This is a genomic window from Neobacillus bataviensis, assembly GCF_019969725.1.
Map to the genome: position 1 here is coordinate 1 of NZ_JAHXYW010000005.1, position 115,343 is coordinate 115,343.

The 115,343-nt window shown below is 40.1% G+C and carries 94 protein-coding genes, 1 tRNA gene, 1 rRNA gene and 1 other annotated feature (1 of these 97 running past the window's edge); of the genes, 17 read left to right on the forward strand and 79 right to left on the reverse strand.

Going from position 1 to position 115,343, the window contains the following annotated elements; genetic code table 11:
* Positions 1-314, reverse strand: a 16S ribosomal RNA gene (locus tag LC455_RS13890); the annotation flags it as partial.
* 342 nt (positions 315-656) lie between these two features.
* A complete protein-coding gene (locus LC455_RS13895) occupies positions 657-1,562 on the reverse strand; it encodes a DMT family transporter (protein ID WP_223591670.1) in 906 nt (301 codons plus the stop codon).
* Between the two features lie 123 nt (positions 1,563-1,685).
* Between LC455_RS13895 and LC455_RS13900 the strand changes: the two genes are divergently transcribed.
* From LC455_RS13900 to LC455_RS13915, 4 genes are all read left to right on the forward strand, one after another.
* Positions 1,686-2,381, forward strand: coding sequence for an MgtC/SapB family protein (locus LC455_RS13900; protein WP_223591671.1), 696 nt, complete (start codon positions 1,686-1,688; stop codon positions 2,379-2,381).
* 85 nt (positions 2,382-2,466) lie between these two features.
* Positions 2,467-2,539, forward strand: a tRNA-Ala gene (locus LC455_RS13905).
* A 305-nt stretch (positions 2,540-2,844) separates the two neighbouring features.
* Positions 2,845-3,171, forward strand: a complete 327-nt coding sequence (locus tag LC455_RS13910) for a DUF485 domain-containing protein (protein ID WP_223591672.1) — start codon at positions 2,845-2,847, stop codon at positions 3,169-3,171.
* Positions 3,171-4,709, forward strand: coding sequence for a solute symporter family protein (locus LC455_RS13915; protein ID WP_223591673.1), 1,539 nt, complete (start codon positions 3,171-3,173; stop codon positions 4,707-4,709). Before LC455_RS13910 ends, LC455_RS13915 begins: the two co-directional genes overlap by 1 nt.
* Positions 4,710-4,751: 42 nt before the next feature.
* Here LC455_RS13915 and LC455_RS13920 read toward each other — a convergent pair whose 3' ends face one another.
* Positions 4,752-6,092 carry a DEAD/DEAH box helicase gene (locus LC455_RS13920; RefSeq protein ID WP_223591674.1) on the reverse strand — a complete coding sequence of 447 codons (1,341 nt, stop codon included), beginning with the start codon at positions 6,090-6,092 and terminating at the stop codon, positions 4,752-4,754.
* A gap of 185 nt (positions 6,093-6,277) precedes the next feature.
* Between LC455_RS13920 and LC455_RS13925 the strand changes: the two genes are divergently transcribed.
* A complete protein-coding gene (locus LC455_RS13925; protein ID WP_223591675.1) occupies positions 6,278-6,853 on the forward strand; it encodes an RBBP9/YdeN family alpha/beta hydrolase in 576 nt (191 codons plus the stop codon).
* Between the two features lie 36 nt (positions 6,854-6,889).
* Here LC455_RS13925 and LC455_RS13930 read toward each other — a convergent pair whose 3' ends face one another.
* From LC455_RS13930 to LC455_RS13940, 3 genes are read right to left on the reverse strand one after another with little or no spacing between them, the layout of a single operon-like run.
* Entirely contained in the window at positions 6,890-8,026 is a 1,137-nt protein-coding gene (locus LC455_RS13930; RefSeq protein ID WP_223591677.1) for a zinc-dependent alcohol dehydrogenase, read from the reverse strand.
* A 14-nt stretch (positions 8,027-8,040) separates the two neighbouring features.
* Complete coding sequence (locus tag LC455_RS13935) at positions 8,041-8,400, reverse strand: spore coat protein (RefSeq protein ID WP_223591679.1); 360 nt, start codon at positions 8,398-8,400, stop codon at positions 8,041-8,043.
* Between the two features lie 13 nt (positions 8,401-8,413).
* Positions 8,414-8,623: a spore coat protein gene (locus LC455_RS13940; protein WP_223591681.1), complete on the reverse strand. Its 210-nt coding sequence runs from the start codon at positions 8,621-8,623 to the stop codon at positions 8,414-8,416.
* A 131-nt stretch (positions 8,624-8,754) separates the two neighbouring features.
* On the opposite strand from LC455_RS13940, the gene LC455_RS13945 reads away from it, so the two are divergent.
* Positions 8,755-8,961: a hypothetical protein gene (locus tag LC455_RS13945; RefSeq protein ID WP_223591683.1), complete on the forward strand. Its 207-nt coding sequence runs from the start codon at positions 8,755-8,757 to the stop codon at positions 8,959-8,961.
* Positions 8,958-9,257: a spore coat protein gene (locus tag LC455_RS13950; protein ID WP_223591684.1), complete on the forward strand. Its 300-nt coding sequence runs from the start codon at positions 8,958-8,960 to the stop codon at positions 9,255-9,257. Before LC455_RS13945 ends, LC455_RS13950 begins: the two co-directional genes overlap by 4 nt.
* A gap of 30 nt (positions 9,258-9,287) precedes the next feature.
* On the opposite strand, the gene LC455_RS13955 is transcribed toward LC455_RS13950, so the two are convergent.
* The 10 genes from LC455_RS13955 to LC455_RS14000 form a co-directional block, all read right to left on the reverse strand.
* Entirely contained in the window at positions 9,288-10,778 is a 1,491-nt protein-coding gene (locus LC455_RS13955; protein ID WP_223591686.1) for an acyl-CoA synthetase, read from the reverse strand.
* A gap of 73 nt (positions 10,779-10,851) precedes the next feature.
* Complete coding sequence (phaZ, locus tag LC455_RS13960; protein ID WP_440446402.1) at positions 10,852-11,739, reverse strand: intracellular short-chain-length polyhydroxyalkanoate depolymerase; 888 nt, start codon at positions 11,737-11,739, stop codon at positions 10,852-10,854.
* A gap of 7 nt (positions 11,740-11,746) precedes the next feature.
* Positions 11,747-12,721, reverse strand: a complete 975-nt coding sequence (locus tag LC455_RS13965) for a 3-oxoacyl-ACP synthase (protein ID WP_440446403.1) — start codon at positions 12,719-12,721, stop codon at positions 11,747-11,749.
* Positions 12,722-12,782: 61 nt separating this feature from the next.
* Positions 12,783-12,962, reverse strand: coding sequence for a hypothetical protein (locus LC455_RS13970; protein WP_223591690.1), 180 nt, complete (start codon positions 12,960-12,962; stop codon positions 12,783-12,785).
* Between the two features lie 12 nt (positions 12,963-12,974).
* Positions 12,975-13,976, reverse strand: coding sequence for a branched-chain amino acid ABC transporter permease (locus LC455_RS13975; protein WP_223591691.1), 1,002 nt, complete (start codon positions 13,974-13,976; stop codon positions 12,975-12,977).
* Positions 13,977-13,981: 5 nt separating this feature from the next.
* Positions 13,982-14,842: a branched-chain amino acid ABC transporter permease gene (locus LC455_RS13980; protein WP_223591693.1), complete on the reverse strand. Its 861-nt coding sequence runs from the start codon at positions 14,840-14,842 to the stop codon at positions 13,982-13,984.
* A gap of 18 nt (positions 14,843-14,860) precedes the next feature.
* Positions 14,861-15,568 (reverse strand): ABC transporter ATP-binding protein, encoded by a 708-nt coding sequence (locus tag LC455_RS13985; RefSeq protein ID WP_223591695.1) that lies wholly within the window; start codon positions 15,566-15,568, stop codon positions 14,861-14,863.
* On the reverse strand, positions 15,546-16,319 hold the full coding sequence (locus tag LC455_RS13990; protein WP_223591697.1) for an ABC transporter ATP-binding protein: 774 nt from the start codon (positions 16,317-16,319) through the stop codon (positions 15,546-15,548). Before LC455_RS13990 ends, LC455_RS13985 begins: the two co-directional genes overlap by 23 nt.
* A 91-nt stretch (positions 16,320-16,410) precedes the next feature.
* Complete coding sequence (locus LC455_RS13995) at positions 16,411-17,604, reverse strand: substrate-binding domain-containing protein (RefSeq protein WP_223592245.1); 1,194 nt, start codon at positions 17,602-17,604, stop codon at positions 16,411-16,413.
* A gap of 141 nt (positions 17,605-17,745) precedes the next feature.
* The gene (locus tag LC455_RS14000) at positions 17,746-20,994 is read right to left on the reverse strand and encodes a BTAD domain-containing putative transcriptional regulator (protein WP_223591699.1); all 3,249 of its coding nucleotides are present in this window, start codon (positions 20,992-20,994) and stop codon (positions 17,746-17,748) included.
* A gap of 149 nt (positions 20,995-21,143) precedes the next feature.
* On the opposite strand from LC455_RS14000, the gene LC455_RS14005 reads away from it, so the two are divergent.
* Both LC455_RS14005 and LC455_RS14010 read left to right on the forward strand, forming a co-directional pair.
* Positions 21,144-21,287, forward strand: coding sequence for a hypothetical protein (locus LC455_RS14005; RefSeq protein ID WP_223591701.1), 144 nt, complete (start codon positions 21,144-21,146; stop codon positions 21,285-21,287).
* A 212-nt stretch (positions 21,288-21,499) separates the two neighbouring features.
* Positions 21,500-23,905, forward strand: coding sequence for a bifunctional diguanylate cyclase/phosphodiesterase (locus LC455_RS14010; RefSeq protein WP_223591702.1), 2,406 nt, complete (start codon positions 21,500-21,502; stop codon positions 23,903-23,905).
* A gap of 27 nt (positions 23,906-23,932) precedes the next feature.
* Here the strand turns inward: LC455_RS14010 and thrB are convergent, their stop codons facing one another.
* The 3 genes from thrB to LC455_RS14025 are packed head-to-tail and all read right to left on the reverse strand — an operon-like array spanning position 23,933 to position 27,199.
* Positions 23,933-24,850 carry a homoserine kinase gene (thrB, locus tag LC455_RS14015; protein WP_223591704.1) on the reverse strand — a complete coding sequence of 306 codons (918 nt, stop codon included), beginning with the start codon at positions 24,848-24,850 and terminating at the stop codon, positions 23,933-23,935.
* Positions 24,837-25,907 carry a threonine synthase gene (gene thrC / locus LC455_RS14020; protein WP_223592247.1) on the reverse strand — a complete coding sequence of 357 codons (1,071 nt, stop codon included), beginning with the start codon at positions 25,905-25,907 and terminating at the stop codon, positions 24,837-24,839. Before thrC ends, thrB begins: the two co-directional genes overlap by 14 nt.
* On the reverse strand, positions 25,907-27,199 hold the full coding sequence (locus LC455_RS14025) for a homoserine dehydrogenase (RefSeq protein ID WP_223591706.1): 1,293 nt from the start codon (positions 27,197-27,199) through the stop codon (positions 25,907-25,909). The genes thrC and LC455_RS14025 overlap by 1 nt, the downstream gene beginning before the upstream one ends.
* Positions 27,200-27,478: 279 nt before the next feature.
* Positions 27,479-27,691: a binding site (T-box leader), on the forward strand.
* A 68-nt stretch (positions 27,692-27,759) separates the two neighbouring features.
* Here LC455_RS14025 and serA point away from each other — a divergent pair.
* Positions 27,760-29,403, forward strand: coding sequence for a phosphoglycerate dehydrogenase (gene serA, locus LC455_RS14030; RefSeq protein WP_223591708.1), 1,644 nt, complete (start codon positions 27,760-27,762; stop codon positions 29,401-29,403).
* A gap of 113 nt (positions 29,404-29,516) precedes the next feature.
* On the opposite strand, the gene LC455_RS14035 is transcribed toward serA, so the two are convergent.
* Positions 29,517-30,644: an HAD family hydrolase gene (locus LC455_RS14035; RefSeq protein WP_223591709.1), complete on the reverse strand. Its 1,128-nt coding sequence runs from the start codon at positions 30,642-30,644 to the stop codon at positions 29,517-29,519.
* A 173-nt stretch (positions 30,645-30,817) separates the two neighbouring features.
* On the opposite strand from LC455_RS14035, the gene LC455_RS14040 reads away from it, so the two are divergent.
* Positions 30,818-31,261 carry a MarR family winged helix-turn-helix transcriptional regulator gene (locus LC455_RS14040; protein ID WP_223591711.1) on the forward strand — a complete coding sequence of 148 codons (444 nt, stop codon included), beginning with the start codon at positions 30,818-30,820 and terminating at the stop codon, positions 31,259-31,261.
* Positions 31,262-31,398: 137 nt separating this feature from the next.
* Here the strand turns inward: LC455_RS14040 and LC455_RS14045 are convergent, their stop codons facing one another.
* The 11 genes from LC455_RS14045 to LC455_RS14095 all read right to left on the reverse strand — a co-directional run bounded on the left by LC455_RS14045 (position 31,399) and on the right by LC455_RS14095 (position 45,952).
* A complete protein-coding gene (locus LC455_RS14045; RefSeq protein ID WP_223592249.1) occupies positions 31,399-32,820 on the reverse strand; it encodes an NAD-dependent succinate-semialdehyde dehydrogenase in 1,422 nt (473 codons plus the stop codon).
* A 37-nt stretch (positions 32,821-32,857) separates the two neighbouring features.
* Complete coding sequence (gabT, locus tag LC455_RS14050; protein ID WP_223591713.1) at positions 32,858-34,228, reverse strand: 4-aminobutyrate--2-oxoglutarate transaminase; 1,371 nt, start codon at positions 34,226-34,228, stop codon at positions 32,858-32,860.
* A 46-nt stretch (positions 34,229-34,274) separates the two neighbouring features.
* Positions 34,275-35,648 (reverse strand): putrescine aminotransferase, encoded by a 1,374-nt coding sequence (locus LC455_RS14055; protein ID WP_223591714.1) that lies wholly within the window; start codon positions 35,646-35,648, stop codon positions 34,275-34,277.
* A gap of 21 nt (positions 35,649-35,669) precedes the next feature.
* On the reverse strand, positions 35,670-37,142 hold the full coding sequence (locus LC455_RS14060; protein ID WP_223592250.1) for an aldehyde dehydrogenase family protein: 1,473 nt from the start codon (positions 37,140-37,142) through the stop codon (positions 35,670-35,672).
* Between the two features lie 306 nt (positions 37,143-37,448).
* Complete coding sequence (locus LC455_RS14065) at positions 37,449-39,584, reverse strand: sigma 54-interacting transcriptional regulator (protein WP_223591715.1); 2,136 nt, start codon at positions 39,582-39,584, stop codon at positions 37,449-37,451.
* A gap of 112 nt (positions 39,585-39,696) precedes the next feature.
* Positions 39,697-39,945, reverse strand: a complete 249-nt coding sequence (locus LC455_RS14070) for a biotin/lipoyl-containing protein (RefSeq protein WP_223591716.1) — start codon at positions 39,943-39,945, stop codon at positions 39,697-39,699.
* Between the two features lie 23 nt (positions 39,946-39,968).
* Positions 39,969-40,259 carry an SAV0927 family protein gene (locus LC455_RS14075; protein WP_223591717.1) on the reverse strand — a complete coding sequence of 97 codons (291 nt, stop codon included), beginning with the start codon at positions 40,257-40,259 and terminating at the stop codon, positions 39,969-39,971.
* Positions 40,260-40,274: 15 nt separating this feature from the next.
* Positions 40,275-41,564: a Glu/Leu/Phe/Val family dehydrogenase gene (locus LC455_RS14080; RefSeq protein WP_223592251.1), complete on the reverse strand. Its 1,290-nt coding sequence runs from the start codon at positions 41,562-41,564 to the stop codon at positions 40,275-40,277.
* Between the two features lie 125 nt (positions 41,565-41,689).
* Positions 41,690-42,595, reverse strand: coding sequence for a nuclease-related domain-containing protein (locus LC455_RS14085; RefSeq protein WP_223591718.1), 906 nt, complete (start codon positions 42,593-42,595; stop codon positions 41,690-41,692).
* 398 nt (positions 42,596-42,993) lie between these two features.
* The gene (locus LC455_RS14090; RefSeq protein ID WP_223591719.1) at positions 42,994-44,346 is read right to left on the reverse strand and encodes an APC family permease; all 1,353 of its coding nucleotides are present in this window, start codon (positions 44,344-44,346) and stop codon (positions 42,994-42,996) included.
* 265 nt (positions 44,347-44,611) lie between these two features.
* Positions 44,612-45,952 carry an APC family permease gene (locus LC455_RS14095; RefSeq protein ID WP_317851439.1) on the reverse strand — a complete coding sequence of 447 codons (1,341 nt, stop codon included), beginning with the start codon at positions 45,950-45,952 and terminating at the stop codon, positions 44,612-44,614.
* A gap of 202 nt (positions 45,953-46,154) precedes the next feature.
* Here LC455_RS14095 and speB point away from each other — a divergent pair, with 202 nt between their 5' ends.
* The gene (speB, locus tag LC455_RS14100) at positions 46,155-47,087 is read left to right on the forward strand and encodes an agmatinase (protein WP_223591721.1); all 933 of its coding nucleotides are present in this window, start codon (positions 46,155-46,157) and stop codon (positions 47,085-47,087) included.
* Positions 47,088-47,168: 81 nt separating this feature from the next.
* Here speB and LC455_RS14105 read toward each other — a convergent pair whose 3' ends face one another.
* Positions 47,169-47,765, reverse strand: a complete 597-nt coding sequence (locus LC455_RS14105) for a cell wall hydrolase (RefSeq protein ID WP_223591722.1) — start codon at positions 47,763-47,765, stop codon at positions 47,169-47,171.
* 340 nt (positions 47,766-48,105) lie between these two features.
* On the opposite strand from LC455_RS14105, the gene LC455_RS14110 reads away from it, so the two are divergent.
* The 3 genes from LC455_RS14110 to LC455_RS14120 all read left to right on the forward strand — a co-directional run bounded on the left by LC455_RS14110 (position 48,106) and on the right by LC455_RS14120 (position 50,111).
* A complete protein-coding gene (locus tag LC455_RS14110; RefSeq protein WP_223591724.1) occupies positions 48,106-48,552 on the forward strand; it encodes a Dps family protein in 447 nt (148 codons plus the stop codon).
* A gap of 126 nt (positions 48,553-48,678) precedes the next feature.
* Positions 48,679-49,935: an FAD-dependent oxidoreductase gene (locus tag LC455_RS14115; RefSeq protein WP_223591726.1), complete on the forward strand. Its 1,257-nt coding sequence runs from the start codon at positions 48,679-48,681 to the stop codon at positions 49,933-49,935.
* Positions 49,936-50,027: 92 nt separating this feature from the next.
* The gene (locus LC455_RS14120; RefSeq protein ID WP_223592253.1) at positions 50,028-50,111 is read left to right on the forward strand and encodes a YjcZ family sporulation protein; all 84 of its coding nucleotides are present in this window, start codon (positions 50,028-50,030) and stop codon (positions 50,109-50,111) included.
* 87 nt (positions 50,112-50,198) lie between these two features.
* Here the strand turns inward: LC455_RS14120 and LC455_RS14125 are convergent, their stop codons facing one another.
* The 23 genes from LC455_RS14125 to LC455_RS14235 form a co-directional block, all read right to left on the reverse strand.
* Positions 50,199-50,624 (reverse strand): disulfide oxidoreductase, encoded by a 426-nt coding sequence (locus LC455_RS14125; protein ID WP_223591727.1) that lies wholly within the window; start codon positions 50,622-50,624, stop codon positions 50,199-50,201.
* A gap of 1 nt (position 50,625) precedes the next feature.
* On the reverse strand, positions 50,626-51,330 hold the full coding sequence (locus LC455_RS14130; protein ID WP_223591729.1) for a DsbA family protein: 705 nt from the start codon (positions 51,328-51,330) through the stop codon (positions 50,626-50,628).
* Between the two features lie 102 nt (positions 51,331-51,432).
* Positions 51,433-52,827, reverse strand: coding sequence for an MATE family efflux transporter (locus LC455_RS14135; protein ID WP_223591730.1), 1,395 nt, complete (start codon positions 52,825-52,827; stop codon positions 51,433-51,435).
* Between the two features lie 182 nt (positions 52,828-53,009).
* The gene (manA, locus tag LC455_RS14140) at positions 53,010-53,996 is read right to left on the reverse strand and encodes a mannose-6-phosphate isomerase, class I (protein ID WP_263297789.1); all 987 of its coding nucleotides are present in this window, start codon (positions 53,994-53,996) and stop codon (positions 53,010-53,012) included.
* A complete protein-coding gene (locus LC455_RS14145) occupies positions 53,980-54,852 on the reverse strand; it encodes an ROK family protein (RefSeq protein ID WP_223591731.1) in 873 nt (290 codons plus the stop codon). The genes manA and LC455_RS14145 overlap by 17 nt, the downstream gene beginning before the upstream one ends.
* 162 nt (positions 54,853-55,014) lie before the next feature.
* The gene (locus LC455_RS14150) at positions 55,015-56,061 is read right to left on the reverse strand and encodes a family 43 glycosylhydrolase (protein ID WP_223591732.1); all 1,047 of its coding nucleotides are present in this window, start codon (positions 56,059-56,061) and stop codon (positions 55,015-55,017) included.
* Between the two features lie 53 nt (positions 56,062-56,114).
* Positions 56,115-59,609 carry a glycosyl hydrolase-related protein gene (locus LC455_RS14155; RefSeq protein WP_223591733.1) on the reverse strand — a complete coding sequence of 1,165 codons (3,495 nt, stop codon included), beginning with the start codon at positions 59,607-59,609 and terminating at the stop codon, positions 56,115-56,117.
* A gap of 66 nt (positions 59,610-59,675) precedes the next feature.
* Complete coding sequence (locus LC455_RS14160) at positions 59,676-62,822, reverse strand: alpha-mannosidase (RefSeq protein ID WP_223591734.1); 3,147 nt, start codon at positions 62,820-62,822, stop codon at positions 59,676-59,678.
* A gap of 12 nt (positions 62,823-62,834) precedes the next feature.
* Positions 62,835-64,619 carry a glycoside hydrolase family 2 protein gene (locus LC455_RS14165; protein ID WP_223591735.1) on the reverse strand — a complete coding sequence of 595 codons (1,785 nt, stop codon included), beginning with the start codon at positions 64,617-64,619 and terminating at the stop codon, positions 62,835-62,837.
* Between the two features lies 1 nt (position 64,620).
* Positions 64,621-65,385: a sugar phosphate isomerase/epimerase family protein gene (locus LC455_RS14170; RefSeq protein WP_223591736.1), complete on the reverse strand. Its 765-nt coding sequence runs from the start codon at positions 65,383-65,385 to the stop codon at positions 64,621-64,623.
* A 64-nt stretch (positions 65,386-65,449) separates the two neighbouring features.
* Positions 65,450-66,511, reverse strand: coding sequence for a Gfo/Idh/MocA family protein (locus tag LC455_RS14175; RefSeq protein WP_223591738.1), 1,062 nt, complete (start codon positions 66,509-66,511; stop codon positions 65,450-65,452).
* A gap of 11 nt (positions 66,512-66,522) precedes the next feature.
* The gene (locus tag LC455_RS14180) at positions 66,523-67,548 is read right to left on the reverse strand and encodes a Gfo/Idh/MocA family protein (RefSeq protein ID WP_223591740.1); all 1,026 of its coding nucleotides are present in this window, start codon (positions 67,546-67,548) and stop codon (positions 66,523-66,525) included.
* Between the two features lie 30 nt (positions 67,549-67,578).
* On the reverse strand, positions 67,579-68,373 hold the full coding sequence (locus LC455_RS14185; RefSeq protein ID WP_223591741.1) for a DeoR/GlpR family DNA-binding transcription regulator: 795 nt from the start codon (positions 68,371-68,373) through the stop codon (positions 67,579-67,581).
* Positions 68,374-68,570: 197 nt separating this feature from the next.
* Positions 68,571-70,997: an alpha-mannosidase gene (locus LC455_RS14190; RefSeq protein WP_223591742.1), complete on the reverse strand. Its 2,427-nt coding sequence runs from the start codon at positions 70,995-70,997 to the stop codon at positions 68,571-68,573.
* A 13-nt stretch (positions 70,998-71,010) separates the two neighbouring features.
* A complete protein-coding gene (locus tag LC455_RS14195) occupies positions 71,011-72,861 on the reverse strand; it encodes an MBL fold metallo-hydrolase (protein WP_223591743.1) in 1,851 nt (616 codons plus the stop codon).
* Positions 72,858-74,225 carry a protein O-GlcNAcase gene (locus LC455_RS14200; RefSeq protein WP_223591744.1) on the reverse strand — a complete coding sequence of 456 codons (1,368 nt, stop codon included), beginning with the start codon at positions 74,223-74,225 and terminating at the stop codon, positions 72,858-72,860. The genes LC455_RS14195 and LC455_RS14200 overlap by 4 nt, the downstream gene beginning before the upstream one ends.
* Before the next feature lie 86 nt (positions 74,226-74,311).
* Entirely contained in the window at positions 74,312-74,890 is a 579-nt protein-coding gene (locus LC455_RS14205) for an SIS domain-containing protein (RefSeq protein WP_223591745.1), read from the reverse strand.
* Between the two features lie 28 nt (positions 74,891-74,918).
* A complete protein-coding gene (locus LC455_RS14210; protein WP_223591746.1) occupies positions 74,919-75,890 on the reverse strand; it encodes an ROK family protein in 972 nt (323 codons plus the stop codon).
* A 71-nt stretch (positions 75,891-75,961) separates the two neighbouring features.
* Positions 75,962-76,837, reverse strand: coding sequence for a carbohydrate ABC transporter permease (locus LC455_RS14215; protein WP_223591747.1), 876 nt, complete (start codon positions 76,835-76,837; stop codon positions 75,962-75,964).
* Complete coding sequence (locus LC455_RS14220; protein WP_223591748.1) at positions 76,834-77,814, reverse strand: carbohydrate ABC transporter permease; 981 nt, start codon at positions 77,812-77,814, stop codon at positions 76,834-76,836. Before LC455_RS14220 ends, LC455_RS14215 begins: the two co-directional genes overlap by 4 nt.
* Positions 77,815-77,889: 75 nt before the next feature.
* Positions 77,890-79,239, reverse strand: coding sequence for an ABC transporter substrate-binding protein (locus LC455_RS14225; RefSeq protein WP_223591750.1), 1,350 nt, complete (start codon positions 79,237-79,239; stop codon positions 77,890-77,892).
* A gap of 230 nt (positions 79,240-79,469) precedes the next feature.
* Positions 79,470-80,069: a YesL family protein gene (locus LC455_RS14230; RefSeq protein ID WP_223591752.1), complete on the reverse strand. Its 600-nt coding sequence runs from the start codon at positions 80,067-80,069 to the stop codon at positions 79,470-79,472.
* A gap of 66 nt (positions 80,070-80,135) precedes the next feature.
* Positions 80,136-80,966 (reverse strand): AraC family transcriptional regulator, encoded by an 831-nt coding sequence (locus LC455_RS14235; RefSeq protein WP_223591754.1) that lies wholly within the window; start codon positions 80,964-80,966, stop codon positions 80,136-80,138.
* Positions 80,967-81,097: 131 nt separating this feature from the next.
* Between LC455_RS14235 and LC455_RS14240 the strand changes: the two genes are divergently transcribed.
* Both LC455_RS14240 and LC455_RS14245 read left to right on the forward strand, forming a co-directional pair.
* On the forward strand, positions 81,098-82,186 hold the full coding sequence (locus LC455_RS14240; RefSeq protein ID WP_223591756.1) for a Gfo/Idh/MocA family protein: 1,089 nt from the start codon (positions 81,098-81,100) through the stop codon (positions 82,184-82,186).
* The gene (locus LC455_RS14245) at positions 82,183-82,989 is read left to right on the forward strand and encodes a sugar phosphate isomerase/epimerase family protein (RefSeq protein WP_223591758.1); all 807 of its coding nucleotides are present in this window, start codon (positions 82,183-82,185) and stop codon (positions 82,987-82,989) included. The genes LC455_RS14240 and LC455_RS14245 overlap by 4 nt, the downstream gene beginning before the upstream one ends.
* A 49-nt stretch (positions 82,990-83,038) precedes the next feature.
* Here LC455_RS14245 and nagA read toward each other — a convergent pair whose 3' ends face one another.
* From nagA to LC455_RS14365, 24 genes are all read right to left on the reverse strand, one after another.
* A complete protein-coding gene (gene nagA, locus LC455_RS14250) occupies positions 83,039-84,196 on the reverse strand; it encodes an N-acetylglucosamine-6-phosphate deacetylase (RefSeq protein ID WP_223591760.1) in 1,158 nt (385 codons plus the stop codon).
* A 125-nt stretch (positions 84,197-84,321) separates the two neighbouring features.
* Positions 84,322-85,299 carry a Gfo/Idh/MocA family protein gene (locus tag LC455_RS14255; protein WP_223591762.1) on the reverse strand — a complete coding sequence of 326 codons (978 nt, stop codon included), beginning with the start codon at positions 85,297-85,299 and terminating at the stop codon, positions 84,322-84,324.
* 229 nt (positions 85,300-85,528) lie between these two features.
* A complete protein-coding gene (locus LC455_RS14260; RefSeq protein WP_223591764.1) occupies positions 85,529-86,344 on the reverse strand; it encodes a sugar phosphate isomerase/epimerase family protein in 816 nt (271 codons plus the stop codon).
* A 60-nt stretch (positions 86,345-86,404) separates the two neighbouring features.
* A complete protein-coding gene (locus tag LC455_RS14265; RefSeq protein ID WP_223591766.1) occupies positions 86,405-87,484 on the reverse strand; it encodes a GNAT family N-acetyltransferase in 1,080 nt (359 codons plus the stop codon).
* Positions 87,485-87,537: 53 nt separating this feature from the next.
* Positions 87,538-89,019 (reverse strand): FGGY-family carbohydrate kinase, encoded by a 1,482-nt coding sequence (locus LC455_RS14270; protein ID WP_223591768.1) that lies wholly within the window; start codon positions 89,017-89,019, stop codon positions 87,538-87,540.
* 117 nt (positions 89,020-89,136) lie between these two features.
* A complete protein-coding gene (locus tag LC455_RS14275) occupies positions 89,137-91,020 on the reverse strand; it encodes a beta-N-acetylhexosaminidase (RefSeq protein ID WP_223591769.1) in 1,884 nt (627 codons plus the stop codon).
* Between the two features lie 7 nt (positions 91,021-91,027).
* Entirely contained in the window at positions 91,028-92,371 is a 1,344-nt protein-coding gene (locus LC455_RS14280; protein WP_223591771.1) for a GH1 family beta-glucosidase, read from the reverse strand.
* 59 nt (positions 92,372-92,430) lie between these two features.
* The gene (locus LC455_RS14285; protein ID WP_223592255.1) at positions 92,431-95,574 is read right to left on the reverse strand and encodes an FAD-dependent oxidoreductase; all 3,144 of its coding nucleotides are present in this window, start codon (positions 95,572-95,574) and stop codon (positions 92,431-92,433) included.
* Positions 95,575-95,595: 21 nt separating this feature from the next.
* The gene (locus tag LC455_RS14290) at positions 95,596-97,749 is read right to left on the reverse strand and encodes a Sip1-related alpha-galactosidase (RefSeq protein ID WP_223591772.1); all 2,154 of its coding nucleotides are present in this window, start codon (positions 97,747-97,749) and stop codon (positions 95,596-95,598) included.
* A gap of 24 nt (positions 97,750-97,773) precedes the next feature.
* A complete protein-coding gene (locus LC455_RS14295; RefSeq protein WP_223591774.1) occupies positions 97,774-98,757 on the reverse strand; it encodes an ROK family protein in 984 nt (327 codons plus the stop codon).
* Entirely contained in the window at positions 98,754-99,383 is a 630-nt protein-coding gene (locus tag LC455_RS14300; RefSeq protein ID WP_223591775.1) for a D-sedoheptulose-7-phosphate isomerase, read from the reverse strand. Before LC455_RS14300 ends, LC455_RS14295 begins: the two co-directional genes overlap by 4 nt.
* 27 nt (positions 99,384-99,410) lie before the next feature.
* Positions 99,411-100,685, reverse strand: coding sequence for a four-carbon acid sugar kinase family protein (locus LC455_RS14305; RefSeq protein WP_223591776.1), 1,275 nt, complete (start codon positions 100,683-100,685; stop codon positions 99,411-99,413).
* Positions 100,682-101,338, reverse strand: a complete 657-nt coding sequence (locus tag LC455_RS14310; protein ID WP_223591778.1) for a class II aldolase/adducin family protein — start codon at positions 101,336-101,338, stop codon at positions 100,682-100,684. The genes LC455_RS14305 and LC455_RS14310 overlap by 4 nt, the downstream gene beginning before the upstream one ends.
* 16 nt (positions 101,339-101,354) lie before the next feature.
* On the reverse strand, positions 101,355-103,781 hold the full coding sequence (locus tag LC455_RS14315; RefSeq protein WP_223591779.1) for an alpha-mannosidase: 2,427 nt from the start codon (positions 103,779-103,781) through the stop codon (positions 101,355-101,357).
* Between the two features lie 31 nt (positions 103,782-103,812).
* Positions 103,813-104,730 (reverse strand): class II fructose-bisphosphate aldolase, encoded by a 918-nt coding sequence (locus LC455_RS14320; protein WP_223591780.1) that lies wholly within the window; start codon positions 104,728-104,730, stop codon positions 103,813-103,815.
* Positions 104,731-104,751: 21 nt separating this feature from the next.
* Complete coding sequence (locus LC455_RS14325) at positions 104,752-105,411, reverse strand: aspartate/glutamate racemase family protein (RefSeq protein WP_223591781.1); 660 nt, start codon at positions 105,409-105,411, stop codon at positions 104,752-104,754.
* 100 nt (positions 105,412-105,511) lie between these two features.
* Entirely contained in the window at positions 105,512-107,548 is a 2,037-nt protein-coding gene (locus LC455_RS14330) for a hypothetical protein (RefSeq protein WP_223591782.1), read from the reverse strand.
* Positions 107,549-107,553: 5 nt separating this feature from the next.
* On the reverse strand, positions 107,554-108,810 hold the full coding sequence (locus LC455_RS14335) for an amidohydrolase family protein (RefSeq protein WP_223591783.1): 1,257 nt from the start codon (positions 108,808-108,810) through the stop codon (positions 107,554-107,556).
* Positions 108,811-108,952: 142 nt separating this feature from the next.
* Positions 108,953-110,236, reverse strand: a complete 1,284-nt coding sequence (locus LC455_RS14340) for an ABC transporter substrate-binding protein (RefSeq protein WP_223591785.1) — start codon at positions 110,234-110,236, stop codon at positions 108,953-108,955.
* Positions 110,237-110,450: 214 nt separating this feature from the next.
* On the reverse strand, positions 110,451-111,344 hold the full coding sequence (locus tag LC455_RS14345) for a carbohydrate ABC transporter permease (RefSeq protein WP_223591786.1): 894 nt from the start codon (positions 111,342-111,344) through the stop codon (positions 110,451-110,453).
* Positions 111,345-111,405: 61 nt separating this feature from the next.
* Positions 111,406-112,287, reverse strand: a complete 882-nt coding sequence (locus LC455_RS14350) for a carbohydrate ABC transporter permease (RefSeq protein ID WP_223591787.1) — start codon at positions 112,285-112,287, stop codon at positions 111,406-111,408.
* Positions 112,288-112,418: 131 nt separating this feature from the next.
* Positions 112,419-113,438: a LacI family DNA-binding transcriptional regulator gene (locus LC455_RS14355; protein WP_223591788.1), complete on the reverse strand. Its 1,020-nt coding sequence runs from the start codon at positions 113,436-113,438 to the stop codon at positions 112,419-112,421.
* Positions 113,439-113,795: 357 nt separating this feature from the next.
* A complete protein-coding gene (locus LC455_RS14360; protein WP_223591789.1) occupies positions 113,796-114,419 on the reverse strand; it encodes a YesL family protein in 624 nt (207 codons plus the stop codon).
* 30 nt (positions 114,420-114,449) lie between these two features.
* On the reverse strand, positions 114,450-115,343 hold the 3' portion of the coding sequence (locus LC455_RS14365) for an amylo-alpha-1,6-glucosidase (RefSeq protein WP_223592256.1). It continues 423 nt past the right edge of the window; 894 of the gene's 1,317 nt are visible here — the last part of the coding sequence; its start codon lies off the right edge, out of view — the gene reads right to left on this strand; the stop codon is at positions 114,450-114,452.

Below are 115,343 nucleotides of genomic sequence, written 5' to 3' on the forward strand. Positions count from 1 at the left end.
GATCACCCTCTCAGGTCGGCTACGCATCGTCGCCTTGGTGAGCCGTTACCTCACCAACTAGCTAATGCGCCGCGGGCCCATCTGTAAGTGTCAGCCGAAACCGACTTTCAGCTTTTCCTCATGAGAGGAAAAGGATTATCCGGTATTAGCACCGGTTTCCCGGTGTTATCCCAGTCTTACAGGCAGGTTGCCCACGTGTTACTCACCCGTCCGCCGCTAACCACCAGGAGCAAGCTCCTAGTGATTCGCTCGACTTGCATGTATTAGGCACGCCGCCAGCGTTCGTCCTGAGCCAGGATCAAACTCTCCAAGAAAGTTGATTAGCTCATAAAATAAAACGTTGGCTCGTTTCAAAAAGAAACGAATATTATTGTTTGTTGACGTTTTTGTTTGTTTAGTTTTCAAAGAACAATCTTGTTACTCGCAATCCCTTTTGCCCAATTCCTCAAAAGCGACTTCCTTAATTTATCACATCTCACTTCTAGATGTCAACAACTTTTTGAAATTTCATTTGTCGTTGTTTTTGACTATCTCGAAGAGGACGAGATTTAATATAACACGATAAATAAATGATTGCAATATAATTTTAAAACTTTTTTTAAGAATTATTCACATTCCTTTATGTCTAAATAAAAGAATGTGAATAACTCGGAGCCTTAGGTTGTGCTTTTCATTTCACCTTTTAATTTCATTTTTCTCTCATCAATCACGAATAATAAAATTCCTCCAATTACTACAACCCCTCCTAAGATTTGTGTCCAGACGACATTTTCGCTTAGTAAGAAAAATGCAAGGATTGTCGCTCCAACTGGTTCAAACAAAATGGCCATTGAAATGGTCGAAGTGCTGAGCCATTTTATTGACCAATTAAACAATGTATGTCCGAGCAAATTAGGAAATAGAGCGAGTAAAATAAAATAAGTCCAGTTACTTGAAGAATAAGGAAATAATGGCTCACCAGCAGCCAAGCAATAAATGAATAGCGTAATGGTACTCATAAAGTAGACGATAAATGTATAAGTAATAAGTGATACCCTTTTTCTAACATTTTGACCAAATAATAAATAGGCAGTTACCGGTATACAGGCAAGTAAAGCAATAACATCTCCATATAGCGCCTTTCCGCTGATTTGGAAATCACCCCAACTAATAATTATACTCCCTGCAACAGCAATGATTCCGCTAAGGATTGCTTTACTAGATAATTTCTCCTTAAAGAAAAAATAGGTTCCAACAAAAGCAAATAAGGGCTGTAGTGTTACAAGAACAGTGGAACTTGCAACCGAAGTGTAATTTAGTGATTCAAACCATAGGATAAAGTGAAAGGCTAGTAATATTCCGGCAATGGCCGAAAAAAGCCAGTCTTTTTTGGTTATAAGACGTAGTTCTGAAACATGCTTCGTTAAAAAAATGGGGAGCATGAATAAGACTGAAAAAAATAAGCGATAAAATGCAATTACTCCTGATGGTGCTGTACTGAGCTTAACAAAAATAGCTGAGGCTGAAACAGATAGTACACCTATAGCTAAGACGGCATAGGGATTTATTTTTGGTTCTTCCATAACATACTCCTTTATGTGTAGAATCTAAGTAAGGATTTAAATATTTTAAATTAATCCTATATTATTTACTATCAATTTATCAAAAGTTCTGCTAATTGATTCTAAAATTGGACGTGAATGTAGATGTCAAATACGGATATAGATATATTAATAAAGCTGGGTATTTCGGCCGTTTTTGGGCTAATAATCGGACTTGAACGCGAATTAAAAAGAAAGCCAGTCGGACTTAAAACGAGTCTGGTGATTTCCGTTGTAAGTTGTCTGTTAACAATCGTTTCGATTCAATCCGCTTATATGTTTCCGAATTCAAATGATGTAAAAATTACAATGGACCCCCTTCGACTTGCTGCCCAAATCGTTTCTGGGATTGGATTCTTAGGTGCTGGTGTGATACTAAGACGGGGCAATGATAGTATCTCTGGCTTAACGACTGCCGCGATGATCTGGGGGGCTGCAGGAATCGGCATTGCCGTTGGGGCAGGCTTTTATTTAGAGGCATCTGTTGGAGTAGCCTTACTCATTATAAGTGTAGAATTAATCCCTTTCTTAATGAAGCTCTTTGGACCAAAGCAATTGCGGGAAAAAGAAGTTAGTTTGCAGCTATGTATTTGTGACCGTAATCAAATCGATCAGGCAATAGCTTTTTTAATAGAGAAAAAATATATTATTCGCAGACTTCGAATTAAGGATCTGGACAATGGCGATCATCTTGTACAAATATTAGTAGCAGTTGATTATAGAGAAAAAACGACGGATGTTTATGCTTCCGTTTCTGATTTAGATGGTGTTAAAAAAGTGGAAATTGAAAGTATTAGCTGAGGGCAGAAATTTTCTGCCCTTTTTTTTAATTTCCTCTTGCATGAAAATTAAAATCCGGATATAATTCTTCTTGTACCAAATATACGGGGGCTTAGCTCAGCTGGGAGAGCGCTTGCATGGCATGCAAGAGGTCGTCGGTTCGATCCCGATAGTCTCCATATTCAGAAAACCTTTGCGCAGCAAGGGTTTTCTTTTTTTTTGTATTTATTATCCATATTTTTTATACTAAAATTTTCCTATTTTTCAAAAAATCCCTTGCGCATTTAAAAAAATCATTACTATAATTGAAACTGTAATAACGTTTACTAATTTCCAAAAAGGGAGGGAATTGTAACAATACATTCAGGTATTCCACTATTCATTCTGTACTACACCATCCTACTTCAGCTATTGAACTTCAGCATTGTCATTATTTCGTCCTCATGTTTTGAACCAAGGTTTATTTGAGAGAGGGGGAGCTTCATTGGAGGCTAAAAAAATCAATGATATTTCTGAAAGCGATTACAGTTTAATTGTACAATCTTCTTCGTTTCAAACATTACTCTCCGAAAAGAAAAAATTTATTATTCCTATTACAATCTTCTTTTTTTGTTTTTACTTTGCTTTACCAATCTTAACTTCCTACTCAACCATCTTAAATCACAAATTTATCGGCAGTATTTCATGGGCTTGGGTCTTTGCCTTCCTGCAATTTGTGATGACCTGGGGACTATGCATGCTTTATTCAAAAAAAGCAGCCAAGTTTGATGAGATGGCTGATAAAGTTGTCAAGGAAAGGGGGAAAAGCTGATGAATACTCCTGCTTTTATTATGTTCCTTGCGATTGTTTTAGTCACGTTAGTCATAACCTATTACGCATCTAAACGAACCAAAAATGCGAGTGAATTCTACACAGCCGGCGGGGGTCTGACAGGCTGGCAAAATGGACTGGCAATTGCCGGGGACTACATGTCTGCGGCATCGTTTCTTGGAATCGCAGGGGCGGTTGCATTGACAGGCTTTGACGGATTCTTTTATAGTATCGGGTTTCTTGTTGCCTACCTGGTCGTTCTATATTTAGTAGCAGAACCGCTTAGAAATCTCGGTAAGTATACGTTTGCCGATATGATTGCCGCCCGATTTAATGCTAAGAAAATACGCGGTTTTGCAGCGATGAACACGATGGCTATTTCTATTTTTTATATGATCGCTCAACTTGTTGGGGCGGGTGCACTCATTAAATTATTATTAGGATTGGAATATACAACATCGGTTTTAATTGTGGGTGTGTTAATGACTGTCTACGTCATTTTTGGCGGAATGCATGCCACGAGCTGGGTACAAATCATAAAAGCGATTCTTCTTATGGGAGGTACCTTCATCATTTCTATTATTGTTTTGGCCAAATTTAACTGGAGCATCACCGATATGTTTGCGCAAATGAAAACAGCCACACCGCTGAAGGAATCTTTCTTGAATCCAGGTGTTAAATACAAAATCGGACTTGATACGATTTCATTAAACATGGGACTGGTGCTTGGGACAGCAGGATTGCCTCATATTCTCGTTCGTTTCTTTACGGTAAAAGACGCCAAAACGGCCCGCTCTTCTGTTGTTTATGCCACATGGATTATTGGGATCTTTTACGTCATGACCATTTTCCTTGGCTTCGGTGCTGCGGCGTTTGTCGGCAATAGTGAGATCGTAGCAGCCAATCCGGCCGGAAACATGGCGGCCCCCTTATTAGCAAAAGCCATTGGCGGCAATATGCTGTTTGCCTTTATCTCAGCTGTCGCATTTGCCACTATTCTGGCCGTAGTAGCTGGTCTTGTTTTAACAGCAGCCTCTGCCTTTGCCCATGATTTCTATAATGAAATTCTCCGTAAAGGAAAAGCAACCGAAAAGCAGCAGGTTAGCATGGCTCGCTGGGCCGCAATTGGAGTTTCAATCGTATCAATTATTCTCGCTTTAGGTGCTCAAACTCTTAATGTAGCCTTCCTTGTTTCCCTAGCCTTTGCTGTTGCGGCAAGTGCCAACCTGCCAGTCATTATTTACACCATCTATTGGAAACGATTTAATACGACTGGGGCTGTATGGGCGATGGTTGTTGGGCTTATTTCCGCGATCGGTCTTGTTCTTATAAGTCCAAATGTTTTCAGTCCGGAGGTCGGAAAAGCCATTTTTGTAGGGGAACCATTATTCCCATATACAACACCTGGGATTGTCTCGATTCCACTTGGATTTTTAGCAGGTTACCTTGGAACCATCTTCTCCAGCCAAAAGGCTGATGTGAAAAAATATGAAGAAGTACTCGTAAAATCAAACACTGGTATTGGAATCGGCAGTTAAATAGGCAAACGGGACTGAAGTAATTTCAGTCCCGTTTGTTTATTATCTATTCTTTTGTTTTTTTGTTCTTCCTGTATTGCCGCTCTTTTTTCCGAAACTGGCAGATATCGTAGAGTTATTTGATTTTCTATTTGAGCCCTGACGCTTGGAATTCGAATTCATTTTCGCCTTGCGTGAATCTGGAGTTTTATTCTTTTTTTCATTCCCCTTGGTATCCTTCCCTTTCTGACCAGAAGAACGATTTGGCTTCGTATCCTTTTCCTTAGTCGAATTCCCAAGGTTTTGTTTTTGAATGGTGATATTCAGTTCTTTTTCAATCAAATCCAAAGTAGGGCGGTCGGCTGATGAGTATAACGTAATCGCTAATCCCTTCATTCCTGCTCGACCTGTCCTTCCTATTCGGTGAATATAGCTTTCACTGTCCTGGGGAATATCATAATTAAACACATGGGTTACACCTTCGACATCAAGTCCTCTTGCAGCTACATCTGTTGCAATTAACAGCTGGACCTCAGCATCCCGAAACCGCTTCATTACCTGCTCTCGTTTTGCTTGAGACAAATCACCGTGCAATTCATCACAGGAAAAACCATGGCTCTTTAACACTTCATAAAGTTTACTTACTCTTCGTTTTGTCCGGCAAAAAATAACCGCTAAAAACGGCCGGTGCGTTTCAATTAATTGAATAAGTGTTGCCTGCTTGGCACGATCAATGGTATGGATAGCAATTTGCTTAACATTATCAGCGGGTCCTTGTGTTTTTTCCACCTGGATATATTCAGGTGCCCGCATATGCTTATGTGCAAGTTTTCTTACTTCAGAGGGAATTGTCGCTGAGAATAGCATCGTCTGTCGGCTCTTAGGAGTCTCCTTAATGATGTCCTCTACTTCATTCAAAAATCCAATATGCAGCATTTGGTCGGCTTCATCTAATACCAGAAAAGAAGTTTGGGATAAATCGACGGTTCCTCTTCGGATATGATCCAACAGTCTTCCTGGTGTTCCAACCACAATCTGCATACCCTTCTTCAATTTTTTCAATTGCTTGTCGACGTCCTGCCCTCCATATATGGCTAACACATCAATACCTTCAATCCCAGCGATTAGCTTTTCTATTTCGTCTGTTATTTGCAAGGCCAATTCCCGGGTAGGAGTGACGATCAAGGCTTGAACATATACTGTACCACTTTTTATCTTTTCTAATATTGGCAGTATAAAGGCAAAAGTCTTTCCTGTACCTGTTTGTGCTTGAGCGATAATATCCTTCCCACCCATGATAATGGGAATGGCTTGTTTTTGAACCGGCGTCGGAACGGCCACTCCGTAGGAATGTAATTTACTAGCTAATGTTGGCGATACACCAATTGATAAAAAATCGGACAATTCATACCCCTGCTTTCTATAAGAACATATCTTTTAATATTGATTATTTATAAGTGCAATTGCAAATATCTTTTAATCTTTTATCGAGAAACTGATTGTCATTCCATCATAAAGAAGGTATAATTCATTAAAACCTATTTAATCCATCGGAATAATAAACTTTCAATCTTAAAAGGGGTGTTTGTATGAATCAACATAGCTTTTTAATCCTTCACGGTTTAGGAGGGAGCGGACCTGATCATTGGCAGAGCTTGCTGGCGCATGAATTAACGCAAAGAAACTTTCACGTTTGCTATCCAACCTTTTCAAACTTTGATTCACCCAATTTACAGGTGTGGCTGGATGAATTAGATAACGCATTAAAAACGATTCCAAAAGATCAAAGGCTTACCGTTATTACCCACAGCCTGGGATGTATCCTATGGCTCCATTACGCAGCAAATCAAAACAAGCGGATTGCCGACCAAGTTATCCTTGTGGCACCACCTTCACCAGCCATCGTACTTCCAGAAGCATCATCCTTTTATCCAGTTCCTCTATATAAAACACATTTACGGGCAGCGTCGGAAGAAACTTTATTTGTCCATTCCTCCAATGATCCATATTGCAGTATGGAGGATGCAAAAAATTATTTAAACCTAGCTCTTCCTTCGATCACGATACCTAATGCAGGTCACATTAATACACATTCGGGGCATGGGAAATGGCCATGGATGTTAGAGCAATGTCTTGCGACTGAAAAAATCGTGTTAAATGTTTAAAAGCAGGAGTGATGAACATTGCCATCACTCCTCTTATTATGGTTTAAGTATCACTTTAATGCAGTCCTCTGTTTTCGTATCAAAAACTTCATATCCATGCTTAGCTTGTTCTAACGGCAAAACATGGGTAATGATATCTCCTAGATTCACCTGTCCTTCATTGATCATGTTATATAGAAAAGGCATGTAAGGAATGACAGGTGCCTGGCCTGTTTTGATATCTATATTTCGATTGAAGATATCTCCGAGGGGAAAGGCATTATATCTGCCGCCATATACACCGGTTATTTGAATAGTCCCGCCTTTGCGGACAGCCTGACTGGCAATGACAATCGCCCCCATTGCTCCGCCATGCAGCTTCATTCCTGAAGCAAGAAACTCGAGGGGAGTCATCTTTCCATCCATTCCTACAGCATCTATAACGATATCAGCTCCGCCTTGGGTGATTTCAAGCAGATAATCACCTACGTTTTCATGATCTTCGAAATTCACAATTTCTACTTTATTCGTGCGCTTCGAATGCTGCAGGCGATAGTTGACATAATCAACGGCAATGACTCGTTTAGCCCCTTTCATCCAAGCAAATTTTTGTGCCAATAATCCAATGGGTCCGCAGCCCAGAATAATGACCGTGTCGCCCTCTTTGACACCAGCGTGATCGACACTCCAATAAGCTGTAGGGGCAGCATCCGCTAGTAAAGCCAACTTTTCGTCCTCAACTTCACAATTATCAGGAATCTTAAAAGGAGTGAAATTCCCAAAAGGGACTCTCATGTACTCAGCCTGTCCGCCGGCATATCCGCCAGTGGTTTCCGAGTAGCCGAAGAAGCCCGCTCCCTGTCCATGGGGATTTCCATTATCGCATTGACTCGTTAAATCGTGTGTACAATACCAGCAGTGGCCACAGGCCACGTTAAAAGGAATAATCACCCGGTCCCCTTTTTTTAATTTCGTGACCTCTGGTCCTATCTCCTCGACAATTCCCATTGGTTCATGGCCTATGACATAATCTGTTGGCAGGTTAGGGATCATCGCATGAATAAGATGTAAATCCGAGCCGCAAATTGCAGAAGAAGTAATTTTGACAATTATATCATCCGCATTTTTTATTTTTGGGTCTTTAACTTCTTTTACCTGAACATCCTTTATGCCTTGGTAGGTAACGGCTTTCATTATGTATCTCTCCTTTATTTGTTTGGCGTTGCGAACATGCCAAGGCGGTCAGTATCGTTAGGGTAAAGGTTTAATTGGGCAATTTGAATGGCTGTTTCTGCTGATTTTAGGTCGATTAGAAATTGTTCTTTAAAGTTATGAGGATGAAGCCAGCCTTTTTTGATCATTAACTCAGAAATTTCCGTGTGTAAATCAATTGCTGCTTCCATTTGCTTATGAAATATTCTTCTCAGTTCAGGGTTTGCTGTTTCGGTAATCGCAAAGCTATAATTTCGAATTCCAGTTTTGACACCCAGTAAAAAGTCCATTGCAAAGGCAGAATCAGCTAAATTGGGCATTCCTTCTGCGTTCCTGGGATCTAAATAATCCTCCACTTTTCCACCTCACTTATTGTAAGAGCTGACTTTTCTTATAAAATAGCAGCAATTCATTAATATCTTGAATCGATTGCTTTACATCTTTTTCCATCAGCGCCTTTAGCTCATTATCAAAACAGATTCCTTGCATTAATTTTGATTTCAACAGACAGACAGTTTTAAAGTTTAAGATTTCATGCGTCTCCATTGTTTCATGTAACGCTAGGATGTCTCCTTCCATTACTGCACCTCCAAATTTATAACAAAAATATTTTCCCCTGCTGCCATTTCTTTTTATGCATGGTCGCGTGAATAGAGATAGATGGACTTAGAAAATATAAAAATGAAATGCTCGAGCTGGGGGTAGAAAGAATGACTAAGTATTTGGCGCTTCATGAAACATTAGACTTACATGAATTGTTATCATTTAAAAATCTTTGTTTAACCAAAGCAACAACAATGAGCGGGCTAGTGATTGACGAGGAACTTAAGGCCATCCTTGCTGATGACGTCACAACCGGGATTCAGCATATTCAGCAGCTGCAGAAGTTTTTAACCAATCGGGAGGAAAATGTGTGAATCAACTACTTCAAAATATGATGGGCATGGGCGGCATGACGGATCAAGTCATCGCCACAGATTTTCTTATTTCCGCTAAAGCGGGTGTGAGAAATTATGCGGCAGCAATTACCGAATGTACAACACCTGAATTAAAGGCAGCCTTAAGAGAGCAAATGAATGCAGCAATAGTTTCGCACGAGAGAATTACCAACTACATGATTGCAAGAGGTTTCTATCATCCGCATGATTTAAGTGAACAGCTTGGGGTAGACCTTACAGTGTCAGGCACCGCTTTGGACCTTGCCCAAAAATAGCAAAAAGGAGAACGATTTTCCGTTCTCCATTTACCATTTGGTGCTCATTTCTCTTAATTTCTTTTTATCGATTTTTCCAACATGGGTTTTAGGGAGTTCCTGCAAAAAAATGAACCGCTTCGGAATTTTATAACGCCCTAATTTCGCCTCACAATAGGTTTTTAATTCTTCGTCCGCTGCCAGTTTTGAGTGCTTCAAAACAATAAAAGCAGCTACAATCTCTCCCCATTTTTCATCGGGCAAACCAGTCACGGCCACTTCGTCAATTGCGGGATGCTCTGAAAGCCACTGCTCGATTTCGAGAGGGTATACATTCTCCCCGCCGGTGATGATCATATCTTTTTTTCTTCCAACGATGTAATAGAAGCCATGTTCGTCCTTGGTGGCTAAGTCACCCGTGTAAACCCATCCATCCTTTATAGCTTCCTGGGTGGCTTGAGTATTATTCCAATAATGTGAAAAAGAATGTTTCCCCTTTAATAAAAGTTCCCCCACTTCATTTTGCCCAGCCTGCCCGCCATCCAGTTTTACAAGTCTAATAGAATTAAATAGCATTGGTTTGCCAACTGATCCACGTTTTATCAGGGCATCTTCAGGTGTTATATAAAAGTTATTAGGTCCTGCTTCTGTGAGCCCGTAACCTTCCTTAAAAGCATATCCCTTTCTCTTGAATGCCTCGTAAATTTGTAATGGACATGGTGCTGCACCTGAAAGAAAGATTTTCATCGAAGGGAAGCTGCTGTTTTGAAATTCCTGTGATTGAATTAGCGAATGGTACATGGTTGGCACTAAGAGAACAATCGTGCAACGATATCGATTTAGTGATTCCACTGCTTTTTGTGCAGTAAACTGCTCGCCTATTACAACAGTCCCTCCGGCCATAAGAATCGGAATACTTAGTGCATTTAGGCCCCCGGTATGGAACATTGGTAAATAGTTTATCGTAACCTCGTTATCTGAAATTCCCCAGCTTAAAATGGTGTTGATGGCATTCCAGAGGATGGATTGATGACTTAAAACAACACCTTTTGGTTTACCTGTAGTCCCTCCGGTATAAATCATCGCAAGAGGGTCGGTTTCAACAATATCATTTTTTAAAGAATTTTCAGTTGAAATTCCCTCACATGCTAGTTCATCAATAAAAAATGAATCTATGCTAAAGGACATTAATTGCTTGTAAATCCCCTGGAATTGCCTATGATACCCTATTAGTTTGGGTGTACAATCTTCTAATATTTCCTTTATTTCTTGAAAGGATAACCGCCAGTTTAACGGCACAAAAATGGCACCAATTTTCCCGCAGGCAAATAATAAATCAAAATAACTAATATGGTTTGGCGATATTAAGGCAATCCGATCGCCCTTTTTAATGCCACGCTCCAGAAGCCAGTCTGCCGTACATTTCACACGATTATTCAATTCTTTAAAAGAGCATGCCTTGTCAGTCTTTTCATCTATTATTGCAGGCTTTTTGGGCGATAATCTCGCCCTATTTTCCAGCCAATCCAGTTCCCACCTCACCGAATAATCGCTCCTTCACTACTAGATGGAACAATATTACCGATTACCAGTTACAGATGAGTTACAGACATTATTATGAATGAACGGCACTATCTAAAAATTGTGTGATTACCTTCAGCAATTGTGGCAAGTTATCTATCAACGGGGAATGGCCACAATTTTTCAATTCAACAAACGTAGCCTTTCCACCAAGGTCTTCTAAGATTTCATCATTCATTTCCTTTGGGATGACTAAATCCCGGTCTCCGCGTAAAACAAGGACTGGAATATCAATTTTATCCACTTTCCCATTTCCTTCCACAAGACCATTAGAATGGCGGCTAATATTGAATGTGTTTAGGGCATGATACACTTCAGCAAAATTTCGCTGGGTCCTCATATCTTGGACATACTCGTCATAATGTTTTTCGTCGGGCTGATTATGTGTGTAGATAACCGAATTCCAAATCAACTTTAAAAGGGGTGCATCATTGGTGTCATAAGCTGCTTGAATGGGAATGGTCCTTAAGATATCGTTCTTCACCTCATCAAATGTCTTTAATCGGCGCACTTCTTCCGCTTCATTAGTTTTGCCGTCATATGGATACCCTCGAGTTGATACGGATTCTAATAAAATTAACTTGTTACTAATCCCTGGGTAATCGGCAGCAAACTGCATTGCAACCCCGCCACCAGTAGACCAGCCAATCAGTGCAAAATCCTTTAAGCCTAATTCATCGACAAAAAGCTTCACATCATCAGCGAAATCTTTGATGGACATAATCCGATTATGATAGCTTGAGTTTCCAAACCCTCTTAAATCCACAGCATAAACCTTATACTTTTCATCGATATTATCAATTACAAGATCCCAATGCTTAGAGGAGGTCATATTCCCGTGAATTAATAAAACCTTCACCTCACCGCCCTCTCTCTCCCGATATGCCAATGTTTCCCCATTTGGTAATAATACTTCCTTCATAGTCACATTAACCAATTGATTCACCCTTCCCCCATTTAATAGTCGTTGCACCCCACGCGTAACCGATTCCGGCACTGACAAACACGACGATATCGCCGTCCTTCACTTTACCTTCCCTTAAGGCAAGTTCCAGAGATAAAATCTGGTCAATTTGCCCGATATGGCCGTATTCTTCCAGATAAATGGACTGCTCTTTGGACAAACCTAATTCTCTTAAAACATATTCATGGGCAGACCTTTTCATGTGAAGCATGGCTAAATAAGAAATATCCTCTACTCCAAATCCGCTTTTTTTAACCGATTCACGTATGACCTCTAAAAAATTACTCATCGATTTTTCCGCTATACGCTGTTTCATTTCTTCCGGATTAAGGACATCCAGTTTGTTTAAACGGGAGGCGAGCGCCTCAGCCGTTATTGGATTTTTCGTTCCGCCGGCAACTACCACAACATCCTCTGAAAATGAACCGTCCGTAATCATCTGAGTCTCCAGCAATACATTTTCATTGTGTCCCTTTTTTAAAAGAATCGCTCCTCCGCCAGCTCCAAGATTATTCATAAATCTCGTTCTCGGATTCTCGTAATCTATAAAATCAACATTCCGGTAACCCCCTGCAAGGAGAACGGTTCGAATGTCCGGATCCGCAGTCATCATATTTTTTGCTACCTTTAACGCGATAACAGTCGTTGAGCACCTTAAGGCCACATCGAAGGCCCAAGCGTTAAGGGCACCGACCTCCTGCTGCAATTTAATCCCCGCCGTCCAAAGCGGATACTCCTTATGCTCCTCGCCTATATATATAACGAGGTCAATCTCCATTGGATCGATTCTCGCTTTAACAATTGCCTTCCTTGCCGCGATAATCCCCATTTCACAAGTATGATCTTCAGGGCCTGGAACATGTTTTTTCCTGATTCCCATTTTTTCTTCGACAATGTCTAAAGGGATACCTGCTGACTCTGCTATTTCCCTTCCTGTCATCGTTTCCTCTGGCAAATAAATACCAGTACTAAGAATACCAATCTGCAACTAGATCACCACCCTATGAATCTTCCGCCATGCTTTTCATAAACGTCATCGCTTCTTCAATCGATTCAAACAATGTCTCTCGTTCCTCTTGAACATGCGTGACCTTTATTCTCCACTGTTTTTTGCCGGTCTCCTTCTCGACGGCTGCCAATTGAAAACGAACGACAAAGGAAGCAATTTGTTTCGTATCCATTGATTCCTCCTTCTATCCCGCTGCTTTTTGAGTGGCTTTTTTTACGGGATGCTCTCTTTTTCGTTTCCATGTTATGGAACTTAGTGTACCGACAATTCCTTTCGGAAAAAACATGACCACCAGGATATATAAAATGCCGAAGAAAATGATCCAACGCTCAAAAATCACATGCGTTTTGGCAAGCTCCGTTAACCAATCATGAGCAAATTCAATTAACCCGGCGCCGATAATGGCACCTATTAAGGTTCCGACACCGCCAATAATCGTCATCAATAAGGCATCTAAGGTGATATCCATCGAAAACACACTTGTATTAACAAATCGAAGGGATATGGAATATAAAATACCTGCTATCCCGGCTAAAACTCCTGAAACAACACTCGCGGCAATTTTATAATGCAAAACCTGGTATCCTAAGGATTCCGTTCTTTGTTCATTTTCCCTAATGGCCTGAAGTACCCGCCCTAACGGAGAATTAGTAAACCGTTTCAAAATCAAGTAGACAGCGGCCATCACAACCAAACAAAGAATATAAAAATTGGTTCGATCAATAAACATCTCCGGTACCCGGAAGGTAAAGCCGTCATTACCAAACGTTAAGGAGCGCCATTTTTCCGCTAAAACTAGGAATAACCCTGATAAGGATAAAGTTAGCATCGCGTAAAAATGACTCTTTAACCGCAATGTCAACAAGCCGACAATAAAACTTACAACGGCAGTCAGTGCAATGGTTGTAAGCACAGCCCAAAGAAAATTTAACATCGTCGGTTCCAGCCGTTTCATAAATAACCCCATCGAATAGGCACCAATTCCAAAGAACATCGCATGCCCAAAAGAGACAATCCCTGTAAAACCTAGTAAAAGGTCATAACTCATGGCAAAAACGGAAAAAACAAAAATTTGCGTTAACAAAATCAAGAGATTTCTAGATTCATAAACAAATGGCAAAAGGAGCAGAAAAGCGGCGATGACTAAAAATACCGCCGTCATTCTATTACCCTGAATAAACCGCATACGCTTCACCCTTTCGCCCCAAATAGCCCCTGCGGCCGAATGATTAACACAACAGCCATTAAGAGCATATTCACAGCCAATGATAAATCTGGGACATAATAAGCCATAAAGGAACCGGAGAGCCCGACTAGAATTGCGGCCAGTACAGAACCCTTAAAATTGCCCATCCCACCAATGACCACCACAATGAAAGCTAAAATGGCAAATTCCATTCCCATCCCAGCATGAATGACTCCCGAATAAGGACCCAGCAGAACGCCGCCAAGGGCAGCCATACCTGCCCCAATCATAAAAACAAACATAAATACTTTTTGGATGTTGATCCCAAGAGCTTGAACCATTTCTTTATTCATAACCCCCGCTCTGACGACCAGACCAATTTTTGTTTTTATCAATAAGTATTGAACACCGGCAAAAATCAGCAAACCTACTAAAATAATAAAAACACGGTACTTAATAATAATGACTCCGCCAAGCTCCCAGCTGCCTCTTAAATAATCGGGTGGTGAGGCAGTCAGTTGATTAGGTCCCCAAATAACCTTCAACATTTCGGACAAAACAAGCATCAGACCAAGAGTGATTAATATCTGCTGGACATGATTTCCGTAAACCGGCTTAATAATCCATTTTTCTGTGATTATGCCTATCAGGAACCCTGTTACAATCGCTCCAAGTATGCCAATTAAAAAGCTGCCTGTTTTTGAATATATCCAGAGGCCGCTGTAAGCTCCCCAGGCAAATAACCCGCCATGCGCAAAATTTAGGACATCCATCAAGCCAAAAATAAGAGTAAGACCGGCAGCGAGTAAAAAGATCAGCATGCCGGTTGCCAGTCCGTTTAATGTTAAATTCATGAACAAATCCACAAACTCTTTCCTCCTTTCTTAAGCAATCCCTAGATATTTCCTTTTCATGTTTTCATCTTCTTTTAATTGCTTCATTGTTCCCTGGCTGACAGTTCGGCCGTCATCAATAATGTAAAAACAATCACCAATTGTGCTCGCCATCATGAAGTTTTGTTCGACTAAAACGATTGTCGTTTGATTTTTCATTTGTAAAATAGATTCCATTACTTTTTCCACCATAATAGGAGCCAATCCCTTGCTCGGCTCATCAATTAATAATAGCTCGTTGTCATTCACATAAGCTCTGGCAATCGAAAGCATTTGTTTTTGCCCTCCACTTAAAAGACCGCCGGGTTTTTTCCAAAACTTTTTTAAATCAGGAAACAAATCCAAGATCCAATTCATTCGCTCAGCCGTTTCCTCATTATCCTTTTGAATAGCCACCCTTATGTTTTCTTCTACCGTTAATCCGGCAAATATTCCTTGATCTTCAGGAACATAGCCGATACCCTTTTGAGCGATAGTGTAGGTTGGAAGTGATTGAATCTCCTCTCCCTTAAAAAGAACACTGCCTTTGGAAGAAGGATTCAATCCCATAATTGTCCGTAAAGTCGTCGTTTTTCCTGCCCCATTTCTTCCAAGAAGAACGGTAACTGCTCCTTTTTTCACCTCTAAAGAAACACCTTGAAGAATGTGATATTGCCCAATATAGGTTTCGACTTCGTTAAGCTTTAACAGTTGGCTCATCAAAATGCCCTCCTAAATAAGCAGACTGAACTGTTTCGTTTTTCATAATTTCTTCAGGAGTGCCATCCGCCAATAGTCTTCCGTTAAATAACACCATGACTGAATCGGATAAATCTAAAATCATATCCATTTTGTGCTCGATAAGAATAATCGTCCTGTTTCCTTCGTTCTTTATTCTTTTTATGACCTCTAAAATTGCAGGCACTTCCTCTAAAGACATTCCCGCTGTCGGCTCATCCAATAAGAGAACCTCAGATTCTAACGCGAGCAGCATGGCAATCTCAAGCTTGCGTTTTTCGCCATGCGCAAGATTGGCAGCTAATGAATCTTTCTTTTCTTCTAACAGCACCAGCCGGAGCCACTCTAATGTCTTTTCTTCAAAGGCACGATATTTTTTATAATGAAACAGCATTTGATAGCGGACTCCAGCTTGTGATTGGACGGCTAACCGGACATTTTCCATCACGGTTAAATTAGGAAAAACATTCGTGATTTGAAAGGAGCGTCCAATGCCTTCCCGTGTTCGCTTTGTAGATGAGAGCTTCGTGATATCCTTGCCGCGGAAATAGATTTTTCCATTTGTGGGAGTCAATTGCCCGCTTAATAGATTGAAAAAAGTTGTTTTCCCGGCCCCATTAGGTCCGATAATCGACTTAAAATGTTTTTCAGGAACAGTTATGCTGACAGAATCCACGGCAGTATGTCCGCCAAAGGAAATGGATAAATCATTGGTTTCAATCAATGTTGCCACTAGAATCACCACCTTGTGATAGAAATAAGGAAGAGGGTGACCAAGTAAGTCTGGTCCAGCCCTCCGTAATGTTTCCTATTGCATTCTGCTTTTATTTATTTCGAATTGGAGGTGCTGTCTCTTCTGGGGTTAGTTCTCTTACTAATACTGGTACAGGGTATGAAACGCCATCCTTCTTTTCCAGCTTAATCGCATACAGCGTTTGTAAGGCCTGATGATCTTCCTTACGGTAAGTCATTTTTCCTTTTGGCGTTTCAAAACTCATGCCTTCCATGGTTTCAATAAGCTTATCAGCATCTGTGTCACCTTTTGTTTTCTTTACCGCTTCAACAATAGAAATGGCTGCACTCATACCGCCTGGTGTAAACAAATCCGGAACCTCGCCATTAAATCTCTTCTTATGTTCCGCCACTAGCCAGTCATTGATTTTATTTTTCGGAAGGTCATGATAATAAACGGTGAAGCCTTCCATTCCGATTAGCGGTTCCATTGTCGATAATGCCGCAATATCTGGTGCCCCTGTTGAAATCTTAATTCCTTTTTCCTGAACCTTCATATCGGCAATTTGCTTCCAAGGTGAATTAGCGCCTGCCCAAACGACAAATAAATAATCAGGTTTTGCATTAATGATTTTTTGAATATTTGAAGTAAAATCTGTGGCAGCAGGATCGGCGTATTCTTCCTTTACAATCTCTGCCCCTAGCTTTTTAGCCGCTTCCTTAAAGGCAGCGACCCCATCACGGCCAAAAGCATAATCAGGAGCCAGTGTCGCAATTTTCACGCCCTTTTTAGCGATTGCCGCCGCTCCCGCTACTGCATCCTGAGAAGAGTTACGGGCAGAGTGGAAAATATACTTATTAAACTCTGAACCTGTAATACTATCAGCTGCTGCTGGCTCTACTACCATAACTTTTTGATATTCTTCCGCAAGCGGCAGGACAGCCAATGTATCAGCCGAGCTGGATGATCCAACTAGAAAATCTACTTTATCTTCTTCTAAAAGCTTGGTTGCTTTTTGGACGGCAACCTCTGGCTTTGTCTCAGTGTCTTCGACGATAAACTCAATTTTCCGGCCATCCACTTCCCTTTTTCCGTCGGTTGCATAATCAAGGCCAAGTTCAAAGCCTCTCAACGTTTGCTTGCCATAAGCTTCTAAGGCACCCGTTTTGGAAGCAAGAACACCGATTTTAATGGGGGCCTGATCCTCCTTCTTGCCGCCCGAATCCTTTGATTCTGTTGACGATTTGTCTGCGCTGCATGCAGTGGCAAAAATTATCATAAACATAAGTACACCTAATAATGCCCATTTTCCACGCTTAGCCTTCACGTCTTTTCCCCCTAAAAATGTTTTTTTGGTATTGCCTCCTGAATGAATACTAAGAAAAGATAGTTACATATTAGTTACAAATCAAAAACAGCCTTACACTTAAGGCTGTTTGATGGGATTGGTGTGTTTATCTGCTTCAATAATCATTTCATACATGTGTTTGGTTGGCTCAAGCGGCGTAACACCCAACTCCTCTTCTAAAACCTCCATACATTTCCGGTACCATTTCATCGCTTGGGGACGATTGTTTTTCCGGTAGTAGCAATACATGAGAAGCCGATACGCTTCTTCCCATGTTCGATCCCTCTCTAATATTTTTTCACACCAGTAAATAGCAGCATCATAATGTTCACACCTGACCATTTGCTGCGCCATTTTCTCGGCCCCTCGTAAAAAATAGACGAGCATGCTTTCTCTTTTACTTATACACCAATCTTCATACCTGCGATCTGGCAAATAGTCTCCTTGATAAAAGGATAAACCCTTTTCTAAACAATTTGTGGCTTTTTCCTGGTCCGATTCATTCAGCCCTTTTTGTATCCAGTCCAGGAAGGGAACAATATCTAATTCGATTACTGCAAGTGGATTTAGTCGATAAAATGCCCCTTCACGGATGATAAAAAAGGGAGCAGCCCGCGCTTTCCTTAATGGTTCCAGGACACTATGAAGGCTATTCAGTGCAACCTTAAAATCACGGTCTGCACTTTTTTTATCTTGATTAGGCCAGAGAATCCCGAGAATTTCCTCTTTTGCGATGGAGTCATTATTCGTTATAAATAACTGAAATAATTCCTTTGCTTTTTCTCGTTGCCAATCCTTTTCCCCTACTTCTTTTTCCCCAAGCCATAATTTAAATTGGCCAAGAGTTTGAATCCTGATGGAATAACCGGGATGGGAGTCCAAAGCCGAAACTCCCATATCTTGAAGAATTTTGGCAGCATAGGTGTTTTGAATGTCTTCCTTCAAACATTCTATTAATAGGGGCACAAACACTTGTAAATCTCTTGGACCAAACAATGAAACCCGATGAAAAAAGAATTCATAATCATGATATTGTACAAGGCGCAGAAAAACGATTATTGTTTCTTGAAAGAAATCATATTTTTTCTCTAAGTAAAATACATAGGATAACCAAAATTTGCTGAGCATTTGGCCATAAGTATCTTCACATTGAAGGAACAAGGAATCAGTTTTTTCAAAAAAGAATCGGGCCTTCGAAAATCGTTCATTATAGATGCAAGTAATCCCCATACAAAGAGTGATTAAAGCAGAAAGCCAAACATCCTGAACTTTATCTGTCTCTTGAAGCGCTTTTTTCCCTGCCTCCAACGCCCGTTCAAATTCACCTCTTACTCCATAAAGAATACAAAGGCCCATTAATGGTTCTGCTTTTCCCCTATGAACCTGGAGCTTTCCCATAATTTCCAGCGCGGTTTGATAACAGGTTTCGGCTAATTGTGAATCATATTTATTTAATATTTGAACAGCATGGCCCATCCGGATCCAGCCGCAAGCCTCCACAAACGGAGCTTTTAAACTAATTCCCTGCTGTATTCCTGCTTGTGCCAGCTCTTTTGCTTTATTTCCTTCTCCTGTAAATGCCTCAATAAGAGAGAGCAACAAATCGGTTTCACGGTGGGCTTGCGGCAAAGATGAAAGCTTTGCACCCTTCAGCTCATCCTTCTTCAAGTATAGGAATTTCTTTGCCGCCTCAAAGCGGCCGGTCCTTAAATAAAGCCGTCCTTCCAAATTCCCGTCAAAGTCAAAGATATTTGAATCCTTTGCTTTTTGCAGCCATTTCTCCGCTTCCCGCGCCTTCCCAGAGTTCAACAGATTTTCTGATAATAACTCATACAGTTTGCCGCTTTCTTCTAATGGGCTATTACTTTTCTCTCGGAAGGAAATTGCTTCAAATAAAAACCTTTCCGCTCGCTGAGGCTGGATCGTGTCCAAGTAAATTTGGGCTTTTCCCTCCAGCGCTTTACTCATCCCCAGATAATCCCGCCGCTTGTTTGCACCCTCATAAGCCTTCTCATAACAATCTTCTGCCTCTTGATAATGGGAACGATAGCGGCATACCTCGGCTTTTAGAAACCACAGCAGATAATACTTTTCCATTTCGGCATCAGGAATCAGTGTTAGCTGATCTGATAAACTCTCTAATTTGCCGCTCTCAAGCATGCTAAACCCATTTTCTTGTAAGATGGATGCGATTGCATTAAACTGATTGATTTTTTGATAATGATAAAGGGCCTTTTCCCATAATTCTCTTTTTTCAAAAAAACGGGCACATCTTTCATGGAGAATCGAAAAATGGACAGGATTATTTTTTTGAAAAATATCCTCTAAAAAATCTTTAAATAATGCGTGATATCGATAATGGCTTAATCCAACCTTTTGAATGAATAAATTTCTCTCCTTCAGCTGTTCCAGCAAGGACGAGGCCGCTTGAATCCCAATGACTTCATCACATAAATCTTTTTCAATTTCTTCAAAAATAGAAGTCTGTTCCAGGAATTGCTGTATCATTGGGGGCTGTTTCGAGAATACTTCCATCACTAAATACTGAAAAAAATCGTGGAGTGAATCTGAGGAGTGATTAAATAGATCAGAGATATCCTCCTTTAGAGGGATTTGCTGTGCAATCATACAAAGGGCAATGATCCATCCTTCAGTCATTTCATAGATGGTTTTTAAATGGCTATCCTCCAGTTCTATGCCATACAAATCTGTTAGCAATAATTCCATTTCCTCAATAGTAAGGACCAAATCTTCACGTGTAATTTCTAATAATTGCCCACAAATCTTCATTTTACTGAGCTGCTTCCAAGCTGGCCGGCTGCGGCTCGAAATAACAATATGTAAATTTGCAGGAAGATGCTCCAGTAATTTTTCCATCCAGCTGCTGATCGTATAGGACTGCTCTATTTGATGAAAATCATCCAATATTAAGGTTATTTCTGTTCCTGCCTCAAGAATTTCATTAACAAATAAAGAACAGAGTAAGCCCAATTCTTCATGGCGAATATATCGTTCCATTGTTTCGATATAGGGTATTAATTCTTTTCCAAAATGGGGGATTTCTTGTTGAATAGAGTGGATAATATGCGAAAGAAATGGAAGGATGTCATCATCCATTGATGAAATGGAATACCAGCAGCCAGAAATCTTTTCGTCTCTCATAAATAAGGAGAGGGCCGTACTTTTCCCAAATCCGGCTCCAGAATGAATAATCGTTAATGGATACTCGGGAATCTTTTTCATTTTCTGGGTCAGCTTTGCCCTTCTAATATAGTCATCTTTGACAACTGGAATGCGCAGTTTTGTCTGAATGATTGGAAGCTTCATTTTTATATGGCCTCCCTTCTATAATTTTCTTAATTTTTACACTATTTTACCACAATATCCCCTATTTAGGCGGTGATTTTTTTTATGTAATAAATCTCTTTCTCCCTGAAAAAACTAAGCTATCATAATTTTTTAAGGAGAGGATTGCTATGTCTGAAAAATGTTTTTATTGCACAGAGGAAATTCAGGAAAAACAGCTCCATTATGTTTCATTTTTTTCGGAGAATACGGAACGGGATGAAGCGCTTTGTGATGAATGCTATCAAGAATGGCTGCACGGGTTAAAAGGCTAGTCTCCTTTTAACTGGATATCAAAAAAGTATTTGCTCACCCCTGTTATAAGGATGAGCAAATACTTAATGGGAGTGTTGCGTCATTGTCTATCAAGAAAAAACTTCCACTTATTTTTTGTCTTTTAGTTTTTTTAATATTGTTAACAAATAATGTATTCCATTTTTTCCGCTCCAAAAATCAACTGCTTAATTATAACGAGCGGGAAATTTCGATGATTACAAAGGAAGTTTCCTTTCAGGTAAAAAATACAAAAAGAGGTTCTTTATATGTAGAGGACATTCTCGGAAGAGACTTACGTATGGCCTCATTGGCTATACAAGCAAAACTGCCGCCTAGATATCAAGATATTACAAATGACCAGCTGACGAAATTGGCTAAGGATGTTGGTGTATCCCATATTACTTTGTTAGCTAAAACACCTGATGATATTATCGGGGTCCGTTCTTCGGACCCTGAAGAAATCGATATGTCCACTAAGGAATGGGGCTACTGGTATGACGCATTCCAACAGCTTCTTTCGTTAGCCCCTGTAAAGGTTGAGAAAGGAATTACCTTACCGTATTATTGGTCAGGTCCGATTGAAATTGCTGATTCCAATCCACAGCATATTGATAAATGGGGCTATTATTATGATGGGACGACGAATTATATAATTAATCCATTTTTTCGCGACAATGAAGTATTAGAATACGAGAACCGATTTGGCCCCCAAAGTATTATTAAAGATTTCACGAGAGAAGAGGGGATATTAGAGCTAATTGTTCTTAATCCAAAACATTTTGGAAAAAAGAAAGAGGTTGTTCATTCAAACGGACAGAGCTATACCCGTATTTCCGCCGAACCCTATTGGTATGGGGACTACAAGTATCCGAATATCAAAACAGATTCGGATTATATCAAAAAAGCAATCAAAACAAATGATGTTCAATCCTACAAGGCTCATATTAATGGCAGAAACATCATTAAAACGTTTTTACCTGCATTTAATGGAGATCCATTTGTCATCGAGCTCGTGTATGATTATGGGCTCATTCAAAAGGAACTCGCCCACGAGCTAAAAGTACATATTCTTCTTTCCATTGCCATTATGATCATCGTATTAATTATTAGCTTTATTTTTTCACGTTCAATCACACAGCCAATTGGCTATATTGTTGAGCAGGTGAATGAAATTGCACAAGGAAATTTTGGCAAGCACCTGCACTTAAATCGAAAAGATGAATTAGGCCTTCTCACAGAAAATGTCAATGCTTTATCAAACCATTTGCGCAGCTATGTAGATGACTTAAAACGAAGTAAGGAACTTATCGAATTTCAGGCCTATCATGACCCATTAACTGGGTTGCTCAACCGGAGATATTTTCAAGAAAAAATTAAACATATTATTGATCCAAATGATAAAGGGAGAACTTTATCTGTTTTGTTTATCGATATGGATCGGTTCAAACAAGTAAATGATTCCTTTGGTCATAATAAAGGTGATGAATTACTGAAAATTGTCGCTGAACGAATTAAGCAATGCTTGCCTGATAAAGACAGGAACATCATTACTCGTCAAGGCGGCGACGAATTTATAATTATATTAGTTAATTATGATTTGCAAGAAACAAAAGAAGCAGCCGAAGGAGTTATTTCGAGTTTAAAAAAACCATATTCTATAGATGGCAACGAGATCTACCTAGGTGCCAGCTGTGGAATTAGTTTATACCCGGAACAAACCGAAAACTTTGACACCCTTGTTATTTATGCAGACTTGGCTATGTATTCCGCTAAAAAAATGGGAGGCAACCGCTTAACGGTTTACTCTGAGCAATTAATGAACTCCAATATTGGAAGGCCTCGTCTTGAAGCCCGCTTAAGAAAAGCGATTGAAAATAAAAAAATTGAAGTTTATTATCAACCAAAGATAAATGCTGAATCTGATACGCTTTTTGGTGCAGAGGCACTACTCCGTTGGACGGATGAAGATTTAGGATTCGTGTCTCCCGAATTATTTATCCCGATTGCCGAAGAAACCGGGCTAATCCAGCCTTTATGGGAATTAGTGATGAAAATGGCCTGCGGGCAAATGAGTCAATGGAACAAAAATCGTTCCGTCCCTTTATCGATATCGGTAAATTTTTCGGCCCGACAGTTCCAGGAACCGAGCAACATGGTAAAGCAAGTGAAAGAAATATTAAGTGAAACGAAATTAGGTCCGGAAAATTTTGAGATTGAGATAACGGAAAGTATTCTCCTCAATAATTCTTCGGATATTGTTGAATCGCTTCACTCCCTTCAGGATGCTGGAATATCTATTTCAATCGATGATTTTGGAACAGGGTATTCTTCATTAAATTACTTGAGGAATTTACCAATCAATACTTTGAAAATTGATAAATCCTTCATACAGGATATCAAGGAGGATTGGGGGAATTCAGAAATAGCTGAAGCGGTCATCAACCTTGCCCGCAGTCTTCATTTAAATGTCATCGCAGAAGGCGTTGAACAAGAGTATCAAAAGGAATTTTTACTATCGAAAAATTGTCTACAAATGCAAGGCTATTTATTTAGTAAACCGTTGAAAAAAGAGGAATTTGATCAATTTCTTGATAGTAAGGAAAAAGGGCAGCGCTAATGGGCTGCCCTTCCTTTTTCAATATGTTTATCTGACAAACTTTTCGACTTCGTTGATAATGCTTCCGTCATTATCAACATTTAGGTGCTTGACTGTCATTTCTGTAAATTCACTTTGTAAAACTTGGGACAGCAATTTGCCTTGTCCTTTTTCAGTGAAGCATATGACTGACGGACCTGCGCCACTTAATGCCACCCCAAAAGCCCCATTGGATTTTGCCACTTGTTCTACTTCTTCATAAAAGGAGATTAGCGGTTTGCGATATGGCTGATGGAAGAGATCCTGCTCCATCATTTTTCCCGCTACTTCCCAGTTCTGACTTAAAAGTGCCGCGACCAATAGATTTGCCGTCGATGAGGCTTCTATTGCCTCCTGCCGTGAAAAAGCTTCCGGAAGAACATCACGTGAATCCTTAGTCAATAAGATCTCTTGCGGAACTGCCACTACCACTTCAAAGGATAAGTTTGCAAAGTTTAGGATGTCGACCTCATTTTTTTGATAGCAGCCAATGACAAGCCCACCATAAATGGATGCACCAACATTATCCGGATGCCCCTCCATTTCTGTAGCAATGAGGAGCTTTTCCTGTTTCGTTAAACCTAATCCTCCAATACGGTCGGCAAGCTCAATTCCGGCAACGATGGCTGATGCGCTTGAGCCTAATCCTCGTGCTAACGGAATCTCGCTTTGGATTGTTACCTTACATGGTGGTAACACCTTCCCATATTTCTCAGCTGTTTTAATAGCTACTTGGCCGATAAAATGCTGTTCATCATTCGGAAACTGCTTCAATTCATCTGATGTAGAATAGAATTCCCAGCGACTGCTGCCTTCCACTTCTAATGTTAAATATAAGTCGAGTGCCAAGCCAATAGAATCAAAGCCGGGCCCAAGATTGGCGGTGCTTGCCGGAACCTCGATAATAAATCGATTATTTAGAGGCATTCAGGACAACCCCTCGAATATGTTCTGTAACGGCTTTTTCATCATTGGGCAGCTGTACCGGTTTAATGAGACTAGTTTTAATGGCAGTGTCAGGATCCTTCAAGCCATTTCCTGTCACAACAGCAACAATTTTTGTTCCTCCCGCGATTTTTCCTTTTTGGATGCTTTTATACACTCCGGCAAGGGAAGCAGCTGAAGCAGGTTCGACAAAAACACCTTCAGAAGAAGCCAATTTTTTATAAGCAGCTAAAATTTCTTCATCACTGACTTCATCAAAAATTCCGTCAGATTCCTGAACAGCAGAAACGGCTAAATCCCAGCTCGCCGGATTTCCAATCCGAATCGCGGTTGCAATCGTTTCAGGATTTTCAAACACGCGGTTGTGTACTAGTGCAGCAGCACCTGCCGCTTCAAAACCAAACATTCGCGGCAATCCGGTCCCCTTCTTGTCTGCAAATTCCTTAAATCCTTTCCAGTAAGCACTAATATTTCCGGCATTTCCAACTGGAATGGCTAAAATATCTGGCGCAAAGCCGAGCTGGTCGCAAACCTCAAAGGCTGCTGTCTTTTGTCCTTCAAGCCTAAAAGGATTGACTGAATTAACGAGTGTTATCGGTTCTTCCTCACTAATATTGCGAACCATTTGCAGCGCCTGGTCGAAATTCCCTTCTATGGAGATAATCTCTGCTCCATACATCATGGCTTGTGCCAGCTTGCCCATCGCAATTTTTCCTTCAGGTATCACGATGATACATTTTAAGCCTGCACGGGCCGCATAAGCTGCTGCAGCGGCAGATGTATTCCCCGTTGAAGCACAAATGATTGTCTTGCTTCCTTCCTCTACCGCTTTGGCGACTGCCATTACCATCCCGCGATCCTTAAAAGATCCTGTTGGATTTGCACCTTCAAATTTCACATAAAGCTCAACATTCCATTCCTGTGAAAGACGTTCAAGCTTGATTAATGGCGTATTTCCTTCATGTAAAGTTAATTTAGGAGTTTCATTGTTAATTGGTAAATATTCTTTATATGCTTCTAATAATCCTGGCCATCTCATCACGATTTTCGCACCACCCGATATGCACTTTTTACTTCCTTCACCGCTTGTATATCATATAACTCTTGTAAAATTTTATCATAATTTGTTAATGAAGCATGGTGTGTCACTAGGACAATTTCTGATGTTTCATTTTTCTTAATTGGCAGCTGAAGTATTTTTTCGAAGCTGACTCCATGTTTAGCAAACACAGAGGTAATATCAGCAAACACACCAACCTCATCTTGTACATGAATGCGTAAGAAATATTTAGAATACTTTTCGCCATCATCCTTTAAGAGCTTAGCGTATTGCGGAGTCACAGCGCTTTTTCCATTTACTCCGAGTCTCAGATTTTTAATGACGCCGACAAGGTCTGAGACAACAGCTGTTGCAGTCGGCAGGCTTCCTGCTCCAGGGCCATAAAACATCGTTTCCCCAACTGCTTCCCCGTAAACATACACAGCATTGTATTCGTTTTGAACAGAGGCGAGCGGGTGATTATTGGACAAAAAGGTTGGGGCTACACTGACCTCAACTTTTTCACCTTCCCTATGGGCATAGCCTATCAGCTTCATTGTGTAGCCTAATTGTTGTCCATAACGTAAATCTTCTTCAGTAATGTTTGAAATACCGCTCACTTTAACATCTTCTAAATCAATATGCATCGAAAAACCAAGCGTCGCTAAGATGGTCATTTTGCGGGCAGCATCTAGTCCTTCAACATCAGAGGTTGGATCTGCTTCGGCAAAGCCAAGTGCCTGTGCTTCTTTAAGGACCTCTTCATATGACCTTCCTTCAGTGCTCATTTTGGTTAATATATAATTAGTTGTACCATTAACAATTCCCATCATTTGAGTAATACGATCTGAAGCAAGCCCGTCAACTAAGCCTCTTAAGATTGGGATACCGCCGGCAACGCTTGCTTCGTAAAATAAATCACATCCATATTCAGAAGCCACGGTTAATAACTCTGATCCATGCAAAGCCATCAAATCTTTATTGGCCGTGACCACATGCTTTCCTTGACGGAGCGCACTAATGAGATGATCTTTTGTATCCTGCACACCCCCCATTACCTCAATGACCACATTAATTTCATCATCATTAAGGATATCGGCAGCGTTTGAAGTTAAAAGACTTGCATCGACTTCTACGGATCTCGCTTTATGTATGTCTTGTACGAGGATTTTTTTGATGACAACCGGACAACCCACCTGATGCATTAATTTATCCTGATGGTTTTTTATGATTTGCACGACACCACACCCAACGGTGCCTAAGCCTAATAATCCAATCGAAATTGCTTTCATGATTTCCCCTCCAGTTCGTGTCCTTATGTCGCGCACAAATGTATTTGTATTGTAGACATTATATGACTCTCTTTATTTTTTTACAATAGATTTATTTTCCCTAATTCACTGTGTAATCGCTTACTACTGCGCCATTACTGAATTCCTTTTTTTAAGTAAAATTTTTCATCAAATAAAAATGAATTTTTTCTACTTTATCCCTTTACAATTCTGAATGTATGGTTGTAGAATAATCCCTATATTCAATTTGAATTTTGAAATTTCTCTTAATTCTAAATATAACATGTGATGATGAAGACGGCATTAAGAAATGGCTTCAGAGAGCCGGTGGTTGCTGTGAACCGGTGCTTTTTTCTTAAATAGCCCAGCCCTTCTGAACTGGCTGCTGAAAGTATTAGTAGGCTAGCCCGGTTAAAACCGTTACATTTTTTCGAGGCTGCAGCTATTTTTGCAGCAAAAGAGGGTGGCACCACGTTCCTTTACGTCCCTCATAACACGACTACTATGTCTGTGTTATGAGGGACTTTTTATTTAATTTTGAAATTGAAAGGATGGTTTCGATGTATAAAGTGCTAGTTACTGATGGAATCAGCAATACGGGTTTAAAGAGTTTAATAGAGCATCCTCATTTTGTTGTGGAAAGGCAGCCGACCCTTTCAACGGAGGAATTAAAAAAGATTATTGGTGACTATGATGCTTTGATAGTGAGAAGTCAAACAAAGGTAACGGAAGAACTGCTTCAGGCAGCTAATCGGCTTCGTGTGATTGCCAGAGCAGGAGTGGGTGTCGATAATATCGATGTGAATGCAGCTACTCGTAAAGGGATTATCGTCATTAACGCGCCTGGTGCAAATACGATGGCTGCAACTGAACATACTTTGGCGATGATGCTGTCATTAGCGCGAAAAATTCCACAGGCCCATCTAAAAACCGCAGGAGGCGAATGGGACCGCAACTCCTTTAAAGGGGTTGAATTGTACAAAAAAACCCTTGGTGTTATCGGCATGGGTAAAATCGGGACAGAGGTGGCTAAGCGTGCCAAAGCCTTCGGCATGAATATTTTGGGATTTGACCCGTATTTAACGGAGGACAGAGCGAAAAAACTGGGCATCACGAAAGCAAGCCTTGATTTAATTGCTCAGGAATCTGATTTTATAACCATTCATACACCGCTGACCAATGATACACGTGGAATTATTAATGATGAATATTTACGAAAAACGAAAAAAGGCGTCCGTTTTGTCAACTGTGCCCGCGGCGGTATTATTGACGAAAAAGCCTTAGTCCGGGCGATTGTAGCAGGACATGTAGCTGGAGCAGCACTCGATGTATTTGAAAAAGAACCGGTAGCAGACCCAGAACTACTGCAAAATCCAAATATCATTGTCACACCGCATCTGGGAGCATCTACTGTTGAGGCACAGGAAAAAGTTGCCGAAGAAGTTAGCGCCGAAATTATTGAGATTTTTGAAACTCAATCGATTAAAAATGCCGTTAATATGCCGCAAATGTCAGGTGAGACACAGGCAAAGCTTCAGCCATATTTATTGCTTGGCGATCAAATGGGCCAGTTAGTTATTCAGTTATTGAAAAAGCAGGCACCTACTAAAATCGAAATTAATTATTACGGCGATTTAATTGATGAAGATACAGAACTATTGACCAGGACCTTGTTAAAGGGTGTGCTATCTTACCATTTAAGTGATTCTGTTAATCTAATCAATGCTCTTCATCTATTAAAGGAGCAGGGAGTTTCTTATAATGTGCAGAAAAATGCTACGAATAAAGGGTTTGCCAATTTCATGGAACTAGCGGTTTCTAATGGATTTGAAACCGCCAAAATTGGCGCAACCGTGTTAAACGGTTATGGTGCGCGTATTTTAAAAATTAATGAATACCGGATTGATGTGAAGCCAGAAAAATATCTGCTTTATATCAAGCACCGCGACGTACCAGGCATGATTGGCAAGGTGGGTTCTCTATTAGGGGATTACCAAATCAATATTGGTACGATGCAGGTTGGCAGAACGACTGTCGGCGGAGAAGCAATCATGGTATTAACCTTGGATAAAGCTTTAAAGGCGAATGTTCATGATGAACTAACGCAAATTGATGGACTCGAGGAAGCACAATTACTAGAGTTGACGAATGTCGACACGTTTGAACCTGGCAGGATTGAACCGGAGAAGGTGGAAAGTATTTAATAGAAAGAGGGATTGCGCTGGTGGGTGCAATCCCTCTTTTTGCTGTTGTTTGGATTTTTTTGATTGCTGAAAAACTCGTTAAATTCTCTGATAAAATTTGATTCGCAAATTTTTTATAAAATACTTCTTAAATCAAGCACGGAATCCAAAATATAATCCGCCTTATGCTTCTCAAACTCACTCTTTGCATCTTTTCCAGATAATCCGGTTAAAACTGCGGCAATTTTGCAGCCCATTTGTCTGGCAGCCAGAAGGTCAGCTAAAGAATCTCCCACAATTAGGACCGTTTCTCCATTATCAATTGGCAATGGAAGGCTTAAACATTCTTCAACGGATAATTCTTTACGATGGAGACCATAAATATATGTAAACGGATGCGGCTTTGATAAGGCTTTCCGCTCTGTAAGCTGTTTTTCCGCCTTGAGGACATCGTCTTCTGTAACTATTCTATTCCTCTCAAATTGCTTGAGCCAGTTTAGATGCTGGAAAGGCTGGATGGTTTCAAGTTCAGGCCTTCCAGTACCAATACCGATTTCATAACCTTTAGTGCGCAGGAATCCGAAAAGTTCAGCAATTTCTTCTTGAGGGGCTAATGTGGATTCATTTGCCAAGTAACCTTTTTTACCTGTTTGCACGGACGGCCTGCCTGTAGATTCGAGAACATTTTCGTCACCTACATACCATTCCTGGGAAACATGCTCGCAAATAGACCATAGCTCATCCTTCCCCTTAAAAATGGACGTTTCCACTCCAAGCTTTTCGCCAGCAATCACATTTAAATATTCCATGAGCTCCTGCTTCGTCGCGTTGGACCGTTCAAAATCTCCAACAAACAAATTAAAATCCAATTCAGTATTATAATTGTTTAGCACCCTGCCGATCTCTAACAGCGTTTCTCGATTGATTGGTGCCTGACACCATTGGCTGATTTTTTCGGATTCTGTGTCCTTAATTTGTGACAATAAGTGGATTAGTTGATAGCTGAATGCTAAGTAGATCATGTCCCAGTTAGCGTTTAAGCCGCGTGATTTCATAAATTTAAGGACGTTGTCGTGATCAAACACACGCTCTCTTATTTCCTTTACCTCGAATTCACTATAATCCGTTTTAAATTTTTCAGGTGACAAGGCTAAGTAGTTGCAGCTTGTTAACATCTCCCAAACAGTTAAAGCCGATGCATCAAAATAATGCTCCTCACTCAAAAGTACACCATCTACGTCAAATAAAATGGTTTTAATCAACTTCCCCACCCTCATTTCCAAGTATGCATTTATACGCTATCGTAACACAGCAATCGAAATAATATAAAGTAATTTATCCAATTATACAGATATTAATAAAAGGATTGACTTTCCAAATAAATTTATGTAAATTAAATTGCGTACAATTAAATAGACTGGGAGGCATTTGACTTTTGAACTCTGAAGATTTTTTAAAACTTGATAATCAATTATGTTTTGCGATATACGCTTGTTCTAGAGAAATAACCCGGTTATACCGGCCAATATTAGATAAGCTCGAACTAACCTACCCGCAATTTTTAACATTAACGGTTTTATGGGAGTATGAGCGGTTGACCGTCAAGGATATTGGCGAACTCCTTTATTTAGACAGCGGCACTTTGACACCGATGCTAAAACGAATGGAAGCGATGGACCTGTTAAGCCGCGTCCGGGCAAGTGATGATGAGCGCAAAGTATTTGTAGAGCTGACCTCAAAAGGCATTAAACTTAGAGAGGATGCACTTGAACTGCCTGAAAAGTGTATTCCTCATTTCGGCCTTGGTAAAGGTGAATACATGGACTTACTTTTTAAAATGAATCAATTAATCGGAAATCTGCAAAAAGTAACGAGATAGTTTGGAACCAAACACTAAAAAACAAGCCGTGCAGGTGGTTAGCTCACTACACGGCTTTTTTTCTATTGGTTGTTCTGACTATATAAATCCTTTACCCCGTGACTAAGCATTTACAGTCTTCGTGCGAAAACATGTATTTAGAAGTCTAAACCGATTGAAATATATTTTACTTCTAAAAATTCTTCAATGCCGAAATGTCCGCCTTCTCGTCCCAGACCGCTTTCTTTATAGCCTCCGAATGGAACCTGAACGGCGGAAGGAAGTGCATCATTAAGTCCGATGATTCCATACTCCAGCTGCTCTGTTATTCTAAAGGAACGGCTTAAATTTTCAGTATATACATAGGCAGCTAATCCGTAACAGGAGTTGTTGGCCCTTTCAATGACTTCCTCTTCTGTTTTGAAAGTAGAGATTGGTGCCAGCGGACCAAAAATCTCGTCCTTCATACATTCCATCTCGTCATTGATATCGGTTAATATGGTAGGAGCATAGAAATAGCCGGTATCCTTCGCAGGTTTTAGCCCGCTATAGATGACTTTTCCACCCTTTTTAAGCGCATCGTTTACCAAACTTTCCACTTTCTTATAAGCAGCTTTATCAATTAATGGGCCGATATCCGTTCCCTCTTCAAGTCCATTGCCGACTTTAAGCTTCTCTAGTTCCGCCTGAAAAAGCTTAATAAATTTATCGGCTACTCCCTCTTGGACATAAACCCGGTTCGTACAAATACAGGTTTGACCGGCATTGCGGAATTTCGATTGCACAAGGCCAACTGCCGCTTTTTCCAGATTCGCATCATCCATGACGATAAACGGGGCATTTCCACCAAGCTCGAGTGACACTTTTTTCACATTTTCGGCTGCGCCCCGCATTAACATTTTTCCTACTTCAGTTGAGCCCGTAAAGGTTATCTTCGTTACCCGCGGGTCCTTTAACCACACATCCCCGATTTCTGAGGATCTGCCGGTAATGACATTAATGACACCATTAGGGATGCCAGCCTCATGAGCAAGCTCCGCCATTTTGAGAGCAGTAAGAGGTGTTTGAGTGGCCGGCTTTACGACGACTGTACAACCAGCTGCGAGCGCCGGACCTACTTTTCTGGTAATCATCGCAGCAGGGAAATTCCATGGAGTAATCGCTGCTACAACACCCACAGGCTCTTTTCTGACAAGAATCCGTTTATTCGGATGGGATGCGGGAATGGTTTCCCCATAAATCCGTTTTCCCTCTTCTGCATACCAGGAGATAAACCCGTTGGCATACTGAACCTCTCCAAGAGCTTCCTTCAAGGGCTTTCCTTGTTCAATCGTCATGATTCTAGCAATCTCGTCTTTATGTTTTTCAATTAAATAGAACCATTTCATTAAAAGCTGATAGCGTTCATCGGCTGTTTTTTTCGCCCAAAGCTTGAAGGCCTTATGGGCAGCATCAACGGCCTGTTTGGCTTCATAGGCACCACCAGTCGGTACAGCCCCTACTACTTCCTTTGTAGCTGGGTTAATGATTTCTGTAAAAACCTCATAATCACTGCCAATCCAATCTCCATTTAAATACATTGGATAGATTTGATATTTTTGCTTAAGCGTGTCCATTTCATTTCCCCCCAACCGATAAGGCAGGATCCTTCAGATAAACTGCTTCCATCGCTTCCTCAAGTATTTGTAAGCCTTCTTCAAGCTGGTCATCTGTAATCGTTAATGGCATAAGAATGCGGATGACGTTTCCAAACAGTCCGGCGCTAAGCAACATCAGGCCACGCTCTCCGGCTGCTTTGACTATTTTGCCTACAGCCTCTTTATCAGGAGTTTTGGACTTACGATCTTTAACTATTTCCATCGCGCACATTGCTCCCAAGCCGCGGACATCTCCTATACATTCGAAACGGCTGGCAAGAAGGTCCATCTTTTCTATCACACGGGCTCCCAGCTTATCTGCCCGATCATTGAGGTTTTCACTATCAATAATGTCCAAAACTGTCAGCGCAGCCCGGCAGCCAAGCGGACTGCCGGAATAAGTACCGCCGATTTCCCCCACCTCAGCAGCATCCATAATTTCGGCCCGGCCAATCACGCCGCTGATCGGAACACCAGCCCCCATGGATTTTGATATGGTAATTAAATCCGGAACAACATCAAAATGATCAATCGCAAAATATTTGCCAGTCCGGGCAAATCCCGTTTGAATTTCATCGGCTATAAATAAAATGCCATATTGAGTACAAAGCTCTCTGACTCTTTTTACAAAAGCGGCATCAGGCACGATGAAGCCGCCCTCACCTTGAACAGGCTCCATTACGACTGCCGCAATTGTTTCCGGCGCGACTTCAGCGAGAAGGAACTGTTCAAATTGCTCCATAATCATCTCCGTATACTGCTCTTCGCTCATTCCATCAGGGCGTCGGTATACATATGGATATGGCGCCTTATAGACCTCTGGGGCAAAGGGGCCATAACCGAACTTGTAAGGCTTCACCTTGCTTGTCATCGTCATCGTCATTAAGGTTCTGCCATGAAAGCCCCTTGTAAAAGAAACAATCCCCTGACGTTTCGTATATCTTCGCGCAATCTTCACCGCATTTTCAACAGCTTCCGCACCGCTGTTAAAAAAGGCAGCCTGCTTTTCAAAATCGCCTGGTGCAAGCCCGCAAAGTCTTTCGGCTAGATTGATATATGATTCATACATCATGACATTAAAGCCCGTATGGACATATTGGCTTGCCTGCTCCTGCAGCGCCCTCACCACTCTTGGGTGAGAATGTCCTACGTTTAACGTTCCAATAGCACCAGCAAAATCAATATAGCAATTACCGTCCACATCCTCGACTACGGCTCCTTGTGCTTTTTTAACAAAGGAATGGCAGTTATTGCTAATTCCTTTTGGGACAAACTTATTTCTTCGCTCCAAGATTTCCTTCGATTTAGGTCCTGGTATCTCTGTTTGGAGCTTGACGTATTTCTTTTCCAATTTCGTGCTCCCCCTTTTACCTATTCATACCTTTAAAAATCATTTGTTACGCTTTGACCTGTGCTAAAACCTCTTTGAAGGTGCTGACAACCTTATCAACCTCTTCATAGCTAATTGTCAAAGCCGGTTCAATACGGATGGTTTTGGAATTGATAAGGGTTCCCGCCACTAGAATGCCGCGGTCAAACATTCCTTTTGAAACCTCATAGCCAATTTCATCTTTATGGAATTCAATCCCGATCATTAAGCCCTGGCCGCGGATTTCCTGAACCTTGTCTTCATGTCCTTTTGCTGCTTCTTTCAACTCATTAAGGAAATATTCACCGACTACCCCTGCTCTTTCTGGCAGGTTTTCTTCTATTAAAATACCGATTGTTGCAATCGCCGCCGCACATGCTAATGGATTGCCTCCAAAGGTTGTTGTGTGCATGAATGGATTTGGGAACCAGCTTTTAAACACTTCTTCTTTTGCCACAATCGCTCCTGCAGGCATGACTCCGCCGCCAAAGGCTTTGGCCAAACAGATAATATCTGGAACAACATTATACAATTCAGCTGCAAACATTTTCCCGGTACGGCCCATTCCTGTCTGCACTTCGTCAAAAATTAACAGAGAACCGTATTGGTCACAGAGCTCACGAACTTGTTTTAAGTAGTTTTCTGGCGGCAGAATAATACCACCCTCACCTTGAATTGGTTCTAAAATAACCGCAGCAACGTCTTCTCCTACCGAAGCGCACACTTCAAACGTTTTTCTCATCATGTCGATATCCCCGAACGGCACATGACGGAAGCCTGGAATTAATGGCAGGAATGGCTTTCGGAACATTCCTTTTGCTGTACCGGACAACGAACCAAGGCTTTTTCCATGGAAAGCACGAGTCGTCGAAATAAAGGTGGTCCTCTCGCTGTACATTTTTGCAAGCTTTAGTGCAGCCTCCACACTTTCAGTACCGCTGTTGGTAAAAAAGGCATATTTCAAATCCCCAGGGGTGATATCAGCTAAAATTTTTGCCAGCATGGCACGAAGCGGGTCAAGCAAGTCTTGGCTATGAAGGGCCTGGCGCTTTAGCTGATCGGTTACAGCTTTAACCACCTTTGGATTGCGGTGGCCAACATTGTAAATTCCGAAGCCGCCAAGACAGTCAACGTATTCCTTACCATTTACATCCTTAAAGCAGGCACCATTATCTGACCATTCAACGGCAGCGAATTGACCGCCTTCTGTAACAGTTTTGCGGTATTCCAGGAAGCCAGGGTTTACGTGCTCACGGAAGCCATCGACGGTTTCCTTTGTGATCCATGCCGCCTCTTCCTGGTTGATCTGTTCTTTTTCTATTAAACTTAAAACCTTGTTAATATAACTAGTCACATTTTGCTTCTGCTCGCTCTTTGTCTCTTGTTTAAAATCGATACTCATATTATCGCTCCTCATCATGTATTAGTTTGAAAACCAGCCAATTGGCTCAACCTGCAAATTGATATTAATTTGTTTAATCTCTTGGAATTCCTCAAGGCCAAATGTTCCTAGACTGCGGCCGATTCCGCTTTGTTTATAGCCGCCCCACGGCGCTTCATTATAAGTAGGATGATAGGAATTGATCCAGGTAATCCCGGCGCGAAGCTTTTTAATAACCCTAAGCGCCTTGGCGCCATCCGTGCTAAATACGGCACCGGCAAGTCCATAAACCGTACTATTCGCGAGCTTTACCGCTTCGTTTTCATCTTTAAACTTTTGGATAACCACTACAGGTCCGAAAATTTCCTCCTGGACGATTCGCATATCTTGCTTAACATCTATAAAAACGGTAGGTTCAATGAAATATCCATTTCCTAAGCTGTCACGAACGATTCGGCTGCCGCCGCAAGCGACTTTTGCACCTTCCTGCTTTCCAAGCTCGATGTAATGAAGAACCTTCTCCAAATGCTCCTGGCTGACAAGCGGGCCCATCTCTGTGGAAGGGTCGTTTCCTGGTCCCACTTGAATTTTCTTAGCCCTATCAACAAACCGTTCAACAAATTGCTCGTAAATGCTCTCTTCAACCAGAATTCTGGATCCTGCAGAGCACACTTGACCGGCACCGGCATAAATTCCGAATAATGCATAATCGACAGCGGTTTCAAAATCAGCATCAGCAAAAATGATATTCGGGGATTTTCCGCCTAACTCAAGCGATACCTTTTTCATCGTGTCGGCAGCTGTTTTCATAATATGTTTGCCTGTTTTCGTACCGCCGGTAAATGAAACCATATCCACTTCCGGATGGGAGGCGATTTCGTTTCCGACAACTGGACCTGCGCCCATCACCATATTAGCTACACCCTTTGGCAGACCAACCTCTTCAAAAATCTCGAACAATTTTTTAGGAGTCACAGGAGTCACTTCTGAAGGCTTGAAAATAATAGTATTTCCGGCAGCTAGAGCAGGGGCAATTTTCCAAACGCTCATTAAAAGCGGATAATTCCATGGAACAATCAGACCGCACACGCCCACTGGTTCACGGACTACCATTGCCTGCATTGGGTCGGCTACATGATACGTATAACCGTCCGGCTTTGTAATTAGGCCGGCATAATAACGGAAACAGGCTGCGGCATCGCCAACATCAAAACCTGCCTCTCTTAAAGTCTTGCCGTTATCCATGGTTTCGAGTTGAGTAAGCTCATCTGCATACTCATCGATTTTGTCAGCGATTTTAAATAAATAATAGGCTCGTTCCTGTGCCGATATACCTGACCAAACACCTTCCTCAAATGCTCGGCGGGCAGCATAAATGGCCGCGCGCGCATCGGCAACTGTTCCTTCTGGGGCATATGAAATTACCTCGCCATTGGCAGGATTAATAACTGGGCGTGTTTCTTGATTTTCAGCATCTTTCCATTCACCATCAATGAACATTTTTAGGTTAATCACTCGATTTTTTACCTCGACCATTATCAATTCCTCCTTTTAATTCCCTCACTAACTATTAATGCAAGAAGCGTGCCAAAACATAAAACCTAGTAAAATTGTGTTTTTAGAAAAAGGCCCTGTTAAACTTGGTTGTTGATTTGCGCTCCAGGCGCTTCGCTCCAATCAACAGTGTTAAAAAATCAACTATAGCCATTAACACCGCATAGAAAAACTAAATTACGAGGTTATTCATTTTTGCATAACACTATTAATTTGTGCATAAATAAAAAACTGCTCCCAGATTAGATATCTGAAAGCAGCTTTTGGTTAAATAGTTGATAAGTTTTCGATATTCATATTTTTCTCACTTAGGATTTTTTGATATTTCCTGCTGACGGAAGACTGGCTGATTCCCAGTGCTTTTGCGGCCTTGGTAGTGGTCTTGTACTGGTTCATTGCCAGGACAATCAGTTGTTCCTCGACATGATCGATTGCTTCCTGTAATGGGATAACCCTGGTGATAACGGGCTTCATTTTTTTGTGCTCATAACCGAGTGATAAGAACTGGCTGACAAACTCGGCATCAATCGCCGAATGATCTGCTGTTACCACCAATCGTTCAATAATGTTTTGCAGCTCCCTGACATTACCCGGCCATGGATAGAATTCCATGACATTCACGGCATCTGGGGTTAAATGATAATTTCGATCATATTTTTCATTAAGCTTCTGCAGAAAATGGAAAGACAGTAAGGAAATATCTTCCGTCCGCTCCCTTAATGGCGGAATATGGAGAGGAATTACATTCAAGCGATAAAATAAATCTTCTCTGAAGGTCCCTTCCTCAACCATTTTTTCTAATTTTTTGTTCGTAGCGGCGATGATTTGCACATTGACCTTGATTGGCGTAGTGCTTCCAATTGGAATAACCTCCTGCTCTTGAAGCACTCTGAGCAGTTTCACTTGAAGATGCATCGGCATCTCGCCAATTTCATCAAGAAACAAAATACCTTCATTGGCCTGTTTAAAATACCCTTCTTTTCCATTCTTATCGGCACCCGTAAAAGCACCCTTTGCATAGCCAAACAATTCGCTTTCCAATAAGTTTTCCGGAATTGCCCCGCAATTTAATTTGAGGAATGGTTTTGAAGATCGCTTTCCTAACTGGTGTATCGCTTGGGCTATCACTTCTTTTCCGACCCCTGATTCGCCGTGAAGGAGAACGGTTGAGGAGAAGTCGGCGATTTTCTTCACTTGATTCATAATCTTTTCCATCTTTGGACTGCAGTAGATCAGCTTTTTTAAGAAGCGGTCTTTCGATTTAAAATCATCTAATTCTTTCTTATATTGTTCTGATATCTTGCGCATTTCCAAAAGTTCGCTTTTTAAGCGGGTTGTCTCGGTAATATCCCTTGAAGCCACAATGATCCGGTCCAGTTCCCCTTTTTCATTAAAAACAGGATTTCCGACGGCTAGAATTTTTCGGCCCGTTTTTGTTTCCTGAACAACGGATACCTTTTTTCTTTTTTCTAAAACAAGTCTGGTAACTGAGGGGGTAAACAGCCCTTGATCCTCAAGCTCAAGAATATTTTTTCCAATTAATTCTTTGAGATCGACCTTCCAAAAATCCTGAATAATATTATCGCTAAATCTGATTAATTCTCCTTTGGCATTAACCACAAGGATTTCATCATATATACTTGACAGAATAGCATTTAAGTCTTTATTCAAGTCCTTAATATATTCAATTTCCATTGCCATTTCTTCGACCATCGGCAAATCCTGGACAACGATAATGATTCCTTCGACCACATCATCATAATTCATAATCGGGCTGTAATCGACGAGGACACCCATTTCGTTCGTAATCTCCAGGTGGTTAAGGAGGGTTTTTCCGGTTGAAAACACATTGTCTATATGTTCTTTGCTAAATATCGTTTCTGCAGGAAAATTTAAGACTTTTTCGGCTGTTGATTTAATCATTTTTAATCCAGCTTCATTACAATTGATGATGCGTTTTTCCTTATCCAGGACAAATATCCCCATCGGTATGGAAGTTAAAATAATTTTAAGCAAATCAACGCTTTTATTCTCTTGTTTAAATAGCTCGGCCAGAACATCTTCTCTTCTTATGTAGCCTGAAGGTTTACCATCTTCGCCTTTTATGATCGCAAACGGCTCTCCTATAATTTGAAACAAAGCAGGCAGAGAAATATTCTCGCTTAAATGGCAAATACTTTCGATGGACTTTGCGTGGTTGAGCAAAATATCTTTTGAAAAATGATTCTCTTTCAGCCTTTCGAGCAATTGATTGTTTAACGATACATAGGCAAATAATTGATTTTGTTTTTCTAAGAATATAAAGGGTTCTTTTATATTGTTTAAGGTTGATTTTAATTCTTCTTGATGTTCTGCTGTGACTGAAATAATTGGCTTGATTTTTTCCATTTCGACGGAAAACATATTTTTCATCCCCTTCTATCCTATCAACCTTATACTACCACTTTAATCAGAATTTTTTAAATAAAAAATCATTAAAAAAGAAGATGCATAGTCCATCTTCTTTTTCAATCGTTTAATCACTGCCAGTTATAAATAAATCTTCTTTTATATAGGCAAGGACCATTCCAGGAATAACGTTATCTCCTTCCTGTACCTCGAGTGACTCTACCTCACCACTAACACCGGTTTGGATCATCTTCACATTTCCGTCATCAGCTTTTATCACGAATAATGGTTCCCATTCATAAATTCTTTCTTCATTTTTGATTGCAACTTTTTCTATTCTCCCGAAGCACGGGCTTATAACCACTCCTAAGTACATCGAGCATCTCCTCCAATCCCTGCTTAATATTGTTCCTGATAGGGCGCCGTTTGTAATACAAGACCAAAGAACTCTTGGAATTCCGGAATGTCCTCATGCTCGATACCAAGTCTGTCGGCCCAAAGTTCCTCTGCATAGGTGTCCTCTCGGCAGAGCAGGACCATGTTCCCTGTTTGTATTGAGGTTACCATTGCTTTTCCAAAAAAATGCTCTGAATAGCCGATTGTCAAATCATAACGATGATTATTGGAAATTAAGCAAAAGTAATGTAAAAGCTGGCGTTCTTTTTGTTCAGATAAAATTTCTAATTTCATCTTTATTCCTCCCTTTTAATATTTCAGCCAGCCTCTAAGTCTTGAGGCTTCGGCTAATTTCTGAATTCCTTCGATATAAGCAGCAATTTTTAAATTAACACTATATTTTTTGGAGGTATTAAAAACATTTAGGAAACTCTGAGTAATTTTTTCTTTGAGTCTTTGATCAACGGTTTCCTCCGTCCAATAATATCCCTGGTTATTCTGACACCACTCGAAATAAGAAACGATCACACCGCCTGAATTTGCAAGTATATCCGGTACAACGAGAATCTCTCGTTCATCGAGAATTTTCAGCGCTTCTTTTGTCGTTGGCCCGTTGGCCGCCTCGATTATAATATTGCAGTTCATCCTGCTGGCATTTTGTTTATGAATGACCCCGGAAATCGCTGCTGGAATTAAGACATCGCATTCTTTTTCTAATAATTCCTGATTTGTTATCGAGCTATTAAAGCGATTGGATACAATCCCAAACGAGTCTCTATTTTCGAGGAGAAATGGGATATCAAGGCCGTTTTCATCATATAAACCGCCAAGGACATCGCTGATGCCAACAACGTTAGCTCCTAAATCATATAAATACTTTGCAAGGTAGCTTCCTACATTTCCAAATCCTTGAATGATGATTTTCAGGTCCTCAACTGGCTGTTTCTTTAATTCGCATACCATCTCAAGGGTGTACAAAACGCCCTTTGAGGTGGCTGTTTCTCTTCCTTTTGAGCCGCCTAGTGCAATGGGTTTTCCTGTAATAAAACCTGGTGAATCAAATTCACGGATATGATCGTATTCATCGAGCATCCACGCCATAATTTGCGAGTTTGTATACATATCCGGTGCCGGGATATCCTTGGTCGGGCCCACAATTTGGCTGACCGCTCTAACATAGCCCCTGCTGAGGCGTTCCAGCTCATCAAGGCTCATTATTCGGGGATCGCAGACAATCCCGCCCTTAGCCCCGCCGTATGGAAGTTCGGTAATCCCGCATTTTAAGCTCATCCAGCCCGCTAATGCCTTTACCTCTTCAGGGGTCACATCCGGGTGGAAGCGTATTCCGCCTTTTGTCGGACCTGATGCATCATTATGCTGTGCCCGATATCCTTGAAAAATCTCTGTCTGCCCGTTATCCATCCGAACAGGAATGCTTACCTCTAAAAATCTCATCGGCTTCTTTAAAAATTCAAAGACCTGCGGCGGATAATTCAGGATTTGGGCAGCCTCTCTGAGTGTTTCCTGAAACTCAATTAAAGAGTTATCCTTTTCCCTTAATACCTCGCTCTTTTTCAAATCTAAAGAATCGATTACCATCATAACACCTCATTTTTTGTTGTTATTAAGGTAGAAGCAAGATTCGTGCCAACTTAAGAAAGGGGGAATATTGCTGCTTTTTTCGAAAAAGAATTTAGGTATTATGAAAAAGTGACTGATTTTATTCATCTCTGCATAATTCGTTTTTCGTATCCTGATGAAGAGATTGTAGTCTGATGGTATACTTGAGTTTTAAATTTTCCTGTAATGGGTAGATTCATTGATTTTAGTAGTTTAAGTCCAATGTGAGGGGAGTCGATATGTAGAAATTGGCAGAATTCTGTTTTTGTTATCCAAGGCTTGATTAATAGAAAATAATCATGGATGGCATGAATATGTGCATTATTGGATTGAGCATTGCACTTCGGACAATTCCATTTTCCTCTTTTATAAACCATTGGTATGGAGCAGCTTTCAGGGCACTGTACACCTGTTTGTATATCATTGGGAGATAAATGGTAGGTTTTTAGGATATCAGGGTTATCTGGTGTGTGGTTGGTCAAGAGGAGACGCTTAATTTTGTTAAGCTCTTTTTTGTTTAGTTTTTCTACTTTATAATATTTTTCTATTTGATCTATTTTCTCTAAGAGGTTTTTGCTATTACAAATATGTTGAGTAATCTGTTCATTTCTTATTTCCGTTCTTATGATTGTTCTATCGTTACTATTGATAAAAAAATAAAGAATTGGAAAATCAGGGCAATTATGTTCTCGAAGCCAATTTTTTAGTTTCCTAGCCTGCAGTTTTGCTTGTAGGACAGGATTCTTGATTCTTTCTTCATTTCCATTCCTTTTGCATGTGGCTTGATTTTGTTCCTTTTCAAATGATAGCTCTCCCGACATGTTTTTGACTTCAAGTACAATGCCAAAAGCTGAACATAAGAGAAAAAAGTCCATTTGGAAGTAATATTCACGATATAAAAGCCGTAGTCCATGAAATATTAGGTATTTCGAGTTGGATAGCATACTTAAGTAGAAGCCTAAAGATTTCTCTCCGCGAAAACCAGCCATTCTGCCTTTATAATCTGCCAACACTTCAGGCCATTTGGGATGAAAAGTGGACAATCTCCTAGTAAGTGCCTCCAGTTTTTCAATCCTTGGTGTTATTTGAATTTCTTTAGCGAACAAAATACCACTCCCTTTACATTTTTTTCAGTAAATTCTCCTTATTTCTTCCAAACTCCTGCAATAATCGACATTAATTGTGACTATATTATGAATTTAAAATCCCTCTTGAGACGGGGGAATTTTTCACTCGCTGTTTTGGAGAGTTTACTCGCCAAAACGTATGATTTACTCGCCAAAATCCCATATTACTCGCGGATTTCCACTCTTTACTCACGAATTTTCCCATTATACTCGCCATTCGTTTCCACACCCACAAAACGACCAAAAAGCCAGGCATCACGCCTGACTCAGGTAACTTCCACTTATAAAGAAGTAGGTTTCTCCGCTTCATCAAAATGAAGATCCACAATACTCGTTTTAGATATTTTGGTTTTAAAGGCTAAATAGATTAACCCGATGACTATCCAAGCAATTCCTCCGATGAGGGCATCTGCTTGGAGGTTATACCACAAAATCCCCGTGGTGCCTGCTCCAAGGATGGGCATTACAAGAAAAGAGAAAATATCTTTTCCGGTTTTATATCGCTTTTGACGGAAAACGAAATGGGCAATAACCGACAAATTAACAAAGGTAAACGCAATCAATGCACCAAAGTTAATAAAGGAAGAAATAAGCTCAAGGCTCGGTGCTACCGCAAGCAGTGAAACTACCCCGACGAGAATTACATTAAAAGCAGGAGTCCGAAATTTTGGATGAACCGAACCGAATAGCTTTTTCGGAAGGACACCGTTCCGTCCCATTACATATAATAGACGTGCCACACTCGCATGGGATGCCAGCCCGGAAGCGACAGTTGCAGCAAACGCACCTGCAAGAAAAACTAGTTTAAAGAGCGTTCCTCCAACAAACAAGCCAATTTCGGGTAACGTATCATCCGTTACTTTAAACCCCGAAATATCTGGGAATAAAGCTTGGGCGAAGTAACCACAGACAAAAAAGATGGCGCCGCCGATTAAAACCGTTAACATAATCGCTTTCGGCATCGTCTTTATATCAGAGGCCTCCTCAGCGTACATCGTGACAGCATCAAAACCAATAAAGGAAAAACAAACCACTGTGGCACCAGTCAAAACAGCACCAAAATGGATATTGGAATGAAAAAGCGGTTCCGTAGTGAAAATCGTCCCTTGCCCCATTCCTTGGGATAACTTCACAAAAGCGAGAACTATAAAAGCACCAATTAAGACAACTTCAAAAATAACAAGAAGGGAATTCAAATTTGAGGTTTTACTCATACTCCATACGTTAATGGCAGTAACGATAGCGACATAACAGACCACCCAAATCCATGCTGGAACCGAAGGAAAGACGGATACCATATAAATTCGGATAATCAAGGCATTTACCATGGGTAAGAGGATATAATCAAGCAAGGCTGCCCAGCCAACGATAAATCCAAGATGGGGGCTCATAGTTTCTCTCGTATACGTATAGGCAGATCCAGCGCTTGGAAACACTTGAACCATTTTTCCATAACTAATCGCTGTAAACAACATTACAGCCAATGCCGTTAGATAGGCAAGAGGAACAACACCATTTGTTTCTTCAGAAACTATTCCGAATGTATCAAATACAATAGTCGGCGTCATGTAGCCTAATCCAAGGCCTACAATGGCCCAGAGGCCAAGTGACCGCTTAAGGGTAACATTCTCCAATTTGAACAACTCTCCTTTTTTAAAAAATAAATGTAAGCAGTTTCATTTTTGTTCAAATCAATATGAAAACCAATAGAACCTCCCCTTCGAAATAATTATATTACTATTCAAAATAGTTGCAATTTTTATGCCAACAATTTTTAACTAAATAATTAATAAAACAACCCTAAAATCTATGAAATTTTGCATAATCTAATCTGATTTGCATAACAAGGGCATCAAAAAAGCCTTCAATCTAGAGAATGATTAAAGGCTTAAAGGTTCATTATGCTTCTTCTGTTTTAAATTGCGGCGGCGCTGCTCGGAATGCTTTTGTTAGATAGAGCAAATACACAAAGCCGAATCCAAACCATATAAGACCCATGATCAAGGAACTTATTTCAAGATTTACCCACAGGATTCCTACTGCAGCAGCACCAATTAATGGCATGATGACGTAATCAAAAAATCCTTTTGGTGACCGATGCATTTTTTGCCGGACGGCAAAATGACTTATAACAGAAAGATTTACGAATGTAAACGCCATAAGGGCGCCAAAATTAATTAACGACGTAGCAGTAACTAAATCAAAGAACCATGCTGATAAAGAGATGACACCGACAAATATAACATTAAACGCAGGCGTCCTCCATTTTGGATGGACAAAGCCGAACCATTTCTCCGGAAAGACTTTATCCCGCCCCATTACATACAATAATCGCGATACACTTGCATGTGAAGCTAGCCCAGATGCTAGAGTATTGACAAAGGTTGTACATAAGAAAATCGATTGAAACAACTTTCCCCCCACATACAGAGCGATTTCCGGCAGGGCTGCATCCGGATTTTTGAATCTTGAAATATCAGGGAAGAATAACTGAATAAAGAACGATGTGGTGATAAAAATGACTCCTCCCCATAAAGCTGTTAAAAGGATCGCTTTTGGAATTGTTTTTTCTGGATTTGGTGTTTCCTCAGAGAGGGTTGAAACCGCATCAAAACCAAGAAAGGAAAAACAGAGAATCGTTGCTCCTGTAATTAGGACTGGAATGGTCATCCCTTCCACAAAAAAAGGCTTAAGGCTAAGCACAGTTCCGGCTCCTTCGCCTCCATTCAGCCCTTTAACGACAAGGATGATAAAGACGATCATAATCAGGATTTGCACGGCCACAAAAATGGAATTAAAATTTGCCAGAATATTAACGCTGCGTAAATTAAGAAAGGTAACTATTCCGACAAATACTAATACCCAGATAAAATCAGGAACGGATGGAAACAAAGCATTTAAGTATAGTTTGGTTAATAAAGCGTTGACCATTGGTAAAAATAAATAATCAAGTAAAGAGGACCAGCCAACCAGAAATCCTAAATGACCGTTTATCGCCTTTTGTGTATAAGTATAAGCCGAACCTGCCTGAGGAAAAACCTTTACCAGTTTGCCGTAGCTTGCCGCCGTGAAAAGCATGCCAATCAATGCAATAATGTAGGCACTTGGTACGTGACCATTGGTTACCCCTGAAACAATCCCAAACGTATCGAACACAACCATGGGGGTCATATAAGCAAGCCCCATAATAACAATCTGCCAAAGCTTTAACGATCTTTTCAACTTTACGCCATTTTCCACCTATCATACCTCCCCTTTTTTTAAACCGCTTTCAATTCAAGAGAACCCCTTTGCCTTTTTAAAATTTTTTATTCCCCCTTATTTTTAAAATCAGTATGTATGCTTGCAATTTCCGTGCCAATTATGAAGAGCTCCTACCTTTTATTTGGCATAAAACTTGCATCAAATAATTTTGAAAAAACAGAAATGGGGGAATCTAAAAATGCACTATCCTTTATCACCAGACGTAAAACCTGAATTTTGTACGACAGGCACGTTTATGAGGCTGCCTTCCGCAAGAGAAAATGCGAAATTAGCGATTGTCGGCATGCCGTTTGATACTGCCGCATCCTTCCGTGTTGGGGCCCGATTCGCACCGCAAGCCATTCGTCAGGCGTCAATGACCTTATTTCCGTATCATCCGATTCACAAGGTGTATCCGTTTGATGATTGCAATGCCATTGATATTGGCGATGTTTCCGTGATCCCTCATAATATCCATCGCAGCTACGAGGTCATTGAAAAAGCAGTCATGGAATTGATGGAAAAAGGAATCATTCCCATTGGGCTTGGCGGAGACCACTCAGTGACGTTGGCCAACTTAAGAGCAGCTGCCAAGGTGCACGGACCTGTTGCATTAATTCATTTTGATTCCCATACCGATACATGGGATACCTATTATGATGAAAAATATTGGCACGGTTCTCCATTCATCCGAGCCTATGAAGAAAATCTGCTTATACCAGATAAGGTTTTTCAGGTTGGGATTCGAGGGACACTCAACCATCCAGGCGATATTGATGCTAGCAAAGACTTGGGCTATCGTGTCATTACGACACCTGAATTAAAGGAGCGTGGAATGGAGGATGTTATAAGAGAAATCAAACAAAAAATTGGGGATACTCCTTGCTTCCTTAGCTTTGATATAGATTTTGTCGATCCTTCCTGTGCACCGGGAACGGGGACACTCGAGGTCGGTGGATTAAATAGCTTTGAAACCTTACAAATTATTCGTTCCCTAACAGACTTTAATTTTATTGGTTTTGACTTAGTCGAAGTGCTGCCGCCATACGACCCAACTCAAATTACTTCCCTGCTCGCAGCCACCATCATTCATGATTTTGCTAGTTTAGTAGCACTTAAAATTAATAAATAAATACAAAAAAGCAGTGAGACTCCCTTTTTGGAAATCCACTGCCTTTTTGTATAAATATCTATTTTTATAGAATGTTAATAATTATCTTGCAAAGCGATGATTTCCGATCGTTACGGTAACTTGGCGTGATAGAATCCACTGACTTTGCGCGGTTTTAGGGTTGTAGAAAAATAATGAGCCGTTTCCTTTTCCACTAAAAGCGATTGCTTCATTAACGGCTCTCTTTGAGGCATAATCCGCTGGCTGATTAATCTGGCCGTTTTGGACAGGTGTAAAAGCATAGTGCCCATTTGCAATTTGATAGATAACTCCACGAACTGTGTTTGGGAAGTCAGGGCTTTTTACTCTATTTAAAATGACTGTAGCAACTGCTACTTTCCCAGCATAAGGTTCTCCTACTGCTTCTGCACGGACAAGACGTGCCATTAGATCTTTCTCTGCTGCTGTATAAGGGGAGTTCGGGATCAGCATATTTTGTCCTGTATAAAGTGGCTTAGAATGATTAGCCGCCATTAAACTATTTAAAGGCACACCAAAACCTTTTGCAATTTTCCAATAAGTTTCTCCAGACTGAATTTTATGAGTTGTCGTAGCCGCCTCTGTTTTTCCATTTACCGTAAATGCTGACATTGATAAGATAAGACCAGCTGCAATTACTAGTTTTTTAAATTTGTTCATTTGAAAACCTCCTAGATTAGTAGCTCGTTTCTCTACAACTAAGGCTACCAGTTGTAACATACGAATTCATTAGCCAAAAAATGGAATGCAAAAACTAGCAAACAGACCGCCTGATATCAAAGCGTTCCTAACCGAAATGGAAGGTCTATCCTATTTATATTAAACTCCATAAAAATGAATTATTGGATATTGAAGGGATTATTATTACATTTTGTTTCAGCCATGTAACATGGAAACGAGAAACTTTCACCAAACTGACAATAATTTCCTTTAATTCACACAGGATTTCACGAGTATTATTGGAAATAATATAACGAGATGATATAAAGGAGGATTTCAATTGAAAAATCAATTAGTGGACGTACTTAACAAACAAATTGCCAATTGGTCTGTTTTGTATATGAAATTACATAACTATCATTGGTACGTGAAGGGCGAACAATTTTTCACACTTCACGCAAAATTTGAAGAATTCTATAATGAGGCCGGGCTCCATGTCGATGAATTGGCAGAACGTTTGCTTGCAATTGGAGGTAATCCTGTCGCAACCATGAAAGAATGCCTTGAAATCTCATCCATTCAAGAAGCAACAGGCACAGAAAAAGCTGAAGAAATGGTTCAATCGATTATTAACGACTTTTCAATCATCATTGGGGAAATAAAAGAAGGAATGAGTCTAGCTGGGGAGTTAGATGATGAAACCACCGGCGATATGCTGCTGGCTATCCATTCAGGTTTAGAGAAGCATGTTTGGATGCTGACGGCATTCCTTGGCAAAACAATTTAATTTACTTAAAGTCCAACATTTTATGTTGGGCTTTTTAAATTAGAATTATTATTAAAAAGGTTTGACTTTTATTTAGTATTAATATTATTATTGTAATTAAGAAAAAATTTTAGGAGGTACCCCCGAATGTCTAAACATGAAGTCATCGTATATAGCAGTACTGGCTGCCCTTATTGTGAAAAGGTAAAATCGTATCTTAAAGAAAAGGGAATTGAATTTGAAGAACGGAATGCCTCGATTCAAAAAGAATATTTTGATCAGTTAAAGGAACGGAAAATTTTCGGAACACCCGCGACCTTTATTAATGGAAAGCTCGTTTTAGGCTTCCAGGAGAAAAAATTCATTAAACTTCTTGGGTTGTCAGAAGAAGACAAGCCAGCCGCAGCAGCACCCCCACAACTTGAAAGTGAAGAATCCATTTTCCAGCCAGTCAATGAAAAGACCCTTGAAGAAGTCTATGACTTTGTAACCATTGGCGGCGGACCTGCTGGAGCGTCTGCTGCTGTTTATGCTGCCCGCGGTAAATTAAAAACCCTTGTCATTGATAAGGCACCAAAGGCAGGAACTTTAGCAATTACTCATAAAATCGCTAACTATCCAGGCGTGCGTGAGGAAGTGACAGGTCTTGAACTGCTGACAAGAATGCAAGCACAAGCAAAAGACTTTGGTGCAGAATTCGTCCGCTCTACTGTTCTTTCTGTTGATTTTTCAGATGAAATCAAAATGATAGAGGTAGCTGAAGGAACGATTAAGGCGAAAAGCGTTTTTATTGCCGTTGGCGCAAAAGCTCCATCCAGTAAGATTAATGGGGAAGAAGAATTCACCGGCCGCGGTGTCAGCTACTGTTCAACCTGTGATGCCGCCTTTTATCAAGATCAGGTTGTCGCTGTTGTCGGTGATAACGACGAGGCTATTCATGAAGCTGAAACACTTGCTAAGTATTGCAAGACCGTTAAAATATTAATTCCTACTGAGTTAAAGGGTGATACTGACCTTTCATCCCTAGAAGATAATCCAAAGGTCCAAATCTATCGACGTCACCGAGTAAGAGAAATTATTGGTACAGATAGTGTTGAGAAATTAGTGATTCTAAATGATAAAAAAGAAGTTGAAACTTGGAATGTCGATGGTATTTTCTTATATCTTGGCGGAATGAAACCGGGGACTGATTTCCTCAATGGAGCCGTCATGAGAGATGAAGAAGGTTATGTGATCGTTGACGACCATCTTCGTACAAATGTTGATGGAGTGTTTGCAGGCGGCGACGCTAGAAGAACACCGATTAAACAAGCCGTTATTTCTGCAGCTGATGGTGCGATTGCAGCATTAAGTGCTGAACAGCACGTCAACAAACGATCCAAACTAAGACCGCAATATAGCTAATTTCAATCTTTTTACTGCAAATCAACGTTTGTCCATTTCAATTTTCTCCTATTTGCATAAATTGTAATTATTAAATAGGAGGTGACTTTGAAATGGGACACAGTAGCACAAGCTTTGCGCTAATCGTTGTGTTGTTTATCCTTTTAATCATTGTTGGTGCATCTTGGATGTACTAATCATGGCAATGGCCATTACACTTTAATAAAAAGAGGGCGGTAAAATCTCATGGTTTTACTGCTCTTTTTTGTTCAAAAATAAAGAGACTATCCTTGGATAGTCTCTTCTTCCTTTTGACTGCGGGCAAGAATCACTAAGCTGATCGTTATGGTAATAAAAGCAATCAGCGCTAATAGGGGAATCGTAATAAATCCCAGCCAATTGATATAGTCCTTTGAACAGGGAACCCCGCTTGTACACATTTCAAACTGTTGTAAATAGGGAATCTTTTGCAATAAAGTATGATAGCCTGATATTAGGATTCCGATGATTGACAGCGGCAATACATATTTATAAATTCCCTTATCGTTTCGGTAGACAGCAATCCCCAATATGATGGCTAGCGGATACATGAATATCCGCTGATACCAGCAAAGCGTACATGGTACAAAATGCATGACTTCACTAAAGTACAAGCTGCCGAGTGTTGCAATTAAAGCTGCAACCCACGAGACTACTAAGGATTTATTCATGCTATTTCCCCTTTGCCGCTTTATCAACCATCTTTTTTAAGTCTTCCATACTTCCGCCTTCAAACTTCTTGCCATTTACGAATATGGTTGGCGTTCCAGTTACACCTAATTTTTCAGCATAGTCCATATCCTTTTTCCAAGCAGCATCCGATTTCTTGGCCTGGAAGTTTTGGACAACCTTTTCCACATCTTTATCACTGGCTACTTCTTTCAACGTATCTGTTAGAAACTTTTCCGTATATAGATCGATTTGTTCATATTTAGTATCTTCTGGCTGTTTTTTGTAAAGAAGATCATGGAACTTCCAAAACGTGTCGTTTCCTAATTCCTGGTAAACAGATTCCGCAAATTTAGCAGAGCGTTCAGAATCAACATTGATAAACGAATCATTCATAAAATACAATTTGGCCTTCCCTGTATCCACCAAATCTTTTTGAATTAGAGGAATTACTTGATCGGCAAAGTTTTTGCAATTTGGGCATTTATAGTCGCCGAATTCAATAATGGAGACTGGTGCAGATTTATCGCCCAGGAATGGCTGATTAGCGTAATCAATTTTTTCGGAAGCGGTATTATTCTGATCCTTATTATGATTTCCGAAAAAAATAAGCGCCAATATTCCAACGGCAATTAGACCCACTACCCAGAAAATAAACTTTGATGATGAATTCTTACTATTTTTCGTGTATTTTTTGTTATTTGCCATAAACAGACTCCTTATGTTAATTGTTGTCCTAGATAGTATAAATATTACTTATCCTTAACAATAATGCAAACAAAAGGTTTTAGTCTTTTATTAGCGCACCCACTACACAAGCTTATGGGCATACCACTTTTTCCCTTTAAAACGCCAGGCAAAGATGATTCCCCGTGCACCCCATTCCACAATCATGGCCACCCAAACACCTATAATGCCAAAACCTAATGTAATTCCTAAAATATAACCAAGAATTACCCTAAGCAGCCACATCGACAGCAGCGATGCAATCGAAGTAAAGTTTGAATCTCCGGCTGCCCGTAATGCTGACGGCATGATAAAGCTTTGTGACCACACTATAGGCTGGGCAATGGCGGATATAATAATCATGGTAAAAATGGTTGGAATAATTTCATCCGGCGGATTGTACATTTTGATTAATAAAGGGAATAAAGGCAATATTACAGCTGCTGCAATCACAAAAAGGATGGCAGAAAACCCTAGCAGTGATTGAATTAACTTCCTAGCGTCTTGAATGTTCCTTCGTCCGATACACTGGCCAACCACCGTGACACTGGTAATGCCAAGTGCATTCGGCCCTATTTGAAATAACATGGCAAGAGAATTGGCGATGGCAAATGCTGTCAAAGCCGGGGTTCCGAGCTCTACTATAAAAGTTTGCGTAAGGAGCTTACCACCATTGAAAAAGATTTGCTCAGCGGCAAAAGGGAGGCCAATAAACATGATCTTTTTAAAAATGGCGTAGTCAATCCGACATACACTTTTTAATTGGAAATGGATCGTCTCATTGTACTTTACAATATAAATTAATGATGCCGTCGTTCCTAAGGTTCTTGCCACAATAGTGGAAATCACGAGGCCTTCCACACCCATTTTATATATAGAAATCAGCAAAACATTTAGTATTGTATTTGTTAAATTAAGAAATAGTGATAGCTTCAAGCACGGTTTCGTTTCTCCAACCCCTCTTAACGATCCGGTAACAGATTGAAAGATGGCGGTAAATGGATAAGAAATGCAACTGCCGATGAGGAATGTTTTTGCATTATTAAATACATCCTCTTCAGCGTTACCGAAAAGGGCGTTTAAGATCGGCATATGAAAATAAATGACAAGGACACTCACCAATACTGAAAATATGGTGGCTACATTTATGGCCTGCGTAGCTGTTTTGGAAACCATCAGTGTGTTCCCGCTGCCTTTATATTGTGCAACAATTACGGTACCTCCTGTCGCCACCGCGATAAATACATTTGCCAAGAAAATATTTAACGAATCGACCATACTAACCGCACTGACCGCAGCAACCCCCGCTGAACTAATCATCGCTGTATTTAATAAACTCATTAGGATTAAAAACGTCTGGTCTACAAATATTGGAATGATGATCGCAAATATGTTCTTGTATTCAATTGATTCTCCCGTAAAATATTTTTCTAACAAATTGATAGTTACATGTTTAATTTTCAGTAGTTCTAATTTCATTTTTATACAACACTTCTCTACTGGAATTTGATATTTTAGGAGTATTTGTTTTTAAATTCTTGGTTACTTTAATGATTACACACAACCTTAGTTTATCTAATGGACAAACTAAGATTTCGGAATGAGTCGGCTCTACTCTCTATAATAGATTATTACTAAGGTTATAAATCTGAATTTTACAACTATTTACATCGGTGGGAAACAATTAATTGGCAATTACCATTTATATTAAACTTTCTTAGCCCGACAGGGATGATTAAATGAGTTCCCTTTTGTAAAGAATATTTCTCACCATTGTTAACGAGAGAACCTTCTCCCTTAATTACACTTACTAATAAATATTTATTATCTATTAAAAATGTTGCATCACCTGTTACGTCCCAATGATATACTGAAAAAAATTCCGATTCCATAAAAGTAGTAATCGTAACATTTTCCCTTTTTTCAACTGTTGGAACGTTTTGGGTATGTTGATGTGGAACTGTTGTTACATCCATAGCTTTTTCTAAGTGAAGTTCCCGTATGTTTCCATTAGCATCTTTACGATCATAATCATAAACACGATAAGTGGTATCGGAGCTTTGTTGCGTCTCTAACACAAGCGTGCCTTCACATAAGGCATGGATCGTTCCGCTAGGAACAAAGAAGAAATCACCTGGCTTAATTTTCCTCTTGTGAAGCAGCGAGTCCCATTTTCCTTCGTTCATCAGTCGAATCATTTCTTCCTTTGTTTTTGCATTGTGACCGATTATAATATTTGCGTCCTTTTTACAGTCAATAATATACCAGCATTCAGTCTTACCTAATTCTCCGTTCTCATAAACCTTCGCATAATCGTCACTTGGATGGACTTGAACAGACAAATCCAAATTAGCGTCTAAAATTTTTGTTAAAAGAGGGAATACCTCTTCCTTTGGATTGCCAAAAAGCTCTGGTTGTTCTTTCCATAGCCTATCCAATGTGATCCCGGCATAGGGTCCATTTTCAATAATAGAGGGTCCATTCGGATGTGCGGAAATAGCCCAACATTCACCTGTTTCATTGGATGGCAACTCATAACCAAATTCATATTGCAATGCCCGTCCACCCCAAATTCTCTCTTTAAGGACTGGTTTTAAAAATAATGGCTGCACATTAATTCCCCCAGAATATTTAAGATCTACTTTCATCTTGAAGCGCTTGATAGGCAAGTAAAAGTGAACCTGTTATCCCTGCACGATTCCCTAATACAGGGCTTACGATATAACTTGAAAGATCAGGGAAGTTTACATATTGATTCATTAGCTCATCCAAATACTTATATATATAGGAAAATACTTGTTTTTGATTCATAACTCCGCCGCCAAGAATGATTCTTTTGGGGGAAAGAATCAAAATATATTGTATAAGAGCTTGCGCAATATAATATCCTTCTAAATCCCAAACCTCTTCTCTTTCAACAAGATTTACTCCTTTGTCTCCCCAGCGTTCCTCTATCCCCGGTCCTGCCGCGAGTCCCTCCAAACAATCACGATGGTACGGACAGCCCCCTTCATATTTATCATTTGGATGACGCGGTACGAGGATATGCCCCATCTCAGGATGGGAAAGACCTTGGAGCAATTTCCCGTGAACGATAGCTCCTGCTCCAATTCCGGTGCCGATTGTAATATATAAACAGCTGTCCAGACCTTTTGCTGCGCCCAGTGTTGCTTCAGCTAACGCAGCAGCATTCACATCTGTATTAAAGCCGACGGGTACTGAAAAGGCATCTTTGATTGCTTGAACAAGTGGATAGTTCTTCCATGCCGTCTTTGGTGTGGAAGTAATATAGCCGTACGTTGGGCTTTCCATATTTACATCTATTGGACCAAACGACCCAATCCCCATTGCATCTAAAGAATATTTTTTAAAAAAGTTAATGACCTCAGTCATTGTTTCATCAGGTATGGTGGTTGGAATCTGAATAACATCTGTGATGTTCCCAAATTCGTCCCCAACCGCACAAACAAATTTTGTTCCTCCTGCCTCGATAGCACCCAGCATATTCAAACCTCCATTTCGTTTCATGTTTACCGTTATCGTCGTAACTTCAAAATTTTTATATTTAGAGCTTAATAGCCTTTCCCCTAAAACATGGTGGTGTTTAAAAAGGGAAACGGAGCGAAAACCTGCGAGTTTACGAGATTAATTTTTTTAAAATTATTCCTAATGAAATACAGGACCTGGAATTGTTTGGTTGCTAGGAACAAGTCCATCAATTACGGGCCAACCATTTTTCCATTTAATCGGATCAATCATAAGTGGTCGTCTTGTAGCCCCATTTGGCAGTAATGGGTTATCTATATCAACTGCATGGTAAACCATCCAATCCGTACCATTATCATCTTTTATAATCGCGTTATGACCTGGGCCTGCAAATAATTTTTTTCCTTTGTCATTTGGAAAATTACCTGTTAGTACCAATGTTCCCCCACCTTGTAAAAGGTCAGTTCCGTCTTTATCTACAAATGGCCCCTTAATACTTTTTGAGCGTCCAACTGCCACATTGTAACCGCTCTTTTCTCCTTCACAACAAGTGCCTCTTGAACCAAAATAATAATAGAATTTACCACGCTTAATCATATATGAAGCTTCAAAGTCATTCCCTGCAATATGAAAGGGATCCCCTATGGTACTTAACCGGTCATCTGAAAGTTTAATCCCAAAAATTCCGTGAAAGCTTCCCCAGAATAAATAAGCTCTACCATCATCATCTTCAAAAACACATGGATCAATTGAATTTCCTACACCAATCGACCTGCTATCAAATAGTTTTCCTTGGTCTTTATATGGCCCCTCAGGAACATCCGAGACAGCAACACCAATTCCTGGATTACTATCCCCCCATACTGACATCGAATAATATAAATAATACTTTTTATTAAAATAACGAATATCCGGTGCCCAAAGCGATCCTGCACTTTTCGAATCCGGTTTTTTATCAAAGGCCTGCCCAACATATTTCCAGTTCACTAAATCTTTTGAACGGACAATAGGAATCAAACGCTCCCCTTTTTGATCTCCCCAGTCGTCTTCCGTACCAAAGGCATAAACATATCCATCTTTGGCTTTTATTATCGAAGGGTCAGCAATTACCGGTTCAAAAACAGGATTTTTATAGGTCAATTCTTTCTTTTCCATTGAAGAACAACTGCTTGCTATCAAGGCAATAGCAAAGCTGATAATCAAAGTAACGAATATCACTTTATCCACTATTTCTTCCTTTCTATCCAAGCTTTTTTTCAAACGAACCAGGAAATCAAAGATTATATTAAATCAATCTTACTTTTTAGGAGGATTCTTAATGTAAACAATCCCCATGAAGGTACTTCAACATGAATAGATCCATCCGGATTCACTTCCAGCGGATGGATATCTTTTTCAAGTAAGTCCATCTTCCATGCCTCTGTAATGTTCTTCCCTGGGAATGAAATTTTTGTGATTTGATTTTCACCAGAAATTTCTTGCAGCCTTATTAGCCAGCCGTCTTTCCACCTTGCCTTTTTAATCGTAATTAAAGCCACCTTTTCACCTTCAATAGACGCTAAGGTATTTTGACCATGTTGATGGTATGGGGATTTTGGAGTTCTAAAATCCTGAAAACTTATCCGATGTCCATATAAAGGCTGACGTTTTTCCCATCCCCATCGATAAGCGTCCTCTTTTTTAATTTTGGACTGACTTGTAATACTATAATGAAACGAAATTTTCCCTCCCTGTGAGGCATTATAGTTTGTATTCCAATAATTATTCAGGACGTATGAGAATATGCGGCTTCCGGATAAAGGTAGTTCTTTTGGCCAATTTCCCCTTACCATATCGCCTATACAGAATAGCGATATATCGGGTGAGGCAATATATACATCGATATCCTTCCCATCTACCAGAATCCCTGTTTGTAGCGGAAGCCATTCCTTACATCCTCCTGGCAATTGATCTTTATCCCAATTAACCCATCCGAGCTGCGAATCCGACATGGTTTCGGCTTGTCGGATGGATAAAGGAAACGCCACATAAACAGCCTCTTTTTCCAAACGTTCTTCTTTTTGATAAACAAAGGAAACATCAAAACTTTTTATGTTATCCAGCAATTTCCACTCGATCTCGATCGTTCCAAAAGGTACTTTTCCCTCTATTTTTATTGATTTTCCATAGACAAAGGAATGAATCTCATATTTTTGTAATGAAAAATCAGATAGAATGACCGCGTTTCCTTGTAATAAATCCATTTGGTTTCCAACAAGGCGGGTTCCTTCGCCTCCTTTGGCATAAAGGAATTGTCCAAAGCCCCATTTGTCTTCTAAATCGATTAGTTCCTTTTGCACCACTTTATCAAATGCGCTTGTCAAACAGCCTTTCTCTAAATCTATTACCAACCGGTAAAAGTCATTTTCTAAAGTAACGGTTTTGTCTAATTTTGCTTCTCCCATTACGTTCTTTTTTATAACTATTGCTTCATTGCCTATATCTGTTTCCTTTAATTCAACCCGGCGATAACTTAACCCGGGAACGTTCCCAAACCAAGATGCAACTATGGCCTGTGAGTTGGTTGTACTGATTAAGCGGGTTGGAATAACTTCTTCCGTTTCTGTATCAATCAACTGTTCATTTTGACCAATTTCAACGATAATCTCACCGCTTACAGGCCAGCTATGTGCATTGTAAACTACAATTTCCCTGCCATTGTTATTCCAATTTAAACTATGTCTTACCGCAGCTGTATGAAGAAGGCGTTTAGCCCATTGGCAGCCGTCTTTTGCAAAATGCTCTTTGATTGCCCACTGGTCTTGCTGCAACAAAGCATCGGGATCTGTCCCACTTAAAAAGGCCCCCCATGTATGTTCCACAAATTGGAGGTTAGCTCGCCAAGCTTGTTCAAATTGTTGTTGAGGAAATTCCCAGCCATCATTATGAATAACTGCCAATGACTCGAGTTTCTCCGCTGCCGGCAGCATTGCTTGTGCCTGCCTGATTTGTAAACTCGGGACAATCGTTGATCCTACCCCATCCTCCCAATAGGCCCCTCCATCCCCTTTAACTCTTTTAAATGAATCTCCAAAGTTGGATTCAACATATTCAAAGAATGTGTTAACATCACAGGCAATTAATGTTGGATAGGCAAAGGTTTCATTCCAAGTTCTTGTAAACTCTATCGGCTGCGGGTCAATATCGGTATTATCCGCTTCTTGACCATACAGCAAAACGGCATCTGGTTTATATTCATCGTTTTCGAACTCATCAAGCCACATTTGCAGCCCCCGTTCAGCCGCGCTGTTAATGGGAGGGCTACCGCAAACCTTGCGAAGCTCACAATACATTTTCGAAAGCCAAACAAGAACCTTGCCTCCGTTGACTCCTTCCCAATAAAAAGGAGAAACCTTATGCAGTCCCCCATTTAACCTGAAGGGACCACGGTCTTGATTATTGGCATGAACTAAATACTTGACTCCTGATCCCTCATAAATCGCTGGCAGCGCCCCTGAAAGGGAGGGAACATCCACGACAGCGTTAAAGCTTGCTCTTAGTTCTTTTGGCCTTAACAGTGATTCCGAATACTCTCCATTTCGGATCAGTTCTTCCAATGAGGCAAACTGGGTTAACAGGTCTACATAAGAGTGCGGGACCCCCAGCTTGCCTGCTTTAATAAACCTATGCAATTCATCAATTCTTTCTTTGCTTCTGGTAGCCATATAAGTTTCCAGCACCCAGGAGGCATCAAGGTGATAGGCAAATGTGGGAATACCCATGGTGGCCTTTTCTTCTTTTTTTAGAAATTCCAGCGCAGTGTCAATATTTCTGCATAATCTTTCCGCCACTTCCCACTGGCGATGTGTATAGCCGATATCTGTATGGGAATGAGGGGTGATATAAACCTTCCATTTACGCCTCCGCTTAAGCCTGCCTGTTTGGTAAAAATTTTTACCTGTTAGCTCATATTCAACGATGTCATCCCCATCACTCAGATGAAAGCTGGTAAAAAAATGGCCGAAGTTTTGTTTTGGGATACAAATGTTAAGTGTTTCTATCTTATTTATAAAGTGAAGTTTTAATGTCAAATCCGTTTCTTGAATAGGTTGATTTAATTCGAGATAGAAATAACATATTTCTACCAGGTCTCCACTGCTTGTTTTTTTGTAAAGTACCGACGGTTTGATAACCACTTTTTTAATAGCAGTTTTTAGCTCTTCATCAAGTCTTGAAAATGTAATAGATTGATAGATAAAACCAGCAGCATTTGCCATGCGGTCAAGTCGCTTCACTTTTTCCAAATTATCAATGAGGATAAATTCTCCTCCATCACGGCTTGTCAAAACAAGTGAATTTTCACCTTTAACAAGAAGCTGCTTCGGGATAATGATCTCCAATTCACCTTCCGAGTAGATTGTGGTATGTAAGCCTGAATGAAGAGTGATTTCACCTTTTTCCGATGGTTTTGGGCGTAAATATCCATTACCTTTCACCCCGTTAATAGCTACTTCTAGATAAGCTAGGCGTGGCGCTATGACAAGATAGTCAATTTTTAATTTGTAACTGCTGCTTGGTTCTTCATTCAAATGAAAATTAACTGTATATGGATATAAGCGGTAACCAGCATCCGGATCGGCCTCACTCGGATGGAACAGTGGCCATCTTTGTCCATCTGTGTCTTTGTTTACATTGAATACATGGTTGTAGAAAAGACTAGGCTGCTTATAATTGTCTATTAATTTTTTAGAGTGGCCCGATGGAGAACCAATTGACCATAAAAGAATTTCAACCATCCTAACAACCCCTTTATTCAAGAAATGGCACCATAAAAAATTTTATAGTGCCATTATGCTTATTGTTTAAAACCAAACTTTAAATGTCTTAATTTCATAGGGAGAGACTGAGAAAGAGAGGGTTTTTCCTTGATAGTCCGCCGGCATTTCTTCTTCCTCCATTAGATTGCATTCGACTGCTTTTCTGATCGGTTTTGCAAAGGTAACATTTGTTTTATTTCTAAATTGCTTATATTCATAGAAACGGACCACAATAGAATCATCGTCTTCCGCTTTTTTCACGGTTTCCAACAAAACATTATCACGATCAATTTCTGCAAATTGAAAGTCATCTGGCAAATTCCCGCTCGGATTTGCCTTAAGTTCAGCTGCCATTAATGGAACATTCAAATCATAGGCCTCTTTCACAATATCCCCCTCACGCCAATCTCCTTTATGAGGGACCAAGGTATAAGTAAATTCATGATTCCCGCGGTCAGCTGTTTCGTCTGGCTCGATTGATGATTTAATGAGTGTTAAACGTAAAACATTATCTTTTACATCGTGACCATATTTACAGTCATTTAACAAACTGACACCAAAATTTCCTTCGGAAAGGTCAACCCATTTATGTCCGACCACTTCAAACCGTGCATGATCCCAGCTTGTATTCCAATGAGTCGGACGCTCGATATTTCCGAACTGAATATCATAGGTTGCTTTTGTAGAACGTACGTTAACGGGAAAGGCGACCTTTAATAATGTTTGTTTTTCGTGCCAGTCCACTTTAGTACGGAAATCAATTCTTGGTGAATGTGTATAGAGGGTTATATATTGTGTAATAGTGGAATCATAAAATTCCCAAGTCAGTTTTAGGCTGCCCCTAACAGGACCTGCCTCATGGACCTGCACTTCTGCCAAACAATCAATCTCCCGCATTTTTTCCTGATAATACAAATCAATATCCCAAGCATCAAAATTCATTGGCTTATCTTCAAAGGTCTGCAGTACATTCCCCCTGGCCCCATCGGCGAGAACTTCTCTTTCTAATCGTTTATCAAACAAAGAGATGATCTGACCTTTTTCATTTAAGCGAATTTGGTAAAAGTCGTTTTCTAAATAATCCTTTGTCACGACCAGTCCAAATTTTTCAGCCGGGCGATTTACTAGTTTATATGATTTATATCCAAGCGCTGGTACATTTTTCGTTTGGATTAATAGCTTTTTATCTTGTCCATCTTGAATCACCTGAGCTGGCAATGGGTTGCCTTCTTCATCTGCAATGGTTGTCGTTTCAGTCAAAACAGGGGAAACAGGTAATTCTATTAAACTATCACGCTGAAAGGATAGCGAATTGTGGACAACAATGCTGTCCTGCCCTGTTTTAATATTTTGTTCAATCGAACCTTTTGCTTCTTTTAAAACGCCTTCTCCAATCGCTTGCACTGCCCGGTAATCATTCCGTGCATCCTCATTTACCTGACGGATGGACGAACCCGGCAGAATATCATGGAATTGATTCAGGAGCAGCATTTCCCAGCCCTCATTTAAGGTTTCATGAGGGTAATTTTCCTTATTTGTAAAATAATCCGATAAGGTGCTTAACCATTCAGCATTATGATAGGTAACTTCCGTTTTACGGTTAGCTCTTTTTAATACTGCCTGCGATGTATACGTCCCCCGGTGATACTCAAGGTATAATTCACCGTCCCAAACAGGTAACGCCTTATCCTTTACACGGTCTCTTAATCGTTCAAAATATGGTTCCGCTTTGTCCATTTGAACTTTCGGCAACCCAGGGAGGTTTTTCATGACCATGGCAGATTCAATCATTTCTTTTGTTGGGCCTCCGCCGCCATCCCCCCAGCCAAAGGCCAGTAACAACTCATCATTTACTTCCTTCTGCTGATAGGCATCCCAAATTCCTTTCACACTGGCAGGCTCCACCATTCCGTTGTACGTATAGGACCGTGCACCAACTTCTGGAGTCGTAATAAAATGAGTGAATATGTCCGTACCATCGATTCCACGCCATTTAAATGAATCAAATGGGAATCGATTATATTGATTCCAGCTAATTTTGGTCGTCATAAAGGCTTCAATGCCACTCTTCTTCATAATTTGCGGTAATGCCCACGAATAGCCGAATACATCTGGAAGCCATACAACCTTTGTATCAACACCAAATTCTTCTTTCATAAACCGTTTTCCAAACTGGATTTGCCGAATTAACGACTCTCCATTGGGAATGTTGGTATCAGGCTCAATCCACATTCCCCCTGTGATCTCCCACTCACCAGAAGCTATCTTTTCTTTCACCTTCATAAATATTTCTGGATAGTCTTCTTTTAAATATTTATATAATTGGGGAGAAGTATGGATGTATCTGTATTCCGGGTATTGGCGCATTAAATGCAATACAGTTGAAAAGGTCCTCGATGCTTTTTCCCTAGAATGAACCAGGCGCCATAACCAAGCCATATCGATATGTGAATGCCCTAAAGCAGTAACTAATGGTTTTAATTCTTCCATTTCGCCTAGTTGTTCTACTTTTATTTTTAGAAAATTATAGGCTTCTTGAATAGATTGATAGAAGCAATTTGAACCAGGTTTAATGAAATCAACCTTTAACATCGCATCATTCAATAATTTAAGCATCTTTGTTCGTCTTAAATCATTCTCATCGAGAACCTTTATTGTATTTACTAATGTATGGGCGAGATAAAAAAACTTCTCTGTTGGAACATCGGTACAGGCAAGCCTCGCCACTTTAAATCTGCGGCGGTCAGGCGGATTTAAAACACCGCTCCATGCTTTTATCGCAATATGGATTTCATCATTCAGCAAAAACTCAGACGGCAGCCATGCTTCCTCGTGCCATACGTCAATTCCCTGTAATGGAATCCCGTTTACATACAGCAAGGATTCGGCGGTGGATCCGCCGCCATCCCGCGGGCCTACTAAAAAGTGCAGGACCAAGCGTTCATCCTTCCATTCCTTTGGGATTGAAACGGTCGTCCTAAACCAGGCAGATTTATCATATCCGCCCCAATAATCACCAATTTGAAACCGTTCCCAGTTTTGGTCATCAAATTCTGGTTTAAACGCTTCTTTGTCTTCCTCGCCAAATTCCCACTCCTTATAACGAAAGGCAGGAATATCTTTTATTTCTTTGTAAATGTAATTCTGTATTTCGCCTATATATTTTTCAATCTTTTCAACTGTAAAATACAACCATAACACTCCTTAATTAAGTGATTCTTTTGACAATAGCAAAGGCTTTTTTCCTTCATTTATTTCGCGAATAAGCCTTGGGTCAACCTTTGGTTTTCGATCATATGTTAATAGACCATTAATTTCTTGCTCAACATCTGTAATTTGTGTATAACAGAATCCCTGAACAAGCGGCGATTCAAGTAAACTGGAAACTACTTGATAGTATCTTTCTATAAAATCATGATCGTTAGAGGCTGATGTATACCCCCACCCTTGCCAACTGCTTTTTTGATAAGCAATACCCCCAAACTCCGAAACCATAATAGGCTCACCTTGATAATGAAAGCCCGGGACAAATAAAAAGCGGTCTGCAGGAGTAAATTGCAAGGTATTCTCAACCTTGGAATACCGCTCTTTTAAAACTTTCTTTTCGCCTTCATAGTCATGGATGGTCAATATATCTGAAACTGTGTGTTCCCATCCGTCATTTGAAATGACTAACCGTGACGAGTCCAATGATTTTGTTAAATAGTACAAACTTAATAAATGGTTAGCCTGGCGGGGGTCTCTTTTTAAGCGGGGAGCACCCCAGCTTTCATTAATAGGCACCCAGGCAACAATGGAAGGATGATTATAATCACGCTCCACTGCTTCCTGCCACTCAGACGAAATTCGTTTTACTACATTATCAGTAAAGGTGTGACAATTAGCCATTTCCCCCCAGACGAGAATTCCTAATTTGTCAGCCCAGTATAGATAACGCGGCTCCTCTACTTTTTGGTGTTTCCTCACACCATTAAAGCCCATTTCTTTTGTCAGCTCGATATCTCTCTTTATATCTTCATCCGTCGGAGCAGTTAATAGACTATCCGGATAATAGCCTTGATCCAGGACGAGCTTCATATAATAAGGCTTATTATTCAGTTCGATCTTTCCATCGCTTATGGCTACTTTCCTCATTCCGAAATAACTGTCTACTTTGTCTATAAGTTCATTTCCAACTTTTAAGCAAAATTTAACGTTATATAGTTGCGGCTGTTCAGGGCTCCATAGCTTTCCTTCCCCGTTCTCGAAATCTTTTAACCTTACAGCGTGTTTATTCCTGCGTTGAACAAGGTCCACTTTCAAACATTCTTGAGCAACGATTTGATTTCGATAAGAAACTTCAATTTCTATTTCTTGGTTTTCCGTCCTATTTTGAACGAGATATTCGACCGTCACTTCACCTGAATCAATATTTGGCGTTAGTTTTACTTTTTCAATGAATGATGGATTCACTGGCTCTAGCCAAACCGTTTGCCAAATGCCTGTTGTCCGGGTATAAAAAATCCCTTTTGATTCCTTTTCCCAGTACTGTTTTCCACGAGGCTGTTCTAAGTCCGCTGATAAATCTTCAACCCTTACAACCACTTTATTTAATCCACTTAATAAAGCATCTGTAATATTGGTATAAAATGGAGTATGGCCTCCCTCATGGGACGTAACAAACTTTCCATTTACCCAAACTGCTGCACGGTAATCAACAGCCCCAAAATGGAGGTGTATTTGTTTCCCTTGCCATTTTTCTGGAACAGTAAAAGTTCTTTCGTACCAAACAACATCATGGAACTCCTTTGTCTCAATTCCGCTTAATGTTGTTTGAAATGCATACGGAACTGTGATTTGTTGCGGATAATGATGATTCAGATACCATTCTTCTTTTAGACCTATGTTGTTGTCATCAAAATCAAAATTCCATTGCCCGTTAAGGTTCAGCCATTCATTCCGCGAGAAGTCTGGTCTGGGGTATTCTGGTCTAGGTATTGGTTTTGTCATTCTACAGCCTCCTAGATCTTAATTTTTTAAGATTTTCAACGTTTATTGTTAGACTTTCATATGGATCACGTTCAAATTCCTCTTGCTCTACCGTGAACCATTCAATACCAAATTCATTTCCCACCTTAACAATTGAATCAAAATCAAGTTGACCATGGCCTATCTCTGTTCCCGCTTTTTGGCCACTTTCCAATTTCATATCTTTTATATGTAGTGATACAATCCGGTTTTTATATTTACGAATAATTCCTAATGCATCATGATCGGCAAAGCTGGCCCAATAGCAATCCAGTTCCATTTTCACCAATTCCGGATCTGTGTTATCAAAGAGCAGCTCCAGCCCTGTCTTCTCGCCAAATGTTTGAAATTCGAAATCATGGTTATGGTAACCAAAAATAAAGCCTGCCTCATGGCATTTTTGACCTATTTGATTCAAAAGCTCTGCAGACCTCTTATAATCATCCATCGTTTGCCTCATTTCCTTAGGAAGGGCGGGACAAATGATGAGCTGATTCTGAAGGGTATGATGATATTCAAGCGTTTTCTCCCATTCATCGTTTAATAATTGATGGACGCCAACATGTGCTCCAGCCACTAATGTTTTGTTCTCTTCTAATAATTTCTTGACTTGGTCTGCTGGGGTATCATAAAACCCGGCAAATTGAATTCCCTCATATCCTAGATTTATCACTTTTTGGAGCGTTCCCAAAAAATCCTTTTCTGCATCTTTCCATACGGAAAATAATTGTAAACCAATTTTACCCATTTAAACTCCTCTCCTTTTAAAGAAAGGGGCGGTAAATAGACCACCACCCCTTTTTGGATTTTTATTATACGAGAATGCTGTTACTTATTTTGATTGCTTCCCCTTTAAGAGCAGACTCATAAAGTCCATTGATAATTCGTTGGAGATAGACGCCTTGTTCAGGGGTACTTATTGGAGCGGTCCCCTCTAAACATGCTTCTACAAATCTCTTAAGCTCTAATTCATGATAATTTTGCTTTGGTAAATATGTTGGCGAAATATCAATCAATGAATCATGCTTCTCTTGATAGATTTTAAGGGGGAAAACATCAGCTCCGCCTTTGTCTCCCATTAAAGTTACATTCATTTCATCAGCCTTTTCAATATTGGCAGCAAAGGCAGATTCCAATAAAATCGACGCCCCATTTTTAAAGGTAATCATTCCACGGGCCATATCTTCGACCGAGAAGTTTTCCCAATCCCATGAACCCATGAGACCGACCCCCTTTTTCGTCCCAAGCTTCTGGTAGGTTACACCAAACACCGTATCTGGTTCAGGATAATCCATTAAATAAAGGGCCGTATCCAGCATATGCACCCCTATATCGATTAAAGGTCCGCCGCCTTGTAATTCTTTGTTCGTAAACACGCCCCAGCCCGGAATACCTCGCCGCCTCATCGCTATTACCCGTGCTGCATATATACCACCAAGCTCCCCGCCATCGATAAAACGCTTTAATACTTCAACTTGTGGAGAATGACGAAAATGGAAACCATATGTTAATATTTTTCCCGCCTTTTCAGCAGCTGCCGCCATTTCCTCCGCCTCTTTTGCCGTCATGGCTGGCGGCTTCTCACATAAAACGTGACAACCAGCCTTTAATGCACCTATTGTTGATGAATAATGGAATTTATTAGGTGTACAAATACTTACCGCATCCAGTTCAATTTCTTGAAACATTTCTTCATAATTTGAAAAAACGTGAGGAATATTAAAATCTGTTGCTAATTGTTCAGCCTTTTGTTTTACTACATCACATACCGCAACAATTTCAACCTTATCTCCGTACTTTAAATAGTTTGGCAGATGTGCATCCCTTGCTATGCCGCCGGCACCGATAATTCCAACACTTAATGTTTTCGCCATTTTAATCCTCCTTATTTTTTTAGCGGTAGGTTTATATTCATTATTTCTGCTGTTTCCACTCTTCGCCCTTGTTCATGTGATCGTAAGCATGCTTGATTTATTAATGTTAATCCTTGGACATCCGTTTTAGTGATAGCAGGTACTTCCTCACTGATAATGGAATTAACCCATTGTTCCATTGGCATTGGAAGTTTGTCTGGCAGAATTTCTGGAGTTTGCCACCCCTCATTTAATTGCCTGCTTTTTATACGAATCTTTGAATCTTCTATTAATAAAGTTCCTTCTGTTCCATAAAGTTCAAGCTGGAACGGACCTCCATATGATAGGAATCCCGTTTCAATCAATCCTAACGCACCATTTTCATATTCAATGATCGCGACAGAATTATCATCAACTTCATCGTTAAATTGTTGTTGTAACCTGGCGCTCACCGCTTTAACCGGCCCTCCCAAGCGATTAGTGAGATAAATCGGATGTGCCCCAAGGTCAATAAGGGCACCACCACCGCATTCCTCTTTATTAAAAAAGTGCTTAGGAAGCCATCCGTTAGGATTTCCTTCTATGGGAACAGCACCATTATGTGCTAACCGGCAACGAATGGAAGTTAGTTTTCCCAGCATGCCTTGGTCCAAGACTTGTTGAGCATATAAATAATAATTTTCAGTTAACCGAGGTAATGAAACCATCAATTGCACATTATTTTTTTCAACCACATCGTAAATCTCTTTACAATCCTGTAAGGTAAAAGCAAGTACTTTTTCTGTAAATATATGTTTTTTATTTTCAGCGGAGAGCATGATAATCTCTTTATGAAGATTAGTAGGCGTATCTACAATGACAGCATTAATTTCCGGATTGGTTAAAACCTTCATTAAATCCTGTTCAAAAGGAACATTCATCTTTTTTGCCCACTCTATGCCACGCTCGATATTTTCATCCCAAACTACTCTAATCTGAAGGTGTTCATTTTCGATTGCCTGGCGTGCGTAATCGTCTGCATGAACATGCCACTTACTTAATAAGGCAACATTGATCATTTATAACCCTCTCCTTCTCAAGATTATCTTTTAGATAATGGTCTCCTCCGATAATGGTGCAACAATCACTTGAACACCTCTATCTTCAATTTCCTTAAGGATTTTTTTATCTGTCAAATCGCTCGTTATAAAAATATCTGTTTCTTCAAAATTGCAAAAAGTGGTTAATCCAGCTTTTTCAAGTTTGCTATGGTCTGCCACAACGACAATTTTTTGTCCCGCCGAAACCATTCCCCTTTTGATCTCGGCTTCAAATAAATCAGAACTAGTGAACCCCTGTCTAAGAGAAATTCCTGATGTACCTAGAAAAACAAAATCAGCACTGTATTTTTTTAACTCTGTTTCGGCTTGTGGTCCAACAAGGCTCATTGAATTTCTGCGTAATTCCCCTCCCAATAGATAGATAGATGCCGTTTCATCTTTGCTACATTCCTCAGCAACATTTATTGCATTTGTAATAACAGTTAAGCTTGCGTTAGCTGGCAGGTGTTTTCCTACAAACCAGGTTGTTGAACCTGCATCCAAAATAATAATCTGCCCTTCTTTTACTAAACTCGCGGCAGCTCTTCCTATTAGTTCCTTTTCGAGGGAATATTGGCGCTTTCTTTCATCTACAGGAGGAACGACAGGCACATTGGCTGCATCTTCAATTAAAATGGCACCGCCATAGTTTTTCTCTGCAATCCCAGCCTTTTCCAGCCGAACTAAATCTCGACGAATCGTCTCTTCTGATACATGCAGTAATTCAACTAAATCAGAAACCTTTACACTTTTATTTTTTAATAGCAAATCTTTTATAAACTTGCGTCGTTCTGCTACTATCATTTTTCTAAACCCTCATTTCGACATCGATTATTTCTAAAATTTGCTGGAATTCAAATTTCACTAGCTAATCCTTTAGCAGATGCGTAAGACAAGATGAGATCAAATTTAAAATCCCACATTAAAAGCTTATCTTACCCATCTGCTAACTCAGGGTGCATTATGGGGATGAGTGCCAGAAGACTCTCATCTGAATTATTTTATTCTACCCACTCCAGTAAATTTGTTTCCAAAACGTCCTTAAATGAATCTCTTGGAATCCGGAAAGTTTTAATTTCTGATGGATTAAACTCTGCTTTAATCGATCGATTCCATTTTGGCAGTTGAATAACTGCTGTTGTCCCATTATTAGCCGTTTCATAAGCACGAATAATAAGATCGTCATTATCTTCTGCCTTCTTTACAACACTTACAATAACGTTATCCACATCGACTGTAATAAAAGAATCGATTTGCGGAAGAGAACCTTTATGGTATGTTTCAATGATACTGACTGGTTTTTGGTTTAATTCCGCTGCACGTTTTACTGTACCAGCCGTTTCCCAATTTCCTGTATGGGGGAGCATAGAGTAAGTAAATTTTTGAATTCCTTGGTCAATGAATGAGTAATGCCCATCTTTTTCTGGAACGGTTGGATCATGATGTGCATAAATAGGACTTCGTAAAATGGTAATGCTCATTTCTTTGTTGTGGATATCAAAACTATATTTACCATCATTCATGAGACTCAATCCGTACATTTCTCCCGTGTGCAGATGAGTTCCAGAAATATCAATCCAGTTTTGTCCTGGTTCTTCCTCGCCATTACACTCTCGTACAATATGTCCATACGGAATTTCATATGTAGCTTTTCTAAAGATGATGTTAACTGGAAATTTAATCTTTAATAGTTTAAATTGTTCTTGCCAATTTAACGTACAATGAACATCTATTTGGTCCAATTCTTTATACATGGTAAATTCTTGTACAAGTGTAGATTTTCCATACTCACTTGTCACACGAATTACTGATTTTACTGGACCTGATTCGACAAGCTTGGCACTTTTGGCTTTAAAAGTACCAACTTCGTTTTTGTATTGAAGAACGTTATGTGACCATGTATCACTCCTATCCTCGATAACAACAGGTCGTGCAGCGGGTCCATCAAGCAATTCAAGATTCTTGATCTTATCAAACAGACTTTTTATAAAACCCGTAACAGGATCAATTTCGATTCGAAAAGCATCATTTTCCAAGACATGGTCAGTTGCCTTGATTGTTGGGTACTCTTTTGTAACTTCAGAACGAATAATTTTATAAACACGGTAGCCCATGGACGGAAGATCAGCAATAAAACTTATCCGGAAGCGGCCTCCAGCTGTTGCCTGAGATTGGACAGTCTGTATGGGAATTTGGTTTCCTTCCTGATCAACTAGAATATCCCCTTCCCTTAATCCGCCTACTTCAAGTTCAACGTTTACTTTACTGTTCCATGAATGTGGATTAAAGACAACAATCGGCTTCATTCCAGCTTCTTCTTCAATATCGATTCTCCAAGATAATGATTGAAGGGCATAATTCAATCCCCTAGATGCAATGGACATGGCTTCGCCATGCATATTTCGGGCATCGTCATAAGCAGCTTCTAGACTGGTTCCTGCTAATATATCGTGGAATTGATTAAACAATACATTTTTCCAAGCACGGTCATATTCTGATAATGGATACTTTTGCCCTGTTATCCAGTTTGCAATTGCCGAGAATTTTTCCGCTTTTTGCAAAAGATTTTCTGCTTCCCGGTTCCATTTTTTTATCCCCGAATGTACGGCATAACATCCGCTGGCATGATGCTGCAAGTCATCATGTACGACAGGGAATGGAAGATTCTTCTTCATGATTTCATCAAAGAATTGGTTTGGAGTACTAAATACCAAATTAGGGAGCTTTAGGTCACGATCAAGCTTTTTAATACTCTCTATATTTTCCTTCGTTGGGCCTCCGCCATGATTACCAACGCCATAAAAACACATCAAATCGTTAAACGGTGCTTTTAATTCCCCCGTGTTTCGACGAACATGCTTCTCAACGTCCTTACCCCATGTACAGTATTCAAATGGAATTCGGTAAGCTAATACTCTCGATTGATCGTCTGATTCCCACCAAAATAGTCTTCCGGGAAGACCTTTCTCCTGTGGACTTGGACGCATAAAAATATAGTAGTCCATTCCGCTTTTCTTTAAGATTTGCGGCAGCATTCCATGATGTCCAAAACTATCCACGTTGTACCCAACTTTGGCTGTCACACCAAACTTTTCTTGAAAATACCTTTGACCATACAGCCCCTGGCGTACAAACGATTCTCCACTTGGAAGATTACAGTCCGGCTGAATCCACCAGCCGCCGACGATCTCCCAGCGGCCTTCTTTTATCCGCTGTTTGATTTCTTCAAACATTTCAGGCTCATTATTTTCAATCCACTCATAATTCGCTGCGGAACTATTGGTAAAAACAAAGTCCGGGTATTCTTTCATTCGGTCAAGTGCGGAACGGAAGGTTGCTTTTGTTTCTTGAAATCCTTCCTGCCATTGCCAAAGCCAAACAGGATCAAGGTGGGCATTCCCAATCATATGTAATGTTTTTTCTTTCATAATAGGCTGTCTCCTATCCTTGACAACTGTCATTTTCTCTTTCAACACGGTTCCCTCCAAATATAGGTTGATCCTTAATAGAAACAAGTGCCTCTGCCTGTTGACCGAAATAATGGTCTCCTATCGTTAAATCGACTGCAATTCTTTCTCGATATCGTTTTGTTCCTTCGGGAACGGTTATACCTGCCGTAAATTGAGTGAACTCCTTACCCGCCAGTTTCTTACTGAAAACATCGTTTTCTGCATGCCAGCCTTTAGGGAGAATCAATTTTGCCACTGCTTCTTTTTCTTCAGCATACGGATTTTTTATTTCAACCGTTATCTGAAAGGTCTCTCCAGCATGAATAGTAGTTTGATAGGGTTGAATTAAAGCCCCAAAACCTTCTGTTCCAAAATCAACATCCTCCAATGGTAATAACTCCTGATGAAGACGCTCTAGCGCTTTGCCTTTATCTTCTATTTTTTGAAGATACTCCTCTGTTATATATACTGGGTCCCAATGTCCGGAAATAAGAAAATCAGGCTTCAGATTTTTATATAATTCTGCACTGGCGATGTAGTCAGTTATCCGAAACTTGTTCTGATAAACGTAGTTAAAATCCTCTATTTCTGAATATTGGTCACCGATGGCTAGTACCTGTTTTCCATCAACCTCAAAATGGATGGCAGCCGCGTACAAGGTGTGGCCCGGATGTTCATATATCGTGAATTCATATTCCTCCCACTTGATTTTTTCCTCAAGAGGCAGAACCTGATCCACTTTAATAGGATCGTACCAAATACAAGGCAAATTGTATTTCTTTGGGGTTTCCAAGATATCCGAAAAGTTTTCAGGACACCATACTTCGGTCCCTTCGATTTCCCTTAATAAATTCATTCCTGCCACGTGGTCATCATGAAAATGTGTTGGAATGACCACATCAATTTTTTCAACATTATACTGTTTTTTTAATGTTGAGATCGTATATAACCAAGGTCTCCTCGATGCACGATCACTCCCTGATGCAATCCCGCCAATAAAATCATACCCAAAATCAATGACTAACGCTTTCCTGCTTTCAGAAAGGAGCACGTATGAATGCGACATGCTTGTTCGATTTTTCAGTAAATGTGGTGTTATGGGTTCATATGGAGTCTTGCGAAGTTCGTGGAGTCTTGGATTTTGCTTTCGCTGTTTCATAAGCTCTGTTAATCGTTCAATTAAGAGATTCATAGCCTCTACGGGAGCTTGCATTACCTTTCCATGTGAAGGGAGAAGCATATCGGGATTCCGCTCTTTTAAATCCAATAAAGAAAGCGTAGTTAATGCCAGTCCCTCCCCTCCGTTATAGGACCACTGGGTTGCCGCCAAGGACCATAGTTTTCCCGGAGCATAGATTAAATCTCCTGAAAAGGCCATTTTCTTTCCATCCATTTCAGCGAAAATCGTAATCGACCCAACGGTGTGTCCTGGGGACGGGATAATGGAGAATTGAATTCCATTCATCAGATGAGTAGTGTAATCTTTTAATGTTTGATAGAAAGGAACCGAATGAAGCAGCGAAAAACGATCCTGTCTCATGTTATAGTTATTATCTATCACTCTTGCTTTCCATTGTTCATCTGCTTTTCCAAATAGATCCTGTTCCCCGTGCGGGACCCAAATCCGAATCCCTTCTTTAACCGCGAGGTCCAGGCCTTGGGCTTGATCGCGATGATGGTGGGTCATCAGAATGTCCGTTACTTTTTCCACCCCAATTAAATGCAGGTAATCTAAGACATCCCCGTTTCCAAAATCAATTAAAATTGCTTTCTCTTCCTTTTTAATTACATAGACATTACAGGTACTTTCATATAGGAAAAGACTAGCAGTGATTTGCTTCATAATGACGACCCCTTATAGTCTTCAACTTTGTGCTTCGCGTAACCAATTAATGGCAATAGGATGGTTCCAGCAAAGCGCTTAGGATGTTTTTCCACTTCACTTGTAGATTCATGCAGCCAATTGAGCAAACTTCCTATTTCTTCTTTTTGTTCCAATGCCCTCAAAATACCAATGGCTCTTCTGCCTGCCCATGCCCAGCTTTCCATCAATTCAATCCACGGCAAAAGATTATTCCGTAAAGCATAATTTGTTAACCTGAACTTTAAGTGATATCCCGCTTCATCCAGAAGATCCAAATATTGATAAAGTTCTGCTAGGGCTTGGCTGGTTAATGCAGATTCTCCAGAACGAAGGGACTGAAGTGCATTTGTTGTGAGTGTATCAAGCCTCTGTGCTTCTGGATAGCCAAGGCATGAATGTAATGAATTTTCGGCGAAGGTTTTTAATGCATCATAGTTTTCATCACTGCCAACTGTTTTCAAAGCCTTTTCCCATGAGGTCCGCGGGTCATAGCTTTCTGGATTTTCGAAGTAATCCGCAAAAGTCAGCAGGGGAATTTTAGATGCCTCAGCTTGAGGCATGGTATTGACAATAAATCCTTTACAAGTCTTTGAAAGGGATGCCGCTCGGCCCGCAATAGGACCAATATGCATTTCAGCTGTCATCCCTAAGTCATTAACCGGATAGTTATCCCAAATTATTGGTTTTCGTTTAACAGCATCTGCAAATTCAGCTGTATCCTGTGCGGTTATTTCTTTTGAACAAATTTCAGGACCTGTATAACAAATATCAATTTCCGGGTGTAACCCCTTGCCAATTTCAAAAATATAATCACTAAACGGCGCCTTGCCATGGTAATCCGTTGGGCAAATCGATAATTTGCAGTCTTGATCAAGTGCTTTTAGCCAATGGTAAAGTTTATTGGTCAACACCACATGTGCTTCACCATAGCTTTTGAAAATTCTTCGTTCTTCATCATATTGAAATTCTGCCTTTATATCATCAAGCATAATCATAAACGTCCTCACACCGATTTCATAAAAGGCTTTAAATTTGGAGGAAATATGTTGAAAGTCTTCTTCTGATGCGTAATTGATTGAAACACCAGAGCCGATGGAATAACAAAAGTCTATCCCCAGTTTTTTGGAAAGGGCTGCCGTTTCGGCAAACTGTTCCATAATAAAATCAGGATACGGCTCTCTCCACCTTGCTCGATGCTGCCGGTCATTTTTTGGACCATAAACGTACAAGTTATATCCATTTTGAGAAAGAAAGGATAGTAAATCATTACGTTCAGGTGCCGTATAAAAGGCACCATAAAACCCTTCTACTACTCCTCTTATCTGAAATAAGGAATTATTCATCATGAAAGCTCCTTTTTTAAAGGTTGAATGTTTCAGCCTGATTTGCACTCCCCAAATATTCTTAGTAATAGTCTCCTTTAATAGAATTAATTTGTTACTTCATGTTGAATCGTTTGTTTAATATATTGTGAGATAACATGATTCACATACATATGTACATCTTCTACAACACCATAATTACTAGATGAAATAATAAGCGAAAGGTCTGAAAAATCCTTCATTCTTCCTTCTCGGCTGCCAATTAGTGAAATTACTACAGCGCCATTGTCTTTGGCGTACCGAAAAGCACGAACAATATTTTCTGACGCACCTGATACGGATAAACCAATCACTACATCCCCTGGATTAAGGAAATTTTTTAACTGTTCAACAAAAATCTCTTCATATTCAACGTCATTCCCATACGCTGTAATTAATGAAATATTATCAGTCAATGCAATCAGTTTATAGCGTATGCTATTCCCCACATTAACCCCCTTAACAAAATCACAGGCCCAATGGGATGCACTAGAGGCGCTGCCGCCGTTTCCAATAAGAAAAATTTGCTTTCTATTTTTTCGTGCTTCCTCCATTGTTTCGTAGATTTTACAAATAACATCTAAATCCAAAGAATCAATTGTCTCTAAGAATTCCTTTTTATAGTGATAATAATAGGAAGCAAACATGTGCTGAACCTCCCCTACCCATAAATTATCAATAGCTAAATTCATCCAAGTAAATCAAGCTGGCTGCTCCGATTAATCCTGCTTCAAGGCCTAGTCCTGTTGTAATAATGGGGATTGATTTATTGGTTTCACTTATAACAGAATTTTCAAGAACTTTGTGTATGGATGGTTTAAGCAGATCCAATGACTGACTTACACCACCGCCAATAAAAATAGCTGCAGGATTTAGTAAATTAATAGCATATGAAAATGCTCTTCCAAGATGATTCCCTGCCAAATGATAGATCGCTAACGCCGGCTTTATACCTTCATATGCAGCTGCTGCTGTATTTTCAGCAGAAATGGATAATTTTCTTCTATTAAAATAGGCTGCAAGACCTCCGTGTTTATCCTGCTCTATTTGCCGTTTTGTTTGATCAGCTATCGCCTTACCGGAGCTATATGCCTCTAAGCAGCCCCTATTTCCGCAGGAGCATTGATAACCGTTTTCCCACTCTACTACAAAGTGTCCAATCTCACCGGCTAGAAGTGAATTTCCTTCCACCAGCTGGTTATTTAGAATCAGTCCCCCGCCAATCCCGGTACTTATTGTGACCCATAGGAAGTCATTAAAATTTTTCCCTTTTCCAAACAATAGCTCCCCAACTGCGCATGCATTTACATCATTAGCAATTTGCACACGTTTATTCGGCCAAAACTGTTGGATGATCTCCCGAACATTAATATTTCTCCATCCCAAATACGGGGCATGAATAAGCAAGCCTTTTTTAGAATCCACTAGCCCAGGGGCATTAACACCAATTCCTAAAATGGTTTTTATATTGGCCTCCAGCAGAAGGTTTTTAGCTGCATTAATGCACTTCAATAAATGTTCCTCTGGGGAACTTAGAATATCTGTTGGAAATTGATATTTTGCAATCGGTTCCCCCTGTGAGTTTACGAGACCGATTAATGTTTTGGTACCGCCTATATCCATCCCAATCACAACGGGTTGATCCATTCCTATCTATCCCCTATTCACTGGACTGAAATTAATACTTACGCAACCTCTTGTAAGCTTACACCCAGGGATTAACCCTTTGATCCAGATGTTAAATTCATGCCTTCGATAAAATATCTTTGGAATATAAAGAAGATAATAATAACCGGGAGTAAAACAAGTAATGAACCTGCCATTAGATAGTTCCATTGAGTCTCGAGCTGCCCTTTAAACACTTGGAGACCTAATTGTAATGTGTAAAGAGAATCATCGTTAATATAGAGCAATGGCCCCAAGAAATCGTTCCATGTGCCATTAAATGAGAAAATCGTTATCGTAGCGATTGCTGGTTTGGCAAGTGGAATCATAATTCTTGACCAGATATAAAAGTGGTTTGCACCATCAATTTTTGCTGCTTCAATCAATTCATTCGGAATCCCTAAATAAAATTGACGGAGTAAAAAGATATTAAAGGCGCTTCCAAAAAAGGAAGGTATTATTAACGGAAGATAAGTGTTCAACCACCCCATTTTGGAGTACATGACGTAATGGGGAATCATCGTAACAAAGCCTGGTATCATCATGGTTGCTAATACTGCGGCAAATAAAACGTTCCGACCTTTAAAGCGGATCTTCGCAAAACCATAGGCAATAAATGAGTTTGATAGAACATTGCCAATCACCACACACAGTGAGATTATGATCGTATTGAATAAATAGCGTGTAAACGGAGCGGCTTTCCATGTATCAATATAATTTTCAAAATGCCATTCTTTTGGGATGAACGTTGGAGGAAATTGCATGATTTCTCCCATACTTTTTACCGACGTGGCAAACATCCACCAAACAGGAGACAATATTAAAATGCTGCCCAGTATGAGAATAACGGTGATAATGGTTTGTGACATCCTTTTTCGAGCTTTCACACTTTCGAAGTATAATGTTTTCTTATTTGATATTACACTCATTTCGGCTCATCCCCTTCATAGTGCACCCATTTAGGAGCTAACTTTAAGTTAATAACAGTTAAGATTAGGACAATGAAAAACAGAATCCACGACATTGCCATAGCATATCCCATATCAAAAGATTTAAATGCTTTGTCAAACATGTGTAAGTTGTAGAAAACAAGAGAGTTTGCCGGTCCTCCAAGTGAAGTTCCACTGCTGCTTCCACTTGTCATGACGTAAGCTTCCTGGAAAACTTGGAATCCTCCAATTAATCCTGTGACTACTTCAAAGAAAATGACAGGGGAGATCATTGGCAGGGTAATATGTCTAAAACGTTGAAAGACATTAGCGCCGTCTATTTCTGCCGCTTCATAAAGTGATTGGGAAACCCCTTGTAAACTTGCCAAGAACAAAAGCATGCCGCCGCCAAGACTCCAGAGTCTCATAAAGATTAAAGCAGGTTTTGTCCAATTTGGATCCAACAACCAGGCCGGACCCGTTATTCCTACCCAAGATAGAACGGTATTGACCAGACCAGAATCCGGATTTAATAATTGCATCCAAAGTAAGTAAACACCAACACCTGATAATACAGCCGGAAGATAAAAAATTGTACGGAACAGCCTCATGCCTGGTATCCCTTGGTTCAATAACAGTGCCAATAACACGGCACCAGCAGTTGCTAAGGGTACCGATATCACCACATAATAGAGTGTATTCCATAGTGACACCCAGAAAAGGTCATCTTGGGTAAACATGCGGATATAGTTTTTAATTCCAATAAAGTCCATTCTTGAGGTTATATCATAGTTCGTGAAGCTGGCATATAGTGAAAACAACATTGGCCCAGCAGTCAAAAGGAGAAATCCTATTAGCCATGGGGATATGAAAATATATCCGTTCAGCCCTTCCCGTTGCTCGAGGGTCATATTTTTGTGGGATTTCTTTATTTTTGTTTTTGTACCAGTCTCTGTCGAAATCTCAGATCGCATCATTTTCTGTCCTCCTCTTTGTACCTTTATAAAATCAGGGAGCGAATAGTAACTTCACTCCCTAATGAATCAATTGAATTATTTTGAGCTCTTCACTAAATTTTCCACTGCTTTTTGAGCATCGTTCAACGCCTGTTTAGGTGATTTACTTCCTAACAACGCCTTATCCAACTCAGGGTTAATTAAGTTAACATAATCTGGCGCTTCTAGTGGAGTTGGAGTCAAGATGGTTTGTTTCAAGTTTTCTACAGCTGCATTATATACACGTTTGTCATTTTCTGACAGATCACTGCTTTGCCCTGCATTTTTTGCCGCTTCGATATTGGCAACATTATCAAAGTTTTTAACAGCCCAGTACTCTTGAGCCTTTGCCCCTGTTAAATACTTAATAAATTCATAAGAGGCTTCCGCATGTTTAGCACCCTTTGGTATTTCTGCCACAAACCCGCCGCCCCAAGAAGTATGACCATTGCCCGGTTTGAATTCAGGCAGAGGAGCAACTCCAAAATTCATTCCTTTAGCGTAATCACGAATCTTCGTGTAACTGGTTGCCGATTGGATAATCATTCCCAGTTTACCGGCTACAAACGGATCTGCCTGGTTATCACCAAATTGTCCCTTAAACGTATTGATGACTTTATCCCCATATTGTTGTTCATAATCGTAAACCCATTGAAGTGCTTCCACAGCTTTAGGATCGTTCACAACTGGTTTATTTTGTTTATAATCCCAATACCCTTGACCCGTAGCATTCATCATCCAAATATCTGAAGCTATGCTTTGTCTTGGCAGGAATCCCATACGTACATAACGGCTGCCATTTTTCTGATCAATTTTTTTAGCCATCTCTTTTAGTTCATCCCAAGTTTTTGGAGGCTGTTCTGGATCTAGACCAGCTTGTTTAAAGATATCTTTGTTCCAGAAAAGTAAACGAGTATCTGTGTTGAAAGGAAGTGCATATGGGACTCCATCCTTTTCAACCGCTTTCCATAGCTCCGGAAAATATTGATTTTTTAGTTCTGGATCTTTCTTGATGAATTCTTCTAAACTTTGAACCTGATTCTTTTCCGCACGCTGGCGCACAGAGTTAATGTCATTAATGATAACATCAGGCGGATTGCCAGCAGCTACAGCAGCAAGCTCTTTTGTCCAGACATCCCCAAATGGAAGAAATGTATATTTTACGTGGATTTTGTTTTGAGATTTATTGAAATCATCGACAATCTTTTCTATGATTGGCTTACGAATTTCAGAGCCCCAAAATGACCAAAAATCCAATTCTACTACTTCATCTTTTGATCCACCACTTTTAGCAGGTTTCTTCGTTGACGTTGATGCTTTGTCTGTTCCGGAACATGCTGCTAAAAACGTTGTTAAACCCAATACTAGAACTAATAGCAATGATAAAGATTTTCTAATACTTTTCATACATTTTCCTCCTTATAAAATGGTTAAGTCATCTACCAGCCTCACAGAAACTTCTACTAGATTAAAAGATATGATGAATCATGACGCTTTCGTTTTTTGGGAACGTTCCAACTTTAGGGTTTCAGACTGTTTTTGTGGGATGTTGTTGACTTGTTTTTATTATCAATGGATGCGCTTTCAAAGTCAATAATATTTTGACAATTTTTTTTAAAAAACAATAGATAGTTATTTTAGACTATTTCGTTGCTACTCTTTGGCATCCCGGATAATGCACCTCTCGTTGTGAACAATGCAAACAAACTCCCAAATAATAAAACTCCAATTCCTGTAAAAAACAACAATAAGAAGAGTGAACCGGCAATGCCACAACAAACCAACAGGAAATTGACCGGTTTTTTCATAGCCAAAATAAAGGCAAGCGGGAGTGCTTTTAACCATGAAACCTCGTATTCTATAAAAACTGGAATACTGTAACATGCGATCGGAATAAACAAAATAGTCATGATTAAAATAGCATACCTTAGTATCAACAGGATGCTTTCTGTCTGCTCTTTTAGAATCATTAAATCGGCGTAAAAAAACGTTCCCAATACGACCAAAGCAATTCCAAGGGAGTAACTCTTTTTAAAATATTTTTTAAAAGCATGTAAAAATTCCGGCAATATATCCGTTTCGTCATCTCCCTTCACTAACTTGATGAAAACCGAATACATTGCGAAGGTAGATGGTATGATGGTGATCAAGGGAATTGAAAATACCAGCCATAACAGATTGATCCACGAAAGCCGCCAAATCCAATTCATAATTAAAACGATTAGCCTTTTTCCCATGAAAGATCCTCCTTAAACTAATTATCTATACTAACAGAAATGAGAGATTTTGATTTTGGCAAAACGTTAAGCCTTTTTTCGATAGTCGCGAGGGGACACCCCCGTAATCCTCTTAAATTGTTTGTTGAAGGTACTTAATGATTGAAACCCACTTGCAAAGGCCAGATCCAGCATGCTCTCGTTTGTTGTACGAAGCGAATCCATCACGTTTTGTATCCGGAGCCGGTTAAGAAAATCATTCGGTGTCAGCCCTGTCAGCCGGCGAAACTCCTTAAAAAACATCGTTCTCCCCATTCCCGCTTGCCTTGACAATATTTCCATATCCAAAGGCTTTTGATACGATTTAAGCATGTATCCAACCACTTCTGCTATTTCGTAATGTACCAAGTTAAAATCATCATCAGCAGCATTGGATTCATTTACGAAAGCATTTACCTGAAGCAAAATATTAATGAAATGCATGTATTGATTGGTTTTCCATGCTTCTTTCCCCTGTTCCTGGGCTTCCATCGCCAATAAAGCAGACTGCCTTATTGCCTGCGCGTAACAGGAACAAGCAGGTATGAACGGCTGTACCCCTTGGACGGTATAGAACGGCTTTAACAACAGATTTCCTTCCGGCAAATTTCGAAGAGCAGAAGGTGTAAATAGAATCAGAATGCATTCAAATGGTTGATCCGGCCGGGCAAAACTCCAATGCGGCTCGAATGGGCGGCATAAAAACACATCACCTGGACGGCCATAGTACGTATAGTCGTTGAATCTATATTCAAGTTCATTATTAAGGATCACCCCGATTTCCAAGCAATCATGAACATGCAAATCATGCTCTTCATGCGATCCCCATACACGGCAAAATGCGAACGAATGCTTTAAAATTAATTGTTCAACAAACATTTTCACATACCACCTAAACTACTTTGTCTAATATTGTGTACTAAATGATAAGTTTCTCACTTCATTTGAGGAGAACTTCTTTTTTTGATTATGGTAGTGTAAAACCATAAATTCGAACTGAGGTGAAAGAGATGAGACTTTATATCATAGGTGCAGGTGTTATCGGACGTACGCATGCAGAAGCAGCCTATAAACTATCCGAATCGGTTCAATTACGTGTAGCTGATACCAATGCGAATACCCTTGCTTCATTTTGCGAACAGTTTCCTGAAGCCGTTGGTTTTACAGATACACAAGAAATGCTTAACTCTGAGGCGGCAGAAAATGATGACATTGTTATAATCAGTACGCCGCCACTAGCACATTTTAATCCCACCAAACAGGCGCTCGAATCCGGACGCCATGTACTTTGCGAAAAGCCGCTTGCGATGAACGAATCACAAGCCTGTGAGATGATCGAAATCGCTGAGAAAAATAATAGATTACTAGGATGCTGCAGCGTCCGTTTTAAAGGCATGCCGCACATGGAAACCGTGAAGGAGGTTCTCCGTTCAGGCTGCCTAGGAGACATCTATCATGTTACCTTCGTAAACAAATGGGAACGAAGCCGGTCAGGAATCGAGTACCAACCTTCAAGCCGCTGGTTTTTAGATTCAACAAAAAGCGGCGGTGGCGTCCTAATGGATTGGGGGCCTTACGACTTTACGACATTGAACGACATACTGAATCCAACCAAAATCGAAATCAATGCTAGTTGGAACGCACAGCCAATTACAGAAATCGATCCACTCGATACCCCATTCGATGTTGAAACACATGTCGGCGCATTTATGACTTACCACCACGGTGCACGTCCTATCCATGTTCATTACGAGCGTGCTTCATGTGCACATGGTCAGGAATACGTCAAGGCAGAAATCGAAGGTACACTCGGAAGCTTAAGATGGACGCCATTCGATTCTAAGCAGCCTGTGTTCCGTCGATATGATAAGCATGGGCAAATCGTTGAGGAACAGGTCGAAACCGGACCTCGGAGTCCGTACACGATTTTTGACAACCCGCTTCTTCACTTTTACCGTAAAGTGAAAGGACTTGAATCGTACGCGAACATCAATGAATATGCCTTAATGAATTTTCGTTGCATAACGTCCCTGTATTCCGTTGCCGAAACAGGGCAGAAACAAACGATAGATTTGCCACGGAAAGGAGTGGCATTATGAACATACTAGGATTTTCATCTAATATGTACGGCTGGGTCGAACGATGGAAGATGGACGGCAAAACCCCCGACTGGAACGAGCTCTTTCGCGCTTGTGCTGAAGCAGGTCTGGATGCTGTTGAGATTGATGCGGATCCAGATAAACTTCAACTGGCAAGGTCTTTTGGATTATCCGTCTCTGCTTCCTACGTCGGTCTTCCATTGCATGTCCCATTCAACCAGCTTGAAACAGAGCGAACGGTATTGCCTTTCGCAGAACGTTTGGCAGCGGCAAATGGACGCGACCTGCTATTAAACGCGGACCCTATTAGTTGGAAAACTACGGTGGCCAAGTCCGAGGATCATTTCAAACAGCAGGGAGAAAACCTGACCCGAATTTCCGAACTTGTTGCCCCATTGGGAATAAAGATTTGTTTGCATAATCACGCCGCGGATCATCACAATGCACTAGGAGATCTCCGGTCCGTTGTCCAATATGCAGATCAGCAAGTAGGGTTATGTGTCGATACTGGCTGGGCCCATGTTTCTGGCTGCAATCCAATCGAGTGGATAAAAAACTACCCGGATCGCATCGATGCTTTCCATTTCCGCAATCAAAACGGGAACGTTCCAACTGAAGACTTGCTGGAAGGCGATATCGATTTTGCCTCCGTTCTGAATGCCGCAGCTGCTGCTCACTATGAGGGATGGCTCGCTTTGGAACTATGGCATCCCGTGCAAACCCGGCCTGTCAGGACAATGACTGAAGATGTCCTGCGTTCAATTGATTATTTAAAAAGCCTCTTACTCAGTCGTACAATATAATTCTTTTTAACAATTAGGCAAGTCCCTTATAGGGATCATGCCTGATTGTTTAATCAATCATTTTATAAACCATTTTCCCATTGACAATTGTCCATAGCACCTCAAACATATCGTTCATCAGAACTAAGTCAGCATCAGCTCCGGGCTCAATTCTGCCTTTATGTACCAATCCCAATACATCGGCTGGTGTCTGTGTCGCCATCCTGACGGCATCTCTCAAAGGGATTCCTGCTTGAACTGTTTTTGCCAATGCCTCGTTCATCGTCACAGTACTTGAAGCAAGTGTCCCATCCTTTAATTTTGCCACCCCTTCTTTCACTTTAACCTCATGTCCCCCGAATAGATAAGTTCCGTCCCCCATTCCCATTGCCTGAAGAGCATCTGTAATCAAAACCATTTTGTCAGGTCCTTTTTCCCTATAGATCAGCCTGACTATAGCTGGGTGCAGGTGGACATCATCTACTATGGCCTGAACGCTGACGCTGCTTTCTTCAAACGCGGCCATTACTAACCCTGGATCACGGTGATGAATCGGCCTCATACCATTAAAACAATGGGTAACATGGCTGGCACCATTTTCAAATGCTTGTTTGGCTTCATCATAAGTTGCATCTGAATGGGCGATGGCGGCTATGATCCCCTGTAAAGTTAAGAAACGAATCATTTCTAGTCCACCTGGCAATTCCGGTGCAAGCGTCACCATTTTGAGAAGTGGACCGGCAGCCTGAAGGATCGTTTGCATTTCACCTATATGAGGATGCCGCAAATAACGCTCATTTTGCATCCCTTTCCGTTTTACATTCAAATAAGGTCCCTCAATATGGATTCCAGCAATTTGAGCTCCTGGCTCTTTACCTGCTATTTCTTTTACATTAGAAATCATATCAATAAGATCATCCAATGAAGATGATACCGAGGTTGCCAAGAACGAAGTGCATCCTGTTCGAGCACATGATCTTGATACTGCCTCTACACTTTCAATGGTCCCGTCCATCATGTCAAACCCTTCCGCCCCATGAATATGGACATCAATCATACCTGGAATGAGAAGATGGCCATTTCCATCTAATTCGGAATCAGCTGCTATAACAGATGTGTCTATTTCGAAATGAACAGATTCGATTTTGCCATTCCGAATAAGAATACATCCTGGTTTCAGACCTTCCTCACCTATCAAACGGACGTTACGAATTATAATACTACTCATGACTTTGATAGCCCCTTATAATAAATTTGCAATTTGATTACCCTTTCTCCAAAATAGTTTTAAAAAAGGCCCCCTCTTCCTATTAATACGCGAGAAACCGTGAAGTATCGAGGGGGGACTTTCTATTAAATTTTTACTTTCGTACCTGATTCAAGCGCTTCCACGGCTTTTAAGGCAACTTCAAGTGATTGAATGCTATCTTTATAGGTTGAAAGGACGAGGTCTTGGTTATTTTCAGCAATGGCTTTTGCGAATGCCTCTAATTCAAGGCAGTACAATGCATCATCTTTTGATTCGAAAAGAATTTCGATATCATCAACCTTGCCGCTGACAATCCCTTTTGCAAGGTCCAGGGTTAAGTGCAGTTCATCCGAAATAAGCTCTATTTGGGTAAAAACACCAGGATATGACCAGGTATGTGTATGCGATTGCAAAATACCATTTGTATATTTCATGGTGACACTAAAGCTGTCTTCAATCGTAAAATCTTCCCCTTTAGGGACAATTAGATTATCTTGATACCCTATTACTTGGTCTACTTCTCCAAGCAGATATCGCGATACGTCAAAGATATGAATGGCTTGATCAAAGGCCGGTCCACCAGAACGTTCTTTATCGAAAAACCACCGCGGCCAATTCGGTCTCAGTGCAAGCCCATCAAGCATAGCACTTCGTACTAGTGCTACTCTTCTCCCCGCAATCAACTCCCTAGTTTTCGCGACAGCACCGCTATATCGATACATAAAACCAACACTGTTAATAACACCTGTCCGATCTAAAATTTCATCCACTTTTTTTGCCATTTCGAGATTTTTGGCTGGTGGTTTTTCAATAAAACAATGGATTCCGCGCTCTGCGGCCTCACGTACCAGGAATTCACGAACTTCAGGTGGAGTACAGATGACAATTCCATCCGGTTTTGTTTCTTCTAGCATCTCCACATAGTTATTAAAGCCTTTTACTTGAAATTTATTTACCGCCTTTTTTAACATCTCTTCATTTAAATCACAGATACCTACAACTTGAATATCATTTATTTCTTTCATCGTAGTTAAATGCCCTTGCCCTTGCCAGCCTGTACCCACAACTGCTAAACGAACCATTTTAATCCTCCCTTAGTTAGAGGCTCTGTTAAACATTGTTCTTGATTTGCGCTCCAGGTGCTTCGCTTTCCGCGGGCGTGCCGGGGAGCCTCCTCGGCGCTTTGGCTCCTGCTGGGTCTCCCCTGCCCCGTACTCCCGCAGGAGTCTTCGCATCTTCCGCTCCAATCAACAGTGTTAAAAATCAACAATGCCCTTTAACAGAGCCTAGTTAGAAAAATAATGTTCAGTGTTATTTCTTAATAGATTTGATTTCAATAGGATTACCGAGCATTTCACTTATCCATTTCAGAGCAATTGCACACTCATCCGTTGGATCATGGTCACCGGACTCTTGCTCAATTGAGGCCGTTTTATTGTATCTGATTTCCTTCAATACTTGGACACATTCTTCGATATTTGCAACACCTGTACCTAAAGCCACCGGATTATGCTCCCCTGCTTCACGAACATCCTTTAAATGTACATTAAAAAGAGAATCTTTTAATTGCCATATTGCTTCAGGTGCATAGAAGCCTTGTGTACCAAACCAACCTGTGTCTACTGCAGCCCCCAGCAAGTCACCATACTCTCCAATAACAGCTTTAATCTCATCAGGGTGTTTTTCAGGATGATTTTCAACCGCAACTTTTAAACCATACTCGTTACACAATGAATAAATAATAGGAGCCGATTCTTTTGTAATTCCGCTTGTGATCATCTCAATTCCCAGCATTTTTGCTGTTTCAAAGCAAAGACGGGTCCATCTCGGATACCTTACCGGATCACCAAGCGAGCAAGAATAAGAATAGACACTTAATCCATGGCGCTGCCAGATGGTCTTTAATTCATCCGCAAAAAAGGGCGTCATAAACTTTGGAAATGCATGCCCCATCCAAAGTTCCATATGTTCAAAACCAGCACCTTTAATAGCACTGCAAATTCGCTCAAATTCAGCCAAACTAAAATTTTCTATTACTTTGCGTTCTGCAGTTCCCCAGTCGTCCATACTAGTTTGATAATTTGTGGACCTGGCAAAGTAATTTGCTGTTTGAAAGCCTAATAACATTTTACTCCCTCTTTCTTCTATTAAAATATTGAATAAATTGAATAGACTCACTTTTCATCGCTAAACATAGTTTATGCCTTCGGGAAATGGAAGCGGCACGGGAAAAATATCATTTAAATAACTATCTAGGGTGGGATCTCCTTGAAGAATTAGTTTTTCCAAAGCAGCGTTATCAACGATGATTGACTTTTCATTGAATAATAGTTTTTTATTTCTTTCATCCGCATCAACAATTTCTAATTTTCCGAATAAATAAGGTTTTAATTGCCCCAACAATAAGTCCAAGTTAGTAATTTTTATAGTCCCTGGAAATGCTGCTTCAGTCTTTTCAATCGAGTAAAGAAGTCTATTAAGTTCCCTCTCATATTCAGGCACGGACAGTCTCATTGATGTGAATCCATACTGGAACGATTCTGCTAGAACGGCTTGAATACCTTTCGGGTCTCCAGCCCATTCAATAACCCGGGATGTTGATTCGCCTTCTGAGGTATCAGGAACTCCCAAAACAACAAAGCCCTTAATTTCGTTTTCCTCTTCAGCAACAAGAATCTTGTGTTCCATTTTAAGAATACTTGCATAGCCTTTTGCGTTATTTAACACAGCAAAATCAAATATGCTTTGTTCAAAATAAGTTTTACGGGTTTGATATAATTTTCGTAAATAAAACCAATCATAAGGAAGGAATTCCCGGACAGAATAACCTTCTGGTATTTGCAGGTCATCCTTATGGATATCGTATTTATTTAAGTTCCCATAAAACGTGCAGCCCGCTTTTATATACAAAGGCAAGCTTCCAGATACAAACAAGATGGAGGCTTTGGCCCTTTTTACATGGTCAATAACCTTTTCTAAAAGCATGCTCGCAAATCCTTTCTTTCGATAGGCGCGATGTGTACATACAGATCCGATTGAGTACGCCTCAATTTCCGCAGACTCTAAGTGGATAACGGAAGGCACCAACCCGATAAAGGAGACTAACTTATCATTTATGAATGCCCCATATGACTGATTTAGTGCCGGTGAGAATACTTGTGGGAACGCTTCCCCCATCGATATTTGTTCATCATCCCGAAAGGTTTGGTCCGCTAATGCTGCGGCTTGGTCAAACTCATCTGATTTTAGCAATCGAAACTCTACCATATGGTTCTCCTATCCATCTCGCCAGATTCCATTGTTCGCTCATCTTACAATCGTTAACATTTTTCGATCAGTAGACTTAGCGGTTTAAACTGGTTTTCATAGATTGTCCGATATTTTTTATAGATTTCTTTATTTGGTTGAACTACTTTTTCTGACTTCCTAAAGGTATTAGCCACAGCATCATTTAAATTTAAGAATAATCCTTCCCCAACAGCCGCGATTAAGGCAGCACCACAAAGTGCAGCTTCGGTTATATCCGGAAGTACGAGCTCACTTCCTGAAACGTTTGCTTTAATCTTGATCCAATGAGGATTACGGACACCACCGCCTATTACACTCATTCTTTTCATTTTTATTCCTGTCGCTTTTTCTGCTTCCTCTCGAATCATTTCCATTTGGAAAGAGTTCCCTTCTAACACTGCCTTTAACAGATCAGTTTTACCGTGATTTTTCTTTAGACCGATAAAAGCAGCCTTTGCATGAGGATTGGATTTTGGTGCTCCACTCCCAGACAGATAAGGGTAAAAAATAATTCCAGTCGGATTGTCCCCTGCCATTTCTAAATAATCATTGATTTCAGCATAGGTTAACCGGTCATTTCCGAGAATATCGCGCAGCCATTCCACCGACCCGCCTGATGAGGAATGTCCCCCCATCCAAAAATACAAATTATCTTGAGGATGTAAGCCAAATGATAGTCCAGACTCATAATCAGCCTTGGTAAGTTCTCGCTTAGTAAAAGTACCTACTAATGTCTCAGCAGTCCCCATCGAATTATAAACATTGCCTGGAGAAACAATGCCAGCCGCTAATGAAGAACTCACATGGTCGTGTCCAGCTATATAAACATTTGTATTTGACTTTAATCCGAGCCCGGCTAACTCTTGCTTTACTTCTCCTACTGGCCACAAGCAATGAGTCACATTTGGAAATAGATCGGTACGGAACCCAAAATGATCAATGAGTGCCTTATCCCATTCATTTTGATTAATTCGATAGGCAAATGTACGGGCGGCCAAGGTTTGTTCCTCTGCCATTTTACCTGTCAAACAATAAGCAATATAGGAAGAAACAGATAACCACATAACCTCCTGATCAAAGATGTGTTTATGGCGGTGCCGAAGCCAAAGCAGCTTCGCTAATCCATATTTGTATGACAAATGGAGCCCCGTTTGGCAAAATTGGACAAATGGGTCAATTTCTCTTTCAATGAAACTTGCTTGATTTATAGAAGAGGAATCAAACCAAGGAATAATTTCAGTTGCCGGTCTGCCCGTTTCCTTATTTACTAGCAGTCCGCTTTCAGCCATGCTTGTAATACTTACAGCCCTGATACCTTTAAAGCCGCATCGTTCATTTACCTCTTTTATCAGTTGTGCCACTGTGTTCCAAAGGCTTTGCGCATCAATATACGCAAAGCCTTCGCTATGAGTGGCATACTTGGTTTGCCTGCTGGAGGTGGTGATGCATGTCCCATCTTCTTCAAATAAGCCTGCTTTAAGGTTTGTGGTTCCTATATCAATGGCAATAATCATCTTTTTACACTCCCTAATAAGAAAAGCGTAAGCGCCTTGTTCAGCCCCGACAAGAAACCTCGAGGGGCTAGGCGCTGGAGCTGGGCAATTCTCAAAGTCGAATTTATACTTTATTTTCTAACTAGAAAAACCTCCGGCAGTTACAATACGATGGTATGTATTTCGGCCTAAAGCACCTTCAGGCATTTTCCATGGTGCATCATAATAAAGTCTTTCTGCTTCCAGCTCTTCTAAGCATGTAAGGTTTCCATCAAGCCACTGCTGTAGTCGATACTCCGCTGATTCTAATCGAGACAAAACTCCGCCATATCGAATATCAATAATCTCCCACCCAAAGGGCTTCATCGTTGAGAACCATAATGATCGGTGCAGCTTACGCAGGTCATCCACCAAAGTTCGTAATGAAGAGAGCTTTGCTGTTAAGCGTGTTAACTCCTGTTTATCCTTCAGGTCATAAGCTGATTTCAATTGGACTCCTATCTCAGCTTTAACACTCAAAACAAAGGCTAACTTTGTGTAAAAACTAAACAGCTCTGAAAAGCTTGTATTCCGTTCTTTTGCTGTTTCTAGCCGAGCAGCTAAGCTTGCATAATGTTCCTTCAACGGCAGAGAGCGAATATTGGCATCATATAAGCCGTGTAAAACATCTTGCCATAGCAAAAATTTAGATGGGTGGGATTCATGCAGATTATCTTTTGAAACACCCGGTGTCTCATCAAATTCATTTAAAACCAGAAAATCATCCCAATTGCCTCCGGTACAGAATGCAAACCTTTTAGCCAATCGGTCTTGGCTTATCTCATTTCCATATCCATGCTCAGCAAACAGCTGCAGTCCTGCCAATCCTGAGAAGGGATGTGTTTCTGCCCCATTATCTCCCCACATCGTCGCGAATACTTCGGTAATTCCTTCTTTCTTACAAGCCCCTAAAGCGGCATTCGTAGTTGCAATCGTCTTTCCATAGTTAGGAGCAATCCCATTCCATGTCCAGACGCCCCCAGCAAAAATCGGCTCAGAGCCAAACTCTTTATGTTTTTGCAAAAAGGTCCGGTAAAATTCTTCATCTGTATGGTAATAATCCCAATAAACGAATTGAACACCCTTTGGCATCGATTCAATGACATCATTAGGTATTTGAGCATTCAGGTCGTAATAATTTCCTGTTTTAGAACCGAGCCGAAAATACATATCGCTCCAGATCATCGGTTTTAATGAAAGCTTTTCAGCAAGTTCCACAACCTTATGGAGATGTTGGTTCATAATATCAAATCGTTTTTGGTATCCGTTATGCTCCAAGTATTTTCCCAACCCAAGCTGGTGAGCTTCATCCATGCCAATATGAACGCGGCTGCTGCGAAACGGCCTCGATGCTGCTTTCAACAGCTCTTCAATGAATTCATAGGTTTCCTCATTCCCGACTAATAAGATATCGGATGTATCTTTGATGTTAGCTGCGTAATTCCATTTTAAGGCCTCTGTTAAATGAGCGAGCGTCTGGATACAAGGAATCATTTCAATTCCAAAATGATTGGCATAATCATCACAGGCTTGCAATTCCTTCTCACTATATCTCCCGCGCATGTATCCGAAATAGGGGTATTTTTCGACTGTGAAGGTATCCTCTGTATACATCATCACAACATTCAAACCCATTAATGCCATTTTTCTAAGCAGGGATCGAATCCCTTCCACCATCATAACAGCATTGCGGGATACATCCACCATGACCCCATTCGTGTTAAATTGCGGCGTTTCACTTACATGAAACTCATTGCATTCGTTAAACTCTTGTAACCATAAGCCTAATGCCCGGAAGAAATGGATTTTTTCTTGAAAGGAAATTTGCCCGCCATTTTCGCAACAGCTTACCGTCAAGGGACCGTCCGTTTGTGTCACACAAATCGGAAATCCTTCTTCACTGCGTTCAATGTTTAGATCATGGCTGATAACTTCCAATCCTTTTTCAAGCTCTGTAATGTCACCATAAAAGTGAATCTTCATACAATCTCTACACCTCGAACCAATAGTTTTGATTCAATTTGCTGTACCAAAAATAGCTGTCTTTTTTCGTTCTTTTTAAGGTTTGATAGTCGACATGAACAAGACCGAATCGCATGCTATAACCATATGACCATTCATAATTATCCATCAAAGACCAAATACAATAGCCTTTTAAATTCACTCCGGACTCGAGCGCACGACTAATCTGCGTCAAGTGTTGCTTAAGGTATTTAATACGTTTGTCGTCGCGGACACGGCCATCAGCTGGGTCTTGATTATAGGTCGCGCCATTTTCCGTAATAACGATCGGAACATCACCATATTTATTTTTTATATCCATCAATACCTTATAAAAGGCATCTGCATAGATGGTAAATCCAATGTCTGTTTTATCAAATAGACCATCAATATGCTCACAATCAAACGTTCCCTGGCCTTCTTTATATCTTGACACCGTCCCAGTATAAAAGTTGATTCCCAAAATATCGATAGGCTGCGAAATAATTTCCATATCGCCTTCCTGAATGTTTACTTTTGCACCCTTTTTTGCAAACCAATCTACTAATATTTGGGGGTAGCTGCCTTTAAATACAGGATCAAAAAACCATTCCATAAACCAGGCTGAAATTCGCTTACAAGCCTCGATATCTTCCTGACGATTACTAAATGGTTCATACCAAGTAACATTTGGGGCAAAACCAATTTCACCGGGAATTCCGAGTTCTTTAAATCGGTTAACAGCTCGTCCATGAGCAAGCAGCAGGTGATGTGCCACATCAAGAGAAGTCTGAAGATCTGTTTCACCAGGAGCCTGTTCGCCAACAAAATATCCTAAAAATGAAACACACCAAGGTTCATTAATGGTTATCCATGATTTGATTTTTCCGGAAAACTCACGGAACAATAAATCTGAATACTCTACAAATGCCTCAATGGTCTGGCGATTCTTCCAGCCGCCATCATCTTGGAGGGCTTGCGGCAGGTCCCAGTGATAGATGGTACAAAGCGGTTCAATTCCGTTTTCCAATAATTTATCAACAAATTGATGGTAATGATCGAGTCCTTTTTGATTGACCTCTCCTCTGCCATATGGAAAAATTCTTGGCCAGGCTATCGAGAAACGATAGGTGCTAACCCCCAATTCTTTTAATAGAGCAATATCTTCATCCATCCGATGATAACTGTCACAGGCGATATCGCCGTTGTCCCCATTTCTGACCTTTCCGGGAATTCGGCTATAGGTATCCCAGATGGACATGCCTCGGCCATCTTCGTTATAGGCACCTTCTATTTGATAAGACGCAGTCGATACGCCAAAACGAAAATCTTTAGGAAATGTAATAATTGCCATGAAATATGGCCTCCTTTCAATATGGTTATATATAAGGAGGGCGTGTACCTCCTTGTAAACTATGATGTTATTTTTCTTAAAATCGTTTCATTTTCAACGGCAAGATCAGTTTGTTTGACATAGGGCTGCGGTTTGAGCTGTGCCTTTTCTTTTTCCAGCCAGTCCTTCCATTCCACCATGTCTTTAGCAAGAGTAACACTGCTCAAGATTCTTAATTCTGTGTGTGCCTGCTTGCTTAGCAGGGAACGAACGTCCCCTAGATATCGGATTAATATTTCATATCCAATTGCGCTTCCACACCGTGCTAAGGCACGGCCAATCGCCAATTCAAGCAGTGCGCGTCTCTCAAGGAAAAAATCTGCTTGATGGCGAGCATAACACTGCTGCTTGTTTAGAGAGGGAATAGACCATAATTGCTTTAGAATGGGAACAGCGCCGACATCTCCTAATCTTTCAGCTCCCACGCAAACGGCGTGGATGTAATAGAAAATCCCCCACATTTTATCTTTAAAATCCTCAGCGGTCGGATTTAATAAATCAGCCACACGCTGCCAAACTTCAATGCTTCGCCTATCCTTGGTAAGTCCGAGGGAGTACAGTAAATAACAGACATCAGGCATTGCCCCATGATCAGGGGGCATTGTCACATACAAGATATCCGCAGTCCTTTTCGGCAATTGCTCCCCTTCAAGCATTGTCATAATTTCCGATATCAAGGCTGGAACACCAGTTGTTGATTCATACATGGCCAACGCTTGGGCAATTCGAATCTTTCGAATCCCATTGGAATCCTCATATGCTTTTTCGAGTAAAGGAATAATCCGCTTCCCGACTGTACAAATTTCAACGAAGGGAATCCGCTTTTGATAGATTTCATTCATCCGCATATTTGAGTATTCATAAAGAGGCTCTTTTTCCTCAATCGATTCAATTAATGACAACAGTTGCTCATCTGAATAAGAGATAGTGTCTATTTTTCTCGTTATTATACTTTCGGGCAGTAAACCTGCTTGTACGATTCTTTCCTGTAAAAGACGGTAGTCTACCATTCTAGGAACTTTACTTTCCTTTACCGCCATTGCTGCTGCAAGTGCTGCAATTCCGCCCAGATTTTCTAAATCCGATTGCATGCGGATGGCAGGCAGGGCATCATGTGTGGCTGATATCGCTTTACCAACTACTAGAATGCCATCAAGCCCTTTTGGCAGAAGCATTCGATATGGAATTTCTATTTCCAGGTTTGGTGGAATCAAACCTGAATGTAACCAGTTTGCCGTACTGATTCCTTTCATATCATGGTTGCTAAAATGAATATTGATACAATCCGGCCAGCTTCGCTGGAGTAGTTGATCGCTCATATTCATGATGACGTCCCCCGTAATATGACGGCTCTCTCTTGGTGCAACATAAATTCCGTGATCATGGCACCCATCGACATCAAGGCTCCATCTTCTTCTCCCAGCTAAAATCGCTCTGGTGTAGTCCTGCACATCTGATACATTTACCATACTAGTGAAATTATTTTGCAATTTCCCTGGGGAATTATATTGTGCCAGCGAATACCACATCACGACATGATCGCGGGCAGAACCGTATACAAATTCAGCACCGGCAAAGGCAGCCAGATCGCCATCACCAGTCGCATCAATCACACAGTCTGCCATGATTGAGCATGGACCCCATCTTGTTGCTGCAAGACTGCCGCACACACGAGTTCCTTTTGTGATGGCGCCAAAAGTAATGGTGTTAAACAACATATCGATTCCTAGATGATCCGCTGTTTCTATAAGGGCATATTTCTTCGCTTCGATATTCCACTTATGACCTTTGTACTTGATTCTCTTCTGTACATTTTTAACGAGCTTGGTAATGTTCTCAGCATACCCATGACGATGTCCAAACCAATAACTATCAACCCCGCCAAACGTACCAGTGCCGCCTAGACCAGGGTTGAGGTCAACCAGGATGGTATTCATTCCTTCTTGTGCACAAACCAGGGCTGCTGAACCTCCGCTCGAACCGCCGCCTGTAACGAGCACATCAGCCGTTTTTGAAAGGTAAATTTCTTGAATAGGAACGTTCCCGAAATTGAGTTGACGTTCTAAAAAGTCAACAGGAATCCTTACTTCATAAGGAGAATCCATTTGTTGAAGATGATTTCTTGTCTGTAAAAGATCCAGATTTTCCACGGTAAAGGTTTCAACCAACTTTGCAAACTGTTCGCCATAGCTGGCTGCTTTGAAAGGATCAAGCCAGCCTGCATTGTTATGTTCGTAAAAATCCCGATAAAAACACCATGTATTAGGATGGTTTATGCTAAAGCTTCCTAACTGAATATTTTCTCGAATTCGAATGTCTTCTTCATCCATCGGATATGGACCATTTAATTCATTGGAGCTGGTACATAGCAACGCTTTTTGAAACTCTGAAATATTGTGAACTAGAAATTCTGTTAGTGCAATTCCTAACTTTTGAGATTCAAACTCACGAAGACGATTTCCATCAATGCTGTTTTCAGCATGTGAAACAATCTGATATTCAATATAGCAATGACCATTTTCATGAAAACCTGGGTAGAGATAGACTTTATTATCCTTTATGCCTAAACTGGATGGAACGGTTATTTCTTCTTGTCCATTCGCTTGCACATTCGTAAACTCTAATACGCGTTTATAGCAAGCCATTTCTCCATGGAACGCAGCTTTAACTTCATTACCAGCCAAAAATGAAGTAATGGCGGTTTCAGAAGCATCAACAATCGATTGACAGCGGATTAATTGCCTTCCAGATTTATTAGCAATGACTAAACCATTCCCGTTGTCCTCAGAACGTGTTAGTGCTATTGGAATTGATGCATATACTAACTCCACGCCTGCTGCCAATACTTCATCTTCCAACTTTATTTTTAATTTATCGACATGGAAAATGATCGATTGTGAACTTCCATAAGGCAGTTTTTTTCCACAGGCCCCTATACATGCTTCCATAAGTCTAGAACTTTGATGCCCAGAATGAAGGATCCAAGGCCGGAGTGTTGCTGTCATTTCACTTCCTAAATAAGTCCTGGATTCTACTACGATCACACGTTTTCCTTGATTGGCGAATTCTATGGCACTCGCTAACCCAGCAAAGGAGCCTCCAATTATGGCCACATCCACCTCCGCCAATATTGGAATGGCTTGAGCAGGCAATTGCAGTTTCATCACCACCACAGCCCCCTTAAGTTAGTCAGCTTTTGCAATCTCAACCAGCACTTCGCCTTGAAGGTCATTACAATCAATTGTATAAAGCTGTTTATTTGCAGAGTCTTTCTGTACTTGTACTTCTTTACCATTAACCGATGCTTTCAATAATGGATTCTCAGAAAGTAAGGCAAAAACGCCGCCTTCCTTTAAAATCACCTTCATATCTTTTCCAGTGCTCCATACGTTTTCTATCCCATCATTACAAATTAGCTTATTCAGCAGGCCAATTGGTGTTATCGAATCTTGAATTGGGATAATGACATACAAAGAAACACCATTCTCAGCTAATTCGATGCTGATTCGTTCATCTTTATTAACTTTCCAATGTTTTTTCGTCATTACGTCAAAAATAACGAACGTTTCGCCATTAAGAGCTGGAATATCGTTTGCGCCAATCGATCCATGAACCGATTCATTTCCTTCAGAAATATGAAAGGCAGCAACAACCCCCGCACCTTTACAAGTATTCCAAATTTTTAACGGTATCCTTGTTGTAATAGGATCAATAAATAGACAGTCCTCGGTTGGGACTCCAGGCTGATCACAACGAATAATTTTTCCATCTTTATAGACTAAAGGCCAAATTTTATCTGGATTCGTTTGGTCAACAGCATCACTAAAATAGATCGGACCGCCACTAACCACTCGCAATACCATATTTTGCATATCGTCATGATTATGTGTCCAATACATATCCCAGTCACCCCAATAGAACGCGCCGTGGTAAAGGGAATTATAGGCATTTTGTAATGCATGCTCTTTAAAGCTGTTGTTTTCCTGTGGAACAAAGTCATCACTATTGCGTGATACAGCTGAGTATGGACGATGCCATATATTTTCCGCTGCCATTCCCATACAATTAATGACAGTATTATCAAAATGCATGGAGCAGGAAGCTTCAAGTGCTGTATGGGCCCCGCTTGCTGCCTCACCCACTGATTTGTGATTTCCCATAAAGTTGGAGAGGGCACTTTGGCTGTCAACCTTTACAAAGTCAATTCCATCTTTCTTCAATTTGGAGTGCCAGGAATGCCAAAAACCAAATCCCTCTTCCGCTTTTGGCGAAGGAATAAGGCTGCCATTCTTTGTTTTATATAAATGCTTGTCCAACGATTTAGCGATCGGACTCTCTGGTGCAATTCCTTCCCAGTAGCCTGCAAGGGTGTGCCAAACTCCTACCCAGTTAATACCATAATTATTCTTTAATGATGAAACGGTATTGGACAATCCATTTGGAAATTTATCCCTGTCCGCATTAAAGGATTGAAGCTTTTTTCCATCGATCTCAGACCAGCCATCATCAATCATCATCCATTTAACAGGGAGCTGTTTTTGCTTGATTTCTTCAGCTTTTGTGAGAATTCCTTCCTCATTAACGGCATGATAGAAGGCATCCCAGCTGCACCAGCCTAGGTAATCCAAAATTTCAGGGTAGTTTTTTTCTTCTCTTGGAAGAGTGCTTTGGCCAGTGACTGTTAAGGCAGCTTTGACATTTTCATTCACTAAATCAAATGGATTCATTGCCGTCCCTAAAATGAATGCAAATGTAGATAAATGATCATATCCGCCATGGAAGGGAGAAATGGATATTTGTACGCCCTTCTCCGTTCCGGCTAAATCTGTCCGCGATATTTCATCACAAACTGGCAGGAAATGATAATAATTTTGCTCATTTTTTAAAAGTAAAGATTGGGTTCGTTCTGGTAATTCTTGAATGTTTTTTGTAAAAAACGGACGCGTCCACCAATCTTTATGCTGGTAGTTCGCCATAATCTCGTAATCTTCCATCAGCTTATTAATGGTAATAGTAACGGCATGCTTCGCTGAAAAAAAGAGCTGCTTCTTAAATAGCTCTTCATTTTTTATAGATGCATTAACAAACGTTGTGATAAATGATTCGTAGCAGTTGAATGTTAATGCTGCCGTGATTGTTTCCGTCTCATCACAAAAGTTAAAAAGATACTGCTTATATTCGCCGAGCTTATCTGCTCCAGAACCCTCTTCTACTTTTTCAAGTTCTAATGATTGATTGGATTTGCCTTCAAGATTAATAGACACTTGAATCTCTGAAAAAATCCTCTTTTGATCGAAAAGACATTGCTGATCGTCTTCTTTTTGCTGGAATTGGAACATTTGTATACTCCTTTTGTTTATTGGTTATCGTCTTTCCCTAATTTCCAAAGCGTATTTTGCAACAGACAGAGAAGCCAGATCTCCAACACTTTCTTTTAATCCTGAAGGAACGATGGTGCAAACCTCAAGAGAGTAAGAAAGTGCTTCTTTTTGAAGCTCTTCCATAACAAATGGCTTCAGGATTTCCTCTTGGCGCAAATAAATGCTGCCGATGACAACCTTTTCAGGATTTAGCATATCTACTAAAAGAGCTAAGCCTCTTCCTAATTTCCGTCCAACTATTTTATAAATTTCTACAGCTAGCTCATCTCCGGCTTGAGCCGCTTCCCCAACTGTTTTAGCTGTAATCTCCTCTATTTCTTCCTTCGAAGAACATATGGAAGTGATTTTCCCTTGATCCAGCCAATCCTTTACCATTGGTTGGGATAATCGTGCGATTCCACCACCGCTGCAAAAACCTTCAAATGAACCTGCTTTTCCAAATCCAACTGGACCATCATGCTCCAATCGTACATGGCCAACTTCACCTGCCATATCATTTGTTCCAGTATATAAACGGCCATCGAAAATGAAACCAGCTCCCATCCCTGTGCCAAAAGTCAGAAAAATCATGTTGTTTGTGCCTTTACCGGCGCCCCATTTCCATTCAGCCAAAGCACAGGCGTTGGCATCATTTTGGATCGAGCAAGGAACGTTAAACCGCTCCCGTAATGGTGTCAGAACATCAATTCGGTCCCAATTTGGCAAATTAGGCGGTGATAAAACCAAGCCTTTTTTACTGTCAAGTGGTCCGCCGCAGCTAATTCCTATTGCTTTTAATTTAAGTTCTTCCTGGTCAAACAATAATGTTTCTAATTCGTTCATCATAAGTAATAGTGCTTCATCGGGAGTATTAGGTGTTGGAAAGCTTTTTTTGGCAATCAGCTCAATCCCGTCATCAACTTCGAGTCCTAATACGACCGCACACTTTGTTCCACCGATATCTAACCCTGCCAGAACCGGAATCATTCAAAAAACGCCTCCTCTAATAGTAAGCAAAGAGTATGGTATATCGGCAGGTGTCTTTCCTGGATGTCCGGAGTCGATTCAAATGGAACAGAAATGGTTATATCACATAGCTCTTTTAATTCACCGCCACTTTTACCAGTAAATCCGATGGTTACCAGCCCTAAAGCTTTGGCCACTTTCAAAGCATGATTAATATTTTTTGAATTACCTGATGTGCTAAAGCCAATAAACACATCACCCGCTTTTCCATAACCGTACACTTGTTGTGCAAACACCATATCTGGTGCAACATCATTTGAAAATGCCGTCATAAGGGCAGAATGACTGACAAGCGAGATTGCCGGAAGCGCACCTTGCAAATGATTCCCCAGATAGTCATCACCGTCAGAAACTTCGGATAATTTATCTTTCATTTCTTGCGGTAAAGGGCGTTTCGACATAAACCCTTTCATTAATTCACCTACTACATGCTCACAGTCCGCTGCGCTGCCGCCATTTCCTGCTAAAAGGACCTTTCTGCCAGATTCATAGGCCTGTTTAATCGCATGAAAGGAATTTTCAATACTTGATTGACATTCTACTAATTCCGGATATTTATTAAATAAAGTTACTAATTTAGCATTCATGACTACATCCCCTATTAAATCAGTCGTTTAATTTTCTTTCAGGTGATCAATTGCTTTCGCAAAGAAATCGGTACTGCCAAAGCTGCCTGACTTCAGAACCAGCATCCGCGTCGGATCATTTAAACTAATACAAGAGGGGAGACCTGGTTCAATTTCTTTCCAAACAGTCAGCCCTTCGATTCCGAGTCTGTTGCAAACAGAAGCAGATGTTTCACCACCTGCCAGTAACAAGCGGTTTACAGATGTTCTTTTCAACGTTTCATCCACTACAAGAGCCAAAGATTCAGAGACTATCTTTGAAACCTCCGTATTCGAAAAACCTAATGAAGCACCGAGCTGTTTTGTCTCTTTGACGATATCAGAGGTGTTTGAAGAGTGAACAAGAACATCCTGGCCCTCATTCAACAAAGTTACGAATCTGCTAATTAGTTCTTCTAAATAAGCTTCTTTTTGCTGAGAAAAAAGAATAGGTGATTTCATTTCGAAAACAGGAAGCCCGCGTCGTTTCATTGCTTCAACCTGATTATAGGTTTGTGGCATTAGACTTCCGGCCGCACACAGGACGCCTTTTTCTAATGGCGGAATTGAAACTAATCGTGTGTGATTATCCCCTTTATTGATTACGACGGCTAATTCTTCAGCAATACCTGAAGCACCGCAAATAATTTTTTCTTCCTTAATCGCTTCGGCAATGATTTGTAAGGATGTTTGGTCTTTCACATCCACAATTAAGTAGTGGCATTGTGACCGTTTTTGATTTATTTCTTGTTTTAGTCTTTCACTGCCCTGTTCTACGATTTCATGGTCTACAATGCTAACTTTCCTGTTTGTTTGTGCTTGTAGAATTTCAACCAAATCAGAGTGTTGCATCGGGTGCACAGGATCATGCCGGAATTCAGAATCAGCTAATTTTTTCCCATGCACATAGTGCTGCCCATGCATCGTCGTTCTTCCGTTTTTAGGAAAGCCAAGAACAACGACAGCAAATTCACTTCCGAGCGCATCCAGCATCGCATCAAATTCAGCACCAATATTTCCTCTAAAGACCGAACAGGTTTTATTGAAAAATTGTTCACAACCTAGTGACTGTAAGGTTTTTGTACTTTCATAGACTTTGTTATAGGCATTCTCAAATAGATCGAGCCGAGAGTTCGTATCCACAATCAGTACATCGGGTGGGAACGTTCCCATTTTCTTGTGTGAAAAAGGGTATGGATAGACATCCACTTGCCAGCTTGATTTTGCAAACATAATGCCAATATCATTTGCGCCTGTAATATCGTCTGCAACAATACCGATCAACTTTCCCAACTCCTTCGTGGTTTATATCCTGATTCATGCAGAAAACTTTGAACCACATCAGCGGGTAGTTCTTGAAGAACAACTCCTGCTTTTCGAGAGATTACTAGCATTTTACAAGCCATTTCTAATGTTTGCAGAGCCATTTTTGCTTCTTTTATGGAGGTATCGTATACAAGAACGCCATGGTTTTCTAATAATAGAATATTAGCCTTTTTCGCTTTCTCTTTTACAAGTTCTCCAAGTTTTATTGAACCAGGATGTGCATAGGCAACTCTCTCAATTCGTTCTAAATAGTACATGCCCTCAACGAATAAGGCTGAAGGAATATCAATATTAGAAGAAGCAATAAGCATGCTATATAAAGGTGATGAATGTAAAACGGCTCCGATTTCAGGACGCATTTCATAGATAGCTTGGTGCATTGGAATTTCTTTAGACGGTTTTCTGCCGTTAGTCAAACACTTTTTGGCTTCTATTGAGTATTCCGCAAAATCCTCCAGATCCAAATCGCCCAAATATGTTCCGCTTGCTGTAATTAGAAAGGAATTATCGTCTATCCTGGCACTGATATTTCCTGAATTTCCCCAGGCTAAATCGTTTTGCATCATATATTTTCCGGTTTCTTGTAATTGCCTTTTTAACATTTCTTTCATATCCGCACTCACCATCCTATTCATCCCATTCAATCAAATTCGTTTCCATAACCTGTTTGTCAGGATCTTTTGGAATACGGTAGGTTTTAATTTCCGACGGCTTAAAGAAAGCCTTAAAGGTGCGGTTAAATTTCGGTAATGTAATCTCTGCCTCTGTTGCTCGTTTATTCGTTTCAAACAAGCGAATGATTAAATCATCATTGTCTTCTGCTTTTTTGATCGCACTAACCATCACATTGTCCTCATTTACATTCAAATAAGAATCCGTTTGTGGCAGGGAACCTTTATGGAACGTTTCGATAATGGAGATTGGTTTACAATTCAATTCCGCTGCTCTTTTTGGTGTTTCCGCTTCTGCCCAGCTTCCTTCATGAGGCAGCAGCGCATATTCAAATCGCTGGATCCCTTGATCAATAAAGGAATATTCTCCGTCCTCTTCAGGAACAAGAGGATCGTGATGAGCATAGATTGGGCTGCGTAATACCGTTAAAGAAAGCTCTTTGTTATGAATACTGTAGCTATATTTCGCGTCGTTGATTAAACTTAATCCATACACACCTTCGTGGTTTGGTTTAACCCCCGTCACATCCACCCAGCTTTGTCCAGGCTCTTCTTCCCCATTATGCTCGCGCTCAATCGTTCCATATGGAATTTCATACGTTTGTTTTCTAAAAATAGCATTAATCGGGAAAACAAGTTTCAGCATCTTAAACTTTTCACGCCAATCAACCGTTACCTTCACATCAATTTGATCTTTTTCCCGATACATCGTGAAGTCCTGAATCAAAATGGAGCGGCCGTATTCACTTTTCACTCGAATGACTGATTTAACTGGTCCATGCTCAGCCAGGTAAACTTTTTTCGCTTTGAAATCTCCAATGATATCATTAAAGTGGAGGGTATCATGGCTCCAGGTATCTGTTTTGTCATTGATGACAACTGGTTTTGCAGCAGGTCCTGAAAAAACTTCATGGTCTAATCGTTTATCGTAAAGACTCGTAATCCAACCAGTCTCAGCATCAAATTCGATTTTAAAGCGGTCATTTTCCATAGAATGCTGACTCGCCTCTATCGGCTCGAATGACGCTTCAATGCCATTTAATTCTGTAAAAAGTTTATAAACCCGATATCCCATTGCAGGCAGATCAGCTAAAAAGTTTAAGCGGTAACGTCCTCCTGCTGTTGCTTGTGACTGTACTGTTTGAAAGGCCACAGCATTGCCAAGATCATCCACCAAAACAGAAGTTGGTTTTAATCCGCCAATTTCGATTTCCACATTTACTTTACTTTCCCACGCATGCGGATTAAAGACCACTATCGGTTTCATTCGCTCATCTTGTTCAATTTCTATTTTCCAAGAGATAGACTGAATTGCGTTATTCAAAGCCCGATCGGCTATCGCCAGAGCTTCTCCATATAAATTCCGAGCGTCTTCATAGGCCGACTCAATACTTGTACCCGCTAAAATATCATGGAATTGGTTAAATAAAACATTCTTCCATGCACGGTTCAATTCTATCGGATATGGCTGTCCAGTTATCCAAAAAGCCAGAGCAGAATATTTTTCAGCTGTCATCAGCATATTTTCTGCTTTACGGTTGTATTGTTTTACCCCTGAATGAGCAGCATAGCATCCGCTGGCATGGTGCTGAAGATCATCATGAACAACAGGTAAATCGCTGGTATTTTTCATTTTTTCAAAATATTCTTCAGGAGATGAGAACACAAGTGCAGGAAGATTATCATCCTGATTTAAGCGATAAATACTCTCTATATTTTCCTTCGTTGGACCTCCGCCATGGTTTCCAACACCATAGAAAATCATAAGGTCATTAACGTTTCCTTTAAACTCGCCCTTGCATCGCTTCACAATTCGATCTAATGCTTTTCCCCATGAATTGTATTCATACATGATTCTGAAGGACAACACACGTGAACCGTCATCTGATTCCCACCAGAAAAGGTTACCAGGAAGCCCTTTTTCATTTGGAGCCGGCCTCATGAAAACATAAGAGTCCATTCCGCTTTTCTTTAATATTTGTGGAAGCATGCCATGATGTCCGAAACTATCGACATTGTAGCCCACCTTCGCAGTTACCCCAAATTTTTCTTGGAAATATCGTTGACCGTATAGACCTTGTCTGACAAATGATTCTCCATTTGGGATATTGCAATCAGGCTGAATCCACCAGCCGCCTGCAATTTTCCAGCGTCCTTCTTTTACCCGCTCCCTGATTTCTGCAAACATTTCTGGGTCATTTTCTTCTACCCATTCATACATGGCCGCTGAACTTGAGGTGAAAATAAAATCTTCATATTCCTTCATTCGGTCCAACGCGGATCTGAAGGTTGCTTTTGTTTCTTGAAACCCTTCCTGCCATTGCCAAAGCCAAACCGGATCTAAATGGGCATTACCGATCATATGGAAAGTTTTATCCTTCATTTTCTCAACCCCTGTCATATTCTAGTTGTTTTTATTGGTTGAAATGACTAGCTTTGTTTGTACTTAATAGAAATTGTGAGATTTTTTCTTTTACAGTTTCCTCAACGGCATTTTGACCTAAGAGTAAATGGTCTTCTGGTAATTGGTTACACTCCAGATTAGTCATTCTTTCTTCACGATCGATTGCTTTTAAGAAAGAAAGTTCTAGGTCGGTTGCAATATTGACTTTGCTTACCCCGCCTTTTGGCAATTGAAAAGCCTTTTGGATCATTTCACTCGGTACGCCTGATCCGCCGTGAAGAACAAGGTGAACAGGGGTTAACTCACGAATTGCTTCTAAGCGGTCGTAATCAACCTTTGGTTCACGGACCATATATACTCCATGGGCAGTTCCGCACGATACTGCTAATGCATCAACACCTGTCTGCTTTACAAACTCTGCTGCTTCAACAGGATCTGTATATAATTCTTCATCTTTATCGGTTTCAATGAAATCGGTTGTTCCAATCATTCCTAGTTCCGCTTCAACTGAAACTCCTTTAGCATGTGCATATTCCACAACTTCCTTTGTGATTTTCACATTTTCTGCAAATGGTTTTTCTGAAGCATCAATCATTACAGAAGTGAAACCTGCTTCGATTGCATCCTTAATCACTTTAAGCTCTTTTGTATGATCAAGATGTAATACAACCGGCACTGTAATCGCTAATTTTTCTACTTGCGAATAAAACTCATTTGCGAATTCAAACGGGGTAATTCCGTAGCGCTCTAATTCTTTTTGTGAAATTTGAACGATTAATGGTGAAGCTGTTTTTTGGCCTGCTTTTAAAACAGGGACAATCATTGCCGTATAACGCGGTGAAAAGGAACCTGTTGCATATTGAAATTTTTCAGCCATTGTAAGTGCTTCTGTAAGTGTGATGACATTTTTCGGTTTAACCTGATTCATTCTTCATCATTCCTTCTATTATTATTTTTGTATTGTTCGTTTAACAGCTTCCATTCCCAATTCTGGGCTTGTTACAAAACGACTTTGTTCCTCAGGCGTAAAGGTCGAAACCACCCTGGCCATTGATGCCTGTGCCAAAACGACGATTTCGACTTTTTCAGCTAACTCTCTTAAAGCAGCTGCCAAGTCTGAATCATGTCCTTCTTTATCGTTTGCGATTAATTTTTGATAGGCAGATGCCACTAAAATGGGTTCAAACTCAACGGTTTTCTTTTTTTCCGCTGCTTTTTGTTTTAGAAGCTCTAATGTTGGCTTTAATGTGGTTTCTAATGTCGCTGCTACGCCGATTATTTCAGCCGAGGTAACCGCATATTCCGCCATTGCCTCATCAATCCGGACAATCGGAGTTGACACCCTCGGTTGTGTATATGTAACCAGATCTCCAATGGAAGAGCAGGCATTTAATATACAATCTGCTCCAAGTTGTTCCGCAACTTTGGCGTAGCTTTCCCAACGGCCCGCTACTTCTTGAACATTCCCTCCATTTTGTCCTAATTGCGGGAGAATGGAATCATCTACTAAGTTGATAATTTCGCAATCTCCAATAATTTTTTTTGCTAAATCCTTTAATGGTTCAATGGTAACGGGCGTTGTATGAATGATCGCCAGTTTCTTTTTCATCCCTAATCCCTCCATCTCTTTTCCAGCACCACTTTTCATAGTACTCTAGTAAATACAATTAACCATCATGGTCAGCCAAGATGGTTAATTGAGTTTTCAATTAAGACAACTGCAATGAACTATTAAAAGCTAAAGCTTCTTGTGAGGCATATAACACAAGCCCTACACACCAGGAATGTGATAACGTCAGCATCATGCCTTTTGGCTGGAAACAATTCGTATTATAAAAACGCTCTGTGACCATACCTTTATAGGCATTAAAATCGCCATCTTTTCTAGCAATAAACTGAAGAAAACAAGCAATATGATCCCGAGTCCTGTCTAGATAATAGGAATCGTCGGTATACTTCCAAAGGCGGAGCATTTCTGGAACACAAAATAATCCATAATTATGCAAATGCTGATTGGATGGTGATGCTTGATCGGCACCGCGGGAACGAAAATCATATTGAAGCAGGAATGTATGCTCCGGAAAAGCAAGATTATAGGTCCAGCGGAAAGTCATTAACCAATCAGCTGCATGTCTAGCAAGATTCAACCATTCTTCATTTTTGTTAGTTTCATAGAGTAATACATAGGCTACAACTGCATTGTAAGCATCCTCAGATGTTGGTGTTAAGTGAACATCCTCTGGTGCACCATAAATATACTCATCTAACACGAAACGCTCATAGTAATGACCTGCTTTTTCCGCTGCCAGTTGATACTGTTCATTTTGGAAAAAATGGCTTCCTTCAATTAAAGAAGCAATCCATAAGATCCCGCCTGCACCATCCCATTCCTCAACTTCACCGGTTTCACAGTGGTAATAGGATCCGAAATTACCATCTGCACGCTGATGTGCGACAGCAAAATTTAAATTAGAAAGGACAGCTTTTTCCCAATCAGGATGAGTAAACCCAGCTTGTTTTTCATAGTTTAAAGCACGAACCAAAAACAGGGTTGCTTCAGAAATCGTTCTTGCTTGCAGCCATGTATTCTTAGGGTTCCAACCAGTTCCCCAGCCTTTGCCAAGCACCCAGGACGCCCAGAATGTTCCGCTTGGAGCTAGGGCTGAAGCAACATTATTAATGACATCGATGGCAGCATCAGCATATTGCTGGATTCCCTTTTTTCTTCCATAAGTTAATAAGGCGTACGCATAGGGAACGCCGCTGACCCAGCCAACATGCATATGCGGACGGTCTCCCATTCCTTTTACATTGTTATTAAACTCGCGGTCAAAGGCTGCCGTTTCTGAAAGGATGCTATGTTCAGGCATATAATGCCAGCGATATAAGCCATGGGCCGTTAATTCAGAAGCCTCTTCAAGTCCCATCCAGGGATTCAATGGATTCTCTTGTTGATGAAGTTTATACATTTCTCGCACAAATGGATTATAAGAATGTAAATCAGGTGATGCTGTATAGATTTTCAAGTGCAAATGAACCGTTTCATCTGGTTTAAATGTATATAATGAAATATCCTTTGGCTCTGGAATAGGTTCACCGACAAATGTGACCGGCTCCTCCTTATAAGGGAAATTCACCCATATTGAGGTAGATGATTCATTTCCACGAAATCCGACACCTGTGAGACCAAGTGGAGACATTTCCTCAACACAGAGAGCACCGCACATTTCATCATTCCAGGCAAAAACAGCTGGAAGAGCAGCACGATCCGACCGAAAGGACCAATGATCTGAAACCATTTCATCATGATTGCCATCACGATAATCATACCTTGGGTACTTCCGGGCATTATGTTCAAACCGATTTTCTTTATAAAAAGCTCCAGGAATCATCCAGGTCGGTTTTCCGCTCCCAGCTAAATCAGCATTAAATTGGAAACCGTAATCCCCTGAAACTTCTTTGTTGTAGCAAACATGTAAATCAACTTCGATATAACCGCATCCGTCTTGTACATGTTTCCATACTGAGCGCACAGAGAAAAGATCTCCTCTTCCCGATACGAGAAAGCCGCCTTCTACTTCATTGATGTTATCAATTTGTATATTCTCTAAAAGAGTTTCCCCGTTATAAATATCCAGAAGTGAGTTGAATTGAAGAAAGGCATTGCCACTCTTTCGTTCGGAAGAATAGACTTGTATTCCACTCTGGTTCGTCTCTTCCTTCAATATGTTTAAACATGTAGCCAATGAAATCACACCTTTAGTTTGTAAAGTTCAATAAGATTATCTCTAAATACCCGCCCAGCAAACTCTACTGCCTCTTTTTCTGTCAGCATGTCGTCTTGTACTTTTTCTGTTAATACATCTCCGACGATTTTACGGGCCAGCTTTTGATGGGCATATGTACCCTCAACAAAATTGTAATCCCCGCCAAAACCGAAAATTTTATTTTGCGGAACCATTTCAATCATTTGGTGTAAGATTTGTTTTGCGATCGTTGGGGAGATGATATATACCCAAGTAAAATCTGCATAAACATTTGGGTAATTTTTTACGATACTTAAATATTCTTGATGGTAAGGAATGCCGCAGTGCAAAAGAACAAAATTCGCATCAGGATAAGCTGCTAGTAATGGAACCAAATCCGTGACCTTTGAGTTTGTAATGATATTCCCGTTCCCTGAGACGCTTGTTTCGTGATGTCCTGTATGAATCTGAATAGGTAAGTCATATTTAATCGAACATTGAATAATGTGATGGATTAAGTAATCCTGTAAAACGACCGATTCTTGTTGTGACATTGGTTCATCTATAAAGGAAGAAAGCAGGCGATTAAACAAGCGTTCAGCCTCTGAAAAGGTGGGCTTCGATGATTTAAGCGTTCTCCAGTAGGCATGACCGAGCTTGGTAGCAATCATTCCTTCATTTACAAATTTATTTAATAAGGCATCTACAGCAGAAAGATAATCTTTGAAAGTATGAACCTTCTCCCCTGAATCTCTTTCAATGACCTGTATATCCTTCCGTGTTCTCAATTTAAAGGCATAATCTAAAAACATAATAGGACGAAAGAGTGAGAAATCAACTTTCGTTGTATACGCAAGCGTAAAAGCTAAATCAATTCCCGACTTTTCCTTCAATACTTTCGAATACCACTCGTTATCATTCGTTGCTGCTAATACTTTTTCATTCAGCGACAAGATTCCATTAACGGTCCAGTCATCCATACCATATAAATCATGTACCGCTGTTTTTAATGTTCGTGCATAGGTTGTATTTTTCGTTTTTTGATAAAAAGTTAAAAAGTGCTTTGCTTTCTCTTCCACACCTATTTTTGAATCCCGGCTTAAAATCCCACGTTTCATCCCTGCAGTGATCAAGTCTGAATCTAAATAATGAAGAAGACCAAAAAAATCCACTTTATTTTTTTTTCGAATTTCCATTGGATCAATGTGTTCATGACCATCTATTATGCGAATTTTATTAATTTCTTCATGTATGCTGCTCATCTTACTGCCCCTTCCAAAGATAAAGGATGACTCAAAAGAATCCGCCCCCTCCACATCCGCTCCTGATCATTTAATAAACAATCCGGAGGGACAGGGGCTGCCATTTCATTTTTAAGTCATCCTATCTCAAACAACCAACTAATTAATCCACTTTAAGTTCAGGGAATGTGTTTTTAACTTCTTTTTTGAAGTTCTTAATGACTTCATCAATATCCGCATTATTTTTAACACCTTCGCCAGCTACTTTTCTCCACTTACTTAATACTTCCTCACCATACTTATCTGGCTTATAAGCAGGAATATCTTTAACTGTTTCGTAATATGGCTTTAAGACATTTTGGTCACCAAACATTGGTGTTTTAAATGTGTCTAAGTTATCTTTATAAACAGTTAGTAGTCCTGGCATGTTGCCTGTAGCCTCTAAGTTATGCTGCTGCCATTCTTTGCTGGCAATAAATTCGATAAATTTATAAGCTAAATCTTTATTTGGTGATTTTTCATAGATTGAACGATATGTTCCACCCATGTAGAACCCTTTTGGAGTTCTTGCAACACCAAACTTATTATTTGCCTTATTATCTTTATTGTCGACCATGAAGCCTGCCCAAGCCGGCATCTCTGTTAAAATAACACTTCCATCATTAATGGCATTACCCCAGCCAGCAGAGAAGAATTCCAGTTTTGCGTCAACATTGTTATTGAAAATTTGCTTTTGAATTTCATAGCTTTTCTTCCAAGTAGGATCAATGATTAATTTTCCATCTTTCACCCATGGCTTAGTATTATAAGCTTCCATGTTGTAGATATCGCCATAATGAGAAATTAAGTGCACTTTACCGTTGCTTTCTTTATTAACCTTTTCGCCTAATGCAATAATTTTGTCATAAGAATCGACCATTTCACTGATTTTATCTGGATCATCTGTTCCTAAGTATTTCTTTGCATTTTCTTTGATGTACCAGAAACCGCCTGGTGAGGAGTGATCAGAAATGGCTTTAAGATTACCTTTGGCATCTCTTCCTAATGCTTGTACATATGGGACATAATCCTTCACAAGATCTTCTGCACCCATGTCAGAAAGGTTTGAGGCATAATTAGAATTGATAAACTTGCCCATGTAGCCTCTTTCTAAGTCAAAAATATCAGGAACGCCTTTACCTGTTTGAAGTACGTTTAAAAGCTTTGTTTGATATTGGTCACCAGGAAAGATTTTTACATCAACTTTTGCATCTGGATATTTTTTCTCGAATTCTGCTGCCATATCTTTTACTTGGCCGAAGAATGTCCAGATTGTTAATTTACCTTCAACTTTATTATCGTTACTTTTTTTAGGAGTACTTGAAGTAGCTTCATCGTTTTTTGAGCAACCCGCAAACAATGAAAGGACTAAGATAGAAGCAAGTAAGATTGAAAGCCATTTTTTCATATAGATTTACAGCCCCTTTTTTTGGTATAATGAAGATCTAATGTTTTTTCTTATCGATCCCTTTAAGTGGCTAAGACCGTCAATTCTTTAACACTTAATCGTGATAGATAAAGGAAGCTTTCTTCAGTGGAGGATTGGTTTCATTCTCCTCTGAAGGAATTTTGTATGAAATGATGTTCCTTGACATCACCTCCATCAAGCATTTATGAAATCATTAACCTTTTAATGCCCCTGCAGTTACACCACTAATAATCTTCTTAGATACGATAGAGAAGAAAATTAGCACAGGGATCACTGAGATGACAATTCCAACATACATCGCCCCAAAGTCCGTCGAAAACTGAGACTTAACACTGGCAATCATAACTGGTAATGGCTGAAGTTCATTGTCAAAAAGAATAATCATCGGTGTTAGGAAATCATTCCACTTTCCAATGAAAGAAAAGATTCCGAGTGTAGCCACTGCCGGCATTAACAATGGAAGCACTAAACGATGGAAAATTTTAAGCTCACCACATCCATCTATTCTCCCTGATTCCAGGATTTCATTTGGAATACTGGTATCACACATTTGTTTCATAAAGAAGATCCCAAACGCGTTTGAAATAGATGGCAGAATGATGGGCCAATACGTATTTAACATATGGAATGTATCCATGAGCTTGAAAAATCCGATAATTCCCAGTTGACCTGGAATCATCATCGTCCCGAGTACAGCAAGGAAAAGAATGTTCTTCCCTTTGTAGTTATATTTTGAGAATCCATAACCCGCCAATGCCGAGAAATATAAATTAAGGATTGTTGACGTAATGGTAATAAACAAGCTGTTAACAAAACCTCTCCAAATCGGCACAGTATCAATTAGGCGATGATAGTTATTTATGAATTCTGTTCCTGGAAGCAGCAATAACTTCCTGGCAATCTCTGAATTTGTATGAGATGAAGTGACCATCATGCTGTAAAATGGGAGCAGACAGGTAAATGCAATAATAAGCAGGAATAAATATACTGCGAATCTACCTAAAAACTTCCTCATGTTTCTCTCTTTCCTTGTCTTTCTGATACTTAATGAAATATCACTCGCTGTAATACCATTATGTGTTTCCATAAAGGGATCTCCTTTCATTCGATTCCGAAGGTCTCCTATTTTTATAAGAAAAGAATTAATCTTACTGCTCAACTTTGTTCATCTTCGAAAACTTCATAGAAATCAAAGAGAAGATTAAAATGATGATAAAGATTGCGTAAGCGATTGCTGCACCATAACTATAATCAAAGTTTTTGAAGGCTGTTTGGTATAAATACATAACCATTGTCAATGTTGAATTATCAGGACCATTACCAAGCATTAATGGTGCATCAAATAATTGAAGACCACCGATAATCGAAGTAATAAAGGTAAATAACAAGACCGGTTTCAAAAGAGGCATTGTAATTTTTGTAGCAACTTTCCAGCGTGAAGCACCATCAATCGCAGCAGCCTCATACAATTCCTCCGGGATTGACTGAAGTCCCGCGATAAAAACCAGCATGTTAAATCCAAAATATTGCCACATAATAACTGCTGCCACTATGAGCCTCGATAGCCATGGACTATTTAACCAGTTCACCGGATCATCGATAAGCCCGATACTCATTAACATTTTATTTACGCTTCCCGTTTGCCAATCGAACATTAAACTAAACAAGACCCCGAGCGTAACTGGTGTTACGATATGTGGAAAATAATAAACAGCCCGAAAGAAATGCTTTCCTCGAATAAACTTTTCATTTAGAATCATCGCTAGTGCCAGTGCAAGAACTAATTGCGGAACGATTGATAATATCCAGATAATTAAAGTGTTTCCGATCGATTTAAAAAAGAATGTATCATGGAGAAGCCGTGTATAATTTGCAAATCCGACGAATACGGGATCAGAGAAACCATCCCATTTTGTAAAGCTTAAATAAAGCGAATAGATGATAGGTGTTAAACCAAAAACAAGAAATGAAACGAAAAAGGGGACCACAAAATAGAAACCATATTGTGATTTGTTAATAGAATTTCTCATATTGTCACAGCCTTTTTTTACTTATTTGTTTCAATAGTTAACGCAAAGTCATGAAGCAAGAACATTCCCGTCTCCTATGTAAATCTAGCAATCTAGTATGATTACCAGATTGATGCATTAATCAGCATGTATTAGGTAGATATCGGCTCAGATATTTTTCTACAGGAATCTCGGATTATGAGTTCAGGTTTTAAAAGATGTCGCATAGGAGTGTACTCCTCTCCTTCATCCATTCTCTTAAATAATTCACTCGCTGCTTTTTTCCCCATTTCAAAAAATGGCTGTTTCACGGTTGTTAACGTTGGATAAGTCCAACTTGAAAGTGTAATATCATCAAAACCTGTGATCGATAGGTCAGACGGAACATTAAACCCTCGTTCCTGAACGGCTCTTAATGCCCCTATTGCTGTTTCATCATTGGAAGCAACCACTGCGGTGAAATCCCCAATCGCTAATAAGCGATTCATGGCGTGGTACCCGTCCTCATTTGACCAGTTTGTTGGAATAATCCATTCAGGATTAACTTCTAACCCTAATTGGCTCATGGTTTCAAGATAGCCGGCTAATCTGCATTGTGTTGCAGCAGCGGCAGAAGGACCAGAAATATAAGCAATTTTACGATGCCCAATTCTACTTAGATACCTTACAAGCTCAGAAATACCGAAGTAATTATCTACATCGACAGATACTAAATTTTCCACATCAGCCGAATCACCAAACACAACAACTGGAAAATCTGCATCCGCGATTTCCAAGAGATCTTGCTGGTTCCTCTTCCTAAAACTAATCATGAGGATCCCATCTACATGGCCTTCGAAATATAAGTTTTGAAAATATGATTCATTGTATTTATTAGAAGCCATACTGTAGAATACACAGTTAAAGCCTTTTTCACTCGCTATTTCTTCAATTCCCCTAAAAATCATTGGATAAAAGAGGTTCGTCATACTATCAACAACAATACCAATCGTTTGTGTTTTACTTACAACTAATCTTCTTGCATTTTCATTACGATGGTAGTTCAACTCTTTAATTGCTTTCTTTAATGCTTCTTCAGTCTCCTTTTTTACTGGTAGTCCGTTTAAATAACGGGATACTGTACTTTTTGATGTATTTGCCAGCTTGGCAACATCTTTTATTGTTGGACTCACTTTTATACCTCCGTCCGAGAATATACTTTAAAAAATTGGAACGTTCCCATTTTTAAGTAAAAAAACAAAAAACTGGAACCGCTCCCATTTGCAAGTAAACAAATTTTTCAAATAACGGAAACCGTTTACATTCATTATAAAAAAAAGATTTCTATATTTAAAGGTGTTATTTAAATAGTTGAATTGTAAGTTTTATTAACTTACATTCCTTTTACATCACCAAAATAGGAACGTTCCCATTTTAGTATGAAAGAATTTCTATCTATTTCAATTTTAAGGTCCAAGCTTGCTTTTGTCAAACTATTTTAGAATATTGTGAAAAAAAGATTATAAGAAATTACTAAGGGATTGGATAAATTATTCCTTTTCAATTTGATGAGATTTCGTGATCGTTCGGTATATATACCACATCCAGATATAACCGATAATACTTCCGCTAAAAAACAGAAAAAGCGCAGGGACTTTCATTAGCAGAAAATAAATGGCATACGTAATAATAAATATACCAGCTGTTTTTAGTGGTGAAGCAACACTATATAAAAAACTATATTTAAAATAATCGAAAAAACGAAATTGAAAATGAACGTAAATCGGGAAAAAATAAATGCAGGTAGTAATAAAAAAATAGGCGATTAAAATCGTCACTATTTTCAAAACAGAACTACCAAGTGTTTCCCCGAAGGAAAAATAGTGATAATCCACATACAATAGCCAGCCGATTAATACGAGAATGAATCCTAAACCATTAACTTTAATAAATTCAGTTTTATAAGTTTGCCAGAAGGTTTGAAAAATGGGTGTATCATCGACACCCATAACCCACTTACGAACAACAGAAAACATAGCTGCTGTTGAGGGAAAAATCCCGAAAACCCCCAATCCAACGATCGTAAAGGCAAGCCATAACAATTGGAGATAAGCAAAATTCATGATTAACTCCGTTAGCCGATAGATAAAACCATTTAGTCCTTTTAATTTCATCCGTACTCATCCTTTAAACAATGGTAATTGTTAATAACAATCCCATTGGTGCTCGTGATTGAAAATATGAACCTTTTCGTTTTTCACAGCATTTTGTGCAAACAAATACATCGCTGCTGACCAAGATTGTCCCGCATAGCCCATCGGTCTGCCTGATTGACCATGGAACCATTCGTTAAACTCCCACTCATTTTTCTTTCCAGCTTTATTCATATTTGCTAATTTTTCTAATTGATAGTTGGCTTCATCATACCTTTTTGCTTGAATTAGTGCAATAACATAGAATCCCCCAATAAACGGCCATGCTCCACCATTATGATAATGATGCGGTAAATTCAGATTCCGAACACGGTAATAGTCCCGCCAATCCTTTTCACCTTCGCGAATAGGCGGATACAAAGCCTGGACAGGAAAAGGCTCATTGATTCCGCAGCCATGGATATAATCCAAGATTTTATTCGCTTTTTCTTCATCAGCAATCCCAAAAATGATCGCCAGTAAATTAGCGAGCGTGTCAAACCGGTCTGCATAATCACGGAATCCCATATAAGGTAAATAAAATGGTCTTTCTACCAATTCTGTTTCCACCCGTTTCACAGGATAAATCCATTCTTTTCGTTCTTTTTTAATCCACTCCATTTTGTCTTTATTTTCTGGGGTAATCCACAAAAGAATATTAATTTTTTTCTTTACATCTTTAGCATTTTCATAGTATTGGCTTGAAGGTAGTTGCAACGCATCTGCCATATGACCCATACACTTCCAGGCTGCTGCATATAAAACATTATCGAACAGAACATTATAGCGGTTTGCAAACAAGTCCGCCCAGTCCATTGCCTCGTGAACTTCTAATAAGCCGCACTCGTTTGAATCTTGATATCGCAGCCAAAGCAGGGCCTTCTCTAAATTCCCCCACCATTTTTG

Coding starts and splice junctions, on each gene's coding strand:
- LC455_RS13895 (WP_223591670.1), bottom strand. CDS start 1,562: ATGGAAGAACCAAAAATAAATCCCTATGCCGTCTTAGCTATAGGTGTA.
- LC455_RS13900 (WP_223591671.1), top strand. CDS start 1,686: ATGTCAAATACGGATATAGATATATTAATAAAGCTGGGTATTTCGGCC.
- LC455_RS13915 (WP_223591673.1), top strand. CDS start 3,171: ATGAATACTCCTGCTTTTATTATGTTCCTTGCGATTGTTTTAGTCACG.
- LC455_RS13925 (WP_223591675.1), top strand. CDS start 6,278: ATGAATCAACATAGCTTTTTAATCCTTCACGGTTTAGGAGGGAGCGGA.
- LC455_RS13930 (WP_223591677.1), bottom strand. CDS start 8,026: ATGAAAGCCGTTACCTACCAAGGCATAAAGGATGTTCAGGTAAAAGAA.
- LC455_RS13940 (WP_223591681.1), bottom strand. CDS start 8,623: ATGGAAGGAGACATCCTAGCGTTACATGAAACAATGGAGACGCATGAA.
- LC455_RS13945 (WP_223591683.1), top strand. CDS start 8,755: ATGACTAAGTATTTGGCGCTTCATGAAACATTAGACTTACATGAATTG.
- phaZ (WP_440446402.1), bottom strand. CDS start 11,739: ATGAAGGAAGTATTATTACCAAATGGGGAAACATTGGCATATCGGGAG.
- LC455_RS13965 (WP_440446403.1), bottom strand. CDS start 12,721: ATGACAGGAAGGGAAATAGCAGAGTCAGCAGGTATCCCTTTAGACATT.
- LC455_RS13970 (WP_223591690.1), bottom strand. CDS start 12,962: ATGGATACGAAACAAATTGCTTCCTTTGTCGTTCGTTTTCAATTGGCA.
- LC455_RS13975 (WP_223591691.1), bottom strand. CDS start 13,976: ATGCGGTTTATTCAGGGTAATAGAATGACGGCGGTATTTTTAGTCATC.
- LC455_RS13985 (WP_223591695.1), bottom strand. CDS start 15,568: ATGAGCCAACTGTTAAAGCTTAACGAAGTCGAAACCTATATTGGGCAA.
- LC455_RS13995 (WP_223592245.1), bottom strand. CDS start 17,604: ATGTTTATGATAATTTTTGCCACTGCATGCAGCGCAGACAAATCGTCA.
- LC455_RS14000 (WP_223591699.1), bottom strand. CDS start 20,994: ATGAAGCTTCCAATCATTCAGACAAAACTGCGCATTCCAGTTGTCAAA.
- LC455_RS14005 (WP_223591701.1), top strand. CDS start 21,144: ATGTCTGAAAAATGTTTTTATTGCACAGAGGAAATTCAGGAAAAACAG.
- LC455_RS14010 (WP_223591702.1), top strand. CDS start 21,500: ATGATTACAAAGGAAGTTTCCTTTCAGGTAAAAAATACAAAAAGAGGT.
- thrB (WP_223591704.1), bottom strand. CDS start 24,850: ATGCCTCTAAATAATCGATTTATTATCGAGGTTCCGGCAAGCACCGCC.
- thrC (WP_223592247.1), bottom strand. CDS start 25,907: ATGAGATGGCCAGGATTATTAGAAGCATATAAAGAATATTTACCAATT.
- LC455_RS14025 (WP_223591706.1), bottom strand. CDS start 27,199: ATGAAAGCAATTTCGATTGGATTATTAGGCTTAGGCACCGTTGGGTGT.
- serA (WP_223591708.1), top strand. CDS start 27,760: ATGTATAAAGTGCTAGTTACTGATGGAATCAGCAATACGGGTTTAAAG.
- LC455_RS14045 (WP_223592249.1), bottom strand. CDS start 32,820: ATGTATTTAAATGGAGATTGGATTGGCAGTGATTATGAGGTTTTTACA.
- LC455_RS14055 (WP_223591714.1), bottom strand. CDS start 35,648: ATGAGTATCGATTTTAAACAAGAGACAAAGAGCGAGCAGAAGCAAAAT.
- LC455_RS14065 (WP_223591715.1), bottom strand. CDS start 39,584: ATGTTTTCCGTCGAAATGGAAAAAATCAAGCCAATTATTTCAGTCACA.
- LC455_RS14070 (WP_223591716.1), bottom strand. CDS start 39,945: ATGTACTTAGGAGTGGTTATAAGCCCGTGCTTCGGGAGAATAGAAAAA.
- LC455_RS14075 (WP_223591717.1), bottom strand. CDS start 40,259: ATGAAATTAGAAATTTTATCTGAACAAAAAGAACGCCAGCTTTTACAT.
- LC455_RS14080 (WP_223592251.1), bottom strand. CDS start 41,564: ATGGTAATCGATTCTTTAGATTTGAAAAAGAGCGAGGTATTAAGGGAA.
- speB (WP_223591721.1), top strand. CDS start 46,155: ATGCACTATCCTTTATCACCAGACGTAAAACCTGAATTTTGTACGACA.
- LC455_RS14105 (WP_223591722.1), bottom strand. CDS start 47,765: ATGAACAAATTTAAAAAACTAGTAATTGCAGCTGGTCTTATCTTATCA.
- LC455_RS14115 (WP_223591726.1), top strand. CDS start 48,679: ATGTCTAAACATGAAGTCATCGTATATAGCAGTACTGGCTGCCCTTAT.
- LC455_RS14120 (WP_223592253.1), top strand. CDS start 50,028: ATGGGACACAGTAGCACAAGCTTTGCGCTAATCGTTGTGTTGTTTATC.
- LC455_RS14125 (WP_223591727.1), bottom strand. CDS start 50,624: ATGAATAAATCCTTAGTAGTCTCGTGGGTTGCAGCTTTAATTGCAACA.
- LC455_RS14130 (WP_223591729.1), bottom strand. CDS start 51,330: ATGGCAAATAACAAAAAATACACGAAAAATAGTAAGAATTCATCATCA.
- LC455_RS14135 (WP_223591730.1), bottom strand. CDS start 52,827: ATGAAATTAGAACTACTGAAAATTAAACATGTAACTATCAATTTGTTA.
- manA (WP_263297789.1), bottom strand. CDS start 53,996: ATGAAAGTAGATCTTAAATATTCTGGGGGAATTAATGTGCAGCCATTA.
- LC455_RS14145 (WP_223591731.1), bottom strand. CDS start 54,852: ATGCTGGGTGCTATCGAGGCAGGAGGAACAAAATTTGTTTGTGCGGTT.
- LC455_RS14155 (WP_223591733.1), bottom strand. CDS start 59,609: ATGGTTGAAATTCTTTTATGGTCAATTGGTTCTCCATCGGGCCACTCT.
- LC455_RS14165 (WP_223591735.1), bottom strand. CDS start 64,619: ATGACAAAACCAATACCTAGACCAGAATACCCCAGACCAGACTTCTCG.
- LC455_RS14170 (WP_223591736.1), bottom strand. CDS start 65,385: ATGGGTAAAATTGGTTTACAATTATTTTCCGTATGGAAAGATGCAGAA.
- LC455_RS14175 (WP_223591738.1), bottom strand. CDS start 66,511: ATGGCGAAAACATTAAGTGTTGGAATTATCGGTGCCGGCGGCATAGCA.
- LC455_RS14180 (WP_223591740.1), bottom strand. CDS start 67,548: ATGATCAATGTTGCCTTATTAAGTAAGTGGCATGTTCATGCAGACGAT.
- LC455_RS14185 (WP_223591741.1), bottom strand. CDS start 68,373: ATGATAGTAGCAGAACGACGCAAGTTTATAAAAGATTTGCTATTAAAA.
- LC455_RS14190 (WP_223591742.1), bottom strand. CDS start 70,997: ATGAAAGAAAAAACATTACATATGATTGGGAATGCCCACCTTGATCCT.
- LC455_RS14195 (WP_223591743.1), bottom strand. CDS start 72,861: ATGAAGCAAATCACTGCTAGTCTTTTCCTATATGAAAGTACCTGTAAT.
- LC455_RS14200 (WP_223591744.1), bottom strand. CDS start 74,225: ATGAATAATTCCTTATTTCAGATAAGAGGAGTAGTAGAAGGGTTTTAT.
- LC455_RS14205 (WP_223591745.1), bottom strand. CDS start 74,890: ATGTTTGCTTCCTATTATTATCACTATAAAAAGGAATTCTTAGAGACA.
- LC455_RS14210 (WP_223591746.1), bottom strand. CDS start 75,890: ATGGATCAACCCGTTGTGATTGGGATGGATATAGGCGGTACCAAAACA.
- LC455_RS14215 (WP_223591747.1), bottom strand. CDS start 76,837: ATGAGTGTAATATCAAATAAGAAAACATTATACTTCGAAAGTGTGAAA.
- LC455_RS14220 (WP_223591748.1), bottom strand. CDS start 77,814: ATGATGCGATCTGAGATTTCGACAGAGACTGGTACAAAAACAAAAATA.
- LC455_RS14225 (WP_223591750.1), bottom strand. CDS start 79,239: ATGAAAAGTATTAGAAAATCTTTATCATTGCTATTAGTTCTAGTATTG.
- LC455_RS14230 (WP_223591752.1), bottom strand. CDS start 80,069: ATGGGAAAAAGGCTAATCGTTTTAATTATGAATTGGATTTGGCGGCTT.
- LC455_RS14235 (WP_223591754.1), bottom strand. CDS start 80,966: ATGTTTGTTGAACAATTAATTTTAAAGCATTCGTTCGCATTTTGCCGT.
- LC455_RS14240 (WP_223591756.1), top strand. CDS start 81,098: ATGAGACTTTATATCATAGGTGCAGGTGTTATCGGACGTACGCATGCA.
- LC455_RS14245 (WP_223591758.1), top strand. CDS start 82,183: ATGAACATACTAGGATTTTCATCTAATATGTACGGCTGGGTCGAACGA.
- nagA (WP_223591760.1), bottom strand. CDS start 84,196: ATGAGTAGTATTATAATTCGTAACGTCCGTTTGATAGGTGAGGAAGGT.
- LC455_RS14255 (WP_223591762.1), bottom strand. CDS start 85,299: ATGGTTCGTTTAGCAGTTGTGGGTACAGGCTGGCAAGGGCAAGGGCAT.
- LC455_RS14260 (WP_223591764.1), bottom strand. CDS start 86,344: ATGTTATTAGGCTTTCAAACAGCAAATTACTTTGCCAGGTCCACAAAT.
- LC455_RS14265 (WP_223591766.1), bottom strand. CDS start 87,484: ATGGTAGAGTTTCGATTGCTAAAATCAGATGAGTTTGACCAAGCCGCA.
- LC455_RS14270 (WP_223591768.1), bottom strand. CDS start 89,019: ATGATTATTGCCATTGATATAGGAACCACAAACCTTAAAGCAGGCTTA.
- LC455_RS14275 (WP_223591769.1), bottom strand. CDS start 91,020: ATGAAGATTCACTTTTATGGTGACATTACAGAGCTTGAAAAAGGATTG.
- LC455_RS14280 (WP_223591771.1), bottom strand. CDS start 92,371: ATGGCAATTATTACATTTCCTAAAGATTTTCGTTTTGGCGTATCGACT.
- LC455_RS14285 (WP_223592255.1), bottom strand. CDS start 95,574: ATGAAACTGCAATTGCCTGCTCAAGCCATTCCAATATTGGCGGAGGTG.
- LC455_RS14290 (WP_223591772.1), bottom strand. CDS start 97,749: ATGTTCCAATTCCAGCAAAAAGAAGACGATCAGCAATGTCTTTTCGAT.
- LC455_RS14295 (WP_223591774.1), bottom strand. CDS start 98,757: ATGATTCCGGTTCTGGCAGGGTTAGATATCGGTGGAACAAAGTGTGCG.
- LC455_RS14300 (WP_223591775.1), bottom strand. CDS start 99,383: ATGAATGCTAAATTAGTAACTTTATTTAATAAATATCCGGAATTAGTA.
- LC455_RS14310 (WP_223591778.1), bottom strand. CDS start 101,338: ATGAAAGAAATGTTAAAAAGGCAATTACAAGAAACCGGAAAATATATG.
- LC455_RS14315 (WP_223591779.1), bottom strand. CDS start 103,781: ATGAAGGATAAAACTTTCCATATGATCGGTAATGCCCATTTAGATCCG.
- LC455_RS14320 (WP_223591780.1), bottom strand. CDS start 104,730: ATGAATCAGGTTAAACCGAAAAATGTCATCACACTTACAGAAGCACTT.
- LC455_RS14325 (WP_223591781.1), bottom strand. CDS start 105,411: ATGAAAAAGAAACTGGCGATCATTCATACAACGCCCGTTACCATTGAA.
- LC455_RS14335 (WP_223591783.1), bottom strand. CDS start 108,810: ATGAGCAGCATACATGAAGAAATTAATAAAATTCGCATAATAGATGGT.
- LC455_RS14340 (WP_223591785.1), bottom strand. CDS start 110,236: ATGAAAAAATGGCTTTCAATCTTACTTGCTTCTATCTTAGTCCTTTCA.
- LC455_RS14345 (WP_223591786.1), bottom strand. CDS start 111,344: ATGGAAACACATAATGGTATTACAGCGAGTGATATTTCATTAAGTATC.
- LC455_RS14350 (WP_223591787.1), bottom strand. CDS start 112,287: ATGAGAAATTCTATTAACAAATCACAATATGGTTTCTATTTTGTGGTC.
- LC455_RS14360 (WP_223591789.1), bottom strand. CDS start 114,419: ATGAAATTAAAAGGACTAAATGGTTTTATCTATCGGCTAACGGAGTTA.